Source organism: Streptomyces scopuliridis, assembly GCF_042790125.1.
In the GTDB taxonomy this organism is placed as follows: domain Bacteria; phylum Actinomycetota; class Actinomycetes; order Streptomycetales; family Streptomycetaceae; genus Streptomyces; species Streptomyces scopuliridis_A.
Window position 1 is genome coordinate 1 of record NZ_JBHTZS010000003.1, and the last position, 115,343, is coordinate 115,343.

Consider the following 115,343-nt stretch of genomic DNA (forward strand, 5'->3'; position numbering starts at 1 on the left):
TCCATTCAGCTGGTGAGCCGGGCGCGTAAGGCGGGGCTGGTGTTCACGCCGCGTGATGTGTTCCAGTGCCGCACCGTCGCCGCACTCGCCGCCGTGGCGGGCCAGGTCCAGGAGACCGCCGTCGAGCCGCCCGACCACGGCATCGGCGCGGTGCCGCTCACTCCGATCGTGCACTGGCTGCGGGAGCGTGGTGGTCCTGTCGAGGGTTTCCATCAGTCGATGGTGGTGCGGACGCCTGCCGGGCTGACGTGGGAGCGGCTGACTGCGGGGCTGGGGACGCTGCTCGACCATCATGACGCGTTGCGGCTGCGGTTGCGTCGTACGGGCGGCGACTGGGAGTTGGAGACCAGGCCGCGCGGCGCCGTGAACGCCGCCGAGGTCGTCACGCGCGTGGAAACGGCCGACGGTCTGAAGCACGAACCGCTCAGCCCGGACGCGGGTGAGATGGTGCGCGCGGTGTGGTTCGACGCCGGCCCCGGTGAACCGGGGCGGCTGCTGCTCGTCCTCCATCATCTGGTGGTCGACGGTGTTTCGTGGCGGATTCTGCTGCCGGATCTGGCGGCGGCCGTCGCGGGCGAGGAACTGGAGCCGGTGGGTACGTCGCTGCGGCGCTGGGCCGAGCGGCTGACCAGCCTCGCCCAGGACCCCGCCCACCTCGAAGAACTCCCCCTGTGGACCGGCATCCTGGAAGGACCGGACCCCTTGCTGGGCGCCCGCCCCCTGGATGCCGCACGCGACACCGCCGGCACCGTACGGCACCTCACCCTCGCCCTGCCGCCGGACCGTACGCGTCCGCTGCTGACCACCGTGCCGGCCGCTTTCCATGGCGGTGTGAACGATGTGCTGCTGACCGCTCTCGCGCTGGCCGTCGCCGACTGGCGGCGCCGCACCCATCGCGGGGACGCGACCTCGCTTCTCGTCGATCTCGAAGGCCATGGGCGGGAGGACATCGCGGACGGTGTCGATCTCTCCCGTACCGTCGGCTGGTTCACCAGCCTGTATCCCGTACGACTGGATCCCGGCACACCGGACTGGGGCGAGGTGTGGGCCGGCGGCCCCGACGTCGGGCGGGTGCTGAAGCTCGTCAAGGAGCAGATGCGGGCCGTACCCGGCACCGGCATCGGTTACGGGCTGCTGCGCCACCTCAACCCCGGCACAGCGCCGGTGCTCGCCGCCCTCCCGGCGCCCCAGATCGGCTTCAACTACCTCGGCCGCCTCGGAACCGGCACCGAAGCCGACTGGACCGCGGCTCCGGAGGCGGACGGGATCGGCGGCGGGGCCGATGACGCGATGCCCGTCCCGCACGCCGTCGAGATCAACGCGCTGACCCAGGACGGACCCGAGGGCGCACGGCTCAGCGTGACCTGGAGCTGGCCCTCGGGGCTCTTCTCCGAGAACGAGATCCAGGACCTGGCCGAGACCTGGTTCCGCGCCCTGGACGCCCTCGTCAGCCACGCCGAACGGCCGGGTGCCGGTGGACACACCCCGTCGGATCTGACCTTGGTCTCGCTCACCCAGGACGAGATCGACGCATTCGAAGACGAGCTGGAACCTGGAACCGAGTGGGAGATGTCGAAGTGAGCCAGTCCGCGGTTGAAGACATTCTGCCTCTGTCACCCCTGCAGGAAGGGTTTCTCTTCCACGCGGTCTACGACGACCAGGCACCCGATGTGTACACCATGCAGTTCGCCTTCGAACTCGTCGGCCGGGTGGACGCGGACGCTCTGCGCACAGCGGCGGAGAGCCTGCTGCGCCGCCACGCCAACCTGCGCGCGGGATTCCGCCGCCGCAAGACCGGCGAGGCCGTGCAGGTCATCCGGCGCACTGTGGAACTCCCCTGGGACGTAAGGGATCTGAGCGCCCTCGGCGAGGACGGGCGGACGGCCGCGCTCGCCGGGATCCTGGCGGACGAGAAGGCCCGCCGGTTCGATCTGGCGGCGCCGCCGCTGGTGCGGTTCGTCCTCGTACGGCTCGCCGACGACCGGTTCCATCTCGTACTGACGAACCATCACATCCTGCTGGACGGCTGGTCGATGCCGCTGCTGGCGCGGGAGCTGTTCGCGCTCTACACGAACGGCGGCGGCGAGAGCGAACTGCCGCGCGTCACCCCGTACCGCGACTATCTGGCCTGGCTCGCCGGCCGGGACCGCGAGGCGGCGCGGGCAGCCTGGAAGGAGGCCCTCGCCGGGATCGAGGGGCCCACACTGCTGGCCCCCGCCGCCTCGGGCAGCCCGCGCGCCGCGGTGACACCGCGCCGGGTGATACGTGAGCTGCCGGCCGGACTGACCGCCTCGCTCACACGGTTCGCCCGAGTCCGGGGCCTGACGCTGAACACCCTGGTCCAGGGCGCCTGGGCGGTGCTGCTCGGCCGGCTCACCGGACGCCAGGACGTGGTCTTCGGTGCGACCGTCTCGGGCCGTCCGCCGGAGATCCCGGGCGTGGAGACGATGGTGGGGCTGTTCATCAACACCCTGCCGGTGCGCGTCGAGTTGCGTCCGGGGGAGCCCTTCGTCCAGCTGCTCACCCGGCTCCAGGACGAGCAGTCGCGGCTGATGGACCATCAGCACCTCGGTCTGCGCGAGACGCGGCGTCTGGCCGGTGCCGGGGAACTGTTCGACACCCTGACCGTCTTCGAGAACTACCCTCTGGACCCCGCGGGCCTCGAACCGCTCGGCGACGGCGTACGGATCGGCGGCGTCGAGGTCAACGACGCGACGCACTACCCCGTCACCCTCGCCGTGATCCCCGGCGACCGGCTCACACTGCGGGTGGACCACCGGCCCGACCTCATCGATACCGACGCCGCGGAGCGGCTGACGGCCCGTCTGGTGCGGCTCCTGGAGACGGCGGTCACCTCCCCCGACCGGCCCGTGGCGACCATCGACGTGCTGGATCCCGCCGAGCGTGAGCGGGTGCTCGTCGAGTGGAACGCCACCGGGCGCGAGGTCCCGTCGGCCACGCTCACGGAGCTGATCGAGGAACAGACCGCCAGAACCCCGGAGAACGACGCCGTGGTGTCCGACGGCGGCACGCTGTCCTACGCCGAACTCGGCGCCCGCGCCAACCGGTTGGCGCATCTGCTGATCCGGCGCGGTATCGGCCCCGAGCACCTGGTCGCGCTGGCTCTGCCGCGCTCGGTGGACACGGTGGTGGCGGCGCTGGCGGTGCTCAAGTCCGGAGCGGCCTATCTGCCGGTCGATCCCGACTACCCGGCCGAGCGGATCCGCTTCATGCTGGGCGACGCCCGGCCGGAACTCGTGATCACCACCGAAGCCGCCACCCGGGAGACCGCCTCTCCGGAGATCGCGGCCCCCCGTGCCTCGTCCTCGGACGCCGCCGGCACGCACGCCGCGGACACCACGGCGCGGCTGTTCCTCGACACCCCCGGTACGGCCGCCCTGCTGGCCGGGTTCCCGGACACCAACCCCACCGACGCCGACCGCACGGCCCCGCTGTGCCCGTCGCACCCGGCGTATGTGATCTACACCTCCGGCTCGACCGGCACCCCCAAGGGTGTGGTGATCTCCCACGCCGGCCTGCCCAGCTTCTGCGCGGCGGCCGTCGAGGGCTTCGCCGTCGAACAGCACAGCCGGGTCCTGCAGTTCGCCTCCCCGAGCTTCGACGCGGCCGTCCTCGAACTCGGCATGGCCCTGACCGCCGGGGCCGCCCTCGTCGTCCCCCCGCCGGGCCCGCTGGCCGGGGAAGCCCTCGCCGACGTCCTGGCCGGGCAGCGGGTGAGTCATGCCCTCATCCCGCCCGCCGCCCTCGCGAGCGTGCCGACGACGACCGCGCTGCCCGGCTTCGGATCCCTGATCGTCGGCGGTGACGCCTGCTCCGCCGACCTGGTGGCCCGCTGGTCACCCGGCCGCCGCATGGTCAACGCCTACGGTCCGACCGAATCGACCGTCGCCGCCACGATGAGCGGACCGCTGGCGGGCGCGGAGACGCCGCCGATCGGCCGCCCGGTGTTCAACACCCAGGCGCTGGTGCTGGACGCGGGGCTGCGGCCGGTACCCGTCGGTGTCGCGGGCGAGCTGTACATCGCGGGCGAAGGACTGGCCCGTGGCTATCTGCGGCGCCCCGCGCTGACCGCGGAGCGGTTCGTCGCCCACCCCTTCGGCGCCCCTGGCACCCGGATGTACCGCACCGGCGATGTGGTGCGGTGGCGCGCGGACGGCGCACTCGAATACGTCGGCCGGGCCGATGAGCAGGTCAAGATCCGGGGCTTCCGGGTCGAGACGGGCGAGATCGAGACGGTGCTGGCCCGCCACCCCGGGGTGGACCGGGTCGCGGTGACCGCCCGCGAGGACACGCCCGGCGTCAAGCGTCTGGTGGCGTACGTCGTCGGGGACGCGGACCAGGCCGCGCTGCGCGAGCACGTAGGCGCCGCACTGCCCGAGTACATGGTTCCGGCGGCCTTCGTCGCGCTGCCCGCGCTCCCGCTGACGCCGAACGGAAAGCTGGACCGCAAGGCACTTCCCGCCCCCGACTACGCGACGGTGACGACGGGGCGCGGCCCCGCCGATCCCCGGGAAGAGGCCCTGTCCGCGGTGTTCGCCGAGGTACTGGGACTGCCCCGGGTCGGGGTGGACGACAGCTTCTTCGACCTCGGCGGCGACAGCATCGTCTCCATCCAGCTGGTCAGCCGGGCGCGCGGAGCGGGGCTGGTGTTCACCCCGCGCGATGTCTTCCAGCACCGGACGGTGGCGGCGCTCGCCGCGCTGGCCGCCCCCGTGGAGCGGTCCGCGAAGCGGGCCCCGGACGACTCGGGCACCGGGGTGGTCCCGCTCACCCCGATCGTGCACTGGCTGCGCGAACGCGGCGGCCCCGTCGACAGTTTCCACCAGTCGATGCTGATCCGTACCCCGGCCGGGCTCGACCAGGAACAGCTCATCCAGGGGCTCCAGACCGTACTCGACCACCACGACGCCCTGAGGCTGCGCCTCACCCGCGCCGGAGGAATCGTGTGGGGTCTCGACGTGGCCCCGCGCGGCGCGCTCGACGCCGCCGCGTGCCTGACCCGGGTGGACGCGACCGGTCTGCGCGGCGCGGCACTGCGCTGTGTGGTCGCCGGGCACGGAGGCACCGAGCAGGCGCGGCTGTCCCCCGAAGCCGGCGCCATGGTGCGGGCCGTGTGGTTCGACGCGGGACCGCACGACTCCGGCCGGCTGCTGCTCGTCCTGCACCACCTGCTCGTCGACGGCGTCTCCTGGCGGATTCTGCTGCCGGACCTGGCCGCCGCCTGCCAGGCCGCGATGGAGGGGACGCGGGCCGAACTGGAGCCGGTGGGCACCTCGCTGCGCAGCTGGGCCGAGCAGCTGACCGCCCTGGCGCAGCACCCCGCCCGGCTGGCGGAGCTGCCGCTGTGGGCGTCCATCCTCGACGCCCCCGACCCGGTGCTCGGCGACCGGGCGCTGGACAGGGAGCGCGACACCGTCGCGACCGTCCGGCACATCAGCCTCACCCTGCCGCCCGAGCGTACGGAACCCCTGCTGACGACCGTGCCCGCCGCCTTCCACGCGGGTGTCAACGACGTCCTGCTGACGGGACTGGCGCTGGCCGTGGCGGACTGGCGCCGGCGCCGGAACGACGGCGAGGCGGCCCCGCTCCTCGTCGACCTCGAAGGCCACGGCCGTGAGGACGTCGTCGGCGGCAGCGATCTGTCCCGTACCGTCGGCTGGTTCACCGATCTGCACCCCGTACGCCTCGATCCGCGGGTACGGGACTGGGCCGAGGTGTGGGCCGGCGGTCCCGAGGCCGGCCACGCTCTCAAGCAGATCAAGGAACAGCTGCGGGCCCTGCCGGACAACGGCATCGGCTACGGGCTGCTGCGCTATCTCAACCCGCAGACGGGACCCGCGCTCGCCGGTCTCCGCACCCCCCAGATCGGCTTCAACTACCTCGGCCGCTTTCCCGCCGCCCCCAAGGAGAACGGGGACTGGGCCGTGGCCCCGGAGGCGGACGGCCTCGGCGGTGGCGTCGACCCGCGGATGCCGGTCCCGCACGCCCTTGAGGTCAACGCGCTGACCCAGGACCACACCGACGGACCGCGGCTGACCGCGACCCTGTCCTGGCCCGGCGATCTGCTCTCAGAACAGGACGCCCAGGATCTGGCCGAGACCTGGTTCCGGGCCCTCGGCGCCCTCGCCGCCCACGCGGGAGCGCCGGCGGCGGGCGGACACACCCCGTCCGACCTTCCGCTAATCTCCCTCACCCAGGCCGAGATCGACACCGTGGAGCGGGCCCGGCCCGGCCTGGCCGACCTGCTGCCGCTGTCCTCCCTGCAGAAGGGCCTGTTCTTCCACGCGGTCTACGACGAGGGGGCGGCGGACGTCTACACCGTTCAGCTGCTGCTCGATGTCGAGGGCCCGCTGGACACCGACGCCCTCAAGCGCGCCGCGCGCGTCCTGCTGGACCGGCACGCCAACCTGCGGGCCGGGTTCTGGCACCACGGCCTGCCCGAACCCGTCCAGTTCGTGCCCCGTGAGGTCCCGCTGCCGTGGTCCGAGCACGACCTGTCGGACACGGCGGACGCCGCGCGGGACGGTGAGATGGAGCGGCTGCTCGCCGAGGACCGCGCCCGCCGCTTCGATCTGACCGCGCCCCCGCTGCTCCGCTTCACCGTGATCCGGCTCGGCGCCGACCGCTGCCGACTGGTGCTGACGAACCATCACATCCTGCTGGACGGCTGGTCCACGCCGCTGCTCGCGCGGGAACTGTTCACGCTGTACGCACGGCGGGGAAGCGACGCGGGCCTGCCGCGCGTCACCCCCTACCGGGAGTATCTGGCCTGGCTCGCGGACCAGGACCGGCGCGCCGCGCACGAGGCGTGGAAGCGGGCGCTGGACGGCGCCGAGCCCACCCTCCTCGCACCCGTCGGCCCCGGCCGTGCACCGGCGGTGCCGGAGACGGTCACCGTCGATCTGACGGAGGCGCTCACCACCGCGCTCACCGAGCGGGCCCGCGGCCTCGGCCTGACCATGAACACCCTCGTCCAGGGTGCGTGGGCGGTGCTGCTCGGCCGCCTCACCGGGCGCCAGGACGTCGTGTTCGGCACCACGGTCTCCGGCAGGCCACCCGAGATCGCGGGCATCGAGTCGATGGTGGGTCTGTTCATCAACACCCTGCCGGTCCGGGTCCGACTGCGCCCCGAGGAGTCACTGGCCGCGCTGCTCACCCGGCTTCAGGACCAGCAGTCCCGGCTGGCCGAGCACCAGTACGTGGGACTCACCGACATCCAGGGCATCACCGGCGCCGGCGAACTGTTCGACACCCTCAGCGTGTTCGAGAACTACCCGCTCGATCCCGCCACGATGGAGCTGCCCGGCACCGGTCTGAACGTCCTCGGGATCGACGGCCGTGACGCCACCCACTACCCGCTGACCCTCGTCGCGCTCCCCGGCCGCGCCCTGGAACTGCGGCTGCACTACCGGCCGGACGCGCTCGACCGTGACGCCGTCGAAGGAATCGGGGACCGGCTGCTGCGCCTGCTGGAACTCGTCACCGCGGATCCGCACCGGCGGCTCGGACGGATCGATGTGCTCACCGGTGAGGAGCGCGCCCGGCTGCTGACGGAGTGGAACGGCGCCGTACGCCCCGATTCCGGGACGGCCGGGTCCGTCCAGCGGCGGTTCGCGGAGCAGGCCGCCCGTACTCCGGACGCGGTCGCGCTCCGCGCCCCCGACGGCCGGCAGATCACCTACCGCGAACTCGACGTGCTCGCCAACCGGCTGGCGCACCGGCTGATCGCCCTCGGTGTGGGTCCGGAGAGCCGGGTGGCGGTGATGCAGGAACGGTCCGTCGAACTCGTCGCCTCGATCCTCGCCGTACTCAAGGCGGGCGGCGCCTACGTACCGCTCGACGCCCGCTCCCCACGGGCCCGGCTGCGGCTGATCGTGGAGCAGACCGGTGCCACCGTGCTGCTCACCGATCCGGCCATGCTGGACGTCGCCCGCGGCTTCCCGCACGACGCCCGCGTCCTGGTCATCGACGACGACCTCGCACGGGCCGGGGAGCCCGGCACGGACCCCGGCGTCGACAGCCATCCCGAGCAGCTCGCGTACGTCATGTACACCTCCGGCTCGACGGGCACGCCCAAGGGCGTCGCCGTCACCCACCACGACGTACTGAGCCTCGCCTCCGACGGGTGCTGGGACACCGGCAACCACGAACGGGTGCTGCTGCACTCGCCGCAGGCGTTCGACGCCTCCACCTACGAGCTGTGGGTACCGCTGCTGCGCGGCGGACAGCTCGTCGTGGCGCCCCCCGGCGAACTGGACGTCCACGATCTCGCCCGGATCATCGTCGAGCGGCGGGTCACCGGCCTGTGGCTGACGGCCGGCCTGTTCCGGATCCTCGCCGAGGAGCGGCCCGACTGCTTCGCGGGGGTCCGCGAGGTCTGGTCGGGGGGTGACGTCGTGCCGGCGCCCATGGTCCGCAGAGTGCTGGAGGCCTGCCCCGGCACCGTCGTCGCCGACGGCTACGGCCCGACCGAGTCCACCACGTTCGCCACGCACCACCTGATGCGCGCCGGGGACACCGTCCCCGGCACCGTCCCCATCGGGACGCCGCTGGACAACATGCGGCTCTACGTCCTGGACGACGGCCTCGCCCCCACCCTGCCCGGCATCGCCGGAGAGCTGTACATCGCGGGCGCGGGGCTCGCCCGCGGCTATCTCGACCGGCCGGGGCTCACCGCGGAGCGGTTCGTCGCGGACCCGTTCGGGCCCGCGGGGGCGCGGATGTACCGCACCGGAGACCTGGTGCGGTGGACCGGTGACGGTGTGCTCGAATTCGTCGGCCGCGCCGACGAGCAGGTCAAGGTACGCGGCTTCCGGATCGAACTGGGCGAGATCGAGGCGGTACTCGCCCGCCACCCCGGCCTCGCCCAGGTCGCCGTGATCGTCCGTGAGGACCGGCCGGGGGACAAGCGCCTGGTCGCCTACACGGTGGCCGGGGTGCGCACCGACGCCCCGGACGCCGCCGCCCTGCGCGACCACGCGGGCGCCGCGCTGCCCGAGTACATGGTCCCGGCGGCCTTCGTCGCGCTCGGCTCCCTGCCCGTCACCGCCAACGGCAAGCTCGACCGGCAGGCCCTGCCCGCCCCGGACTACGCCGCCGCCTCCACCCGACGCGCACCGCGCACGTCCGAGGAGCGCATGCTCTGCGAGGTGTTCGCCGAGGTCCTCGGACTCCCGGAGGTGGGCGTCGACGACAGCTTCTTCGACCTGGGCGGCCACTCACTGCTCGCCACCCGGCTGGTCAGCCGGCTGCGGTCCGCGTTCGGCGTGGAGCTGGCGGTCCGGGGCCTGTTCGAGGCGCCCACCCCGGCCAGGCTCGTCGAGTCCATCGCCGGAGCCGCCCGCGCCCGTACGGCGCTGCGCCCCGTGCGGCGCCTCGGCCTCGTCCCGATGTCGTACGGCCAGCACCGCCTGTGGTTCCTCAACCGCCTGGAGGGCGCGGCCTCCCCGTACAAGATCCCGATCGCCCTGCGGCTGCGCGGACGGCTGGACCTGCCGGCCCTGCGGGCGGCGCTCGGCGATGTGGTCGAGCGGCACGAGTCGCTGCGTACCGTCTTCCGGGAGACCGGAGGAACACCGCACCAGGTGGTGCTCGACGCCTCCGGGGCCACCCCGGTGGTCACGGTGGCCTCCCTCACCGAGGCGGAGCTGCCCGGCGCGATGCTGGAGGCGGTACGGCCCGGATTCGATCTGGCCGTGGACCCGCCGCTGCGGGCCACCGTCTTCGCACTCGGCCCGGACGAGCACGTACTGCTCCTCGTCCTGCACCACATCGCGGGCGACGGCTGGTCGATGAACCCGCTCGCCCGTGACTTCTCGGTGGCCTACACCGCCCGGCTGCGTGGCGAGGCCCCGCGGCAGGACCCGCTGCCCGTGCAGTACGCCGACTACAGCGTCTGGCAGCGCGAGGTGCTCGGAGAGGAGTCGGATCCGGACAGCCCGCTCGCCCGTCAGCTCGCCTTCTGGACCACCGCCCTCGCCGGGCTCCCCGACGAACTGGAACTCCCGTCGGACCGGTCACGGCCCGCCATCGCCGGCTACGAGGGCGGCACGCTGCTCTTCCGGCTCGAACCCGAGCTGCACCAGGGGCTGCTGGCGCTCGTACGGGACAACGGGGCCAGCCTGTTCATGGTGGTGCAGTCCGCGCTCGCGGCGCTGCTGACCCGGCTCGGCGCCGGCACCGACATCCCGCTGGGCAGCCCGATCGCCGGGCGTACCGATGAGGCCCTGGACGAGCTGGTCGGCTTCTTCGTCAACACGCTCGTGCTGCGCACCGACACCTCGGGCGATCCGACCTTCCGGGAACTGCTCGGCCGCGTACGGGACACGGACCTCGCCGCCTACGCCCACCAGGACACCCCGTTCGAGCGGCTGGTCGAGGTGCTCAACCCGGCCCGGTCGATGTCCCGCAACCCGCTCTTCCAGGTGATGCTCGTCCTGCAGAACAACACCCAGGCGGATCTCGCCCTGCCGGGACTCACCGTCGGCGTCGAGACGGCGGGCGCCCACGCGGCCCAGTTCGACCTGTCCTTCGACCTCACCGAGCGCTACGGCGCCGTCGGCGAACCGGACGGTCTGGACGGCCGGTTCGACTACAGCACCGATCTCTTCGAGCGGGCCACGGCGCAGCGGCTGCTGGGCTGCTTCGTCCGGCTCCTCGAAGCCGCCGTCGCCGAACCCGACCGCCGTGTCGGACAGTTCGACATCCTCGACCCGGCCGAGCGCGGGCGACTGCTGCACGAGTGGAACAGCACCGCACGCGACCACGACATCCCCGGAGTCGTGGAGCGGGTACGGGAGATCGCGGCGCGGCGCCCGGAGGCCGTCGCGCTCGTGGACGACACCGGCGCCACCAGCTACGCGACGCTGGTCGCCCGCGCGAGCGCCGTCTCACGCCGACTGCTCGCCGGAGGCGCGGGCGAGGGCTCCATCGCGGCGATCCTCTCCGACCGTACGGCCCGGGTGCCCGCCGCGGTGCTCGGCGTGCTCGGGATCGGCGCCGCCTATGTGCCGCTCGACCCCCGTGCCCCGCTGGCCCGCAGCGCCGGCATGCTCACCGACAGCGGCGCCCGCTGGCTGCTGGCCGCCCCCGAACACCTCGACCGGGCCGCCGAACTGGCGGCAGCCGCCGGTGGCCGGGTCGAGATCCTGCCGCTCACCGCCGACGCCGACGCCGACAGCGAGCTGCTGCCCGTGGCCGGAGGTCCGGACCACCTCGCCTACGTGATCTTCACTTCGGGCTCCACAGGCCGCCCCAAGGGCGCGATGGTCCAGCGGCGGGGCATGGTCAACCACCTGCTCGCGAAGGTCGAGGACCTCGCGATGACGGAGGAGGACAGTGTGGTGGCCAACGCCCCGCTGACCTTCGACATCTCCGTCTGGCAGATGCTGGCCGGCCTGGTCGCCGGCGGCCGGGTGCGACTGGTCGGGGACGACACCGCGCTCGACCCCCAGGCCCTGTTCGGCCGGGTCGCCGAGGAGCGCGTCACCGTACTCGAAGTCGTCCCCTCCCTGCTGCGCACCGCCCTGGACGCGTGGGACGCGGGCGCCGAACCCGTCGGACTGCCCCGGCTGCGCTGGCTGATGGTGACGGGCGAGGCCCTGCCGCCCGACCTGTGCACCCGCTGGTTCGCCCGCTACCCGGGGATCCCCCTGGTGAACGCCTACGGCCCGACGGAGTGCTCGGACGACGTCACCCACGCCGTCATCGACAGCGCGACCCCGCTCGGCGGCGTCCGGGTGCCGATCGGCTCGCCCATCCGCAACACCCGGCTGTATGTCCTCGACGACCGGCTGCGGCCCGTCCCGGTCGGTGTGCCGGGCGAGCTGTACGTGGGCGGCACCGGCGTCGGCCTCGGCTACCTCGGCGATCCGGGGCGTACCGCCATCGCCTTCGTCCCCGACCCGTTCGCCGCGGCGGACGAGCCCGGCGGCAGGCTGTACCGCACCGGCGACCGGGTGCGTCATCTGCCCGACGGACAGCTGGAGTTCCTCGGCAGGCAGGACCACCAGGTCAAGATCCGCGGCCAGCGCATCGAACTCGGCGAGGTGGAGGCCGCCCTGCGCGCCGTCCCCGGAGTGACGGACGCCGTGGTCACGGTCGGCACCGACCCGGCGGGGCAGAGCCGGCTCGTCGGCCATGTCGTCGGCGCGGTCGATCCCCGCGAGGTCCGCGCGCGGCTGGCGGGCGCGCTGCCGGAGGCGATGGTGCCCTCGGCGCTCGTCCTCGTGGAGGGCGCGCTGCCGCTCACCCCCAACGGCAAGGTGGACCGCAAGGCCCTGCCCGCCCCGGACTTCGCGAACGCCGGGACGGGAGCCCCCGGGCGCGCGCCGCGCACTCCGCAGGAGGAGATCCTGTGCGATGTCTTCGCCGAGGTGCTCGGCCTGCCGCGGGTGGGGCCCGACGACAACTTCTTCGACCTGGGCGGTCATTCGCTGCTCGCCACCCGGCTGGTGAACAGGATCCGGTCGGCCTTCGGCGTCGATCTCCAGGTGCGGGCCCTGTTCGAGACCCCCACGGTCGCCGGACTCGCCGCCTCGCTCGGGGTCTTCGGCTCCGGCAGGCGGGCGCCCGCCCCGGCGGAGCGACCCGAGCGGATTCCGCTGTCGTTCGCCCAGCGCAGGCTGTGGTTCCTCAACCGGTTCGACGCGGACAGCGCCGCCTACAACGTGCCGCTCGCGCTGCGCCTCACTGGCGAGCTGAACCGCGACGCACTGCGCGCGGCTCTCGGCGATGTCGTCGCGCGGCACGAGAGCCTGCGCACCGTCTTCCCCGAGACCCCGGGCCCCGACGCGGACGGCAGTGCCCACCAGCGGATCGTGGACGCCGAGGCGGCCAGGCCCGAACTCCCCGTCACCGAGACCGAGGAGGCGGCGCTCCCGGAGCGGCTGACCGCCGAAGCGGCGAAGGGTTTCGACCTCGCCCGCGAACTGCCGCTGCGCGCCCGTCTGTTCGCCCTGCGCCCGGACGAGCACTGCCTGCTGCTCGTCATGCACCACATCGCGAGCGACGGAGCCTCCGCGGCGCCGCTCGCCCGCGACCTGGCCACCGCCTACGAGGCGCGGTGCGCGGGCTCCGCCCCGCGCTGGACCCCGCTGCGGGTGCAGTACGCCGACTACAGCCTGTGGCAGCGCGACGTGCTCGGCGACGAGTCGGATCCGGACAGCCCGATCTCCCGGCAGCTGGACTTCTGGCGCGGCGAACTGGCCGGACTGCCCGACCAGCTGGAACTGCCCACCGACCGTCCCCGGCCCGCGGTGGCCGGCACGGCGGGCGGCACCGTCCCCGTCGTCATCGGTCCGGAGCTCCACCGGCGGCTGGCCGAGCTGGCGAAGGAGAACCGGGCGAGCGCCTTCATGGTGGTGCAGTCCGCGCTCGCGGCGCTGCTGACCCGGCTCGGCGCCGGCACCGACATCCCGCTGGGCAGCCCGATCGCCGGGCGTACCGATGAGGCCCTGGACGAGCTGGTCGGCTTCTTCGTCAACACGCTCGTGCTGCGCACCGACACCTCGGGCAACCCCACGTTCCGCGAGCTGCTCGGCCGTGTCCGCGAGCGGGACCTCGCCGCCTACGCTCATCAGGACATGCCGTTCGAGCGGCTGGTCGAGGTGCTCAATCCGGCGCGGTCGCTGTCCCGGCACCCTCTCTTCCAGATCGCCCTGGCCTTCCAGAACCCCACCGAGGTCGGCCAGGAGGTGACCGGCCTCGCCGTGGCCGCGCAGCCGCTCGCCATCGGCGGCTCCAAGTTCGACCTGTCGGTCAGTCTCAGCGACCGGCGGGCCGACGACGGCACCTGTCAGGGCATCGAGGGCCAGATCGTCTACCGCGCGGACCTGTTCGACGAGGACACGGTCGCCGCCCTCGTCGCCCGGCTCGTCCGGCTCCTCGACGCGGCCGTCACCGACCCCGACCGGCCGATCGGCGCGATCGGGCTCCTCGACGCGGCCGAGCGCGAGCGGACGGTGGTGACCTGGAACGACACCGCCACCGACGTGCCGGGCGTGACGCTCCCCGAGCTGTTCCAGGCCCAGGTCGCGCGTACCCCAGACGCCCCCGCGCTGGTCTTCCGCGGCGAGGAGATCTCGTACGCGGAACTCAACGCCCGCGCCAACCGGCTCGCCCGGTATCTCGTACGGCGCGGTGTGGGGCCGGAGCGGTTCGTCGCGGTCGCCCTCCCCAGGTCGGCCCGGCTGGTGGTGGCCCTGCTCGCGGTGCTCAAGGCGGGCGGCGCCTATGTGCCCGTCGACCCGGAGTACCCGGCCGAGCGGATCGCGTTCATGCTGGCCGACACGGCGCCGGCTCTGCTGCTGACCGACGCCGCGACGGCCGGTGAACTGCCGGACATCGACGCGCCGCGCATCCTGCTGGACGATCCCGGCACCGACGAAGAGCTGACGGGCCGCGCCGGCGACGACGGAGAGGCGGAGGCGGCCGATCGCGCCGCGGCCGATCTCACCGATGCCGACCGGCTGACGCCGCTGCGTCTCGCCCACCCGGCCTACATCATCTACACCTCCGGATCCACCGGGCGGCCCAAGGGCGTGGTGGTGCAGCACACTTCACTCACCGACTACCTCGTCTTCGCCGGAGGCGACTACGAAGGCGTCCGGGGGACGGCGCTGCTGCACTCGCCGATCTCCTTCGACCTGTCGGTGACCGCCACCTATGTGCCGCTGACCGTGGGCGGCACCGTCCATGTCGTCAGCGATCTGCAGGACCCCGATCCCGGCACCGCGGCGGCGCTCCAGCAGCGCCCGTGCACCTTCCTGAAGGCCACGCCCAGCCATCTGCCCGTCCTGGGCGCCCTGCCGCCGGAGTTCTCACCGACGACCGAACTGCTGCTCGGCGGAGAACTGCTGCTCGGCGAACTCGTCGACGAATGGCGCGAGAAGCACCCCGGCACCACCGTCCTCAACATGTACGGGCCCACCGAGACGACGGTGAACTGCAGCGAGTACCGGATCGAGCCCGGCCAGGAGATCCCGCCGGGCCCGCTGCCCATCGGCGGCCCCATGGCGAATACCCAGTTCTATGTGCTCGACGACCATCTGCAGCTCGTACCGCAGGGGGCACCGGGAGAGCTGTATGTGGCGGGCAACTGCCTGGCCCGCGGCTATCTGGGCCGCCCGAATATGACGGCCGCGCGGTTCGTCGCCAACCCGTTCGGCGCGCCCGGCTCCCGGATGTACCGCACGGGAGACGTGGTGCGATGGAACGCGGACGGCATGCTGTTCTTCCTGCGGCGCGTGGACGACCAGGTGAAGCTGCGCGGCTTCCGGATCGAACTCGGCGAGGTCGAGGCCGTCATCGACCGCCACCCGGCCGTCGCCAGGGCCGCGGTGATCGTGCGTGAGGACCGCCCCGGCGATCAGCGCCTCGTCGCCTACGTGGTCCCCGAGCCGGGCCACGTGCTCCCGCCCACCGCCGAATTGCGGCAGTACGTCGGCGCCGGCCTGCCCGAGTACATGGTCCCGGCGGCGTATGTCCCGCTCGACGCCCTGCCGCTGACGCCCAACCGCAAGCTGGACCGCGGGGCACTGCCCGCCCCCGACCTCGCGGCGGGCACCGGCGGCCGACCGCCGCGCACCCGCCAGGAGCGGCTGCTGTGCGAGCTGTTCGCCGAAGTCCTCGGGGTTCCCCGCGTGTCCGTCGACGACGGCTTCTTCGACCTCGGCGGCCACTCGCTGCTGGCCACCCGTCTGATCAGCAGGGTGCGTGCGACCTTCGGCGTGGACATCGCCCTGCGCACCCTGTTCGAGGCACCCACCGCGGCCGAGCTGGCCGAACGGCTCGACGCGGAAGGCGGCGAAGGGGAGGACGTCCAGGGCGCGTTCGAGGTCCTGCTGCCCCTGCGCCGCGGCGGAAACCGCCCGCCGTTGTTCTGTGTGCACCCCGCCAGCGGCTTCGGCTGGTCGTACGCCGGGCTCATGCGCCACCTCGGCCCCGAGCACCCGATCTACGGGCTCCAGTCCCGGGGCATCGCGGAGCCGGGCGAACTGCCCACGACCGTCGAGGAGATCGCCGCCGACTACCTCAGGCAGATGCGTACGGTGCAGCCCACCGGCCCGTATCTGCTCCTCGGCTGGTCCTTCGGCGGACTCGTGGCCCACGCCATCGCCGAGCGGCTCCAGCGGGAGGGCGAGAAGGTGGCTCTGCTCGCCCTGCTCGACTCCTTCCCGAGGCTGCGGGCGGAGTCCATGGACGCCGTCCTGTCCCAGCGGGAGTTCCTCGCCGGGATGCTCGATCTCGCCGGATACGACCGGGAGAGCCTCGGCGGGGAGCCGCTGGAGTACGCCCGCGTCACAGAGATCCTCCGGCAGCAGGACGGAGTGCTCGGCTCCCTGGAGGAGCGGCATGTGGCCGCGCTCTATGAGGTCTTCGAGAACAACTCGCGGATCGCGCGTGGCCATGTGCCCGGCACATACGTCGGCGATGTCCTCTTCTTCGAGGCCGTACTCGGCAAGCCCGCGGACGCGCCGGGACCCCAGGTGTGGGCGCCGTTCCTGGAGGGCTCCCTCGACAGCCATCCCATCGAGTCCACCCATGACGACCTGACCCGGCCGGGCCCGCTGGCCGAGATCGGCAGGATCCTCGCCGGCCGGCTCCGCGACCTCGCCTGAGCCCCGACCCCTGCCCGCCGGACCGCTGCCCCGTGCCATCCGGACCGCTGCCCCCCGACCCGCTGACCGCTGCCCCCTGAACCGACAAGGAGACGAGACATGAGCAATCCGTTCGAGGACGCGGACGCCACCTATCTGGTGCTGGTGAACGACGAGGGCCAGCACTCCCTGTGGCCGACGTTCGCCGAGATCCCCGCCGGGTGGACGACCGCCCACGGCCCCGACGCCCGGCAGGCATGCCTCGATCACATCAATGAGCACTGGACCGACATGCGTCCCAAGAGCCTCATCGACGCCATGGACGCCGCCTCGGCCTCCTGAGGCCGACCCCTCAGCCATCACACCGTCACACACCATCGAATAAACAGGAGAAGAACCATGTCCGAAGCACGCGAACAGCACCTGGACGAACTGCGCGAGATCGTCGCCGAGGTGCTTGAGGTCGAGCCCGAGGAGATCACCGAGACGGGTTCGTTCGTGGAGGAGCACGAGGCGGACTCGCTGCGGGCGATCGAGATCCTGGCCAGGATCGAGAAGAAGTACAAGATCGACATCCCGCAGGCCGAGCTGCCGAACATGGGCCATCTCAAGGCCGTCTACGACGTCGTGGCCCAGCAGGCCGGCTGGCAGGACTGACCCGTCCGCCGATCCGACGACGTCACGAGGGAAGGGACGGACATGAGTGCGGAATCAGTTCAGCGAAACGGGCGGCCACCGGCGGGCCCACCGGGCCGGTCGGCGGCCTGGGCCGGATACACGGGCGCGGTACTGGCCTTCGTCTTCGGCCTGGTCAGCTTCTACTGGGCGGCCGGAGGAACGCTCGGCCTCGACACCCTGGGCGGCACGATCCAGGACATGGCGAGAACCCGGGACTCCGGATTCATCGCCCTCGTGTGGATCACCGGTGCGCTGAAGGTCGCGGGCGCCGTGTTCTCCCTCGCTCTCGTTCAGTCGTGGGGCCGGATCCTCCCCCGTCCGCTCATGCTTCTCGCGGGCTGGGGAGGCTCGGTCGGGCTGACCCTCTACGGTGCCCTGCAGGTGGGGTCCCTGCTGCTGGTGGCCGGAGACATCGTCACCCCGGCCGATCCCCTCGCGTGGAAGCCGCTGCTGTGGCGCCTGTTCGTCTGGGACCTGTCGTTCCTGGTGTGGGGCCTGCTGCTCCTCCTGGCCACCCGCCACTACGTCAAGAACCGCCCGCGGAGCGCGGAGAGAGTCGTGGAGAAGTGATCTACGACAGCGCGCGAGATCTCGTCCTCGACCATCTCTTCCTGCGGTGCGACGGACTCGTCCCCGATGTCCGGCTGCTGCTCAAGATCGAGGGGTTCAATCCGGCCGGGTCGATCAAACTGAAGACCGCCATCGGTCTGGTCGAGGACGCGGAGCGGTGGAATCTGCTGAAGCCCGGCGGGCGCGTCATCGAATCGTCGTCCGGCAATCTCGGAGTGGCGCTGAGTTCGGTGTGCGCCGCCAAGGGATACCCGTTCATCTGCGTCACCGACCCGAACACCTCACCACAGAACGCCGCGCTGATCCGGGCGTTCGGCGGGGAGGTCGTGGTCGTCGACACGAAGGACGCCAACGGCGGCTATCTCCAGTCCCGGATCGACTACATCGGCGACCGGCTCCAGGAGGACCCCTCCCTGTTCTGGCCGAACCAGTACGCCAACGAGGCCAACTCCCGTATCCACTACGACAGGACCGCCGCCGCCATCCTGGGCGAGGTGCCCGAGGTGGACTTCCTGTTCGTCGGCGCCGGCACCACCGGCACGCTGATGGGCTGCGCGGACTTCTTCCGTGAGCACTCCCCGCGGACCCGGGTCGTCGCGGTGGACACCGCCGGCTCCGTCACCTTCGGCTTCCCGCCCGGCAAGCGGCATCTGCCCGGACTGGGCACCAGCCGCAGACCGGAGCTGTGCGATCCGCGACGCGTCGACGAGGTCGTCATCGTTCCCGAGGCGGAAGCCGTACGGATGTGCCGCTCCGTCGCCAGGAGCCAGGGCATCGCCCTGGGCGCGTCCACCGGCTCCGTCCTGGCCGCCGTCGCCCGCAAACGCGACGAACTGCCCGCGGGCTCCACCGTGGTCGCCATCGCCCCCGACAACGGCGACCGCTACCTCAACACCGTCTACGACGACGCCTGGGTCATGGAGCGGTTCGGCCTGTCCGCCGTGGCCCCTCACGGGACGGACGACCGTCCGGACACCGACGGCTCGCTGCTTCTGAAAGGTTGACATGTTCGATTTCCACGTCGTCAGCGGCGAGACCGCCCGCCGCGTCATCGGCAGATCGAGGACCCGGATCGTGGAGGAGGTACGGGACACCTACCTCATCCACGACCGGGGCGACTCGGTCAACCCGAACAGCTACTTCCTGCGCTTCCCCGACAAGCCCGACAGCCGGATCATCGCCCTGCCCGCCTATCTGGGCGGCCGGTACGACACCGCCGGGATCAAGTGGATAGCCAGCTTCCCGGCCAACATCGAGCGCTCCGTACCCCGCGCCTCGGCCGTGCTGCTGCTCAACGACTACGAGACCGGCTACCCCTTCGCCTGCCTCGAAGCCTCCCAGGTCAGCGCCGCCCGCACCGCGGCCTCGGCCGTTCTCGCGGCCGAGACGCTGACCGGCGGGCACACCGCGCGGCGGCTGCTCGTGGTGGGCGCCGGCATCATCGCCCGCAACATCCTGGAATTCTTCAAGGCGCGGGAATGGGCCATCGACGAGGTGCTGGTCCACGACCACCAGCCGCGGTACGCCGAGTCCCTCGCGGACTTCACCACCGGCGAACTCGGCTACCGGGCGAGCAGCGCGCCCGACCGGGACGCCGCCGTCGCCGAAGCCGACCTGGTGGTGCTCGCCACGACCGCCGGGGAGCCCTATCTCACCCGGCCCGGCACCTTCGCCCCCGGGCAGACCGTCCTCAACATCTCGCTGCGCGACATCGGCCCGGAGATCATCGAGGGCGCGTACAACATCCTGGACGACATCGGCCACTGCCTCACCGCGAACACCTCCCCGCACCTCGCGGAGCAGAAGTACGGCCACCGTGGCTTCATCACGGGAACCCTCGCGGAGGTCATCCTCGGCGAGGTACGGGTGCCCGGGGACCGGCCGGTCATCTTCTCGCCCTTCGGACTCGGCGTACTCGATCTGGCCGTGGGCGCGCTCGTCCACCGGGCTGCCCTCGACCAGGGGGAAGCCGTCGCCATCGACGGATTCTTCGGCGAGACCACCCGCTGGTAGCTGCCGCCAGGACCAGCGCACACACCACCCACTTCCCGACCCGAAGCACGAGGTAATTCCCATGTCCACAGAACGCCGCGCCCTGGTCACCGGGGGCTCGCGCGGAATCGGCAGAAGCGTCGCCGTACGCCTGGCCCAGGACGGAATGGACGTCGCATTCTGCTACCGCAGCGAGAAGGAGCGGGCGGAGGAGACCGCCGCGCTGGTCCGCGAGCACGGCGTGCGCTGCTTCCACGCGCCCTGCGATGTCGCGGACTTCGAAGCCGTCCAGGGCTTCATCAAGGACGCCGAGGCCGAACTCGGCCCGCTCGACACCCTCGTCAACTCGGCCGGGATCGTCCGGGACAACCCGCTGGTGCTCATGCCCGTGGAGGACTGGGGCGCCGTCATCGACGCCAGCCTGACCGGGACCTTCAACTTCTGCCGGTCGATGGCCTTCGGCTTCATGAAGCGCAAGAAGGGCGTCATCGTCAACATCTCGTCGGTGGCGGGCGTCTACGGCAACAAGGCGCAGACCAACTACTCCGCGGCCAAGGCCGGTATCAACGGGATGAGCAGGTCGCTCGCCAAGGAACTCGCCCCGTACAACATGCGGGTCAATGTCGTCGCCCCCGGGTTCATCGAGACCGACATGACCGCCCGTCTCTCGGACAAGGTGCGCGAGCAGGCACTCGACCTGGTCCCGCTGCGCCGCTTCGGACGCCCCGAGGACGTGGCCGAACTGGTCTCCTTCCTCGCCTCCGACCGCGCCGACTACATCACGGGACAGGTCTTCCAGGTGGATGGCGGCATCGTCCTGTGAGCCGACGGTTCGCCGCCCCGCTGGACGCCGTCGACACCGTGGACGGCGCCGCCCGCGCCGGCGGCACGCGGATCGAGGCGGTCAAACGGATCGTCGCCGGCGACCCGTATCTCGGCGGCCACTACCCGGACTTCACGATCTACCCGGGTGTGTTCACCATCGAGTCCGTCCACCAGGCCGTCCGGCGCTGGGCCGCCGAGCGGTACGGCCCGGGCACGGCCGTCGAGCTGACCTCGATCACCTCCGTCAGCTTCGCGGCCCCGCTGCTCCCGGGCGACACGATGAGCATCGGCTGCGACGTGACCGGCCAGGACGATCCGTCCACGGTCCGCGTCAAGGCCCGCTGCCACCGCGCGGACGGCGCCCTGGCCGCGCGGATGACCCTCGGACTCCGTATCCACCGGGAGGGCGGACATGACGACGCTTGAGCACGCCGACATCCGGCGCATCCTGCCGCACCGCCACCCCGTACTGCTCGTCGACCGTGTCCTGGAGATCGAGCCCGGCGCACGCATCGTCACCACGAAGGCCGTGACCGGAAGCGAGCCCTGCTACGCCGGTCTGGACGAGAACCTCCCCACCGCCGCCTACGCCTACCCCGTCTCCCTGCTCGTCGAGTCGTTCGGGCAGAGCGGCGCCGTCCTGTGGCTGCACTCGGCGGCCCTGAAGGACGAACCCGTCGAGGGCACCCTCATCTTCGGCTCCGCCCGCGACGTGACGATCACGGGCAGCGCCCACCCCGGTGATGTGCTCCGGCACATCGTCGAGATCGACCGGATCATCGGAGACAACGCCTTCATGCGGGGCGAGACCTGGGTGGGCGACGTCCGGATCGCCACCCTGGGCTCGGTACTCGCCGTCGTACGCGACGGGCTCGCCTCCGACGGCTCCTGAACTCCCGAGCCGCGCACCGTCCCCACCATCAGCCACAACGCAGGAGAAGAAGCATGTCTGAAGCGCGTGAACAGCACCTGGACGAGCTGCCGGCCATGGGCCATCGCACGGCCGTCCACGACATCGTGGCCCAGCGGGCCGGCCGGCAGGACTGACCACCATGAACCGACGAGTCGTCATCACGGGTCTCGGACCTGTCTCCAGCATCGGCACCGGAGTCCAGGCGTTCGGCCGGGCACTGCGCGAGGGCCGCAGCGGCATCTCCCCGATCGCCAGCTTCGACTCCAGCGGCTTCCCGCACTACATGGCCGGTGAGGTCACCGACTTCGACCCGAAGACCATGCTGCGCACCGTCTCGCCCGCAGACTGGGGCCGCACCAGCCTGTTCGCCGCCTCGGCCGCCCGGCTCGCCGTCGAGGACTCCGGCATCGACCAGGAGCTGCTGTCCGAGGCCGCCGCGGGCTCCAGCATCGGCACCACCAGCGGTGAGTCGCAGGTCATCGAGCAGCTGACCGCCGAGTGGGTCCACGAGGGCCTGTCCGGCATCACCCCCGCGTACGCGGCGCAGGTGCCCGCGTCCCGGCTGGCCAACGCCGTCAACCAGGAGCTGGGCCTCACCGGGGAGGCCGTGACACTGTCCACCGCCTGCTCCGCGTCCAACTACGCGCTGGGCTACGCCTACGACCAGATCCTCACCGGGGACGCCGACTACATGATCGCCGGTGGCGCGGACTCGGTGTGCCGCTGGGCCCACGCCGGGTTCTACCGGCTCGGCGCGCTCACCGAGAAGGTCTGCTCCCCGTTCGACAAGGACCGCTCGGGCATCCTGACCGGCGAAGGCGGGGCCGCGCTGTTCCTGGAGACCCTGGAGTCGGCCACCGTGCGCGGCGCGCACATCTACGCCGAGGTGCTCGGTTACGGACTCAACTGCGACGCCAACCACATGGTCGCCCCCGACCCCGTCAGCATCGCCGAGTGCATGCGCCGGGCCCACCGCAACGCGGGCATCACACCCGCCGACGTGGACTACATCTGCGCCCACGGCACCGGAACCCCCGCCAACGACACGATGGAGGCCAAGGCCGTCGTCGAGGTCTTCGGCGAGCGCCCGCCGCCGATCAGCTCCATCAAGTCCATGCTCGGCCACACCATGGGCGCGGCCAGCGGCTTCGGAGCCATCGCGGCCGCGCTCGCCCTGGACGAGGGCTTCCTGCCCCCGACCACCAACTACCGGACCCCCGACCCGGGGATGCCCGGAATCGACCCCGTGCCGAACGAGAGCCGTCCCGCGCGCCCCAAGGTCGTGCAGAACAACGGATTCGCCTTCGGCGGCAACAACGCCATCACGATCCTCGGACAGGTCGCATGAACGCCACCGCTACCGCCCCCGGCGTCCCCCAGGACGCCCCGCGCCCCCACGACACCCTTCGCGACGGGACCCTGGCCATCACCGGCTGGGGCGTCGTCTCCTCCCTGGCCATCGGCGCGGACGCGTTCACCACCGCCGTGGGCGCGGGCCGCAGCGGCCTGCGCGATGTCACCGGGATGTTCGACGAGGAACTGCCCGAGGACGAGGCGTTCGCCATGCCCGACTTCCGGGTCCGCGACCATCTCGGCCGCAAGGGAACCAGCTTCTTCGACCGCAGCACCTCCCTGGCCCTGCTGGGCTGCACCCTGGCGCTCGACGACACCGACCTGGTCGTGACCGACGACAACCGCGACCGTGTGGGCATCGTCCTGGGAACCACCGCGGGCAGTGTGAAGGCCACCAGCGACTACAGCCGCGAAACACTCGTCAACGACCGGCCCTACCTCGTCAACCCGGTGCTGTTCCCCAACACCGTGATGAACTGCGCCGCCGGCCAGTCGGCGATCTGGCACAAGCTCAAGGGCGTCAACGCCACGGTCGCGGGCGGACAGCTCGCCGGGCTGAGCGCACTGCGCTACGCCCGTAACCAGATCCGGCGCGGCTACGCGGACGCCCTGCTCGTCGGCTCCTTCGAGGAGTTCAGCCCGCACACCGCCTGGTTCGCCCACCGCCAGCACAGCGCGTGGGAGGGCCGCGCCCGGGTCGGAGAGGGCTCCGCCGTCTTCATGGTCGAGGACGCGGCGACGGTGCGCGAGGCCGGCCGGCTGCCCGACGCCGAGGTGCTCGCCGTCGAGGCCGGCACCTACGGCCCGCCGGGACGTACCCCCGACGCGGGAGCGGGGCTCGCCCACTGCGTTCTGCGCGCCCTGAAGCGGGCCGGGGTGGAGCCCTCGGAGGTACGCGCGGTCGCCTCCGGCGAGTGCGGGATCTCGCCCCTGGACGACCTCGAACGCCGGGGCGTCGAGAGCGCGTTGGGCACCGAGGTGTGGCACGTACGCGCCAAGGAGTGGGTCGGCGAATGCCAGAGCGCCGCCGGTTCACTGCAACTCGCCGCGCTGCTGGCCGGTCACCGGGGCCACCCGGAACTCGACGGGGCGGTGTCCGTCGTCACGTCCGTGTCGGCCGACGGCTCCGTCGGCGCGGCCGTGCTGAGGGGGTGGCACCGTGGACGTCGCGCTGACCGGAGCTGACCTCGTCACCTGCCTCGGTGACGCCGATGCCACCTTCGCCGCGCTGCGCGAGGGCGTCGACGGCAGTGAGCCGCTGCGGTTCTACGACACCGCCCGCATGGGCGTCACCCGCGGCTACCACGTGAACGACGACGAGGACAATGACAACGACGAGCCGCCGCTGCGCGCCGGGCGCTGGCTCGCCCGGTGCGTGGCCGGTGCCGTACGGCAGGCCGGGATCGACCCGGCGCGCGAGAGGGTGTCCGTCATCGTCGGCACCGGCCTGCGCGAGCTGCGGGCCGTGGAACGCTGGTCCCTGGACGGTGTCCCCGTCCGCCGCCGCGATCTGCACTTCGACACGGCGGTACGCGCGGTGCTGCCGGACGTCACCGAAGTGATCACGGTGTCCAACGCGTGCTCCGCCTCCGGGCACGCGCTCGCGCTGGCACAGGACATGCTCGCGGCGGGCGAGGCCGACGCGGTCGTGGCCGCGGGCTGCGACGCGATGAGCGAGAGCATGCTCACGATGATCGGCCGCGTCGCCGACGCCCCGACCGCCGTGCTCCAGCCCTTCCAGGAGGGCCGCGCGGGCGTCCTGCTGGGCGAGGGCGCGGTGGCGGTGGTGCTCCAGCCCCGCTCGGCCGGGGGAATCCGCCCGCTCGCCACCGTGCTGGGGACGGGCCTGTCCTGCGACGCCCACCACGAGACGGCACCCGACGCCCGCGGCATCGTCGCCGCCATGCGGGACGCCCACAGCCGCGCCGGGGTGAGCCCGCGCGACATCGGCCTCGTACTCGCCCACGGCACCGGCACCGCCCTCAACGACCCGACCGAAGCCGCGGCCCTGCGCGAGGTCTTCGACGGAACCGCTCCGGGGCCACTGATCACCGGCGTCAAGGGCGCCATCGGACACACCTCGGGGAGCGCCGCGCTGATGAGCCTGCTCATCGCGGTGGAGTCGATGCGCACCGGCTCGGTGCCCGCCACGGTGGGGCTGACCGAGCCGATCCAGGAGGCGGCCGGGCTGCGCCTCGTCGTCGGGGAGCCCGCCGGCTGCGACGCCCGCGTCGCGCAGGTCAATGCCTTCGGATTCGGCGGAGTCAACGCCGTGAGCATCATCAGGGTGGACCGATGAACAACACCGCGCACACCGCGCACCCCACCGGAGACGCGACCGGCGTGACCGTCACCGCGTACGCCCTCCACGTCCCCGGCGCCGACGGGGCGACGGAGGGTGCCGCGAGCGCCCTGTTCACGTCCGTGGCACCGGAACCGGCGTGCGGTCCGGACGAGGCGCACACCGTACTCGGCCGCAAGGGGCTCCTGTACAAGGAGGACTCGACGCGGCTCGCGCTGTGCGCCGTGCACCGGGCGTTCGGGCTTCCGCCCGGCAAGCCGCGGGAACCGCTGCCCGGGGCGGCGGACACCGCCGTCGTCGTCAGCTCCAACTTCGGCAACGTACGGACCGTCCGCGACATCGTGGCCGAGATGCGCGCCGGCAGCGGGCATGACGTCAGCCCCCTCAACGGCCCCAACGCGTCCAGCAATGTGATCGCCAGTACCCTCGCCATCCGCTACGGCTTCACCGGGCCGAACCTGATGGTGTGCGGCGGCGCCACGTCCGGCCTCGACGCGGTCCGGCTCGGCGCCCTGCTGCTGCGCGCGGGCCGCGCCCAGCGGGTCGTCGTGGTCGGGGTCGAACCCGACGACGACGTGGCCACGGGGCTCGCCGCGCTGCGGCCGGGAGGGGCCGGACTGCGCTCCGCCGCGGCCTGCGTGGTGCTGGAGCCCGACGGCGAAGGGCCGCGCCTCGGGAGCGTACGCCACCATGCCCGGCCCGACGCCCCCGCCGAGCCCGGGGCACCGGCCGCGCTCCGGCTGGCCGCGCCGGGCACGGCGGGCATCTCCGGCGGGGTCGACCTCAGCGACCATGTGGGCGAGACGTACGGCGCGCTGGGTGTACTCCAACTCGCCGTCGCGGCGGCCTGGTTGGCGTCGTCCGGCGAGCGGTCCGGCGGCGCGCTCATCACCTGTGGCGACGACGAGGACGGCTACGCCTCCGTACGTCTCGACCCGGCCGGCGACCGAGTGCCCGCGGGAGCCTCCTGAGATGGCGAAGCCGAAGGAGGCGTCCGGGCCGGAGTTCTGGACGCCCGTGACCGAAGTACGGGCAGCGCGCGAGCGGTTGGCGGTGTCCCGGGCGCCCGGCGCGGCGGGACCCGTCGTCGCGCTGGTCCACGGCCTGGAGGGCAGCGGGGAGAGCTGGCGGCCCCTCGTCGAGGCGTTCACGGGCTGCCGGGCGTACGCGCTCGACCTGCCCTGGCGCGCGGGCAACCCGTACCGCTGGCGGCAGCACGGCACACCGGCCGACTGGCTGCGGCGGGCCCTGGACCTCGTCCCGGAACCCGTCGACGTCCTGCTCGGCCACTCCTTCGGCGCCAACGCCGTACTCGAACACCTGGCGACGTCCGACGGCACCCATGTGCCGTCCGCCGCCGTGCTCCTGGCCCCGTTCTACCGCCCGGAGAGCCTGACCGTGGACTGGCCGCTGCACGACGCGGCGCTCGCCGGATTCCGCCATGTCATCGCCGACGGTGTACGCGTGGGACTGGGGGAGCGCGCCGGGACCATGGACCCCGACGTCCTCTCCGCGATGGTGGCCACCGCCCTCGAACGGATCGGACCCGTCGGTTTCCTCAGCCTGTTCCTCCAGTTCGTGGGGACCACCGAACTCGCCCTGGCCGAGGTGACCGTTCCCACGCTCGTCCTGGCGGGAGAGCACGACGAGTCCCTGGCCGGAGACCGGGCGACGGCCCTGGCCACCGCCATGCCCGCGGCGACGGTCCGCCGGCGCGCCCACTACGGCCACTTCTGCCACGCCGAGCAAACCAGCGACGTGGCGGCGGAGATCGCCGCCTTCCTTATGAACACCGCGGAAAGGAACACCCCATGACAGTCCTGCTCGACGGCAGCCTCACCACGCCGGTGGGCAGCCCCCGCTACGAGGGCGCCAACATCCGTACGTGGATCGGCTTCAAGCACTTCATGTACCTGACGGAGGAGGCGATCCTCCAGTACTTCCGCGAGCGTGGGGCGGGGGCGGAGACGCTGTATCACACCTACGGTCTGGGCCTGGAGATCGTGGATCACTCGGTGAGCCTCCCGGCCACACTCGGTGTGGACGACAAGGTGACCGCGGTCGTCGAGCCCGGCAAGCCCAAGCCCGGTCACGGCGCGCCGTTCAAGGTGAAGCTCACCGTCGAACGGGGCGGCGAGACCGTCACCGTGCTCACCGGCAAGATCCGGGTCGCCCTGGTCGTGCTGAAGGACGCGCCGAGTGGCGTACAGCCCGTCCCGGCGTTCCTGGAGCCGTACACCGTCCCCGAGGTGGCCGCGCTCGCGGACGCCGTCGGCGCCCCCTCCCCGGCCGTCGCGGAGAGCGACGTCCCCGGACTGCTCGTGCCCGCCGGCTCCAACGCGTTCCTGTGGTCCTGGCGGATCCCGTACTTCTACTGCCACTTCTCCGACCGTCTCCAGCACTCCGGTTACGTCCGGGCGATGGAGGAGGTCGTCGACCGGTTCCTGGAGGACCGCGGCATCTCCATCCGCACCATGCTCGTCGAGCGGGGCTGGATCCCGGTCGTGTCGCGGGCGCGGGTGCGCATGCTGGCCGACGCGCTCATGGAGGAGACACTGCACACCGTCTTCACCGTCGAGGAGATCATCAAGGAGGTGATGTACACCGCGACGTTCGACACCTACGTCCACCGCGACGGGCGGCTCGTGCACACCGCCACCGGCAGCATCATGCACGGCTACGCGGTCAGCCGCGGCGAGAACGCGGGCTCGCTCGCCGAGTTCGACGACACCACCCGTGCCGCGCTGCTCGGAGGCGGGCGATGAACGCGACGCGGCCGAAGAAGAAGCTGAAGCGGCCGCCCCGGCTGTACTTCAACCTGCGCAGCCCGTTCAGCTGGATGGGCCTGCGCCAGCTCGAAGCGCGCTTCCCGGAGGCGCCGGACGTCATCGAGTACTACCCGTACTGGGACCCGGACGAGAAGACCGTGGCCGCGCTCGAAGAGCGGGACTCCGGCTTCCACTACACCCAGATGTCCAAGGCCAAGCACCTCTACATTCTCCAGGACACCAAGCGGCTCTCCGCGCGCTTCGGTTACACCATGGCCTGGCCGATCGATGTCGACCCCTGGTGGGAGCGTCCGCACCTGGCCTGGCTCAAGGCGCGTCACCTGGGCCGTGAGCGAGAGTTCTACACGGCGGTGACGGCGGCCCGCTGGGAGCGCGGCGAGAACATCTGCGACGCGGAGGTACTGCGCCGCGTCGCCGAGTCGGCCGGCTTCGACGGTGACGAGATGCTCGCCGCGGCCGACGACCCGGCGCTGCGCGCCGAAGGCGTGGACGCCCTCGCGGCCGCGTACGACGACGATGTGTTCGGCATCCCGTACTTCAAGGTCGGACGGCACCGCTTCTGGGGCCTCGATCGCGTCGACGCCTTCCTCGACGAGCTGATCCCGGCCCTGGAGCAGGCAGCCGAATCCGCCCCCGCCACGCCGCAGGAGGTGCCCGCCGACCTGCTCAACCGGGTCGGCGCGTATGACTCCGACTCGGCGGGCGGCTGCGGCTGAACGGAAGATCCCGTGCTACCGACAGCCGCCGGTCCGGCTCTCGCCGGCCCCCGCAGAAGAGTGCTCCTCAGCAGTGTGTCCTCCGATTCGCACACATGGAACCTGGTCTTCCTCCAGTTGCTGCTGGAGGAGATGGGCCATGACGTCACCAACCTCGGCGCGTGCGTGCCCGACGAGATGCTGGTTCAGGAGTGCGCCGCGCTCCGTCCCGACCTGGTGGTGATCAGCACGGTCAACGGCCATGGACACGCGGACGGGAAGCGGCTGATCGGCAAGGTGCGGGCCCGGCCGGAGACACGGCACACCCCGGTGGTGATCGGCGGAAAGCTGGGCATCACCGGGGGCACCCAGGCGACGGCGTCACACGAACTCGTGATGGCCGGGTTCGACGCGGTCTTCCAGGACGACGCGGATCCGGCCGCGCTGGGCCGCTTCATGGACACCCTGGAGTCCGCGCCGAACGCGCTGGAGTCCGGCCCGGACGTTCTGGAGTCCGGTCCGGATGTTCTGGAGCCCGCGTCATGAGCGGCGCCCGGGGCTCCTTCGTGGGCCTGTCGAAGGTGCGCCGGTCAGCGGGTCTCCTGGTCCAGCCCCGCATGGGCTTCAGCGGCCCCGAGCAGATGCGGCGGGGTCTCGCCGCCACCCGGCGGGCGCGCGCGGCCACCGTGGGCACCCTCACCCTCGACAGCTATACGAGGGTGAAGGACTACGCGTCGGTCGAGCGCGCCCTCGCCGAGGACACCGGGCTCAACGGCTATCCGATCGTCACCCACGGCGTGGAGACCACCCGGGCCGTGCTGGACGGCATCCGCGGCCCCGGCTTCCCCGTCCAGATCCGGCACGGCTCCGCCCTGCCCGACGACATCTTCACCACCCTCGTGGCGGCCGGTCTGGACGCCACCGAGGGCGGCCCCGTCTCGTACTGCCTGCCCTACAGCCGCGTCCCGCTCGCCGTCGCCACCGATGCCTGGGCCCGCTGCTGCGAGCAGTTCGCGCGGCTGCGGGACGACCGGGGCATCGAACCGCACCTGGAGAGTTTCGGCGGCTGCATGATGGGCCAGCTGTGCCCGCCCGGCCTGCTGATCGCCCTCACCCTGCTCGAAGGGCTCTTCTTCCACCAGCACGGGCTGCGCAGCGTCTCCCTCAGCTTCGCCCAGGGGACCCATCCACGGCAGGACGAGGAGGCCATCGCCGTCCTCCGCTCCCTGGCCGCGGAGTTCCTTCCCCCCGACACGGACTGGCACATCGTCCTCTACACGTACATGGGCAAGTACCCGCGTACCCCCGAGGGCGCGCGGCACCTGCTGCGCGGAGCGGCCGAACTCGCCGTACGCGGCGGCGCGGCGCGGCTGATCGTCAAGACCCCCGTCGAGTCGCGGCGCATCCCCACCATCGAGGAGAACGTCGAGGCGCTGGAGTTCGCGGGCGCGGCGGCGGCAGCCGTGGAGGGCGTGCCGGCACCCCCGGTCCAGGACACCGGCATCGGCGCCGAGGCCCGGCTCCTCGTCGAAGCGGTCCTCGATCTCGACGCGGACGTGGGCAAGGCGCTGGTCGCCGCCTTCGCCAAGGGCTACCTCGATGTGCCCTACTGCCTGCACGCCGACAACCGGGGCCGCTCGCGCGGCTACATCGACGGGGCGGGGCGGCTGCGCTGGGCCTCCGTCGGCGCGATGCCCATCCGCGGTGTGACCGGTTCCCGCGAGCGCGAGCAACCGGTGGGCAGCGCGGAGCTGCTGACGGCCCTCTCCTATGTGGAACGCACACACGACCGCCTGGCACTGCACGGCGGCGATCCGAGAACACCGGGAGCACACCATGAACTGGACGCTGGAGACACTGCTTCCGGCCTTCGACAAACGTGAACACCACAGCCGGCTGATCCACGCCCCTCAGGAGCGCGTCTGGGACATCCTCATGGACCTGCGCGCGGGCGACCTCCCCGTCACCCTCGGCCTGATGCGGGTACGGGGCGGCCCCTCGGCATGGGTGAAGGGCATCGACATCGGGGCACACGAAGGGATGGATCTGCGGGTCCTGGACTCCATGGCTCCCCGTGAGATGGCCGCCGATCCGCCCCACGAGGTGATCCTCGGCGATATCGCGCGCTACACCGCCCTGCGCCCCACGCGTCCGGAGATCGAGCGCGGTGACCCGGAGGCGTTCGCCGGCTTCGCCGAGCCGGGCTGGTCCAAGGTCGTGATGAACTTCCGCCTCACACCCGAAGGCGACGGCACCCGGCTCTCCACCGAGACCCGCGTACTGGCCACCGACGCCGCCGCCCGCCGCGCGTTCGCCCTCTACTGGGGCGTCATGCGCGCGGGCAGCGGCCTCATCCGGCACGACATGCTGCGGGCGATCGAGAAGAAGGCGCGGACGCCGTAGCCATCGGTCGCGCGACGACACTCATAGCGCGTCACTCACCCCGTACCGCTCACCTCGTGTCGTTCACCTCGTACCGCTCAGGTCGCGCCGCTCAGGTCGCGCCGATGGCCGCCGTGAGCATCGGGAGCGCCTGGGTGAGGGCGCGTTCCCAGTAGGGCCAGCTGTGGGTGCCCGGACCGTAGCGGTCGGCCGTGACGTTCAGCCCGTGGGAGCGCGCGCGGTCTATGTAGTCCCCGGCCATCAGATCGAGGGTCGCCTCCAGGCTGTCGGGCGTACGGTCCGGGGGATCGAACGGGCCGGGCAGGCCGTTGCCGCTGCTGACGTATACGGGAAAGCCGCGCGGCAGCCGGGAGATGAGCTCGTAGGCGTTGTGTTCCCGCCAGAGACCGGCCTGAGCGGTGGGATCGCCCCACAGATCGAGCGGGTTGAGGCCCTGCCCCTTGACGATGTTCTGGATGCCGGTCGTAAAGCGCGTGGTGTTGATGAGTCCGCTGAAGGACGCGGCCGCGCGGAACAGCGTCGGATACCGTCCCGCGTAATACAGCGCGCCGTGACCGCCCATGGACAGCCCCGCCACGGCGCGCCGGTCACTCGCCCGCACCCGCTGCTCCAGGATCCGGTGGACCTCGCTGACGTGGAAGGTCTCCCAGGCGGGCGCCCCGTACCGGCCCTGGTTCCACCAGTCGCTGTAGAACCCCGCGGGGCCGCCCTCCGGGATCACGACCAGGGCGGGTGTCCGTGCCGTGATTTCGTCGGCCTTGCCCCAGCCGGTCGAGCCGGGGCTGCCGCAGCAGCCGTGCAGCAGATACAGCACCGGCCAGCGGCGGCCGGGCTCGTCGTCCCAGCCGGACGGCAGCAGAACGGTGGCGTTGCCGGTGCGGCCGAGCGCGGGGGACTCGATCCGGAGGTTCAGGGTGCGCTCACTGATCCGCTCGGCCGCCAGCAGACGCGGCCGACGGCGGGAGGAAGGCGGTGCGGCGGACGACGCGGACGCGGATGCCACGGAGCCCGACGCGACGGCGCCCGCGCCGGCGAGGGCCAGCGCGGCGGCGGCACGCCGCCGGGTGAGCGCGGGCGAGGGCGGCACATCGCCTGTGGGGGAAGGTGGTTCGGACATGATGTCAGCTCCTCAGTCGGACCTTCCGGACCATGACAATCCATTGGTTTGTCTTACGTCAATGCTTCGTGCGCGTAAAAACCGTCGCGTCGGAGTGCGGTGAACGTTGTTACAGCGCAGCTCAGTCAGCAGGAAGCGGTTTCTTTCCGGCCCTCTGGCTGCGGCTTCTCGCCGCCCGCGGTGCCGTGGAACCCCCTTCGAGTCCGCCAGAATTGGCAACTTAGTACTTTTACAGTTGAGGGGGCGGGTGTTTGGATGACCGGCATGCGTGACACGGACGAGGGGAGCGAGCGGGTGCTCAGTGACCGGGACCGCGAGGCTCTGCGCGCCTGGGCCCGTGGCGCTCCGGAGCGGTCCCTCCGCGCGCGGATCGTGCTGGACGCCGAGGCGGGACTCAGCGTCTCCGGCAGCGCGCGTGCCCTGGGCATCTCCCGGCCCACGGTGACCACATGGCGCAAACGGTACGCCGCCGAGGGGCTGGCCGGTCTGGAGCACCGGCCGCGCAGCGGGCGGCCCCCACAGGTCGACGAGGCCGATGTCGTCGCCGCGACGCTCGCGGGCCTGCCCGCCCCGGCCCGTATCTGGTCGGCCCGCGCACTCGCGGACCGTATCGGCGTCTCGCACACCACACTGGCCGGGGTGTGGCGCCGGTGGCAGTTCGGTCCCGGTGAGGGCAGTCTGCCGACCGTACCCACCGAGCCGGCCCTGTCCTGCGCGCGTGCCGAACTGCTCGGGGTGTGGGCGAGTGCCGACCGGGCCGTACTGGTCATCGGGGACGCCCTCGCGCCCGAAGGGCCCCCGGGCCGGACCGCCGACGCCGACGAACGGCGCTCGCGCCACGCCGCACTCGCCGCGCAGCTCGACCGGGTACGTGACAGCGAACCGCCCCCGGCGCGTCCCTCCGCGACCGGTGCGCCCGCCAACGCCGCGTCCGCCAACGTCGCGTCCGCCAACGCCGCATGCACCAACGCCACATCCACCAATGCGGCATCCGTCAGCGCCTCGTCCGTCAACGCCTCGTCCGCGACGGGCGTTTCCGCGCCCCGCGATCACGGTCCCGGCGCCCTGATCGCCGCCACCGCCGCGCGGCACCCCGGCCGTACGCTGCGCATCATCACCTGGGACGACGAAGCGGCGGACGACGCGCCCCTGGACGGCCACCCGGACCGCGACGCTCTCCGCGAGGCCGGCCGGCACCGGGCGGACTCCACCATGAGCTGGTCCGCCACCGCCTGTACGGTCGCCCTCGCCGAACTCGTCCGGTTCCCCGGCCGGTTCAGGCCCGTCCTGCACGCGCTGACCGAGGCCGCCCGAGCGTACGCGGACGCGCCCGGCGACGGTGCCTTCAGCTGGCAGCGGTCGGAGCCCCACGCGCGGCGGACCCCGCCCCGCCCGGCACCCCGCGCCTTCAACCAGCTCGCGCTCGGCTCGTACAACGAGAAGCTGGTGATCGAGAGCATCCGTGAGGCAGGGGCGCTCAGCCGGGTCGAGATCGCCGAGCAGACCGGGCTCACCCCGCAGGCGGTGTCCCGTATCACCCGCAATCTGCTGACCGCCGGGCTGCTCGCCGAGGACGGCCGGCAGTCCGCGGGCGCCGGCAAACCGAGGGTGCCGCTCCGGCTGCGGCCCGACGCCGCGTCCGCCATCGGGATCCATCTCGACCCCGAGATGATCAGCGTGGTCGCCGTCGACCTGTGCGGCGGCATCCTCGACCGGCGGCAGACGCGTCTGTTCGAACGGCGCGATCCGGGCTGGTGCCTGGAGCACATGACGCGGCTGGCCCTGGAGTCCGCCGCGGTGGCCCGTCAGGCGTCGGAGGCCCTGCTCGGGGTGGGTGTCGCCGTGCCGGGCCCGGTCGACGCGCGCGCCGGGATCGTCCTCGACCCGCCGCTGTTCGACGGCTGGGAGCAGGTGGAGCTCAAGGCGGAGCTGGTCGAGCGGCTGGACACGGCGGTGATCGTGGAGAAGGACGCCACCGCCGCGGCGATCGGCGAACGCTGGCTGGGCGCGGCCGACCGCGCCGGGGACTTCGTCTATCTCTACCTCGGCGCCGGGGCGGGCAGTGGCGCGTTCCTCAACGGCGACGTGTACCGCGGTACGACGGGCAACGCGGGCGAGATGGGTGAACTCTGCGCCATCAGAGCCGGGTTGCTCACCGAGGAGGGCGGCCCCCGCATGGTCGCGGAGTGCGCCCCGGTCTCGGCGGTCGTCGAACAGGCCAGGGCGGCGGGCCTGATGGTGCCGCGGGGGGACGGCGCCTACGACTGGGTCTGCGAAGCGGCGGCGCGCGGCGACGACCGGGCCGTCACGGTGCTGGAGAACGTCGCCGGGACGGTCGCCCTGGGAGCGGTCGGCATCATCGACCTCCTCGACGTGGAGTTGCTGGTCGTCGGCGGACCGGCGGTCCTGCCGTCCGTCGCCGACCTCTATCTGGGCCGGATCTCCGCCGCGGTCAACCGCTTCCCGGTCGCGCGGCGGGTCCGCGACGTGCGTGTCGCCCAGTCACGCCCGAACCAGGCCGCGGCGGTCGGCGCCGCGTCCAGTGTCTTCCACTCGGCCTTCACCCCGCGCCTGAGCCCGCGCGGCCGTTCGGCGCGCGGAGCGTCAACTCACGGCTGAGCCGAAGCCATTGACGTAGGGCGATCCAGTGGATTTACCAGGGCGGCTGGCCCCAACCCACAGCGGCTGAACAGGCCGGACGGGGGCACGCACCGCTCATACGGGTGCCCCGCGCGCGGATCGCACACGGGGCACCCGGCACCTGGGGCCGCGGGTCAGACGACGACCTGGCTCTCGTGCAGCTTGCGGATGTCGTCCGCGTCGTAGCCGAGGTCCGCCAGAACCTCGTCCGTGTGCTCGCCGAGCAGCGGCGCGCCCTTGATGTCGGGCTTGAAGCCGGAGAACTTGACCGGGCTGCCCACGGTCAGGTACGTGCCGCGCTCCTTCTGCTCGACCTCGACGATCGTGCCGCTCTTGCGCATGTCGGGGTCCTCGGCGAGCTCCTTCATGCTGAGCACGGGGGCGCAGGGCACCTCCCACTTGCGCAGGATGTCGACCGCCTCGTACTTGGTCTTGTCGGCCAGCCACTTCTCGATCTCGCCGAAGATCTCCATGATGCGCGGCTGGCGGGCCCTGGCGGTCGTGTAGTCCGGGTCATCGACCCACTCGGGGTGGCCGATGGCCTCGGCGGTGCGCTTCCAGTTCTGCTCCTGGACCGTGAAGTAGATATAGGCGTTGGGGTCGGTCTCCCAGCCCTTGCACTTCAGGATCCAGCCCGGCTGACCGCCGCCGCCGGCGTTGCCGCCGCGGGGCACCGCGTCGCCGAACTCGCCGTGCGGGTACTGGGGGTACTCCTCCAGGTAGCCGACCTTCGCCAGGCGCTGCTGGTCACGGAGCTTGACCCGGGTCAGGTTGAGCACGGCGTCCTGCATGGACACCGACACCTTCTGGCCCAGACCGGTCGCGTTGCGCTGGATGATCGCCGTCAGCAGGCCGATCATCAGATGCATACCGGTGTTGCTGTCGCCGAGGGCCGAGCCGCTGATGGTCGGCGGGCCGTCCCAGAAACCCGTGGTGGACGCGGCACCACCGGCCGCCTGCGCGACATTCTCGTAGACCTTGAGGTCGTTCCACGACGAGTCGTCGTTGAAGCCCTTGACCGAGCCGAAGATCAGGCGCGGGTTCAGGGCGTGGATGTGGTCCCAGCCGAGACCCATCCGGTCCATGGCACCCGGCGCGAAGTTCTCGACCAGGATGTCCGATTCGCGGATCAGCTTCTCCATGACCTCCTTGCCCTCGGGGGTCTTGGTGTTGATGGCCAGCGAACGCTTGTTGCTGTTCAGCATGGTGAAGTACAGGGCATCGAGGTCGGGGATGTCCCGCAGCTGGCCGCGGGTGACGTCGCCGCCCTGCGGGCGCTCGACCTTGATGACGTCGGCGCCGAACCAGGCGAGCATCTGTGTACACGCGGGACCGGCCTGGACCCCGGTAAAGTCGATCACCTTGATTCCGGCGAGCGGCTTATCACTCATGGTGGCTTCCTTCTGGTGAATGATCTCGGTACGGAGGGTGTGCTGTGCGGAGGAGTGCGGTGAGCCGGTCGCTCACTTCTTCGCCGGCGTGATGTTGCCGACGGTGATGCCCTTCGGGTTGAGATGCGCGATGTGGCCGCTCTCGGTGCCGGCCGAAGGGTCGATGGCGCAGTCGATGAGCGCCGGGCCGCCCGAGGCCAGCGCGTCGGTGAGGGCCGCGGTGACCTCGGCGGGCGTGGTCGCGCGGTAGCCCTTGCCGCCGAACGCCTCGATCATCTTGTCGTGGCGCGCCTGGAGCATCAGCGTCGTCGGGGACGGGTCGGTCTCCAGCGGGTTGACGTCGTCGCCGCGGTAGACGCCGCCGTTGTTCATGATGACGGTGACAACGGGCAGCTTGTAGCGGCAGATCGTCTCCAGCTCCATGCCGCTGAACCCGAAGGCGCTGTCGCCCTCCACGGCCACCACCGGCTCACCGCTCTCGACGGCGGCGGCGATCGCGTAGCCCATGCCGATGCCCATGACGCCCCACGTACCGCTGTCGAGACGGTGGCGCGGTACGTGCATGTCGATCACATTGCGCGCGATGTCCAGCGCGTTGGCGCCCTCGTTGACGAGGTAGATCTCCGGGCGCTCGTGGATGACGTCACGTACGGCCTTCAGCGCGCCCATGAACTGCATCGGGTGCGGGTCGGCCTTGAGGCGCTCCGCCATCTTGGCGACGTTCTGCGCCGAGCGCGCTCCCAGTTCCTCGCGCCAGGCGGCGGGGGCCGCGATCTGGCCGGGCTTGGTCCGCTCGGCGAGCGCGTCGAGCACCGACTCGATGTCCCCGACCAGCGGGGCGGCGATGGGCTGGTTGCTGTCCATCTCCCGGGGCTCGATGTCCACCTGGATGAACTTCGCGTCGGGGTTCCACTGCGGCGCCTCGCCGTGGTTGAGCAGCCAGTTGAGGCGCGCGCCGACGAGCATCACGACGTCGGCCTTCTTCAGCGCCATCGACCGGGCGGTGGCGGCGGACTGCGGGTGGTCGTCCGGCAGCAGGCCCTTCGCCATCGACATCGGTACGTACGGAATGCCCGTGGACTCGATGAAGTTCCGGATCTTCGCGTCGGCCTGCGCGTACGCGGCGCCCTTGCCCAGCACCACCAGCGGCCGTCGCGCACCCGCCAGGATCTCGACCGCGCGGTCCACGGCCTCGGGCGCGGGCAGTTGGCGCGGCGCGGGGTCGACCAGCCGGCTCAGCGTCTTCGCGCCCTCCTCCGCGTCCATGATGGAGCCGAGCACCGCGGCCGGGATATCGAGATAGACACCGCCGGGACGGCCGGAGATGGCGGTACGCAGCGCGCGGGCGATACCGCGGCCGATGTCCTCCACCCGGCTCACGCGGTACGCGGCCTTGACGAACGGCTGCGCGGCGGCGAGTTGGTCCATCTCCTCGTAGTCGCCCTGTTTCAGGTCGACGAGGTGGCGCTCGCTGGAGCCGGAGATCTGCACCATCGGGAAACAGTTCGTGGTGGCGTTCGCGAGCGCGACCAGCCCGTTGAGGAAGCCCGGCGCGGACACGGTCAGCGCCACGCCCGGCCGCTTGGTGAGGTACCCGGCCGCCGCCGCCGCGTGTCCGGCGTTGCTCTCGTGACGGAAGCCGATGTAGCGGATGCCCTGCGCCTGCGCGAGGCGGGCCAGGTCGGTGATCGGGATGCCGACCACACCGTAGATGGTGTCGACGTCGTTCAGCTTGAGCGCGTCGACGACCAGGTGATACCCGTCGGTGAGCTCGGCCTGAGTGTCGGCGGTCGCCGCGTTCTCCAGTGCGGAAGGGGCGGTCATGGTCCGAGATCCTCCTTGGGCGGTCATGCCTGATCGGCTTCTCGTCCCACCTTCCGCAGCCCGCTTCCGCACGTCCAAGACCTATCGGCGACCAGCCGATAAACAGCATTTATCGATCAACGGTCCCCGCACGTCAGAGGCGTGCGTCAGCCCCCGGGAACCCTCTTGATAGATCCTCGCTATCGGCTGTTCGCCAGCGGGTATTGGACGCCCGCCGCGTGCCCGCGCAGGCTCGCAGACGACAGCTTCATCGGACCTGGTGCGAGGAGGTGTGCACATGGCCGTTCCGACCGAGGCATCGGTGCGCGAAGCGGGCCCGTACCGGCCGCCGGCGCTCACCGGCCTCATCGATCTCCTCGACCGGCACGCGCGCGACCGTCCTCGCTCCCGGGCGCTCGTCGTCACCGGGGACCGCGTACCGCTGTCCTACGGCGCTCTCGCCGCCCTGGCCGCGGACGTGGCCGCCCGGCTCGGCCGTACGGGACTGCGCCGCGGTGATGTGGTCGGTCTCGTCTCCGCCAACACCGCCGAGTTCGTCGTCGCGCTGCTGGGCGCGGCGCGGGCCGGACTGGTGGTCGCCCCCGTGGACCCCGAACTGCCCGCCGCACAGCTGACCGACCGGTTCGAAGCGCTGGGGGTGCGGGCGGTTCTGCGCGGACCGGCCGCGGCCGGAGCCGCCCCGGCCGAGATCCCGGCCTGGCCCCTGCGCGTGGACATCTCCCACGCGGGGACCGCGGCGGTCGCACTCGACACCGGCGCGCCCGCGCCGCGGCCCGCCCGGGGCGCGGCCCGTGAACTCTCGGACCGCGACGCCCTGGTGCTGTTCACCGCGGGCACCACCGGCCGGGCCAAGATGGTTCCGCTGACCCACGCGAACGTGGCCGCCTCCGTACGGGACATCTGCGCCACCTACGCGTTGGGCCCCGGCGACGCGACGGTCGCCGTGATGCCCTTCTTCCACGGCCACGGGCTCCTCGCGGCGCTCCTCGCCTCCCTCGCCAGCGGCGGATGCGTGCTGCTGCCCGAGCGGGGACGCTTCACGGCCCACACGTTCTGGGACGACGTACGGGCCGTCTCCGCCAGCTGGTTCACCGCGGTCCCGGCCATCCACGAGATCCTTCTCGACCGGTCGGCGGCCGAGTACCCGGGCCCCCGGGCCGCGCCCCTGAAGTTCGTCCGCAGTTGCAGCGCGCCCCTCAACACGGCAACGCAGCGGGCACTGGAGCGTACGTTCGGCGCGCCGCTGCTGTCCGCGTACGGGATGACCGAGTCCACCCACCAGGCGACCAGCGAACCGCTGCCGGAGCAGGGATATCTGAAGCAGGGCTCCGTCGGCCCGTCGACCGGCGTACGTCTCCGGGTCGTCGACCCGCACGGACGTACGTGCCCGCCCGGCACCCGGGGCGAGGTGTGGGTGCAGGGCCCCACCGTCACCCGCGGCTATCTCGGCGACCCGGCAGAGACGGCACGCGGTTTCACCGACGGGTGGTTCCGCACCGGGGACCTGGGCACCCTGGACGAGGACGGCTATCTGTTCCTCACCGGGCACATCAAGAACCTCATCAACCGCGGCGGCGAGAAGATCTCGTGCGAGCACGTCGAGGACATCCTCGCGGGGTGCCCCGGTGTCGCGGAGGCCGCCGTCTTCCCGGTCCCCGACGCGCACTACGGGCAGCGGGTCGGCGCCGCCGTGGTCGTACGCGAGGGCGAGAGCCTCGGGTCCGAGCAGATCCTGCGGTACTGCCGCAACCGGCTGTCCGCCGTCGAGGTGCCCGACCGGCTCGATGTCGTCGCCGCGCTTCCCCACACCGCCAAGGGCGGTCTCGACCGGCAGGCGGTGGCCGGGCGGTACGCGCGCTGACGGCGCTGCTTTGAAGACAGGCCCTAGCGGACGTGGTGCTCGGGCTCGGTCGGCAGCGGCTGGTCGAAGAACGCGTCCAGCGACAGGCCCGTCGCCGCGTTCACGAACGCCCGCGCGGCGATCGAACCGGGCGTCGCCGCGTGGATCGCGACCGAGACCTGCGCCCTGGCGTCCGGGGCGACCAGCCGGACGGCCCGGGGCCTGCCGATCACCGGCATCGCCCGCAGCCAGGTGTGCGGCACGATGCTCGCCCACTCTCCGACACCCACATGCGCGTACAGCGAGGCGACCGAGTCCGTCTCCACCTGCGGGGTCACCACGACCCCGCTCTCCGCGAACACACTGTCGATGAGCTGACGGATCCTCATGTCGGGTGTCAGCAGCGCGAGCGGCAGCTGCGCCGCCTCCGCCCAGGTCATGGTGTGGGTCTGGGGCATCAGCTGGTCGCCCGACGCGAGCAGTACGTACCGCTCCTGGTACAGCGGCACGACTTGCAGGCTCTCCCGGTCCTCGGGGGCGAAGTGCGAGATCGCGGCGTCCAGTTCGAATTCGCGCAGCTGGCGGAGGAGCGTCTGCGCCGACAGCCGGGAGCGTACTTGCACCTTCGCCAGCGGGTGCGCCCCGCAGAAGGCGGCCACCGGCAGCGCCAGGGTCGTCGACGCGGTGGGCTCGGTCCCCAGCCGCAGTGTGCCGGTGATGCCCGACTGCACGGCGGCCACCTCGGCCTTGAACGCGTCCTGCTCGGCGAGGATCCGCTTGGCCCACACGACGAGCCGTTCACCCTCCGGGGTGAGGCCCTCGTAGTTGTGCCCCCGGTTGATCAGCGTGACGTTCAGCTCCCGCTCCAGCTTGGCGATCGCCGCCGAGAGCGCGGGCTGTGACACATAGCAGGCCGCCGCCGCCCGCGCGAAGTGCCGTTCCCTGGCCACCGCCACGAAATACTCCAGCTGACGGAACAGCATCAGCGACTCCTCCCTGTTCCGGCTCCGGCGACGCCTTCACTCATCCTACTTATCAACCGTTCAATGACCGGCCCGTACGTCACGTCCGAATGCCGCCGGACTCCCCGCTCGCGGCGTACCAGCATCGTCGTCATGTCCTCGTACCCGACACAGAGACGGACGATCATGAGCGTGGTTCTTGCCGGCAAAGTGGCTTTCGTGACCGGTGGCAGCCGTGGCATCGGCGAGGCCGTGGCGCTGCGGCTGGCCGACGACGGAGCCGATGTCGCGCTGACCTATCAGCACAGCGCCGAGCGCGCGACGGAGGTGGTGGACCGGATCAAGGCGCTCGGCCGACGGGCCCTGGCGGTACGTGCCGACAGCGCGGACGCCGAAGCGGTACGTGACGCCGTGGACCAGGCCGCCGCGGAGTTCGGACGGCTCGACATCCTGGTGAACAACGCGGGGGTCGGAGCGATCGGCCCCGTCGGGGACCTGTCGCTGGAGGATGTCGACCGCGTGCTGAGCGTCAACGTACGGGCGCCGTTCCTCACGTGCCAGGCGGCGCTTCGGCACATGTCCGAGGACGGGCGGATCGTCATGATCGGAAGCTGTATGGCCGAGCGGGCCGCCTTCCCCGGCGGCACGCTGTACGCGACGAGCAAGACCGCTCTGACCGGACTGACCAAGGCGCTCGCCCGTGAACTGGGCCCGAGGGGGATCACGGCCAACCTGATCCACCCCGGGCCCGTCGACACCGATATGAACCCGGCCGACGGCCCGGGAGCTGATATGCAGCGGGGCTTCACGGCGCTCGGCCGCTACGGGCAGCCGTCGGACATCGCCGCGACAGTGGCCCACCTCGCCGGCGACGGCGGCCGGTATGTCACGGGCGCCGCCATCGCCGTGGACGGCGGCTTCGCGGCCTGACCCCCGGCGCTCCCGCGGGCCGGCCGCGGTCCGTCGACTCCCGGCGGACCGCGGCGGCACGGGCGCAGATCCGGCCCGGCGCACACTCGGCCCCGGCGCACATCCGGTCCCGGCTCACATACGTACGTGGCGCTCGATGTCCTCGCCGAACTCGGTGAGCGCCTGATCGGTGAGTGTGGGGCGGGTCTCGGCGATGGCCACCAGATAGTCGTCCGTACGGGCCGGCGCGCCCCGGCGGTCCAGGACCTCCCGCTCGAACGCGGCATGGGCGCCCTTGCGGGCGGCGAACTCGATATCGGCGGGGGTGAACATCTCGCTGGCCGCGACCAGTCGGCCCAGCTCCACCCCGTCGGCGCCGGGACCGAGATAGCGCCGCCAGATCGCCTCCCGGGCGACCGGATCGGGCGGGCCGACCGGTATGACGTAGTCGAACCGGCCGGGGCGCAGAAACGCCGGATCGAGCGACCGGACGGAGTTGGTGGCGCAGATCAGCAGCCGGTCGTCATGGTCACGGAAGCCGGGGATCAGCTTCAGCAGCTCGTTGGTGACGCCGTGACCGGGATCGACGGCCAGCCCGGAGCGGGCGGCGGCGATCTCCTCGACCTCGTCGATGAACAGCAGTACGGTCTCCAGCTCGGCCAGATCCGCGAAGGCCTCCCGCAGGGAGGTGGCCAGACCTCCGGTGCCGGCCGCCGCGAGCCGGGAGGGGAACAGCTCCACGAACGGCCAGTCCAGCCGGGAGGCGACGGCCTTGGCGAAGCTGGTCTTGCCGGTGCCCGGCGGGCCGAAGAGGATGACCGCCTTCGGTGGCGTCACCCCGTACCGGTCGGCCAGCGCGGGTTCGGTCAGCGGCAGCACGATCCGCCGCTCGATGGTCTCCTTCTCCCGCTCCATTCCCGCGAGGGCGCCCCACAGCCCCTGTGGCAGTACCCTCCCGCCGAGTTCGGCGAGCAGACCCGCGTCGCTCGCGCCGAGATGCTCGACCTTCTCGTAGAGGACGAGCCCCTCGCGCGGCCGGTAGCCGGAGTTCTCCAGCGCGGTGTCACCGGTGGCGCCCGGCGCGAGCAGCGCGCTGATCCGGCGTATCCCGTGGATACGCAGGCGCCGCTCCAGCTCGGCGATGAGGGCGCTGCCGAGCCCACGGTGCCGCCACTTCGCGGCGAGCGCCACCAGGGTGATCCAGGCCCGCTCGCCCTGGGTCTGCGCCACCGCCATCCCCACCAGATCGCCGCCCACCACGGCGACCACGGCGGGCTCGCCGGTCCGGGCCGCGGCCATGACCTCGGAGACGGGGAAGACCGGCGGCGAATCGTCCTGCCGGTCCTGGTCCCAGATCTGGATCGCGCCGTCCAGATCGTCGTCGTGGAAGTCCCGCAATCGCCACGTCGGCATGATCCGCCACCTCGCCGGCGGGTCGCCACACGCCTCGGCGGCGCCCCGGTCATGTGCTGCCGGACGGCAGCCACGGTCCCGCCCCTCCACATTCTCCGCGCCGATCGGACACCCGTCGAACGGGAGGCATGGCCTGTGACCGTCTATTGACGTGCCAGGGAGGATCCGTCGGCGGCCGACGCGTCGGCCCCCGCCGCGGTCGCGGCCCCTGGCCGGCCGGGCAGCAGCGGAGAGGCGGCCAGAATCACCAGGGCCACCGCGAACACGAACCAGAAGGCGCCCTGGAATCCACCGGTCCCGGCACCGTCGCCGACCGCGGCGCGGCTGCCGAACGCCGCCAGGATCAGGGCGACACACGCCACCCCGAGCGCGCCGCCCAACTGGTTGAGGTTGTAGACGACGGAGCTGCCCTGCGGCACCTTCTCCGGCGGCAGCGTCCGGTACAGCGCCCCCATGGTCGGCGCGCCGACGGCGCCCAGACCCAGGCCGACGGCGAACGCGGCCAGCACGGACCACACTTCGCCGCTGTCCGCGCCGATACGGGTGAGGCCGGCCGAGGCGAGCGCCGCCACCACCGCTCCGCCGCGTACCGGATTGCGCGCCCCCAGCCGGTCGCTCAGGCGTCCCGCCAGCGGCATGGCGAGCGCCGATCCCAGGCCGAGCGGCGCCACCAGCAGGCCGGCCGCGCGTGCGCCGTGTCCGTGCAGCACCTGGTAGGAGAGCGGCAGGGCGAACAGGACCGCGAACGTGGCCAGTCCGACGAGCCCCTGCACGGTCACGCTCGCGGCGAAGCCGCGGCTGCTGAACAGCCTGATGTCGATCAGCGGTTCGGTGCGGCGGGCACGCAGCGCGTGGATCACGTACCCGACGAGCAGCGCGACGCCCAGGACCAGCGGGATGACCACGGACGGCGCCGTGAACCGGGCGCGTTCGCCCGCCTCCGTGAGGGCGAGCAGGACCGCCGCGAGACCGGGAGCCATCAGCAGCGCGCCGACGAGGTCGAGACGGGGCCCGGACCCGCGTGCGACGGTCGGGCCGGCCGGGATCACCCGCAGCGCGAGCAGGACCGCCACGATCCCGATGGGCAGATTGATGAAGAACATCGAGCGCCAGCCCATGGATTCGAGCATGACCCCGCCCAGCACGGGCCCGAGCACCGGCCCGAGCGACAGGACCACACCCATCATGCCCATCACGCGCCCCGCCCGGCTGGGGCCCGCCGCACGGGCCAGGATCACCAGCACCAGCGGATCGACGACGCCGGCGCCCACCCCCTGGACGACCCGGAAGACCACCAGGCTCCCCGCGTTCCAGGCGAGTGCCGAGGCGAGCGATCCGACCAGGAACAGCACCAGTCCGAACAGCCAGAGCTTCTTGACGCCGAACCGGCCGACCGCCCAGCCCGTGACGGGGATGGTGACGGTGAGCGCCAGCAGATAGCCGGTCGTCGCCCAACTGATGGCGCTCAGCGAGGTGTTGAACTCGTCGGCGAAGGTATCGGCCGCGACGGTGACCATCGTGCTGTCGAGGATCCCCATGATCCCGCCCAGCAGGGTCACCCCGATGAGCCGCAACAGCCCGGGATCGAGCCGGTCATCTCCGATGTGGGACGTCACTTTCCAACTCCGTCGCGAGCGAGGCATCAACACGTTTTGAACCGGGCGGTTCAACATAACGACCCGTCCAGTTCTGCTGCAACTGCGCAGACCGAAAAATTGAACCGCTCGGTTCAGGTATGGGGACGTGGCGGTACGATGGCGCGGTGAACGGAGCCAGGACCTCAAGCGTGAGCAGACGTGAGGCGCGGCGCGGTCGCGCCGACAAGCGACAGGCGATCCTCGAAGCCGCGTTCAGGACGTTCGCCCGTGAGGGGTACGGGCAGTCCTGTGTACGGGAGATCGCGGCCGAGGCGGGCGTGGCCAAGCCCACCATCTACAACCATCTCGGGGACAAGGAGACGCTGTTCCGCGAGGCGATGCTCGCCGCCGTCGGCCGTACGAGCGGCGCGGGACTGGCCGCGCTCGAACAGCTCCGGGAGCCCGACGACGATGTGCGCCCCCTGCTGGAGGAAGCCGGTCACCGCATCCTGAAGAACCACTGCGCTCAGGAGTCCCAGGCGCTGCGCCGGCTTCTCCACGCCGAAGCGGCCCGGTTCCCGGACCTGTTGGAGACCATCCAGCGCGAGGGCGCGCGGCGCCTCCACGATGCGCTCGCCGACCGCCTGGCACGCTTCGCGCTCTCCGGACGGCTGCACACCAGCGACCCCGATCTGGCCGCCGAGCAGTTCCTCGCGCTGCTCACGGGTCCGATGGAGCTGCGCACCCGACTGGGCACCCACAAGGTGTCCGACGCCGAGCTGCGCGCCGTAGGACGGGCCGCGGTCGACACGTTCCTGCGCGCCTACGCTCCCCGGGCCGTGGACGCTCCGTAGCCCCTGACGTCCGTAGCTCCGACCGGGGTCGATCTGGTCGCCGGAGAAGCCGTCCAGGAGACCGCCGGCCGGCGTACGAGGCAGCCGCCACCGTGACCGCACTCCCGGCCGGTGACAGTGTGCTACTGCCCGGCCGGGTAGCGCGTTCCCGCCCGCCAGGTGCCCCGCTCTCGGCGAAGGAGTCCGCCGGGGGCCGCGGACGGTGTCCTGAGGGACCACATGGGGTAAATATCGACCAAAGGGGCCCGTCTGCGCAGAGCCGTCATCGTGTCTCACGGTCTGCGGAGGGCTCCGGTCGTCCGAGCACCTGAAGGGCAGCGGCCCGGCAGGGAGAGAGATCTTATGGATGACACGCGCGGCGTGGTCTCCGGGGAGGCATGGGACACATACCCGGGTGGCGAGAGGTGGGCCACGGCCGCGGTCGACGCGAAGGGCGTCATCGCGCGGTGGAGCGCCGACGCCGAGGCGCTGCTCGGCTACCGGCCCGCCGAGGCCGTGGGACGTGCGGCCCGGGCGCTGCTCTCGGTCGATCCGCCCGCCTCCGCGCGCCGGGCGCTGGCCGGCGGGGAGCCGTGGAGCGGCAGGATCACGGCGCACCACCGGGACGGCGGCCGACGCGAGGTGCAGCTGCTCGCGTTCCCCCTGCGAACCGGCGACGAGGGGACGCGCTGGCTGCTGGCCGCCGCCGCGGCGTCACCGCGCCCCGGCCATGACGAGACCTTGATGTGGCGGGCGTTCACCGGGTCCGGGGTGCCGATCGCGATCTACGGCACGGACCTGCGGCTGCTGCACGCCAACGAGGAACTGTGCCGGGTCATCGGGCGCACGGAAGCGGACATGCGGGCCCTGGGGACCGGATTCCTGCCCGAGAGCCGCACCAACGCGGACGTCCAGCGGGCGCTGCGGAGGGTGCTGGGCACGGGCGAGGCGGTGACCACGCGGACCTTCCACCGGGCGTCCGCCGACAGACGCGATCGGGCCTGGGCGCTCTCCCTCGCGCCGCTCAAGGACCCGGACGGCCAGGTGACCGCCATCGTGCTCACCGGATTCGAGATCAGCGAGGAGTACTGGGCCCGCGAGGGCCTCGCCCTGCTGAGCGAGGCGGGCACGCGGATCGGCACCACACTGGACGTGACCCGCACCGCCCAGGAGCTGGCGAGTATGCCCGTGCCCCGGTTCGCCGACTTCGTCAGCGTCGATCTGCTCGACTCGGTGCTGCGCGGGGACGAGCCCACCCCCGGCCCGGCCTCGGGCGAGGTCCTGATGCGCAGGGTCGCGCACTGCGCCCGGGCGCGGGAGGCACCGGAGGGCGCCACCCGTATCGGAGAGGTGGCGAGCTATCCGGAAGCCTCGCCGCCCGCCCGCTGTCTGGCCACCGGCCGGGCGGTGCTCACCGGGCCGTGGGACCCCGACTACCGCGCCTGGATGGCGAATCGCGGGCGGCACGGCCGGCTGCCCGATCTCGGTGTCCACTCACTCGTCGCGGCGCCGCTGGTCGCCCGCGGGAACACCCTGGGCGTGGCCCTCTTCTCCCGCAGGACGCACACGACGACCTTCGCCGAGGACGATCTGACCCTCGCGGAACAGCTGGTGGGCCGCGCCGCCGTCTCCATCGACAACGCCCGGCGCTACACCCGCGAACGCGGCACCGCCGAGACCCTTCAGCGCAGCCTGCTGCCGCGCGGGCTCTCCCCGCAGTCCGCCGTCGAGGTCGCCAGCCGCTATCTGCCCGCCGACTCCCAGTACGGGGTGGGCGGCGACTGGTTCGATGTCATCCCGCTCTCCGGCTCCCGGGTCGCGCTGGTCGTCGGCGACGTCGTCGGACACGGCATCCACGCCTCCGCCACCATGGGACGGCTGCGTACGGCGGTGCGTACCCTGGCGGACATCGATCTGCCCCCGGACGAACTCCTCACCCATCTCGACGATGTGGTGGGACGGCTCGCCTCGGAGAACACCGACCCCGTCGGCGACGAGGACATCGGCGCCAGCTGTCTGTACGCGGTGTACGACCCGGTGTCCCGCCTCTTCTGCGCCGCCCGCGCCGGCCATCCGCCGCCCGCCCTGGCCACCCCCGACGGCACGGTCAGCCTTCTCGAACTGCCCGGCGGCCCGCCCCTGGGCCTGGGCGATCTGCCCTTCGAATCGGCCGAGTTCGAGATCCCGGAGGGCAGCACGATCGTCCTGTACACCGACGGTCTGATCGAGAACCGCACGCATGACATCACCTCCAGCATCGACGAGCTGTGCGAGATCCTGACCCATCCGTCGCCCTCGCTGGAGACCACCTGCGACACCGTGCTCCGTACCCTGCTCGCGCCGCGCCCCGAGGACGATGTGGCCCTGCTCCTCGCCCGCACCCGCGCCCTCGACGCCGGCCAGGTCGTCACCTGGAACCTGCCCGCCGAGCCCGCGCTGGTCTCCGACGCCCGCGACCACGCGATCACCCAACTCGCCACCTGGGGACTGGAAGAGCTGACCTTCACCACCGAGCTGGTGATCAGCGAGCTGTTCACCAACGCCATCCTGCACGCCGAGGGCCCGGTCCAGCTGCGGCTGATCCGCGACCGCGCGCTCACCTGCGAGGTCTCCGACACCAGCACCACGGCGCCGCATCTGCGCCGGGCCCGGGTCTACGACGAGGGCGGGCGCGGTCTGCTGCTGGTCGCGCAGCTCACCGATCGCTGGGGCACCCGGCAGATTCCGAGTGGCAAGGCCATCTGGGCGGAACTGGCGCTCCCGACGGGGTGACCGGCGCCGAGGCGATGTCCGGTCGCAACGCCGCCCGACCCCGCCCAGACCGCGACCCGGCCGGGCCCCGGCACGATCCCGTCGTACCGGGACCCCGCACGATCCGCCCGTGCCGGGCCCGGCACGATCCGCCCGTACCGGGCCCCGGTCCGCCCTCCCGTCAGCTTCCGCCGAGCGCCGCGGAGACGACGCTCCTGGCCTCCTCCTGTACCCGGCCGAGATGGCCGGGCCCCTGGAAGGACTCGGCGTAGATCTTGTAGACGTCCTCGGTGCCCGAGGGGCGGGCGGCGAACCAGGCGTTCTCCGTGGTCACCTTGATCCCGCCGATGGGCGCGCCATTGCCCGGCGCCTCGGTGAGCACCGAGGTGACCCGCTCCCCGGCGAGGGTGTCGGCCGTGACCTGCTCCGGTGAGAGCCGGGCCAGGACCGCCTTCTCCGCCGGGGTCGCCGGGGCGTCGATCCGGGCGTAGGCGGGCTCGCCGAACCGGCCGGTGAGCGTCGCGTAGTGCTCGGAGGGCGTCTTGCCGGTGACCGCGAGGATCTCGGAGGCCAGCAGGGCCAGAATGATGCCGTCCTTGTCGGTGGTCCACACCGAGCCGTCGCGGCGCAGGAAGGACGCCCCGGCCGACTCCTCACCGCCGAACCCGAGCGAGCCGCCGATCAGCCCGTCCACGAACCACTTGAAACCGACGGGCACTTCGACCAGCTCACGGCCGAGGTCGGCGGCGACCCGGTCGATCATCCCGGACGAGACCAGCGTCTTGCCGACGCCCGCCGCCGCGGGCCACCGCTCACGGTGGGCGTACAGATAGGCGATGGCGGCGGCGAGATAGTGATTGGGGTTCATCAGCCCGGCGTCCGGGGTGACGATGCCGTGCCGGTCGGAGTCGGCGTCATTGCCGGTGGCGATCTGGTACTCGTCGCGCCGCTCGATCAGCGAGGCCATGGCGTACGGCGACGAGCAGTCCATCCGGATCCTGCCGTCCCAGTCCAGCGTCATGAAGCGCCAGGTGGGGTCCGTCAGCGGATTGACCACCGTCAGATCGAGCCGGTGCTCCTCGGCGATCCGGCCCCAGTACGCCACCGACGCGCCGCCCAGCGGGTCCGCGCCGATGCGTACGCCCGCGGCGCGCACCGCGTCCAGATCGAGCACGGCCGGCAGATCTGCCACATACGTACCGAGGAAGTCGTACCGTCCCGTGGACGGCGCGGCCAGCGCGCGTGCGTAGGGCAGCCGCCGTACGTCCTTCAGACCGCCCGCGATGATCTCGTTGGCCCGGTCCTGGATCCAGTTGGTCGCGTCGGAGCCGGCCGGGCCGCCGTTGGGCGGGTTGTACTTGAACCCGCCGTCCGCGGGCGGGTTGTGGGACGGGGTGACGACCACACCGTCCGCCAGGCCCGAGGAGCGGCCGCGGTTATGGGTGAGGATGGCGTGCGAGACGGCGGGCGTGGGGGTGTAGCCGTCGGCGGCGTCGATCAGGACGGTCACGTCGTTCGCGGCGAACACCTCGACGGCGGTCACCCGGGCGGGCTCGGAGAGCGCGTGGGTGTCGGCGCCGAGGAAGAGCGGCCCGTCGGTGCCCTGCCGGGCCCGGTACTCACAGATCGCCTGGCTGGTCGCCGCGATGTGGTCCTCGTTGAACGCGGTGGCCAGCGACGACCCGCGGTGCCCGGAGGTTCCGAACGCCACGCGCTGGCCCGGTTCCCCCGGGTCGGGGTGCAGCGCGTAGTACGCGGTCACCAACCGGGCGACATCGATGAGATCCTCCGGCCGCGCCTGCTGTCCCGCTCGTTCGTGTGGCATCTGACCACTCCTCCGCATCGGTGGTTGCGATCCGCTCGTCGGTTCATCTTCCCGGGTCCGCGTCGCGCCACGGCGGATGCCCCGCCGACGCGCCCGGCGGAGGTACGGCACCGGTGGCGCGACGGAGCCGAAGCGCCCCTGGGCGACGGTGGTTTCGGCGGTGGCCAGGCGCGCTGGGCAACCGGCGGGGGGCCGTTCGCTACGATGGCGGGCCCGCGGTTTCCGCACGTCCTCCGGCGTCGTACCCGCGTCATCGAAGGGGGCGAGGATGGCTACGATCAGGGATGTCGCCCGGCGGGCCGGGGTCGCGCCGAGCACGGTCTCGTATGTCTTCAACGGCTCCCGCAGCATCTCCGAGGAGACACGCCTGCGGGTACAGGAAGCCGTCGACGCCCTCGGCTATCACCCCCGGGCCAGCGCGCGGACGCTGCGCAGCAGCCGTACGCAGGTGCTGGCCCTGGCGCTGCCCCGCGCGGCCGGGCTCCAGGACTCCGTGGACGGCCGGTTCGCGATAGATGTCAGCGACGCCGCCAACGCGCTCGGCTACGACCTGCTGTTGACCACGTCCCAGGACAAGGCCGGCGGGCTGCGGCGCGTGGCGCTCAGCGGGCTCGCCGACGCGGCGGTGCTGATGGCCGTCGACATGGAGGACGCGCGGATCGAGGTCGTACGGGAACTGGCCTTCCCCGCGGCGCTCATCGGGCGCCCCGCCGACGAGAACGCCCTCCCGTGGACCGATCTGGACTGGGAGGAGGCCGCGGCTCTCGCGGTGGGTGAGCTGTTCGCGGCGGGGCACCGCGAGATGGTGTATCTGGCGCCGGGCGAATCGGAGGTCAGGGGCCGGCGCAGTTACGCGCTCCGCGGCATCGCGGGCGCCCACCGGGGCGCGCGTACCACCGGAGCCTCCGTCACGGTGGTCCACTCCGTCAACGACCCCGGCAGACTGGCCCATCGGCTCGGCGCGCTGCTCGGGGACCGTACGGAACGGGGCGCCGGAGGGCCGCCGACCGCCCTGATCGTGCAGCACCCCTCGGCACACCATCACATCCTGACGTCCATGACCGTGGCCGGTATCCGGGTGCCCGAGGACCTCACCGTCGTGCTGATCGGCACCCTGCCCGGCGACCCGTCGAGCCGTCGGCTGCCCCGGATCGAGCTGCCCGTCGAGACGCTCGCCACCGAGGTCACCCGGCTCGCCGTGGCCGCCGCCGAGGCGCTGCGCGAGGCCGGCGGGCAGGGCCAGGAAGCCAGTACGCGGCTGCTCGCCGCGTCCGTGGGCCATCTGCTGATACGTCCGGTCCTGCTGCCCGGCACGGACCCTCTCGGCCGCTGACGCGGCGCGGGGCGGTGCCACCGGCCAATGAGCCGGCGACACCGCCCCGGCACGTCCCGCGCGGTACGTTCAGCGGCACGTTTCGGTGTCTGCGTCAGCAACTGAGATTGGCGCCCGTCTCCACTCCGAGGATCTGGGTGAAGCTCGTGTAATTGTTGATCCGGCTCTGCACCTGGCCGGGGTTTCCGCCATTGCATTCGATGCTGCCGTTGATGCTGCGGATGGTCTCGCCGAATCCGGCGCCATTCACCATAGCGTTGTGCGGCGTCATGGTTCCGGGGCCGCTCTGGGTGTTCCAGTACCAGAGACCGGTCTTCCACGCCACGGCCGAGTCGTTCTGCACGAGATCCGGGTTGTTCAGCAGATCGATACCGAGCGCGTCCCCCGCGCTCTTGTAGTTGAAGTTCCAGCTGAGCTGAATCGGTCCGCGCCCGTAGTACTTGTCGTTCCCGGCCGGACAGCCATAGGGCTGCGACGCGTCACAATAGTGCGGATAATTCGCGGTGTTCTGCTCCACGATATGGACCAGACCGCCGGTCTCGTGGCTGACATTGGCCAGGAACGCCGCGGCTTCCTGTTTCCGTACGGTGTCGCTTCCCGTACCGGCGAAGCCCGGATACGCGCTCAGCGCGGCGGTCAGACCGCTGTACGTGTAGAACGGATTCCGGTTCGGGAACATCTGGTTGAACTGGCCCTCGCTGACGACGAAATCGGCCGCCGCCCGCGGTGACTGGGCCGGCTGTGCCACGGAGGAGGGCGCGAGGGAGAGCAGGGAGAACGCGGCGGCGGCGGCCGTCGCGGTGACCAGCCCGATGAGGCGCTGACGCATGAAAGTGACTCACTCTCTGGCTCAGACCGCCGAACGCGCGGCGGCCCATGCGTATGTGGTGGGGGGTGGGGAGGGGTGACGGGCACGGGTGAGCCCCGGGTGGGGTGTCGGGGGCTCACCCGGCGTGTGGGGAGCGGTCGCTCAGCCGCCGACGTTCACATCGATGCAGGCGTAGAAGGCGTTCGTCGTGTCGGCGACATTCCAGACCGCCAGTACCTTCTGCTGACCCGACAGACCGCCGAAGTTCACCTGGTGGGTCACGGTCGCGCCGGGCTGCGCGCCATTGTCATTGAATTCGGCAATCTTCTGCCCGCCCGCGAAGTACTGCCAGGTGCTGGTGGCATGACGCGCAGTCAGCTTCCACTGAAACGAAGTGGTGCTGCCGACGGGCGTGACGGTCCAGCCCTTTGAGTCGTCGTCGAGGTCGGAGAACCGGGAGTTTCCGCCGCTGCAACTGGTGAGCCCCTTGGGCCCTTCCACGCTCTGCGGCTCATAGGTGATGTCACCGCAACTGACGGTTCCCGCGGCGCACTGCGCCTGCCGGCTCGGCGGAGTGGAGATATATCCGTGGGCACTCGCGGAACTCGCGGGAAGGCTCACGGCGAGAACGGGAGCGACGACGGCGCCCAGTACGGCGGCCAGCTTCCTTTTCGTGTGCATGGGTACTCCTTCACATCAGGTCTTCCCGCGCGCTCGCGAATCCGTGGGGAATCCGGGAACAGCGGGCCGGCCTCTCGAGTGTGGGGGCCAAGAGGCGCGAAGGCCGGCGGTGGATTGCGCTCGCGGACACGGTGGAAATGACGTTGCATCCGGAAAGGTCTCCACCACTTGGACTAGACCATACAGGTCGACGTGCCCCCGTCAAGAGGGTTGCGGAAAAGGTCAGTTGAGACGGCCGGAGGGCAGGGCACGCCGGGCAAAAGCCATGAACGGCGATATTTCTGATGGCACGTATAAAATGCCCGCATTTGCCAGGTTTCGCCGATGTTCACGCCCTCCGGGGGGACGCATGACTTCGCAGAGCGGTACGGAAGCGAGAGACCCGGGAAGCCAGGCCAGGGCCGGTCGGCTACAGCGGCTGGGGGAGTGGTGCGCCCGGCACTTCATCACCGTCATCGTGCTCTGGCTCATCGCACTCGGCGGGCTGTACGGACTCAACGCCACGTTCGGCGGCACCTACTCCGACAACTTCACGCTTCCCGGCACGCAGTCGGACGACGGGGCGCGGGTGCTCGGCCGGCATGTTCCGGGCGCGGGCGGCGTCGGCGCGCAGGTGGTGCTGCACGACGCGCGACAGCCGCTGACCGGCGTACGGAGCCAGATCGACCAGGCGGTCGGCTCGCTCAGGACGCTTCCGCACGTACTGTCCGTCACCAGCCCGCTGCCCTCGACACCCACCGCGCCGCCCACCGGCGCGCTGTCCCCCGACGGCAGGACCGGCTATATCGGCATCCAGTTCAACGCCAACCCCACCTCGTTCGGCAGCTCCTATCTCCAGGGGGTGGACGCGGCGGTCCAGCCGCTGCGCGCCGCCGGTGTGCAGGTCGAGTACGGAGGTCTGCTCGGCGAACTGGCCCGGCCCGTGCCCGCCGATCTCACCAGCGAGATCATCGGATTCGCCGTGGCGGTGATCGTTCTGCTGGTCGGCTTCGGCAGTATCATCGCCGCCGCGATTCCACTGGTCACCGCCCTGATGGGGGTCATCGTCGGGGTCAGCTGTCTGGGCCTGATCGCGGCGGCAACCACCTTCGCCAGTGTCTCGCCGACCCTGGCCACCATGATCGGTCTGGGCGTCGGGATCGACTACGCGCTGTTTCTGATCACCCGTCACCGGCAGCGGCTCATGGACGGAGCGGACCCGGTGACGGCGGCCGGCCGGGCGGTCTCCACCAGCGGTCGCGCCGTCATCGTCTCGGGCTGCACCGTCATCGTCGCCCTGGCCGGGCTGTATGTGTCGCAGGTCAGCTTTATCGGGAAGCTGGGAGTCGCCGCCGCTGTCACGGTCGTCACCGCCGTCGTCGGCGCCATCACGCTGGTGCCCGCGCTCCTCGGACTCGCCGGGCGCCGTATCGACCGCTACTGGGTCCGCCGGCCGGTCGCGGAAGGCGACCCGGCCCCGGCCCCGGCGCCGAAAGGCGCGGTGCCCGCGGAGCGCGGGGAGGGCGCGAAACGTACGGGACCCACGGAGCCGGCCAAGGGGGCGGTGCACGACGGCTGGCACCGGTACGCGCAGCGAGTGGAACGCCGCCCTTGGTGGTTCCTGCTCGCCGGACTCGTGGCGGTGGGCGTGCTCGCGATCCCGCTGTTCTCCATCCGTCTCGGGCACATCGACGACGGCGCCGACCCCACCAGCTTCACCGACCGGCGTGCCTACGACCTGATCTCGGCCGGCTTCGGGCCGGGCGCCAACGGGCCGTTCATCCTCGTCGTCGACCAGAGCGCGGTGCCGGCGGCCGACCGCCCCGCGCTGGCCTCCCGGCTGGATCGGGCACTCACCGATGTCCCGGGCGCGGCCAGTATCACCCCTCTCCAGCCCTCCGCCGACGGTCAGTTGCTGACCGGCACGGCGATCCCCAGCGGCTCGCCGCAGTCGGCCGGAGCCACCTCGCTCTTCCATCGCCTCAAGGACGAGGTCCTGCCGTCGGCCGTGTCGGGCACCGGCGCGAAGACGTATGTGACAGGCGTGACCGCGGCCATGGAGGACTTCCTCGAACTCCTCACCGCCCGGCTCCCGCTCATCATCGGTGTCGTCGTCGCCCTGGCGTTCGTCATCATCCTGATCGTGTTCCGCGGCCTGCTGGTGGCTCTGAAGGCCGCCGTGCTCAATCTGCTGTCGATCGCCGCGTCGTACGGAGTGGTGGTCGCCGTCTTCCAATGGGGCTGGGGCGGGCCCTTGTTGGGCATCTCGGGGACGGTGCCGATCGAGAGTTATGTGCCGATGATGATGTTCGCCATCGTCTTCGGGCTGAGCATGGACTACGAGGTGTTCCTGCTCGCGCGGGTCCAGGAGTCATGGCTGCGCACCCATGAGAGCAAGGGAAGTGTGGCGCTCGGTCTGGAGATCACGGCGCGAGTGATCAGCTGCGCCGCGCTCATCATGGTCAGTGTCTTCGCCGCGTTCATCCTGAGCGACAACATCGTGGTGAAGATGCTGGGCCTCGGGCTGGCGGTCAGCGTTCTCATCGACGCCACGATCGTCCGGCTGCTGCTCGTGCCCGCGGTGATGACACTGCTCGGCGGGAGCGCCTGGTGGCTGCCCCGGTGGCTGGACCGGATCCTGCCCGAGGTGAACAGGGAGGGCGAGGAGGCGACGCCGTACCGCCGGAGCGCGTCCGACGGGCATCCGGGGGCCGGGGTCCAGGGTCCACCTCATTGACGTGGCCGCGTCATGGTCGTACCTTCCGGGAGCGCCCTTCCCCGCACTCGTCCGCCCTCGCCCGCGTCGCCCGACCACGGAGTGGCCCATGTGGACAACGTTGTCAACCCGGATGCGTCAGTTACTGGCACCGACCGTCACCGCACTCGTGGTGAGCACACTCGCGGCGGTGACACCCCCGGCCGCCGCGTCCGCGCCCACCCCCGGCTCCGCGCCCGCCGCCCCCGCGGCTCCCGCCGCCACCATCTGCAACGCCTACTGCGACGCCCGCGACCCCGCGCTCGCGCCGGAGGAGCGCGCCCCCGTCACCGCCACGCTCTTCTCGCGGGCCATCACCCTGCACTTCGACGACCGCGACGCCATGGGCTGGGCCTCGATCGGCAACGGCAACCCGGGCGACGAGGTCTGGCTCGACCGGTCCTTCGACGGCGGACGCACCTGGAGCTCCGGCAGCCGCCTCGGTGCCACCACCGTGCCCACCGGACAGCGCGGCTGGCGCACCCTGATGTACAACGTGGACGACTGGAACAACCGCGGCGTCGGCGCCCTGCGCGCCTGCGGCAAGGCCGGCGACCGTACGGAGATCGCGTGCACGCCCTGGGCGCGTACGACCTGGAACGCGTACGACCGGCGTACGGCCGCGGCCACCGCGCAGATGCAGTTCTACAACAACGCCACCGGTCTCTTCGACACCAGCGGCTGGTGGAACTCCGCCAACGCCCTCACCGCGGTCATCGACAACATCCGGGTCACCGGCATGCCCAGCTACCGGTACGCCATCGCCAACACCTACGACCGTCAGCTGGGCGCGGCGGACGGTCAGTTCCGCAACGACTACATCGACGACACCGGATGGTGGGGGCTGGCCTGGGTCGCCGCGTACGACGCGACCGGCGACAGCCGCTATCTGAACACCGCGCGCGCGGACGCCGACCACATGGCCGCGTACTGGGACGGCACATGCGGTGGCGGTGTGTGGTGGAGCACCGCCAGGACCTACAAGAACGCCATCGCCAACTCCCTCTACATCCAGCTCAACGCGGCGCTGCACAACAGGATCCCGGGCGACACGGCGTATCTGGGCCGGGCCCGTGCGGGCTGGACCTGGTTCCAGGGCACCGGCATGGTCAACGGCTCGCGCCTGGTGAACGACGGCATCGATCTGGGCACCTGCCGCAACAACAACGGCACCGTCTGGTCGTACAACCAGGGCGTGCTGCTGGGCGCGCTCACCGAGCTGCACCGCGCCACCCAGGACGGCCAAGTCCTCACCACCGCACGGCAGCTGGCCGACGCGGCGACCACCACCCCGTCCCTGCACACCGCGGACGGCGTCCTGCGCGACCCCTGTGAGGGCGGGGACTGCGGGGCCGACGGACCGTCGTTCAAGGGCGCGCATGTGCGCGGGCTCGGCCAACTCAACGCCGCGCTCGCCGACCACCCCTACACCGCGTATCTGAAGAAGCAGGCCGACACCGCGTACGCCCGGGACCGCAATCCGCTCGACCAGTACGGGCTGCGCTGGAGCGGTCCGCTCGACACGGCGGACGCGGCCCGCCAGCACAGCGCGCTCGACCTGCTCAACGCGGCTCCATGAGGCACGGCGGACGGGGGCCCGGTGCTGCGGATGCGGGATCGCCCGGCAGCGGTGATGGTGGACGTGACCACCGTTCCGAGCGAGGAGCAGAACATGTCGATGCTCGACAAGCTGAAGGGCCTCTTGAAGGGCCATGAGGACCAAGCGCGCCAAGGGGTGGAGAAGGCGGGCGACGCGTTCGACCGGAAGACGGGCGACAAGTACAAGGACCAGGTCGACATGGCCCAGAAGAAGATGGAGGAGCAGCTCGGCGCGGAGCCGCCCAGGGACGACCGGCCGCCGCACGGCTGACCGGCCGCCGCGCGGATGACGGGCGCGGGCACACCGATGACGGGCGTGGATCACACCACTGACCGACGGTTCCGAACACCGTCGGTCACTGGGATTCCTCCGGTCACCAGGATTGCCCGGCCACCGGCTTTCCCCGGCTCACCACCGGCTTTCCCCGGCTCAGGCCCGCTTCTTGGCTCCGCCCTGCTTCTTCCGCTCCAGAGCGGCCCGTACCATCGCCGCCGCGAAGCGGGCCGGATCGGTGTCACCGGCCAGCCGCGCCAGCGCCTTGGGCTCGTCCGGCAGTCCGCGTCTGTGCGCGCCCTGGAGGGCCTTCGCGTCCAGGTACGGGGCGACCTCGGGCCAGATCCCCTGGACCTCGCGCAGGAAGATGTCCACACCGACGGGGCCGAGCCCGGGAACTTCCCGGAGCAGCGACCGCAGAGTGGTGATGTCGCCGCCCGCGGCCGCGCGGAGCCGCCGCAGATCGCCTCCGTACTTCTTCAGCAGCAGTTCGGCGCCCACACCGAGCTGGGTCGAGGTGCGCTCGTCGTAGCGGCGGTAGCCCCCCTCGCCCAGCGCGTCCACCCGCTGCTGCCAGGTGGCGTCCGCCATGCGCCGCGCGTCGCGCAGCCCGGCGTCCGAGAGCGCGCGGGAGGCCGCGACAGCCGTCTGACTGCGGATCCGCGCGCTCAGCAGACAGGACAGCACCAGCAGTTGGTAGAGCGGCTGCGGGGTGTTCCGCAGCTGGATACCCGCCTCATCGGCGTACGTCCGGCCAAGGGTGTCGAGCAGGTCCCGTACGGCCTCGCGGGTGCTGGTTGTCGGCACGACGCACCTCCTCCGTCCGGCGGGCGCCGTGGCGGGCCGGCTGCGTCTCCACGGCGTCGTTCAGTGGCCGTTTCCATTGTGACGCGGTCAGGTATCAGCCGCATGCGTTCGAACATCGAACCGGAAGCGCTTTCCGTCCGTGCCATGAATGACATGGGCACGACTTCCGCTACGAGAGGGATCAACCCGCAATGAACAGACCGGAGTTACCCCGACGCGTCCGGCGCACGGTCGCCGTTGCCGTTCTCGCTCTCTGTTCGGTCCTCGCGGTCCCGACCGCGTCCTCAGCGCTTCCCGTCCCCACCAGCACTGCCACCGTCCCCACCGCCTCCGTCGCCGCCCCGGCCGCCGCGTCCGCCGCCACCACCCCCGTCGTCACCTGGGCGGCGAGCGCCGACCGGCTCGACGCGGCCGTACCCGCCCGTACCCACCGGGTCGTCGTGCACACCAGCGCGGGCGGCAGCGCGCTGCGGATCCGGCTGTCGAACGCCTTCGGTGAGCAGCCGGTGACCTTCGGGCGCGCCTACGCCGGGGTACGGGACGCGGGCGCGGCCCTGGTGCCCGGCAGCAACCGCGCGCTGTCCTTCCAGGGCGCCGCCTCGGTCACCGTCCCGCCCGGCGGTTCCGTGTACAGCGATCCGCTGCCCGGCGCCGTACGCCCGCAGTCCGACCTCGCCATCAGTGTGTACGTACAGGACGCGGTCGGAACCGCCACCGGCCACCGGATGGGGCTCCAGACCTCCTACATCGCGCCCGACGGTGACCACGCGGCCGAGGACACCGCCGCGGCCTTCACCCAGCAGACCGGCTTCCGCTACTACCTCGACGCGGTCGTGGTCGACGCCCCGCGCGGCACCGGAGCCGTCGTCGCGCTCGGTGACTCGATCACGGACGGCGCCATCTCCACCGCCGACGCCAACCGCCGCTGGCCCGACTTTCTCGCCGGCCGGCTCCGGAGCGACCGCCGTACTTCCCTCAAGGGCGTTGCCAACGAAGGGATTTCGGGCAACAAGGTCCTCTCCGACGGCGCGGGCGAGAGCGCGCTGAAGCGGCTCGACCGGGACGTGCTGTCGCAACGCGGTCTGCGTACGGTGATCCTGCTCGAAGGCGTCAATGACATCAAGGCGACCCCGGCGCCCACGGCCGCCCAAGTCATCGCCGGATACCGGGAGATCATCGCCCGCACCCATGCGGCCGGTGCCTGTGTGGTGGGCGCGACCGTCATGCCGTACGAGGGCTGGCGGGAGTGGAACCAGAGCGGCGAAGCGGTCCGCCAGGAGGTCAACACCTTCATCCGCGAGAGCGGTGCGTTCGACGGTGTGGTGGACTTCGACGCCGCGGTCAAGGACCCGGCGGCCCCGTCGAAGATCCTGCCCGCGTACGACAGCGGGGACCATCTGCACCCGAACGACGCGGGGATGAAGGTCATGAGCGACACCGTGGATGTACGCGGCCTGCGCTGCGGCCGATAGCCACGGCTGTCGTGGCACGAGGGGGCGGAGGCGCGTACGGCCTCTGCCCCCGGTGCGGTACGGGATGTGCCCGGGGGCTCGGTCGAGCGGTCGCGGCGCCGGTCCCACCCGTACGGCCCATCAACGCCGCCCCCTCGCCCGCCGCCCCGCAGAGAGTGGAGTCGTACGCCCGCGCACCGCCCCTCCACACCCACGGAGCCCGCCATGACCTGTCACAGCCGGCGCGATCTCGGCCTGCTCGCCCTGCGGCTCGGCACCGGAGCGGTGCTCGCCTCGCACGGCACCCAGAAGCTCTTCGGCTGGTTCGGCGGCGACGGGATCGACGGGACGGCCCAGGCGTTCGAGGCGATGGGGTTCCGTCCGGGCAGACCGAGCGCGATCGCCTCCGGGCTCGCCGAGGCCGGAGGCGGCGTACTGCTGGCACTCGGCCTGGCCGCGCCGGCGGCCGGCGCAGCGGCGGCGGGCGGCATGGCGGGAGCCACGTCGGTGCATGCCCCCAACGGTTTCTTCGCCCAGTCGGGCGGCTTCGAGTACCCGGCCTTCCTGGGCTGGACCGCGGCCTCCATCGGCCTGATGGGCGCGGGCCGTTACTCCCTCGACCGCGCCACCCGCCACTGTTTCGACCAGCCCTGGATGATCCCGGTCGCCTTCCTGACCAGCGCGGCGGCGGCGATCGTGATCATCAACAAGCGCACCAAGGCGCTGGCCGCCGACCAGCGTGCCAACGCCGCGGACGCCACCCCGGCAGAGGGCTGACGCGGCCGTCCGAGCGTAGGCTGGTGGGGACTACCTGAGGTGGCGCGGAACAGGGGTGCCCGGCGCCTCGACACCCGGTTGATGGAGCCCGGTTGGGCGACGCCGGGGACCGGGCACCGGTACGGACATCCGTGTCGTCGCGCGCGGCGCGCGGGACCGCCGTCCTCCTCGACCGGTCCGACCAGGGAGACTCACCACGCCATGGCAGATCTCAACATCCGCGACAACCGGCCGCAGGGGCGCTTCGAGGCGTACCAGGACGGCGAGGCGGTCGGTGTCATCGCCTACTTCCCGCTGGCCGCCACGCCTTCCGCGCTGGTCGCGGTGCATACCGTGGTGGAGGAAGGGCACGAGGGCAAGGGCATCGCGGGCACCCTGGTACGAGAGTTCTACGCGCTGGCGGCACGCGAGGGCGTGCCCGTCGTACCACTGTGCTCGTACGCGGCCAGATGGGCGCAGCGCCATCCCGACGAGGCGCCCGAGGCCCCGGCCCAGACGGTCAGTGCCGCGCGGGAGCAGCTGAGAGCCTCGCCGCGGCGCTGGTGAGCGCGCGCGACACCGGGCCGAAGGCCGTCTAGCATCGCGATCATGCTGGCGCTGCTGCACACTTCACCGGTTCACGTTCCGGTCTTCGACGCCCTGCGGGACGCCGACCATCCAGGACTCGTCCTGCGTCATCTCGTGGACGAGTCCCTGCTCAGCCGGGCCAGGGCCGAGGGCCCGGAGGCCGTCGCGGCCGATGTCGAGTCGGTACTCGCCGGGGCCGTCGCCGAGGGGGCGACCGCCGCGCTGTGCACCTGCTCGACCATCGGCGAGGTCGCGGAGCGGGCCGCTCCGGCTCTCGGCGTCCCCGTCCTGCGGGTCGACCGGCCGATGGCCGTGGCCGCCGCCGCGGCCGACCGGGTCGTGGTGGTCGCCGCGCTGGACAGCACGCTGGAAGCGACGGTGGCCCTGATCCGGCAGGAGGCGGGGGAGCGGCGCATCGAGGTGCGAACCGTACTGGTCGAGGGCGCGTGGGAGCGCTTCGAGGCCGGTGACCGCGACGGCTATCTGAACGCGGTGGCCGCCGCCGTCGACACCGTCACCGAAGCGGATGTGATCGTGCTCGCCCAGGCGTCGATGGCGGACGCGGCCGAGCGCGCGGCGAGCGACATCCCGGTGTTCTCCAGCCCGCGCCCGGGGCTCAACGCCGCCGCTGCCGCCGCTGTCGCCATCTGACCTCCGCGCGGGTCCGGCGATCGGACGCCGGGGGTACGCGTGGATCCGGCGCGCGTGGGCACGCGCTCCGGGAGACATTGGGAACGCACGACTCCCGCACTTCTGGAGGACCGGCATGACGAGCCTTCCCCCCGATCCCGTACCGCCGGCGCCCACCCCGCCGCCCACGCCGCCGCCGGTCCCGCCTCCGGTGCCGGGGCCCGGACCGGCGCCGGAGCCCGTTCCCTCGCCGCCGAGCCCCGCGCCCATTCCCGAACCCCAGCCCATTCCGCACCCGCCGGGCCCCGACCCCGTACCGGAGCCGGAGCCCTCACCCGGGCCACTGGGTTCGCGTGACTGGCAGCGCTAGCTCGTCGAGACCTCGGAGCGGTCGCCGCCCCAGAGGGTGTGGAACGAGCCCTCGCGGTCCGTGCGCCGGTAGGTGTGCGCGCCGAAGAAGTCGCGCTGCGCCTGGGTCAGCGCGGCGGGCAGCCGCTCGGCGCGCAGCGCGTCGTAGTACGCGAGCGCCGCCGCGAAGCCCGGCGTCGGCACACCCTGGTGCACGGCCGCGGCGACCACCGCGCGCCAGTCGTCCTGCGCCGCGCCGATCTCCTCCGCGAACTGCTTGTCGGACAGCAGGCTCGGCAGGTCCGGCCGGGTGTCGAACGCCCCGCGGATCCGGTCGAGGAACGCGGCGCGGATGATGCAGCCGGCCCGCCAGATCGCGGCGACAGAACCGAGGTCGATGTTCCAGCCGTACTCCTCGCTGCCCGCCTGGATCTGGTGGAAGCCCTGGGTGTACGACACGATCTTCGACGCGTACAGCGCCTGCTCGACCTGGTCGGCGAAGCGCGCCGCGTCGGCCTCGCCGAGCGGGGCCGCCGTCGGGCCGTGCAGCGTGCGGGACGCCTCGCGCAGCGCGGCGTGCCCCGACAGCGAACGGGCGAAGACGGCCTCGGCGATGCCGGAGACCGGGACCCCCAGATCGAGGGCGATCTGTACGGTCCAGCGGCCGGTGCCCTTCTGCTCGGCCTGGTCGGTCACGATGTCCACGAACGGCTTGCCCGTCGCCTCATCCGTGTGAGCGAGCACCTCCGCCGTGATCTCGATCAGATATGAGTCGAGCCGGCCCGTGTTCCAGGACCGGAAGGTCTCCGCGATCTTCGCGGGGGAGTAGCCGGCCACGGACCGCAGCAGGTGGTACGCCTCCGCGATCAGCTGCATATCGGCGTACTCGATGCCGTTGTGCACCATCTTCACGAAGTGGCCCGCGCCGTCGGGGCCGATATGGGCCACGCACGGCGCGCCGTCGGGCGCCTTCGCGGCGATGCGCTCCAGCAGCGGGCCGAGTGACCCGTACGATTCGGCGGATCCGCCCGGCATGATGCTCGGTCCGTGCAGCGCCCCCTCCTCACCGCCCGAGATGCCCACACCCACGAAGTGGATCCCGCGCTCGCGCAGTTCCCGCTCCCGGCGCCGGGTGTCCGCGAAGTGGGCGTTGCCGCCGTCGATGATGACGTCGCCCTTCTCCAGCAGCGGGGCGAACTCCTCGATCACGGCGTCCGTCGGTTCGCCGGCCTTCACCATGATGACCAGACGCCTCGGCCGTTCCAGCGCCGCGACGAACTCGGCCGCCGACTCGGCGGCGACGAAGGTGCCCTCGTCACCGAACTCGTCCACCAGGGCGCGGGTCTTCGACGCGGTGCGGTTGTGCACGGCGACGGTGAAGCCGTTGCGGGCGAAGTTACGGGCGAGGTTGCGGCCCATCACCGCAAGCCCCGTGACGCCGATCTGGGCTGTACCACTCATGCGTGCGCTCCTGGATATCCGTCGGATGTGCCGTGCTCCGCCGGTACGTCCCGCCGGGGAGGGATACGCGCCGTCGGACAAGGCCGTTCACCAATCGTCAAGCCGCCCGGGAGCTTCCGCATTCCGGGCCCTCGTCGCATCGTGCCGTGTCCGGCGCGTGAGCGGCAACAAGGGCCGCGCCCGGGATCGTTCGCGGAGTATTGACACCCTCTCAGCGGCGGCGTAACACTGACACGGCCTTGGAGAGCGCTCTCCCGCAGTGATTTCAAGCGGCATGGAGGTCCGCATGGCCGAGAGACTCCGCACCACCGCCCTGATGTCCGCGTTACTCGTCGCCACCGCACTGGCTCTGGTGGCCTTCGGGTTATCCGCGATTCCGGACACCGCCACCGCCACCGCCACCACCGCGCCCGCGGCCGACCGGCAGGCCACGGCGCGACAGGCGGTGCTGTCGTCCGCCCACGCCGGGCACAAGATGGCGCCCGCCGCCCCCGTACCGTCCGGGGACGACCCCGACGGGGACGGATACATACCGGCCGACCCGCCCGTGACCGGGGTGGAGCCGTCGACCGAAATCCCCCCGCACCGCTACTTCCACGAGTTCCAGGCGAACTGCTCGCCCACGCACACCAGGCCGGACGACCCGATCGTGTACCCGGGTCAGCCCGGCAAGTCGCACGACCACACGTTCATGGGCAACACCACGACCGACGCCCACAGCACCACGGCCTCGCTGAGCGGCGGCGGCACGGCGTGCAAGGCGCCGGGCGACAAGTCCGCGTACTGGATGCCGACCCTGTTCAAGGGGAACACGGCGGTCCTGCCGGTCGGTCCGCAGACCATCTACTACAAGTCGGGCGTCACCGACTACCGTACGGTGCGGCCGTTCCCCAAGGGGCTGCGCTTCGTCGTCGGCAGCCCGACGCAGTCGGCCGACGAGTTCCGCAACCACCCGGGCTGGGTGGAGGGCTGGGAGTGCGGGAACCAGTACAACAACACCGAGATCCCGGCGTCCTGCCCGACCGCCCAGGATGTTCAGCTCAACCTCCGCTTCCAGGCGCCGAGTTGCTGGGACGGAAAGTATCTGGACACCCCGAACCACCAGAGCCATATGGCCTATCCGGTCGCGCAGGGCGCCAACCAGGACGTCTGCCCCACCTCGCATCCGGTGGCTCTGCCGATGATCGAGTTCAAGATGGCCTGGCCCGTCAACGGCGACATGTCGCAGGTCAGGCTGGCCAGTGGGACGGGGCACTCGTTCCACTACGACTTCTTCAACGCGTGGGACGACGCGACGCTGAACGCGCTGGTCCAGCACTGTGTCGTGGGCGGACTCCAGTGTGACGCCCGCGGCTACGACCAGACCCACCCCGAGGCGGGCGCCGCGCTCAACGCGGACTACGAACTGCCCTGACCGGTGCGCTCTCCCCGGTGGGTGCCGCACGCCCAACGGGAAGAGCGCTCTCCCGTATGCGGGGCCCGAGTCCGAGCCAGGGCCCCAGCGCGCACCCGCACCCGTGCCCCCCCCACATCCCGAGGAGACAGACCCTCCATGCACCCACCCGCCGTACTCCCCGAACACCGGCCGGCCGGCCGAGCCCGCCGTCTGGCCCCGCTCACCGTCGCCGCGCTTCTCGCCGCCGGCGCCGTGACCCTCCCGGCTCCCGCCGCGCACGCCGCCGGCAGCGTCGTCAGGGTCACCGGATCACAGGGCTCCTGGCAGCTGACCGTCGACGGAGCGCCCTACCAGATCAAGGGCCTGACCTGGGGTCCCGCGGTGGCGGACGCCGCGCGGTACATGCCCGACGTGAAGTCGACGGGCGCCAACACCGTACGCACCTGGGGCACCGACGCCACCAGCAAACCGCTGTTCGACGCGGCGGCGGCCCATGGGGTCAAGGTCATCGCCGGCTTCTGGCTCCAGCCGGGCGGCGGTCCCGGCAGCGGTGGCTGTGTCGACTATCTGACGGACACCACCTACAAGAACAACATGCTCGCGGAGTTCCCCAGATGGGTGGACACCTACAAGGACCACCCCGGCGTCCTGATGTGGAATGTCGGCAACGAGTCCGTCCTCGGACTCCAGAACTGCTACAGCGGCACCGCGCTGGAGCAGCAGCGCGACGCGTACACCACCTTCGTCAACGAGATCGCGAAGAAGATCCACGCGGTCGATCCCAACCACCCGGTGACCTCCACGGACGCCTGGACCGGTGCCTGGCCGTACTACCGGCGCAACGCGCCCGACCTCGATCTGTACGCGGTGAACTCCTACGGCGATGTCTGCAACATCCGCAAGACCTGGGAGGACGGCGGCTACACCAAGCCCTATATCGTCACCGAGGGCGGTCCCGCCGGTGAGTGGGAGGTGCCGGACGACGCCAACGGCGTGCCCGACGAGCCCGCCGACACGGCCAAGGCGAGCGGCTACACCAGGGCGTGGGGCTGTATCACCGGCCACCCGGGCGTGGCGCTCGGCGCGACACTCTTCCACTACGGCACCGAGTACGACTTCGGCGGCGTCTGGTTCAATCTGCTTCCCGCGGGCCAGAAGCGGCTCTCGTACTACGCGGTGAAGCGGGCCTACGGCGGCAGCACCTCCGCCGACAACACCCCGCCGGTGATCTCCTCGATGGCGGTCGACGGCGCCGCGTCGGTCCCGGCCGGCCGGGAATTCACCGTACGGACGTCGGTCTCGGACCCGGACGGCGACCCGCTCACGTACCAGCTGCTGCTGGGCAGCAAGTACCTGGACAATTCCGGGCAGTTGACGGATGTCCCGTTCACCGACGCGGGCAACGGCACCTTCAAGGTCACCGCGCCCGGCCGGCTCGGGGTGTGGAAGGTCTATGTCAAGGCGTCCGACGGCAAGGGCAATGTCGGTATCGAGACGAAGTCCTTCAAGGTGGTGCCGCCCCCGGTCGGCGGGACCAATCTCGCCCAGGGCAGGCCGGCCACGGCCTCCTCGTACCAGCCCAGCGGCACCGGCTGTCCCTGCCCCGCGGGCAACGCCGTCGACGGCTCGTTCGACACCCGCTGGGCCAGTGACTGGAGCGATCCGCAGTGGATCCAGGTCGACCTGGGCCGCAAAACAGCGTTCCGGCATGTCCAGCTGGCCTGGGAAACCGCGTACGCCAAGGGGTACACCCTCCAGACCTCCGACAACGGCCAGGACTGGTCGACGCTGAGGACCGTGACCGACGGCGACGGCGGGATCGATGACCACGACGTCGCCGGGGACGCCCGCTATGTGCGGGTCAACTCGACGATGCGGGGCACCGCTTGGGGCTACTCGCTCTATGAGTTCGGGGTGTACGGCTGACCTCACCGGTAGCACGGAACCCCGCGGCGGGCCACGGATCTCCGTTGGCCCGCCGCGGAATGTTTAGCCGGCGATTTTGCGTATACGGGCGCCGTCCGCACGTAAAGCATCGACCGCATCGGGCGTCGATCGGGCACGTGTGAAGCGGTATTCGGGCAGTGATCCGCGCAACACCGACCCCGTGATCCGTGATGACCAGCGCAAACGTTCTTGACGAAACGGGCATGAACGGACACAGTCGATGCTGCGAAGAAGCTGGTCGCAGCGGGTCCCTTGCTTGTACAAACGACCCATGAGCCCGAACGGGTGCTGAGCCGCAGCAAAGCAGGGAAGTGTGTCACCGTGGACACCGACGAACGACGACGAGAAATTCTTGAGATCGCCCGGCGTGACGGGTCAGTGGAAGTCAGCGCACTGGCCACGAAACTCCGGGTCGCGAAGGAGACCGTCCGGCGTGATCTGCACGCCCTGGAGGGTCATGGACTGGTACGGCGTACCCACGGCGGTGCCTACCCGGTCGAGAGCGCCGGGTTCGAGACGACTCTCGCGGTACGGACGACCCGGCTCGTACCCCAGAAATCACGGATCGCGGCAGCCGCCGCCGATCTCCTGGGGGACGCGGAAACGGTCTTCGTCGACGAGGGTTTCACTCCCCAGCTCGTCGCCGAGGCGCTGCCGCGCGACCGCCAGCTGACCGTGGTCACCGCCTCCCTCGCGGTGGCGACCGCACTCGCCGAGGCCGAGAAGATCGCCGTACTGCTGCTCGGCGGACGGGTACGCGGCTCCACCATGGCCACGGTCGATCACTGGACCACCAGAATGCTCTCCGACTTCGTCATCGACCTGGCGTACGTCGGAGCGAACGGCATCTCCCGCGAGTACGGCCTCACCACCCCCGATCCGGCCGTCAGCGAGGTGAAGGCCCAGGCCATGCGCAGCGCCCGCCGCCGGGTCTTCGCCGGGATCCACACCAAGTTCGGCGCCGTCAGCTTCTGCCGCTTCGCGGAGGTCGGCGATTTCGAATCGATCGTGACGGACGCGGGCCTGCCGTCGGCCGAGGCACAGCGGTACTCACTGCTGGGCCCGCAGGTCATCCGCGTCTGAATCAGCGGGCACCACCCCCCTATCGCCCTCTCTCCTCCCTCGGTCCGTTCCCCGGTCCGGAGGCGGGGCAGAGCCGTCCCCGAACCCCTCTCGTAACGATGATCAGGAGAAATCTCATGCCCCTCCAGCAACGACGACGCGCCCTCCGCGTGCGTGTGGGTGCGAGCGCGGCCCTGGTGGCCCTTCTCGCGGGGTGCAGCGGCGCGGGCGGCGCCTCCTCGTCCGGAGGGGGTGACACCCTCAATGTGCTCATGGTGAACAACCCGCAGATGGTCGAGTTGCAGAAGCTGACCGCGGACAACTTCACCAAGGACACCGGGATCAAGGTCAACTTCACGGTGCTCCCGGAGAACGACGTCCGCGACAAGATCACCCAGGACTTCTCCAACCAGGCCGGCCAGTACGACGTCGCCACCATCAGCAACTTCGAGGTGCCCTTCTTCGCGAAGAACGGCTGGCTGCACGCGCTCGACGAGTACACCGCCAAGGACAAGGCCTTCGACCAGGGGGACATCCTCAAGCCCCTCCAGGATTCCCTCACCGCGGAGGACGGCAAGCTCTACGGCCAGCCCTTCTACGGCGAGTCGTCCTTCCTGATGTACCGCAAGGACGTCTTCGAGGCGAAGAACCTGACGATGCCCGCGAAGCCCACCTGGCAGCAGGTCGCCGACCTCGCCGCCAAGGCGGACGGCGCGGAGGCCGGCATGAAGGGCATCTGTCTGCGCGGGCTGCCCGGCTGGGGCGAGGTCATCGCCCCGCTCACCACCGTCGTCAACACCATGGGCGGCACCTGGTTCACCAAGGACTGGGAGGCGCAGCTCACCTCCCCGGAGTTCACCAAGGCCACCCAGTTCTATGTCGACCTGGTACGCGAGCACGGCGAGGCGGGCGCGCCCCAGGCCGGCTACGCCGAGTGCCTGAACAACATGACACAGGGCAAGTCGGCCATGTGGTACGACGCCACCGCCGGCGCCGGCTCGCTGGAGGCCAAGGGGTCCCCGGTCAAGGGCAAGATCGGCTACGTACCCGCGCCGGTGGACAAGACGGAGAGCTCCGGCTGGCTGTACACCTGGGCCTGGGGCATGCAGAAGGCGTCCACCAAGACGGAGAACGCGTGGAAGTTCATCTCCTGGGCGTCCAGCAAGGAGTACGAGAACCTGGTCGGCGAGACGATCGGCTGGTCCAACGTGCCCGCCGGCAAGCGCGCCTCCACATACGCCAACCCGGCCTATCTGAAGGACGCGGCGGCCTTCGCCGAGGTCACCAAGGAGGCCATCGCCAACGCCAACCCGCGTGACCCGGGCACCCAGCCGCGTCCCACCGTCGGCATCCAGTTCGTCGACATCCCCGAGTTCACCGACCTCGGCACCAAGGTCTCGCAGGAGATCAGCGCGGCCATCGCCGGCAAGAAGTCGGTCGCCGAGGCGCTCAAGGTCTCGCAGGCGCTCGCCGAGAAGGTAGGCAAGGACCAGAAGTGAGTAGCTCCGTCAGCACCCCCCCACTCTCCCCGGCCGGCGCCAAGCGCCCCTCGGCGCCCCGGCGCGCCGGCCGGGGGGCCCCGGGCCGGGCCCGCGCCTGGGCCACCCGCGCCCCGCTGCTGCCCGCCCTGATCTTCCTGATCGCGGTCACCCAGCTGCCGTTCGTCGCGACGCTGGTGATCTCACTCTTCGACTGGAACTCGCTCGCCCCCGACGACCGCAGCTTCGCGGGGCTCTCCAACTACGGTTCCGTCTTCACCGACGCGAGTCTGCGCGACTCGGTCTTCACCACCGTGCTGCTCACCGCGACCGTGGTGATCGTCAGCGTCGTCCTCGGACTGCTGCTGGCCCTGCTGCTCGACCGTAAGTTCATCGGCCGCGGCTTCGTCCGTACGCTGCTGATCACACCGTTCCTGCTGGTGCCCGTCTCGGCCGCGCTGCTGTGGAAGCACGTCCTCTACAACCCCGAGTACGGCCTGCTCAACGGCGGTTGGGCGTGGTTCACCGGGCTCTTCGGGGTCACCGACCCCGCCCAGCCCGACTGGATCTCCGACATGCCGCTGCTGGCGGTCGAGGCATCCCTGATCTGGCAGTGGACGCCGTTCATGATGCTCATCCTGCTCGCCGGACTCCAGAGCAGGCCCGCCGAGATCATGGAGGCCGCGAAGCTGGACGGCGCGACCGGCTGGCAGATGTTCCGCTTCCTGACCGTGCCGCATCTGCGCCGCTATCTGGAGCTGGGCGTCCTGCTCGGATCGATCTACATCGTGCAGAACTTCGACGCGGTGTTCACACTCACCTCGGGCGGGCTCGGCACCGCGAACCTCCCGTACACCATCTACCAGACCTTCTACCAGGCTCACGAGTACGGACTGGCCTCGGCCGCCGGAGTCGTCGTCGTGATCGGCACCATCGTGATCGCGACCTTCGCCCTGCGCGTCGTCTCGTCCCTCTTCAGTGAGGAGGCGAACCGGGCATGAGCACACTCTCCGTACCGAACACCGCCGCGTCGTCACGCCCCCGCATCGACAAGTACGCCCCCGCCGCCCGGCGGGCCAGGCGGCGCTCCGCCGGGCTCGGGCTGCTGGCCTGGATCGTCGGCATCGTCTTCTGCCTGCCGGCACTGTGGATGCTGCTGACCTCCTTCCACTCGGAGACGGACGCGGCGACCAACCCGCCGTCCTTCGCCGCGCCCCTCACCCTCGACAGCTACCGGGTGTTCTTCGGCGAGGGAGGCGGCGCCAGCCCCTGGCCGCCGCTGATCAACTCCCTGACGGCGTCGCTGTTCTCCACGCTGTTCGTGCTGGTGCTGGCGCTCCCGGCGGCGTACGCGCTCTCCATCAAGCGGGTGGAGAAGTGGACGGACGTCATGTTCTTCTTCCTCTCCACGAAGATGCTGCCCGTCGTCGCCGGACTGCTGCCGGTGTATCTCTTCGCCAAGAACGTCGGCATGCTGGACAACATCTGGCTGCTCGTCATCCTCTATACCTCAATGAACCTGCCGATCGCGGTATGGATGATGCAGTCCTTCCTCGCGGACGTGCCGGTCTCCATCATCGAGGCCGCGCAGGTGGACGGCGCCCGGCTGCCCACGGTGCTGATGCGGGTGGTGGCGCCGGTGGCCGCGCCGGGTATCGCGGCCACCTCGCTGATCTGCTTCATCTTCAGCTGGAACGAGCTGCTCTTCGCCAGGGTGCTCACCGGTGTGACGGCTCAGACCGCACCCGTGTTCCTGACGGGCTTCGTGACCAGCCAGGGGCTCTTCCTCGCCCAGCTGTGCGCCGCGTCCGTCGTTGTGTCCCTGCCGGTGCTCGCCGCAGGTTTCGCCGCCCAGGACAAGTTGGTCCAGGGCCTTTCTCTTGGAGCTGTTAAGTAATGAGGGCAGCGATCGTCGAAGCCGTCGGCAAGGTCTCCGTCACGACGGTTCCCGACCCCACCCCCGGCCCCCGGGATGTGGTTGTCGCCGTCGCCGCGTGCGGGATCTGCGGTACCGATCTGCATATTCTCCAGGGCGAGTTCGCGCCCACCCTGCCCATCGTGCCCGGTCATGAGTTCGCCGGGGAGATCGTGGAGATCGGCTCCGAGGTCACCGAACTGTCCGTGGGCGACAAGGTCGCTGTCGACCCGTCCCTGTACTGCAACGAATGCCGGTACTGCCGCTCCGGCCGGGGCAATCTCTGCGACCGGTGGAACGCGATCGGCGTCAGCAAGCCCGGTGGCGCGGCCGAGTTCGCCGTCGCGCCGGTCGCCAACTGCGTCAAGCTGCCCGACCACATCGATGTGAAGGACGCGGCGCTGATCGAGCCGCTGTCCTGCGCGGTCCGCGGTTACGACGTACTCCGCTCCACCCTCGGCGCGGATGTGCTGATCTACGGTTCCGGCACCATGGGCCTGATGATGCTGGAGCTGGCCAAGCGCACCGGCGCCGCCGGCGTCGATGTCCTGGACATCAACCCGGAGCGGCTCGCGACCGCCACCAAGCTCGGCTGCTCGCGCTCCGGCGCGACGGCGGACGAGTTCGACCGGCCCGGCGGCTGGGATGTCGTGATCGACGCCACCGGCAACGCGGGCGCCATCCAGGACGGCCTCGGCCGGGTGGCCAAGGGCGGTACGTTCCTCCAGTTCGGCGTCGCCGACTACGCGACGACCGCGGTCATCGAGCCGTACCGCATCTACAACCAGGAGATCACGATCACCGGCTCCATGGCGGTGCTGCACAGCTACGAGCGGGCCGCCGCGCTCTTCGCCACCGGCGTTCTCGACCCCGCCGTGTTCATCAGCGACCGGCTGCCGCTGGAGCAGTACCCGCAGGCCATCGAGCGGTTCAAGGCGGGCCAGGGACGCAAGATCGTGGTCCAGCCGTGAGTGAGGGTCCCGAGGTCCGCTCCGGCGCCGTCCTGGTGATGGGCGAGGCGCTGATCGACCTCGTACCGGTGCCGGACGAGCCGGAGCTGTACCGGGCCCAGCCCGGCGGCGCGCCCGCCAATGTCGCCGCGGGGCTGGCCCGGCTCGCCACGCCCAGCTGGTTCGCCGGCGCGCTCGGCGGCGACGGCTTCGCCCGCATGATCGAACAGCGGCTGGTCTCGGCCGGTACGGAACTGGGCCTGTGCGCGCGCTCGGAGCTGCCCACGACGCTCGCGGTCGCCGACCCGGGCCCGGACGGCACGAGCTACCACTTCCATCTCCAGGACACCGCGACCTTCCGGCTGCCGGACCACTCGGCGGTGGTGGACCGGTTCGCCGCGGTGTACGTGGGCGGGGTCGCCGCGGTCGTCGAACCGGCGGCCGGGGCGGTCGCGGCCACCGCCCGCGCGGGCGCCGAACGCTCGCTGCTGGTGGTCGACCCCAATGTGCGCGAGGACCGGACCATCGACCCGGAGCCGAGCGCCCGCCGGCTGCGTGAGCTGTGCGAACTGGCGCAGGTCGTCAAGGCGAGCGACGAGGATCTGGCGCGTCTGTGGCCGGACACCGATCCCGACGGGACCTGCCGGCGGCTGGCGGCGGAGGGCCGGCTCGTGATCCTCACCCGCGGCGCCAAGGGCAGCACGGCCTACGCGGGCTCCGCGGAACCGGTCTCCGTACCCGCGGTGCCCGTCGAGGTGGTCAACACCATCGGCGCGGGCGACGCGTTCATGGCCGGCGTCCTCACCTGGCTGAGCGCCAACGGCGCGCACCGCGAGGGCGGGGTCGCCGGGCTGTCGCGCGACCGGCTGGAGGAGATGCTCGTCCTGGCCTCCCGGGTGGCGGCCTCGGTGGTCGCCCAGACCGGTACGGAACCCTCGCTGCCCGACGACGGTCGCGGCTGACGGGTACGTCCGTGACGGCCGGAGCCGCCGCCCCGTCGGTCAGGGGCGGCGGCTCCGGCACGTGTCATCGCGCGTCAAGCGGCCCTGCGTCCCCGGGCGTTCGCCGCGCGGATGATGTCCGCGTAGTGGTGGCCGCTGCCCTTGATGGTGCGCCGCTGCGTCGCGTAGTCCACATGGACCAGACCGAACCGCTTGTCGTAGCCGTACGCCCACTCGAAGTTGTCCATCAGCGACCAGGCGAAGTACCCGGCGAGCGGCGCGCCCTTCGCCACCGCCCGCGCACAGGCCGCCAGATGCTCGTCCAGATACCTGGCCCGCTCGGGGTCGTCGACCGTGCCGTCCGGGGCGACGGTGTCGGGGAAGGCCGCGCCGTTCTCGGTGACATAGACGCGCCGCGCGCCGTACTCCTCGGTGAGCCGCAGCAGCAGCCGCTCCAGGCCCTCGGCGTGCACCTCCCAGCCCATATGGGTGTGGCGCGCGTCCGGTACGTCGACCTGCCGGGCGAACGGGGCCGCCCCGGTGGGGTCGTCCCGCACGATCTGGCGGAAGTAGTAGTTCAGCCCCAGCCAGTCCAGCGGCGCCGCGATGGTCTCCAGATCGCCCGGCCGCGCGGGCAGCTCCACGCCGTACAGATCGAGCATGTCCCGCGGATAGCCACGGCCGTGGATCGGGTCGAGCCACCAGCGGTTGGTGTGGCCGTCGGCCCGTACCGCCGCCGCGCGGTCGGCCTCGCTGTCGCTCGCCGGCTCGATCGGGCTGAGGTTGTTGACGATGCCGACCCGGGCGTCCGAGGAGGCCGCGCGGAGCGCCTGTACCGCCAGACCGTGTCCGAGATGGAGATGGAACGAGGTGTGCACGGCCGCCGTGAGATCGGTGATCCCCGGCGCCATCGTGCCTTCGAGATGGCCGATCCATGACGAGCACAGCGGCTCGTTGAGGGTCGCCCAGTCCTTCACCCGGTCGCCCAGACGCTCGGCGACGACCGACGCGTACCGCGCGAAGTGCTCGGCGGTGTCCCGAACCGGCCAGCCGCCCCGGTCCTGGAGCGCCTGCGGCAGGTCCCAGTGGTAGAGCGTGGCGAACGGTGTGATGCCCGCGTCCAGCAGGCCGTCCACCAGCCGGTCGTAGAAGTCCAGGCCGGCCCGGTTCACCGGCCCGTCGCCGCCGGGGACGACACGCGGCCAGGCGAGCGAGAAGCGGTACGCGTCCACACCGAGCCGCTTCATCAGCCCGATGTCCTCGGGCACACGGTGGTAGTGGTCACAGGCCACATCACCGTTGTCGTTGTTGTCGATCGTGCCGGGGGTGTGCGAGAACGTGTCCCAGATCGAGGGGGCACGGCCGTCCTCGGCCACGGCTCCCTCGATCTGGTACGCGGCGGTGGCGACGCCCCAGGTGAAGTCGTGGGGAAGGGCGTTGAGGTCGTTCACGGACTGCCTTTCTGGAGGGGTCACTTCACGGCGCCCGCGGTCAGGCCGGCGACGAGGTAGCGCTGGAGAAGGAGGAATCCGACGACCACCGGCACGCTGACGACCAGCGAAGCGGCCATGATCTGGTTCCAGTAGACGTCGTTCTGGGTGGCGTAGCCCTGGAGACCGACGGCGAGGGTCCTGGTGGTGTCGTTGGTCATGACGGAGGCGAAGAGGACTTCGCCCCACGCGGTCATGAACGCGTAGACGGCGACGGCGACGATCCCGGGGACCGCGGCGGGCACCACCACACGGAACAGGGCGCGGATGGGTCCGCAGCCGTCCACCATGGCCGCCTCGTCGAGCTCTCGCGGGATGGAGTCGAAGTATCCGATCAGCATCCAGATGGAGAACGGCAGCGAGAACGTCAGATAGGTGAGGATCAGACCGCCGCGCGAGCCGTACAGCTCGACGCCCGTGCTGTTCCCGATGTTCACGAAGATCAGGAACAGCGGGAGCAGGAAGAGGATGCCGGGGAACATCTGGGTGGAGAGCACCGCTACGGTGAAGACGCGCTTGCCGCGGAAGCGGTAGCGGCTCACCGCGTACGCGGCGAACACCGCGATCACCACGGACAGCACGGTCGCCGAACCCGCCACGATCAGCGAGTTCACGAAGTACTTGGCGAGCGGGACGGTCGTCCAGATGTCGAAGTACGGGCGGATCGTCAGATTCGTCGGGAACCACTGGAACGTCCCCGAGACGTCCTGGAGCGGCTTGAGCGAGCTGCTGACCATCACATAGACGGGCAGCAGCGCGAAGGCCGCCAGCGCCGTCAGTACGACGCGGCGCGTCCAGATGAACGACCGCGGCGGCGCGATGGGAGACCTGAGCCTAGACATCCGAGCCCTTCCTTCCCCGGGAGGTGAGGAACAGATAGACCGCCGTGACCAGCAGCAGGAAGAGCAGCAGCAGAACGGACATCGCGGATCCCGAGCCGAAGTTCCAGGTGACGAACGACGACTGGTAGATATGGATCGAGATCAGGTCCGCCGCTTCCGGCGCCGACTTGCCGAACAGCACATACGGCGTGTTGAAGTCGTTGAACGTCCACAGGAACAGCACGAGCACCAGCACCTGGTTGACCGGGCGCAGCGACGGCAGTGTGATGCCGCGGATCTGCTGCCAGATGCCCGCTCCGTCGATGGAGGCGGCCTCGTAGAGATCACGCGGGATGTTCTGGAGCGCCGCCATCAGCATCAGGAACGCGAAGGGCCAGGACTTCCAGAGCGAGACGACGACCAGCGCGATGAAGCTGTTGTTGCCGATCAGCCAGAACGACGGTGTGCCGGTGAGGCCGAGCTGGTCGTGCAGCACGTGATTGATGAGGCCGTTGTCGTGCTGGAACATGAACGCCCAGGTGATCACCGCCGCGTACACGGGCAGGGCGTACGGGATGAGGAAGACCGTCCGCAGAACGCTCCGGCCGCGGAAGTTCTCCTGGAGCATGATCGCCGCCGTCACCCCGAACAGCCAGGACAGCCCGACGGAGAGCACGGTGAAGGCACAGGTCACCAGGAACGACTGGAGCAGTGCCTGGCCGATCGGGGCGTCGAAGTAGATGGCGATCCGGTAGTTGTCGAAGCCGGCGAAGGGGGAGTTGCCCCAGTTCCGGATGAAGAACTGGGTGAGCTGCCGGAAGCTCACCCAGATCCCGATCACCATCGGGATGAGGTGGATGAGCAGTTCGAGCACGACGGCGGGCAGCAGCAGGAGGTAGGGCAGACCGCCCTGACGGATCCGCTCGGGGATGCGCGGCAGACGTCGTCCGCGCGCACCCCCGCTGTCCGTCCTCTCCGTATCGCCCGCCCTGTGCCCACTGCTGGGTGTCACGGTGGCGGTCATGGGGAGGGCCTCACTGCGTCATCTGCTGCTGGGCCTTGGTGAGGGCCGCCTTGACGGATTCGGTGGTCACCGGCTTGCCCGCCGCGGCGTCGGCGAACAACCCCTTGACGGCCGTGCCGACGGTCGTCTCGAACTGTGACTCGTTCGCGACCTGGGGGAGCGGCGCGGCGCTGGTGGCCAGCGTGTCGCGGAGCACCTTCACGTCCGAGGCGGAGAACGCCGGGTCGTCCTGCGCGGCCTTGACGGGCGGCACGGAGCCGTACGTCTTGTTCAGCAGCTTCTGCTCGGCGTCGCTCGTCATGAACTTCACGAACTTCTTCGCGCCGTCGATGTTCTTGGTGTTGTTGAACACCGCGATATTGATGCCGGCGACCATGGAGTTGACGTTCTGGCCGGTGCCGGGGGTGCCGGACGGGACCGGTACGGGCGCCACGCCCCAGTCCTCGGGCTTCATGCCCTGGGAGGCGAAGGTCGAGGCCGCGGCCTGCCACAGGACCATGGCCGTCCTGCCCTTGGCGAAGTCCTGGAGGGACTGGTTCTGGGCGTACTCCGCGTTGCCCGGAGCGATGATCTTGTCCTTCGCCATGAAATCGACGTACTGCTTCACGGCGGCGACGGCGCCGTCGGAGGTGAAGGTCGGCTTGCCCGCCGTGTCGAAGAAGTCCGCGCCGTGCTGCTTACCGAGGGCGAAGACCTGGTGGATGTTGTTCGAGAGGTTGGCGCCCTCCGCGCCGAGCGCCCACTTGCCGTCCTTGGAGATCTTCTTGCCGTCGGCGATCAGCTGGTCCCAGGTGGCCGGCGGCTGTGAGATCCCGGCGTCGGCGAACATCTTCTTGTTGTAATAGAGCGCGTACGCCAGCGAGTACAGCGGCACGGCGGAGGGGTCCTGACCCTCCGCGCCGGCCGAGGCGACCGCCGAGTCGACGAACCGGTCCCGGCCGCCGATCGCGTCGAAGTTCTTCTCGTCCCACGGCAGCAGCGCGCCGGTGGCCTGGAGCGAGGCCGACCAGGTGTTGCCGATGTTCAGCACGTCGGGGCCCTGTCCCGAGGTGGTGGCGGCGAGGATCCGGTTGAGCAGATCGGCCCAGGGAACGACCTCCAGCTTGACCTTGATGCCGGTTTCCTGCTCGAACTTCTTCAGTTCGGGGGTCAGTATCTTCTTGTCCGCCTCGATGCTCGGCCCCTGGTTGGACGCCCAGTAGGTGAGGGTCTTCGGTGACTCGTTGCTGCCACCGCCGCCGGACGAGGAGCCTCCGCCGCATCCGGCGACGGCGGTGAGTGCACCGGCGAGGGCGAGGGCTGCTGCGGCTCTGACTGTGCGCATGTGAGGTGGCCCCTTTCCGGGGATGGCTGCGTTCGAGAGTCGAACGGCCTCCATGACTTAATTTAGGACGTGATTTAAGAGGTGAGCGAAGGTCGCGTCAAGGTCTGTGACCGGGGTATGTTGCGTCCAGGGAAGGAGCGACATGGCAGAACGCAGCAGACGGACGGTGCGTGACCTGCGCAGGGGGAACCGTGCCCGGGTTGTGCAACGGTTGTATTTCGACGGTCCGCTGAGCCGCCAGGAGCTCGGACCCGCCACCGGTCTGAGTTCAGGATCCATCAGCAACGTCGTCGCGGAACTGGCCGCCGAGGGCCTGCTGGAAGAAGCCGGCGTGGTCGATTCCGACGGCGGCCGTCCCCGTACCCTGCTCCGGGTCGCCCCCGGCGGCGGCCTGCTCATCGGCATCGACATCGGCGAGACCCGCGTCCGGGTCGAGCTGTTCGACCTGTCGCTCACCGAACTGGCCCGCACCGAACGGCTGCTGGGCCCCGCCCGGCACGGCTACGACGTCGAACGCATCGTGAACCACGTCCGTATCGGCGTCTCCGATGTGCTGCGCGACGCCGGGGCCGACCCGGAGCGGCTCCTCGGCATCGGCATCGGAGTCCCCGGCATCATCGAACGCGGCGGCCCGGCCGGAGCCACGGTCCACGGCCCCACCATCGGCTGGCACGCGGTGCCCTTCGAGAAGCTGCTCCGTGCCGTCCTCGAAGTCCCCTCCGACGTACCGCTGTTCATCGACAACGGCGCCAAGACCCTCGGCCAGGCCGAGATGTGGTTCGGCGGCGGCCGGGGCGCGGGCACCGCCGTCATCGCGCTCATCGGCTCCGGTATCGGCGCGAGCGTCATCCATGGCGGCGCCCTGATCGAGGAGAGCGGCCGGGGCAGTGCCCTCGAATGGGGCCACACCACCGTGCGGATGCGCGGCCGTCGCTGCCGCTGCGGCTCCATCGGCTGTCTGGAGGCGTACGCCGGAGCGGAGGCGCTGCGCGAACGCTGGTCCGAGGCGGGCGGCTCGCTCCCCGAGGACGCGGACGACGAGACCGCGATCGCCGCCCTGCTGGTCGCGGCCTTCCCCGGACCCGGAGGTCCCCCGCCCGACCCGCTGGCCGTCTCGCTCCTGGACGACACCGCCGAATGCCTGGGCGCGGCCGTCGGCGATCTGATCAATCTGTTCCTGCCCGAGCGCATCCTGCTCGGCGGCTGGGCCGGGCTGCTCATCGGCCCGCGTCTGCTGCCCGCGATCAGGCGCCACGCGGAGCAGTACGCGCTGGGCCACGCGGCGGCGCGTACCACGATCGAACTGGGCGAACTGGGCCCGGACGCGGTCACGGTCGGCGCGGCCACGCTGCCGCTCGCCGCGTTCCTCGCCCGGGGCGGGAGCCACCGGAGCGTCCCCGGTCAGGCGGGGTCGGCGGAGCCGGGCGGGGCGGCGGCGCCGCGGCGCTGGCGGCGTGCCTCCGCCTCCTCCGCGGCTTCCGCCACGTCGGGGGAGCCCTCATGACGGACGCGCTCCTGGGCTGAACCGGCCCTTGGGTTGAAGCGGCCCCGGGCTTGAATCCGGCCTGGGGCTTGAACCGGCCCCGGGCTCAACCGGCCCCGGGCCGACCGGTATCCGGGCCGAGCGGGATGCCCGGGTACGTACGCGGAGCGTCAGGCCGATCCCCGTACCACCAGCGACGGTTCGAAGATCACCGACGTCACCGCGCGGTCCGACCCGGCGAGCCGGTCGAGCAGCAGCCGGGCCATCTCCGCCGCCATCTCCTCCACCGGCTGCCGGACGGTGGTCAGCGGCGGCCGGCACGCGACGGCGGCGCTGCTGTCGTCGAACCCGACCACCGCCACATCCTCGGGCACCCTCCTGCCGTGCTCCCGCAGTACATGGCAGGCACCCACCGCCATCAGGTCGTTCGCCGCGAACACCCCGTCCAGATCCGGGTGTTCGGCCAGCAGCCGGGCCATGGCCGTCTCCCCGCTCTCCTGGGTGAACCGGCCCTCGGCCAGCGGGAGGTACGGCTGTCCGGCGCGCGCCATCGTGTCGCGGAAACCCGCCAGCCTGTCCTGCCCCGCGGGTACGTCCAGTGGGCCGGTGATCGTGGCGATCCGGCGGCAGCCGCGCGCCAGCAGATGTTCGGCGGCCAGCCGCGCGCCGTCCTGGTGCGCGAGATCGACATAGCTGATCCGGGTGGGCCGGGAGGGGCGCGCGTACAGAACGGCGGGCAGCCCGGCGTCCGTGATCAGGGCGGGCAGCGGATCGTCGGCATGGGTCGACACGACCAGGGCGCCATCGGCGCTGCCCTGACGGAGATACGCGACGACCTCGTCGCGGGCGCGCGAGGTCTCGGCGAACATCAGCACCGGGTACATCCCGCGCGGCCGGAGGTAGTTGACGACCCCCGTCACCACCCGGCCGAAGAACGGGTCGGCGAAGACCTGGGCGGTGAAGGAGGATCCGGCCCCGCCGTCGGGCTCTTCGGGCTCGTGCGCGGCGCCGGCCGATCCGGCCCGGTGCCCGCCGCCGGTCTCGCCCTCCGCGGTCGGATCGGCCCCGGCGCCCGAGACCACCAGGGCGATCGCGTCCGTACGACGGGTCACCAGGGAGCGGGCCGCGCGGTTCGGGGTGTAGCCGGTCGCGGCCACCGCCTTCCGTACGGACTCCTGTATCACCGGATCGACATTGCGGACCCCGTTGACGACCCGTGAGACCGTGGCGCGGGAGACACCGGCGGCTCGCGCCACATCCTCCAGCGTGGGTGAACCGGCCGGTCTCGGGTCTTCCGTCATGCCCCCATTTATAGCATCAGCGGAGAGCGCTCTCCGTGGTCGCCCCGGTCACCGTCCGGGAGGCGCGCACGCCGTGATCACCGCGCTGAGCGGCAGATCTCCGGCCGACCGGCCGCCGCGCAGCAGCAGTTCGCCCGGCGCGGACTCGCGGCGGTGGCGCTCCGCCGACCAGCGCTCCGTCGCCCGGCCGCCCACCCGTACCACCGCGACGACCTCCTCGCCCGGATCCGCGACGACCGCCGCGTATCCGACGAGCCGTCGCACCGGTGGTTCACCCGTGGCCGAGGGCCCGGCGAGATAGAGCTGGACCACCTCGCGGCCCCGTCTGCGGCCTGTGTTGCGCAGCCGTATCCGTACGTCGAAGGGCTGACCCGCGATCACCTCGGACGGCGCTTCCATCGCCCCGTACGACCAGCCGGTGTAGCCCAGACCGTGGCCGAACCAGTAGGCGGGAGAGGCGCCCGAGCGCAGCCACGCGCGATAGCCGATGAACGGGCCTTCGACGTAGCGGAGTTGACCCCGCTCGTCCGGACGGGTGCGCAGTACGGGCACATCCTCCTCGGCCGCCGCCCAGGTGGTGGGCAGCCGGCCGCCCGGCTCGGCGCGGCCGAACAGGACGTCGGCCAGCCCGTCCCCGGCCTCCTGCCCCGGGAACCACGCGAGCAGCAGCGCGGGCACCTCGGCGCGCCAGGGGACGGTGACGGGGCCGCCCGTATTGAGGATCACGACCGTACGGGGATTGGCGCGGACGACAGACCGTACCAACGCGTCCTGACCATCGGGCAGTCGGAGCGTGTCGCGGTCGCGGCCCTCCGACTCGCTCTCCTCGGTGGTGCCCACGACGACCACGGCGGCGTCCGCGTCCCGGGCAGCGGCGACGGCCGAGGCGAGCGCCGTCGCGGCGTCGCCCGGGGGCGGGGCCGCGGCCAGGACCGTCGCCACACCGGTGCCGGGGGCGAGTCCGCGTCGGGCGACCACCTCCACCTCCTCTCCGGCGGCCAGTGCGGTACGTACGGACCGGTACGGCGGGGCGACATGGACCCGGGCCGGATCGTCGGAGTCCAGCGGGAACGTGCCGGACAGCAGGACCCGGCCCGAGACAGTGAGGGAGAGCGCCCCCCAGCCGCCGACCGCGAGCGTCCACTCGCCGCCCTCGCGGGGCCGGATCAGGGCCCGGATCTCCACGGTCTCCGCGCCCGCCACCCTGGCCGGTTCCACGATCCGGCCGGACAGCCGGTGCTCCGCGTGGAGTTCGCCGCCGTCCGCGTCCAACAGCCTCACCCGCACGCCCGGTTCACCACTGACCGGATCACGGGTGGACGGCCCGTCGGTGCGTACCGGGTCCAGCGGCCGGGGCAGCGCGCCCGGAGGCAGGCCGGGGGAGTACGTCACCTCCGCGGTCCCGGCCAGGGCCGCCCGGATGCCGTCCAGCGGCGAGACCAGTGAGGCGGGGAACACCTCCGCGCTGCCGCCGCCCTGGATCCGTACCGCCGCGGCATGCGTCCCGACGACCGCGACGGAGCGCAGCCGCGCGGGGTCGAGGGGCAGCAACTCCCCGTCATTGCGCAGCAGGACGGTGCCGGCGGCCACCGCCCGGCGCAGCAGCGCGCGGGGCCGTGCCCCGGATGTGGCGGCCGGCCGCCGGACCCGGGGCGGATCGCCCAGGGCGCCCACCCGGTCGGCCAGCCGCAGCAGCCGCCGTACCTTGTCGTCGATCCGTTCCCCGGGGACGAGCCCCTGCTCCACGGCGTTACGCAGCCCCTCGGCCCATGGACCGTCGGGGCCCGGCATGGCCAGGTCCTGCGCGGCGCGGGCCGTGTCGAGCGGGGAGCGCACCGCGCCCCAGTCGGAGACGACCGGCCCGTCGAAGCCCCACTCGCTCTTGAGCGGCCGTTCCAGCAGCGGCGCCGCTGTCATCGTGACGCCGTTGACCCGGTTGTACGCGGACATCACCGCCCGGACACCGGCTTCCACGGCGGCCTCGAAGGGGGCGAGATAGACCTCGCGCAGTGTCTGTTCGTCCACCCGCACGTCCACGGTGAGCCGGTCGGTCTCCGCGTCGTTGGCGACGAAGTGCTTGGCGGTGGCCGCGACGCCGCCGGACTGGACGCCGCCGATGAACGCGGCGCCGGTGCGGCCCGTGAGCAGCGGGTCCTCGGAGAAGCACTCGAAGTGCCGCCCGCCGAGCGGTGACCGGTGCAGATTGAGGGTGGGCGCGAGCAGGACGTCGACGCCCTTGCGCCGGGCCTCCGCGGCGAGCAGCCCGCCCAGTTCGCCGACCAGCTCGTCGTCCCAGGCGGCGGCGAGCGCGGTGGGGGAGGGCAGGACGAGCGAGGTGTCCCGTTCGTCCCAGGCCTCGCCGCGTACCCCCGCCGGCCCGTCGGAGAAGGTGAGCGCCCGCAGTGCGATGGCCGGTTCGGCGTGTGTGCGCCAGCTGCTCGCGCCCGTCAGCAACCGCACCTTCTGTCCGAGATCCAGCTTCTCCAGCAGATGACCGATCTCCTCGTCGGTCATACCCGCCCCGTCCGTGCTCGCCCCGTCCGTACCCGCCCCGCCCATGCCTGCCCCCTTCGCGCGATGGGAGAGCGCTCTCCCGCTTCCTTCGCACAGATTCCCCGGACCCGGCCGGCCATGTCAACGGCCCCCAATATGCGGCTCCTTGAGACGCGGCCGGGTCCGGGATGGCACGCTGAGTGCTCAGGGGCGGCCGGGGAGTAGCTGAGGTCTTGTCATGGTCTGTGACAAGCCTCTAAGTTGGCCGCCTGTGACATGTCCTACAGCCAGTGGGGGAGCCCAGCCATGGCCGCAACCGGTCGGCACCGCCGATACCAGCCGAGCCGTATCAACCGCGCGTCCCTGACTGTGACAGCCGGCGGCGCGGGGATGGCGCTGCCGTTCATCGCCGCGGGTACGGCGCACGCGGCCTCGGTCGACGTCTGGGAGAAGGTCGCGGCCTGCGAGTCGACCAACAACTGGCAGATCAACAACGGTAACGGCCACTTCGGCGGGCTCCAGTTCACCCAGTCCACCTGGGAGGCGTACGGCGGCGGGAGTTATGCCCCGCGCGCCGACCTCGCGACCAAGGACCAGCAGATCGCCGTCGCGGAGAAGGTGCTCAAGGGGCAGGGCCCCGGAGCCTGGCCCGCCTGCTCGGCCCGCGCCGGACTGGCCCGGGGCGGCGACGCGCCGGACATCACGCCGGACCAGGCCCGTGACGCCGCGAACGCGCCCCGCACGGCGACCCAGAAGACCAGCGGCCCGATCCGGACGAAGACCGCACCGGTCGCGCGTGAGAAGGCGTCGCCCACCTCCGTGCCGACCCAGCGCGAGGGCTACACCGTCGCCCGTGGCGACTCGCTCTCCCAGATCGCCGTCGACGAGTCGGTCAAGGGCGGCTGGCAGCGGCTGTACGAGGAGAACCGCCGGCTCATCGGCAGCGACCCCGACCTGATCTTCCCCGGCCAGAAGCTCGTCCTGCACGTCCAGGCGCCGCCGAAGGGCAGTGCCCCCGCTCGGCCCCAGGCGAAGCCCGCCCCGGCCGAGAAGCCGAAGCAGACGACGAAGCCCGTCGCCCGGCCCGAGCCCGCCGCCCCGGCGAAGCAGGCGGAGAAGCCCAAGGAAGCCGAGAAGCCCCAGCAGGCGGAGAAGGCCAAGGAGACCGAGAAGCCCCAGCAGACGGAGAAGCACGAGCAGACCAAGACGCCCGTCCGCGCCGAGAAGCAGAAGACGAGCGGGGCCACCGCCCCGGTCTCCGCCTCCACCGGCACGCAGTACCGCCAGTCCGGCTCCTGGGCCAGCGGCTATCACACGGGCGTGGACTTCCCGGTCCCCACCGGCACGTCGGTGAAGGCCGTCGCCGCCGGTCATGTGGTCTCGGCCGGCTGGGAGGGGTCGTACGGCTATCAGGTCGTCATCCGGCACGGCGACGGCAAGTACAGCCAGTACGCGCATCTCTCGGCGCTCAATGTGCGCGAGGGCCAGCAGGTCGGCAGCGGCCAGCGCATCGCCCGGTCAGGATCCACCGGCAACAGCACCGGACCGCATCTCCACTTCGAGATGCGTACGGGGCCGGGGTACGGATCCGACATCGACCCCCTCGCCTACCTGCGGGAGCGCGGCGTCAGGATCTGACGGGGCCTCGGCGTCGTCCGGCGGGCGGTCCCATGACGAGGGCCGCGCCGCCGGTGACCCTGCCGTGTGCTGCCGTGCCTCGGGTGTCCGTACTGTCTGTGCGGTCAGACGCTCGGTGGTGAGCAGGATCAGCCCGCCCGCCGCGACCACACCCGAGCCCAGCGCCAGGACCGTACCGAGCACGTCGTACCGGAACCGCTCGTCGAAGAGCGTGAGTCCCACGGCCGCGGCCACCACCGGATTGACGACGGTCACCGTGGCCAGTGGCGCGGTCAGCCCCGCGCCCCGGTAGGCGGCCTGCGAGAGCAGCAGCCCGCAGGCCGCGAGGACCGCGATCACCGCCAGGTCCGGCGCCTGCGCGGTCGGCGCCTCCGAGGTCCAGTCCACGGCGACGGTCTTGGTGAAGACCGAGGCGATCCCGAACGCGGCACCGGCCGCGCCCGCCAGCAGCATGCTCCGTACGACCGGGCGCCCCACCACCTGCGCGACCAGGAAGAGCAGCCCCACGGCGCCGAAGGTGGCGGCGGCCAGCACCAGCCGCTCCCCGCCGGCCGGCGACCGGGAGTCGGCGCCGTCGGTGAGCGCCAGCAGTCCGGCCAGCCCCACGGACGCCATGATCGCGCCACGCCAGGCGGTGTGCCCGGCCCCGCGGCCGACGAAGAGCGCCGCCATGGGCAGCGCGAAGACGATCGTGAGCGCACCGAGCGGCTGGACCAGGCTGAGCGGTCCGTACGCCAGCGCGACCACATGCAGCACCGCGCCCAGGCCGTTCAGGGCCACCGCGGCCCACCACACCCCGTGGTGCAGGGGTGCGTACGGCCGGTCGGGGGTGTCCGTCGCGACGCGTTCCTGGAGGATCGCTCCGGCGGCGTAGACCACCGCCGAGACCAGGGACAACAGCACGGACAGCGCGAGTGCACTCATGGGGCCACGATCTCTCGACGGCGTGATTTCGGCGTCGTCCTGGAGAGGTCATTCCGGCGTACTGCTGTCGTAGTACAGAGTGGGGACGGATGTAGTCCTATCGAGGGGAGGGGCGGGATGGACCGGGTGGACGGTACGGACCGGATCGGGCCGGCGGACCTGGAGCCTGCCGTGGCGCGGGCCGTGGAGCCCGTCTTGACACGGGTCGCCGCCGTGGGCGGATTCTTCGCCCTGCGCACGGGAATTCCCGCCGCCGGCCATGTTCCGCTGGCCCGGGTGTACGCGGGCGACATCGCCCGGCTCACCGCCCGCGTCGACAGGGTCGCCGCCCGGCTGGGCGCGCCCGAGCGCAGGATCGGCGCCTCCGTGGCGCACCTCGGCCTCGCCGCCCGGCTCTGGTCGATCGCGCTCGGCGGCGCGGTCCTGGCGGACACGGTCCCCGATCTGGACCCGCGCCGCCTGCACTGGGACCCGGAGGCGACCTCACCGGACGACCTCCTGCTGACCGGTCCGCGCGCGCTGCCCGGCACCGCCGGGGCCGTGCGCGAGGTGGTGCAGTACGGCCATCTCGTCCCGCTCGCCGAGGCCCTGCGGCGCGATGGCCGGATCTCGCCCCGGCTGCTGTGGGGAAACGCCGGCTCCGCGCTCGCCGGAGCCGTACGGGAGCTGACCGTCTGGGGTGCGGCGAACGGCAGGCCGGACGCGGCGGAACGGGCCGGGGCGCTGGCCGCCGAGCTCTTCGCCCACCCGGACCTGCGCGGCACGGGCGGGCCGGTGGCCGGATCGTTCCGCCGGCGCAGCTGCTGTCTCTACTACCGGTGCCCGTCGGGCGGGCTCTGCGGGGACTGCGTCTTCGACCGGCCACCACGGCGGTCTTCCGCACGGACGGTTTCCGGGTGACCATGACAGGGCTGCGATCGCCGGGCGAGGACGGGGGGATGGCGTGAGAATCGGTCTGCTCACCCGCGAGTATCCGCCGGAGGTCTACGGCGGCGCCGGCGTCCATGTGGAGTTCCTGGCACGGGAGTTGCGTGCCCTGACCGAGCTGGAAGTGCACTGCTGGGGCGGCGACGCGGAGCCCGCGCCCGGGGTGGTGCGCCACCGGACCGCCGCCGGACTCGACGGAGCCAATGACGCGCTGCGCACCTTCTCGGTGGACCTGGCGATGGCCGCCGCCCTGGAGGGCCGCGAACTGGTCCACTCCCATACCTGGTACGCCAATCTCGCGGGCCATGTCGCCAAGCTGCTGTACGGCATCCCGCATGTGATGACCGCGCACTCCCTGGAGCCGCTGCGCCCCTGGAAGGCCGAGCAGCTCGGCGGCGGTTACGCCCTCTCCAGCTGGGCCGAGCGCACGGCCGTCGAGGGCGCGGACGCCGTCATCGCCGTCTCCCGGGGCATGCGCGACGACATCCTCGCCTGCTACCCCACGCTCGACCCGGACAGGGTGCGGGTCGTCCACAACGGCATCGACACCCGCCTCTACCGCCCGGACCGGGGGACCGCCGTGCTGGACCGGATCGGCATCGACCCCGACCGCCCGTTCGTGCTCTTCGTCGGCCGTATCACCCGCCAGAAGGGCGTCCCGCATCTGCTGCGCGCCGCCCGCGCCCTCGACCCCGGCGCCCAGCTGGTGCTGTGCGCGGGCGCCCCGGACACCCCCGAGATCGGCGCGGAGTTCCGTGAGCTGGTCGAGGAGCTGGGGCGGACGCGCGACGGTGTGCACTGGATCCCGGAGATGCTGCCGCGCCCCGAGGTGATCCAACTCCTCACCCACGCGGCGGTGTTCGCCTGCCCCTCGGTGTACGAGCCGCTCGGCATCGTCAATCTGGAGGCGATGGCGTGCGGCACGGCCGTCGTCGCCTCGGCGGTGGGCGGAATCCCCGAGGTCGTGGACGACGGCGGTACGGGCCTGCTCGTGCCGTACGACGAACGCCACCCGGAAGCCTTCGAGTCGGGCCTCACCGAAGCGCTCAACCGCGTGCTCGACGATCCGGAGTCGGCGGCCCGGATGGGGGAGGCCGGCCGGCGGCGTGCGGTGCGGGAATTCGGCTGGGACCAGGTGGCCCGCCGTACGTACGCGGTGTACGAGGAGCTACTCACGTCCGAATAGGTGCGGAACGGATCCGGAACAGGTCCGAACAGAGGGAGCGGCCATGCGCGGTGGACCTTCGGTGCTGGGGATCGTACTGGCCGGCGGGGAGGGCAAGCGCCTGCTGCCACTCACCGCGGACCGGGCCAAACCGGCGGTGACCTTCGGCGGTACGTACCGCCTCGTCGACTTCGTCCTCTCGAATCTCGTGAACGCCGACATCCTGCGCATCTGCGTGCTCACGCAGTACAAGTCGCACTCACTGGACCGCCATGTCAGCACCACCTGGCGGATGTCCAGCCTGCTCGGCAACTATGTGACCCCGGTCCCCGCGCAGCAGCGCCTCGGACCGCGCTGGTATCTGGGCAGCGCGGACGCGATCCTCCAGTCCCTCAACCTCGTCCATGACGAACAGCCGGACTACATAGCGGTGTTCGGCGCCGACCATGTGTACCGGATGGACCCCCGGCAGATGCTCGGGCAGCACATCGAGAACGGCGCGGGCGTCACCGTCGCCGGCATCAGGGTGCCGCGCGCCGAGGCCTCGTCCTTCGGCGTCATCACCCCCGCCGCGGACGGCACGCAGGTACGGGGCTTCCTGGAGAAACCGGCCGACCCGCCCGGCCTGCCCGGCGACCCCGAGCGGGTGTTCGCCTCGATGGGCAACTATCTCTTCACCACGAAGGTCCTGGTCGACGCCCTGCACCGGGACGCCGAGGACGACAACTCCGTGCACGACATGGGCGGTTCGATCCTGCCGATGCTCACCGAGCGGGGCATGGCCCAGGTCTATGACTTCCAGGACAACCACGTACCGGGCGAGTCCCCGCGCGAGCACGGCTACTGGCGGGACGTGGGCACGCTCGACTCGTACTACGACGCCCACATGGACCTGATCTCGCACCACCCCGCCTTCGACCTCGACAACCGCCGCTGGCCCATCTACACCCACCCCGGCCAACTCCCGCCCGCCCGCTTCGTCTCGGGCGGCATCGCGAGCGAGTCGATCGTCGCCCCCGGCTGCGTCATCCGCGGCCAGGTCACCCGCTCGGTGCTCTCCCCGGGCGTGGTGGTGGCGGAGGGCGCGGTGGTGCAGGGCTCCGTGCTGCACGACAACGTACGGGTGGGACGCGGGGCGGTGGTGCGCGGCTCGATCCTCGACAAGAACGTGCACGTACCCCCGGGCGCGACGATCGGCGTCAACCCGGCCCGCGACCAGGAGCTGTACACGGTCTCCAAGAACGGGATCATCGCCCTGGGCAAGGGCCAGGTGGTCGCCTGAGGCTCACGGCCGCACGGCGGCTTCGGGCCCCGCCCCGCGCGCGAGGCGCTCGACGGTACGGGCCCGGGGTCTCGCGCGCCGGACCGGGAGCCGCTGTGGTCACCCTCTGCCGACCGTGCTCTCCCGCTCCACCAGGCGGAAATCGGCGCGGAGTTCACGCGCGCGCGTGGTCTCGAAGGTGCCGGCCCCGGCAGGGGGCTGCCGGCCGTCCGCGGTGTTCGGCGTCCTCCGCAGCCGCTCCACCACCGACCGCACGGCGAGCCGGGCGATGGTCTGTTTGTCGGGCGAGATCGTGGTCAGCGTCACCGCGCCGTAGCGGCCCTCGATGATGTCGTCGAAGCCCACCACCGCGACATCCCCGGGAATCCGCAGCCCGCGCTCCGACAGCACCCGCATCGCGCCGATGGCGATCAGGTCGTTGTACGCGAAGACCGCGTCCGGCAGCACCCCGGAGTCCAGCAGCCGGGCCATCGCGGCCGCGCCGTCCGGGTGGTCCCAGCCCCCCGTCCGCGCGATCATCGAGTCCGGCGCGGGCAGTCCGGCATCGGTCAACTCCGCGCGCCAGCCGCGCAGTCGCAGATGCGAGGGCTCATTGACCCGGTCGGTCCGCGCGCCCAGAAAGGCGATCCTCGAACGGCCCATGGCGAGCAGATGCCGGATCGCGGACCTGGCCGCCGCGACATTGTCGATCGCGATGTGGTCGTACGGCAGGTCGTACTCCCGCTCGCCGAGCAGCACGAGCGGCGCGTCGTGGTCGCGGCCGAGCAGGTCCTCCCGTTCCAGCTCGATGGGGCTCAGGATCAGCCCGTCGATGACCCGCGCCCGGAAGCCCTGGCTGACCAGGATCTCCTTTTCCCGGCGGCCCCCGGTGTGGTCGAGCAGCACGGTGTACTCGTGCTCGGCGGCCACATCGATGACCGCGCCCGCCAGTTCGGCGAAGTACGGGTTGCCCAGCTCGGGCACCGCCAGCGCGAGGATGCCCGTACGGCCCTTCCGCAGATGACGTGCCGTCAGATTCGGCCGGTAGCCCAGCTCGTCGATCGCCCGCTGCACCCTGGCCCGCATCGCCGGGGTGACATGGCGGTAGTTGTTGACCACATTCGAGACGGTCTTGATGGAGACGCCCGCTCGTTCCGCGACGTCCTTGAGGCTGACGGACACCCGCACTTCCCCTCCGGGGCGGGCCCGCCGGCTCGCCCCGTGTCCTGTTCGTACGCCGATGCGCATCGCATGGCGCCGGCCCGGCTCTGTCCTGACTCTGGACAGCGGGCGGAACGGCATGTTGTCATGCCAACTGCCGTTCCTTCCAACGTTGTACAGACTGTCGCAACGAGCCGCCACCCTCAGCTCACAGGAGGACATGTGCGCATCCGAAGAAAACTGGCCCTCTTGCTCGCCGCCGTTCTGGGCTTCGCGGGACTCACCGCGGTCCCGGCGGCCTCCGCCGCCGACGACACGGCCGAGGCCCATGGGCTCAAGGGCGAGTACTACACCCATTCCGCCCCCGGAGCCTTCGACTTCCATGAACTCAAGGCCACCGGGTTCGATCCGTCCATCGACTTCGCCAACCTGGAATCGCGGCTGACGGCCGCCACCGGGCAGGCCGACGATGTCAGCGTGCGCTGGACCGGGAAGATCGTTCCGGCCACCACCGGCCCGCACACCTTCTCGATGATCGGCGACAACGGATTCCGGCTCTGGATCGACGGCCGGATCGCCATCGACCACTGGGTCGACGACTGGGACAAGGAGCAGACCTCCCCGCCCGTCGAGCTCACCGCGGACCGCGCCTACGACATCAAGGTGGAGTACTTCGAGCACTACGGAGGCTCCAGCCTGCGTCTGAGGTGGACCGAGCCCGGCGGCAGCAAGCGGCCGGTGCCCCAGTCCGCGTTCCGGCTGCCCGACGGCTTCGCGTACGACGGCGCCACCGCCGCCACCGTACTGCCGGACGGCCGCACCCTGCGGCTCGACTTCGTCCAGAAGCTCGCCGCCCCGCCCGCCGGGCTCGCCTCCCATCTCAGCGCGGTCATCGGCGGCGCCGCCTGGCCGCTGGGGAGTGTGAAACGCGACCCCGAGGACGCCAGACGGCTGCTGGTCACCCTCAAGGAACCGGTCGTCGGCAAGGGCGGCTCCGCCGATCTGCGCTACGACGGCGCCGGCGGCCTCGCCGCCGAGCAGGGCAAGCCCGTCGCGGCCTTCTGGAGCAGCGGGCCCAACACCTCGGAGTACGACCTCACCACCCCCTGGGCCAAGGACGTACGCCCCGGGAACGCGCACCCCGAGTACCCCCGGCCGCAGCTGACCCGGGACGCCTGGCAGAACCTCAACGGAGAGTGGCAGTTCGCCGCCGCCGAGAAGGGCGAGCGCCCGCCGGTCGGCACCACACTGCGGGAGCGGATCCTCGTTCCGTACCCGGTGGAGTCGCAGCTGTCCGGGATCGAGCGGCACGAGGACCGGATGTGGTACCGCCGCACCTTCACCGTGCCGCCGAACTGGCGGATAGGCCAGGACAAGCGGCTGAACCTCAACTTCGACGCCGTCGACTGGCAGGCCGAGGTCTATGTCAACGGCGTCAAGGTCACCGAGCACAAGGGCGGTTACGACCGGTTCAGCGCCGATGTCACCGATGCCCTCAAGCCCGGCCGCACCCAGGAGCTGATCGTCGGCGTCTATGACCCGACCGACGCCGCGGACGGCGAGAACCCGCCCATCGGCAAACAGCGCCTGGACCCGAGCGGCATCTGGTACACCCCCTCGTCCGGCATCTGGCAGACCGTCTGGATGGAGCCGGTCGCGGCCGACCATGTCGGCTCGCTCAAGCTCACCCCCGACGTGGCGGGCGAGAAGCTCGCCGTCGAGGTGCGCGGGATACGGGACGGGGTGCCGGTCACGGCCACCGCGTACGACGGAAAGCGCGAGGTTGGCACGGTCACCGGCCGCTCCGGAAGCACGCTGAGCGTGCCGGTGCGCGACCCGCGTCTGTGGTCGCCGGACGATCCCCATCTCTACCGGCTGGAGGTGACGGCCGGCAAGGACAAGGTCGGCAGCTACTTCGGGATGCGCTCCCTCACGGTCGAGAAGGTCGACGGTGTGCCGCGTACGGTGCTCAACGGCAAGCCGACCTTCCTGATGGCCACACTCGACCAGGGCTTCTGGCCCGACGGGCTGCACACCGCGCCGACCGACGAGGCGCTGGCGTACGACCTCAAGACGCACAAGAAGCTCGGCTTCAACTCCGTACGCAAGCACATCAAGGTCGAGCCCGACCGGTGGTTCTACTGGGCGGACCGGCTCGGACTGCTGGTCTGGCAGGACATGCCGGCGATGAACACCATCACACCGAACGCCGCGTCCCGTGCCCAGTACGAGCACGAGATGAAGAGGATGATCGACCAGCACAGCAGCAGCCCCTCGGTGGTCATGTGGGTCACCTTCAACGAGGGCTGGGGCCAGTACGACCAGGCGCGGATCGCCGACCAGGCCAAGGCGTGGGACCCGAGCCGGCTGATCAACAACATGAGCGGGGTCAACTGCTGCGGCGCGGTCGACGGGGGCAACGGCGACATCGCCGACGCCCATGGCTATCCGACGCCGCAACTGCCCGCGCCGGACGGGAAACGGGCGCTGGTCAGCGGGGAGTACGGCGGACTGGGGCTCGCGGTGCCCGGCCACGCCTGGCCGGTGCAGCACACGTATGTGGGCGTCGACCAGGACGCGTACACCGACGAGTATCTGGCCCAGCTCGGCAATGTCCGCAAGCTCGCCTGCCAGGGGAGCAATGGCGCGGTCTACACGCAGATCAGCGATGTGGAGGGCGAGCTGAACGGCCTGCTCACCTACGACCGCAAGGTGATGAAGCCCGATGTCAAGCGGCTCAAGGCGGCGCACGACGCGCTGATCCGTGACGCCTCGGACCCGGCGTCGATGGAGTGCGCCACCTCCTGATCCAACCTCCTGATCCCGCCTTCTGAACCAACGTCCTGATCCAACCTCTGATCCGCCCCCGCCCCGGTCCGCCCGCTCTCCGGGCGGGCCGGGGCTCACGCACGCCCGGTCCCCATGAACCGGCCCCGGTGAACACCCCGTGACCTCGGGAATAGGCTGGCCGGTGAGCCACCTTGAATCTGCTGTCGCCGAATCCGCCGTGGGCGGGGGCGGCAGCGGAAACCACCGGTCAGAGCGAGGAGCGCCCATGCCCAGGGCCACGTCCAAGGCGTATGTCTTCACCCGGCACGGAGGTCCGGAGGTGGAGTCCTTCGCCGACCTGCCGACGCCGAGCCCTGGCCCCGGCCAGCTGCTGGTGGCCGTACGCGCGGCGGGCGTGAACCCGGTCGACTGGAAGCTGCGCGGCGGCTACCGCAGGCCCGGCTCCCCGCCCGCCTCGCTGCCCGAGACGCTGGGCAGCGAGGCCGCCGGTGTGGTCGAGGAGATCGGCGAGGGCGTCGAGGGCTTCGCCGTCGGCGACGCGGTCTTCGGTTCCACTCTCACCGGCGGGTACGCGGAGTACACCCTGCTGCCGGTCGCGATCACCGCGCACAAGCCGGACGCGCTGTCGTTCACGGACGCGGCCGTACTGCCGGTCGCGGCGGCGACCGCGTACGACGCCGTACGCCAGGCCGATCTGCCGCCCGGCGCCACCCTGCTGATCACCGGCGCCGGCGGGGGAGTGGGGGTGGCCGCCGTACAGCTCGCGCGCGGCTCCGGGCTGCGGGTCATCGGCACCGCGAGCGCGGGCAAGAAGGAGTTCGTCGAGTCCCTGGGGGCCGTCCACGTACCGCCGGGACCCGACTTCGCCGCGCGGGTACGGGCCGTGGCGCCCGACGGTGTCGACGCCGTCCTCGACCTTGTCGGCGGCGACGTGCTCCGGGCCGCGGCCGAACTGCTCGTGGACCGTACGAAACTGTTCAGCGTGGCGGACAAGGCGACGGTTCCCCAGCTGGGCGGCGCGGTGGTCGTACGGCAGCGGACGGCCGCGGTCCTCGACGAGGTCGCGAAGCTCGTGGTGAGCGGCGCCCTGCGGCCGTTCGTGACCCGGACCTTCCCGCTGGAGCGGGCCGACGAGGCGCTGCGCGCGGTCGAGGCCGGGCATGTCCAGGGAAAGATCGTGATCGAGGTCGGCGCATGAGCGGCACGCCCGGGTCCCTATCCCGCACGCCCGCGCCCGCGCCCGCGTCTACGGTCACGCCTACGCCTACGCCTACGCCTGAGCCCACGCTCGCGCCCGCGCCCCGTACGCCGGAGCCGTCACCGCCCGTGCCGGACCACCCGCTCGACCACCCCACGCTGGCCTCGCTCACCGGCCCGCACGCGCACTTCGCCGAGCGGCGCGGCCGGCTGCTGCGCTATCCGCCCGACGTCTCCCCGTGGCTGGCCCTGCCCGACGCCCCCGACGCCGCGGACTGGGCCGACGCCGCCGCGCTCGCGGGCCCCGGCGGATCCCTGGCGCTCGCCGGACACCGCGTACCACCGCCGGACGACTGGGAGATCACCTTCAGCGCGGACGGAGTGCAACTCGTCGGCGTGGACATCGAGACCGCCCCGGACGAGGAGGCCGTACTCCTCGGCCCCGCCGACGTACCGGAGATCCTCGACCTGGTCGAACGCACGCAACCGGGCCCGTTCCTGGCGCGCACCATCGAGATGGGCACGTATCTCGGCATCCGCCGCGAAGGCGCGCTGGTGGCGATGGCGGGCGAGCGGATGCGTCCGCCCGGCTGGACCGAGATCAGCGCCGTCTGCACCGACCCCGCGTTCCGCGGCCAGGGCCTGGCGGCCCGCCTCGTCCTCGCCGTCGCCGACGGCGTCCGCTCCCGCGGTGAGCAGCCGTTCCTGCACGCGGCGGCGTCCAACACCAGCGCCATCCGGCTGTACGAGACGCTCGGCTTCCGGCTGCGCCGGACGACGAGGTTCCTCGGCGCCCGGGTCCCCGGCTAAGATAGTGGGATTTTGTTGGCCCCCAGCGCGTCGGTATGCTCCTGACCTGCGGGGATGGCCGCAATAGCCAAGAAAAGCCCCATCGGGGACTCCGGCGTACGAGTGGCCCCGGTGTACGAGTGATCGAGGAACGGCAGCAGCGATGACGGTGACAGAGGACAGCCCGGCGTACGGCGACAGCCGGCCGTACGCCGACAGCGCGGTGTGCGCCGAGAGCCAGGAGTACGGTCCCGGCATCGACCCCGAGCGCATGGCCGTCTGCCTGGCCGTGCTCGACGAACTCGACAAGCTGGACGTCGACCACCCCGACGCGATCGCGGTCCGGCGCGCCACCGCCGGCATCTACCGGACCGTCAAGCAGCGCCGCCGCCAGGAGCGCAGGGCCGCCAAGACCGCCCATGACAAGGCCGTCACCGAAGCCACCGCCACGGGCTCCGCCGAGCGCATCGACGACGAGACCCAAGGCCTGCTGCCCTCCTCCTCGGCCGGCGGCGCGATCGCGGGCATACTCCAGCGCCCCCGCTCCTGCTACATCTGCAAGACCCGCTACACCGAGGTCGACGCCTTCTACCACCAGCTCTGCCGTCCGTGCGCCGCCGAGAACCGCGCCCGCCGTGACGCCCGTACGGACCTCACAGGACGGCGCGCGCTGCTCACCGGCGGCCGGGCGAAGATCGGGATGTACATCGCGCTGCGGCTGCTGCGCGACGGAGCCCACACCACCATCACCACCCGCTTCCCCGGCGATGCCATCCGCCGCTTCAAGGCGATGCCGGACAGCGACGAGTGGATCCACCGCCTCAAGATCGTCGGTATCGATCTGCGGGACCCCGCGCAGGTCGTCGCCCTCGCCGACTCCGTCGCCGCCGAGGGCCCGCTGGACATCCTGATCAACAACGCCGCGCAGACGGTACGCCGTTCCCCGCAGGCGTACAGCGAGCTGCTGGCCGCCGAGTCCGCGCCGCTCCCCGCGGGTGAACTGCCCGCCTCCCAGGTCATCGGCGCGTTCGGCAGCGGTGCCCAGGCCGTCCTGCCGGCCGCCGGCGGCGAGGCGCTCAGCGCCTCCGATGTCACCGGGCTCGCGCTGGTCGGCGGCTCGGCCACGCTCGCCAGGATCGAGGCGGGCACGGCGATCGACGCCGGGGGTCTGGTGCCCGACCTGCACGACACCAACAGCTGGGTCCAGACGGTTTCCGAGGTCGACGCGGTCGAGCTGCTCGAAGTCCAGTTGTGCAATTCCACCGCGCCCTTCATCCTGATCAGCAGGCTGCGTCCGGCGATGGCCGCGGCCGAGGCGGCCCGTGCCTACGTGGTGAACGTCTCCGCGATGGAGGGAGTCTTCAGCCGTGGTTACAAGGGCGCGGGTCATCCGCACACCAACATGGCCAAGGCGGCGCTGAACATGCTGACCCGTACCAGCGCCCAGGAGATGTTCGAGAGCGACGGCATTCTGATGACCGCCGTCGACACGGGATGGATCACCGACGAGCGCCCGCATCCGGACAAGATGCGCCTGGCGGACGAGGGCTTCCACGCCCCGCTCGACCTGATCGACGGCGCGGCCCGGGTGTACGACCCGATCGTGCGGGGCGAGAGCGGCGAGGATCTGTACGGCTGCTTCCTCAAGGACTACGCGCCCGCCAACTGGTGACCCGCGAACCGGCGGCCGGCGGACTCATCACCCGTCAGGTGGCCGCCGACCCGGCGGTCATGGGCCGAGTGGCCGGAATTTCACTCGAATGCGAGCCCTATCGAGCGGGTTGACGCTCATATGGTTACTCTGGTGTGAACGGACGGCCAAGCAGGGGATACACCATCCCCACGGCTGTGCTGGGACAGGCCCACTACCAGGGCCGCGGTCCCGTCCGACAACGGCGCCACCGCGACGGAAACGTGTCCTGTCCCAGAGTTGCGCGACACAGAGGAGTGCGCGGTGACACCAGACCTCACGAAGCATGAGCAGCGTCCGGCGGAGTACGTGGAACGGACCCGCCGGCCCGAGAAGCTCGGCAATCTCGAAGTATGGGCCAGATCGGCTCCGATCAGACTGGCGGGCTACGAGGACGACCTCGCGGAGCCGCACATCCTGCCCGGGATCGACTGACACAGCGGATCGACCGAAGGATCGCCGCACGTCCCGTATCCCGCATCGGCCGGGGTACGGGACGACGCGTGAACACCACCGGCGGCGTAGTGCGCGGAAAGCGGGCGCGCCGGCGTTCCGCGGCGGCTTCTGCGGTCGCCGTCCCGCGCCGGGGATCGCCGGCGTTCCGGGCGCCATGACCCCGCTGACCAGCATGGACATCTCCCACCACCTCCCCGGCCTGAACATGTTGCAAGCACCGAGGCGAACGTCCGCCGCGCTCTGAACGTGTTCGAGCCCCGGGTGTGTCGTCTCTGTTCCCGCTTGCGGGGTCGAGAGACGTCCGGCACACATAAGGGGACATCCATGGAGGAAGAGTCGGGAGATTCTGGTGCGCTCACCCCACCGTCGTCGGTATGTCACGCTCGCCGCGCTGTCCGCGGGGATTCTGATCACGGCCGGCTGTGGCGGGGACGAGGGCGGCGGGGATGTGGCGAACGCCGAGGAACTGCTCCTCCAGCCGGTCGCCGCCGCGGGCCCCGATCCGTTCACCCGCTCCACAGTGAGCCCCGATTCCCTGGCCAGTCCGGTGGTCCGGCCGCCGTCGCCGGACGCCCGGGGCGGCGCGAGCGGCACCGTACGGACCCCACGCGCCCTGCCGGGCTCCACGCCGGGGCTCTACGGCGGCACCTCCGCCGCCAGCTGTGAGGTGGAACGGCAGATCCGTCTGCTCACCCAGGACCGGACGAAGGCCCGCGCCTTCGCCGAGGGGGCCGGGGTCACCCAGGCGTCCGTGCCCGACTTCCTGCGCGGACTGACCCCCGTGGTGCTGCGCCCCGACATCCGGGTGACGAGCCACGGCTACCGCGAGGAATCCGCCGTGGCCTTCCAGTCCGTCCTGCAGGCGGGCACCGCCGTCATGGTGGACAACCGGGGCGTGCCCAGGGTGCGCTGCGCCGACGGCAGCCCGCTGCGCCCGCCGATCGCGGCCAAGGGCTCCGTGCGGTACCGGGGAGCGCAGTGGAAGGGCTATCAGCCCGATCGGGTCGTCGTCATCAACCGCACCCCCGAGGCCATCACCAGCCTGATCATCGTCGACCTGGCCGCGAACATCTGGGTCGAACGGCAGACCGGCACCGAGGGCCGGCGGGACAAGCCGCCCCAGGTGCCGCCGCAGTACGGCCCGGAGGCCGACATCACGGACCCGGACGCGGTGAAGCCGCCGAGGCCCGGTATGCCCGAGGCTCCCGCGGGCGTGGGGAAGACGTCCGGTGACGCCCCACGGGGCACTTCCCCGGACCGTGGCGGAGCCGTGCCGGACGAGCGGCGGGACGCGCCGCTCGCACCGGAGGACGGAGTGCTCCCGCCCGACGGGCCGGTGGAGCCGGAGTTGGGCGGCGGAGACGGCGTGTTGTCCGACGAGGACATCCTGACGGGCCCGGACGATCCCGTGGTGGTCCCCGGTGACGAGTTGTCCGGTCCTTCGGCGGTCGGCGGGGGGTCCGGAGACGAGCTGATCGGTCCCGACGTGTTCGCGGGCTGACCGGGGGTCCGAGGCTGACAGGACCGCTCGAAGAATCCGACAAATGATGACAAAGTGTCCCCATGGTTGAACGGGAAGCGGGTCCACTGTCGCTCCCCGACGACTGGCCCGCCCATCCGCACACCAGTCTGTCCCTCAACCGGATGGGCACCTTCGACTGGCACCTCGACAGCGGGCTCCTGCATCTGGACATCCCCGCCCTCGCGGTCTTCGATCTGCGCCCAGACGAGTACGACGGCCGGCTGAGCAGCCTGGAGGCGCGGGTGTCGCCGAGCGAGGGCGACCGGCTGAACGAGGTCGTGGAGCGGGCGTTGCGGGACGGCAACGTCACCTACGGCGCGTACCTCCGTGTCCGGCGGCGCGACGGAAGTCTGCGCTGGACGCACACCCAGGGCGCCATCCGCCGTGACCCGGCGGGCCGGCCCTACCGCGTCATCGGCATCGTCCGCGACGCCACCCAGGAACTCGCGGACTCGGCCGCGCGGCTCGAACTGAGCGCGGTGCGCCGGGTGCGGACGAGCGTCGTCGAGGGCACGGCCGCCGCGCTCGCCCACGCCAGAACCGTCCAGGACGTCATCGACGTACTGAAGGACTCCCACGGTCTGGCACACCTCGGGGCCAGCAGTCTGATCATGGGGCTGATGGAGGCGGGCCGCATCCATCTGGTCGCCGAGGGCCCCGAGGGCTCCTACGTACAGGGAACGCGGGTCACCCGCACCGACGAGCAGTACCCGATGAGCGAGGTGGTCCGCACGCTGGTGCCGCGCTTCATCGAGTCCGCCGAGGAGTTCGCGCAGCGTTACCCCGTGCTGTGGCCGCACATCAGCGGGCTGGGCATCAACGCCGCCGCCTATCTGCCGCTGATCGCCCAGGCGCGGCCCATCGGCGCCCTCGGGCTGCTCTACCGGGAGAAGAGCGGCTTCACCGCCGAGGACCGCAATCTGCTGGTCGCGCTCGGCAGCAGCATCGCCCAGAGCCTCCAGCGCGCGGTGCTCTTCGAGCAGGAACACGATCTGGCCGAGGGGCTCCAGCAGGCGATGCTGCCCCGCCGGATCCCCGCCGTGCCGGGCGCCGAGATCGCGGTCCGCTACCGCTCGGCCCGGCTCGGCCGGGACATCGGCGGCGACTGGTACGACGTGATCCCGCTGCCCGGCGGCCGTGTCGGGGCGGTCATCGGCGACGTACAGGGGCATGACACCCACGCGGCCGCCGTGATGGGGCAACTGCGTATCGTGCTGCGCGCGTACGCGGCGGAGGGGCACGCGCCGGCCACCGTGATGGCGCGGGCCTCGGTCTTCCTCCATGAACTGGACACGGACCGCTTCGCGACCTGCACCTACGCGGAGGCCGACCTCGCCACCGGAGTGGTCCAGCTGGTCCGGGCCGGCCATGTCGATCCGCTGATCAGGGACACCGACGGCAGCTGCCGCAGACTGCCGGTGCCCGGCGGGATGCCGCTCGGCCTCTCGGCGGCCTTCGGGCACCTCGACTACCCGGTGGAGACGATCGAACTGGACCCCGGCCAGGCCCTGTTGCTCTATACCGACGGGCTGGTGGAGCAGCCGGGCGCCGATCTGGACGACGGGCTGCAACTGCTGGCCGCGCTGGTACGGGACGGCCCGTCCGATCTCCAGCTGCTGGCCGACCGGCTCTGTGAGGTGGTGGACGCGCGGGGCGGCGAGGACGATGTCGCCGTGCTGCTGCTGCGCCGCGGCGGCGCGCGTGCCCCGCGCTCGGGCGGCCGGCTCCAGCAGCAGGTCGCGCAGAGCGACCCGGAGGGGCTGCGGACCGCCCGGCACATGATCCGTGCGGCGGTGGCCGCCTGGGGGGCCAGGGAGCGCTCCGACGAGATCGAGCTGGCCGCCGACGAGCTGATCACCAACGCGCTGCTGCACACGGGCGGCGGGGCCGTGGTGACCGTACGGGTGCTGCCGGGCGTGGAGCGACGGATGCGGGTCGAGGTCGAGGACGGTTCGAGCGCCCTGCCGCACCGCCGGGACGCCGGGTTCTCCGGGGTCTCGGGGCGCGGACTCCAGCTCGTGGAAGGGCTGGCGGACGAGTGGGGCGTGGAGTCGCGCGGCAGCGGCAAGTGCGTGTGGTGCGAGTTCATCGTGCCGGACCGGCCGTCACGTTGAGCGGTTTTCGTCGTTAACTGTAGGTGACTTGATCGTACTTGACCGTAACCGAACGAAGGCGATTGGCTGTGCCCGTCGCCGTACCTCGCCTCTAGGATCTGGGGTTCCCTTGACCACCGAGCTGCTGGCACCTCTCGATCTGGCCTTCTGGCATCTGGAATCCGCGGACCATCCCATGCACCTGGGCGCGCTCGCGGTCTTCACCGCTCCGCCCGGCACGATCGGCGGAGCGGGCGTGCCGGAGCTGCTCGCCGCGCGCGCCGCCGCCATCCCCCGGCTCAGGATGCGGGTACGGGACGTCTGGCTGCCGGTCGGCGGCGCGGCCTGGGCGGTGCACAAGGAGTTCGACGTACGCCGGCATGTGCGCCGGCTGCCGCTGCCCGAGGGGGAGTTCGCGACGGAGGCGGCGCGGCTCGCCGGGGAGTTGATGGAACGTCCGCTGGAACGCGGCATCCCGCCCTGGGAGATGTACGTCCTGACGGCGGACGGAGAGGGTGATCGCGGAGGCGGCGCGACCGGGGAAGCGGCGGGCGGCGGGCGGCCCTTCGCCGTCCTGGTGAAGCTGCACCACGCGCTGGCGGACGGCATCCGCGCGGTCGCCATCGGCGCCGGCATCTTCGACCAGATCGCCGACGCGCGGGCGTCCGGGGACCGCCGGCCGCGCCCCGTGCCGCCCCGGTCCTGGCTGCCCGGCCCCTGGCAGGTGGCCGGGCTGGCCCGGGGCCGGATCGAGGAGCTGGGCCGGGCGGTCGGTATCGGCGCCTCGGTCGTACGGGCCAGCCGGCTCGACCCGCGCGGTACGCCCGCGCTCACCGCGGGATCCAGCGGGACCCGGCGGCTGGCCACCGCCGTGCTCGATCTGGAGGATGTCCAGCGGATCCGCAGGGCCGCGGGCGGCACGGCCAACGATGTCCTCCTCGCGACCGTGGCCGGCGCGCTGCGCCGCTGGATGCTCGAACGGGGCGAGCCGCTGCCCGCCGCCGCGCCGCGCGCGCTCGTACCGGTCTCCCGGCGCAGACCGGGCGGCCCGCCCGGCACAGGCAACAGGCTCTCCGCCTATCTCCTCGCCCTGCCGCTCGCCGAGGCCGACCCCCGGGCCAGGCTCGCCGCCGTACGCCGGGGCATGGACCGCAACAAGTCCGACGGTCCCTCGCGCGGGGCAGGCGCGGTGGCCGTCCTCGCGGACCAACTCCCGCCGCTCGCCCACCGGCTCGGAGCGCCCCTCGCGGGCAGCGCGGCCAGGATGCTCTTCGACATCCTGGTGACGAGTGTCCCGCTGCCGCGCTCGACGCTCTCGCTCGGCGGCTGCCCGCTGCGCGAGTTGTACCCGATGGCGCCGCTCGCCCGTGGCCAGTCCCTGGCGGTGGCGCTGTCCACCTACGGCGGGCGGGTGCATGTGGGGCTGGTCGCCGACGGCAAGGGGGTGCCGGATCTCGACCGGCTGGCGGGCGGGATGACCGACGAACTGCGGGAACTGCTCCGGGTCACCGGGCCGAGCGGGCGGATCCGCTCCACCGACTCCGTCCGAGCGGCCCGCAGGTAGGCGTCGAGAGCCCTGCGGAACCCGAGAGATCGGACAGCTGGATGCGAACTCCGTACAGATAGCTATCTCAAGGGTGTTGACGCGTTCAGTCATCCGATGAATATTCATCGTGATCGGCATGGTGATCGCTCGCGCTCCTGGGCGGTCGGCAGCGGCTACATCGGGAGGCGGCAGCGGTATGCGGCACACCACGCTCGGGCACGGAACGGTCGGGGTGACCGGACTCTCCTTCGGGGCGGCCGGGATCGGCAATCTCTACACCCCCGTCGGACCGGAGCAGGCCGCCGAGGCGGTGAACGCCGCCTGGGACGCGGGCATCCGTTCCTTCGACACCGCGCCGCACTACGGCCTGGGGCTCTCCGAGCGGCGGCTCGGCGAGGCGCTGCGCGACCGGCCGCGCGGCGCGTACACCCTCTCCACCAAGGTGGGCCGGCTGCTCGCCCCCGTATCCGGCGCCGGACCCGTCGGCGACGATCTCGCCCACGGCTTCGCCGTACCCGCCACACACCGCCGCGTCTGGGACTTCAGCGCGGACGGGGTGCGCCGCTCCATCGAGGACAGCCTCCGGCGGCTCGGCGTGGACCGTATCGACATCGCCTATCTGCACGACCCCGACGACCACGCGGAACAAGCCTTCCAGCAGGCGTATCCGGCGCTGGAGCGGCTGCGCGCCGAAGGGGTCGTCGGGGCGATCGGCGCCGGGATGAACCAGACGGCGATGCTCACCCGCTTCCTCCGCGACACGGACGCCGATGTCGTGCTGTGCGCCGGCCGCTTCACACTTCTCGACCAGTCGGCTCTCACCGAGTTGCTGCCCGAGGCCCTCGCGCGCGGCAGGAGCGTGGTCGTCGGCGGGGTCTTCAACTCCGGGCTGCTCGCGGACCCGCGCCCCGGCGCGACCTACGACTACACCGCCGCCCCGGCCGAGTTGCTCGACCGTGCCCTGCGGATGGACGCCGTCACCCGGCGGTACGGAGTGCCCCTGCGCGCCGCGGCCCTGCACTACCCGTCGCGTCATCCGGCGGTCGCCAGCGTGCTGGTCGGCGCCCGTTCAGCGGCGGAGGTACGCGACGCGGCCGAAGTGGCCTCCCGTACCGTCCCCGACGACCTGTGGGCCGAACTGCGCGCCGAAGGACTGCTGACCCACGTACCGGGGGCCGACGGACCGCTGACCGAGAACGGAGTGCTGTCATGAGGGTCGCCCTGCACACCAGGGTCCGCGCCGACCGGATCGGGGAGTACGAGGCGGCGCACCGCGAGGTGCCCGCCGAACTCACCGCCGCGATCCGCGCCGCCGGCGCCACCTCCTGGACGATCTGGCGCAGCGGAACCGATCTCTTCCATCTGCTGGAGTGCGCGGACTACGCCCGTCTGCTGGCCGAGCTGGACCAACTCCCGGTCAATGTCGCCTGGCAGGCCCGGATGGCCGAGCTGCTCGACGTCGTGCACGACTACTCGGCGGACGGCGCCGGCGCCGGACTGCCCGTCGTCTGGGAGCTGTCATGACACCGCCGGGCGTGATCGACGCCCACCACCACATCTGGGATCTGTCCGTACGCGACCAGGACTGGATCACCGGCCCGGCCATGGCTCCCCTCCGGCGGAACTTCGGCCTCGCGGACCTGGACGCCGAGACCCGGGCCGCCGGGGTGTCCGCGACCGTGCTCGTGCAGACCATCGGGGTCCCCGAGGAGACCCCCGAGTTCCTCGCCGCCGCCGACGGCAGCGACCTCGTGGCGGGCGTCGTCGGCTGGACCGACCTCACCGCGCCCGGGGTCGCGGACACCCTCGCCGCGCTGCGCGAGCTGCCCGGCGGCGAGCGGCTGGTGGGGATACGCCATCAGGTGCAGGGGGAGCCCGACCCGCGGTGGCTGCTGCGCCCGGACGTACGACGCGGTCTGGCGGCCGTCGCCGCCGCCGGACTCGTCTACGACCTGGTCATCCTGGAGCATCAGCTGCCCGCCGCCACGAAGGCCGCCGAGCTGCTGCCCGGACTCACCTTCGTCCTCGACCATCTCGGCAAGCCGCCGATCGCGGCGGGCGCGACGGAGCCGTGGGCGGGCCTGGTCAGAGAGCTGGCCGCGCGGCCGAACACCGTCTGCAAGCTCTCCGGAATGGTCACCGAGGCCGCCTGGGACTCCTGGACGGCCGAGGGGCTGCGTCCGTACGCCGATACCGTCCTCGACGCCTTCGGGCCCGAGCGGCTGATGTTCGGCTCCGACTGGCCGGTGTGCCGGCTGGCCGCCACGTACGGAGAGGTCCTCGACACGGCGCGCACCGTGACGGACGGACTGAGCGAGGACGAGCGCGCCGCGGTCTTCCGGGACACCGCCCGGCGCGTCTACGCCCTCTGAACCGGATCCGTGTCGTCCTCGGCCGGCTCCGGGAAGGCATGGCGCACCGGGCCGGGGAAGGGCTCCATGCCGAGCAGGGCGGTGACCGAGTGGGTGGCCAGCGTGTGCCACGTACGGGGGCGGCGCAGCATCGCGTGATCACCGCCGGGCAGCAGCACGGCACACGCCTCGGCGCCCGCCGCACGGGCACGGGCGGCCAGCTCGACACTGCCGCGCGGATTGGTGACCCGGTCACGGTCGCCGTGCAGCAGCACCGTCCTGCGGCCCCTCAGCTGCTCCACGGGATCGTCCGGCGGGCACCAGGGCGCGAGCCCCACGACCCCGCTCACCAGGTCGTGTCCGGCGGCGGCGAGCGCGGCACGGCCGCCCATCGAGTGCCCCACGAGCACGACGGGCACGGGACCGACCAGGGGCTCCAGCTCGTCGAGCGCCCGGCGGGTGTCGCGCGCCGCGTCGGCCCGGCTGCCGTTCCAGCCCCGGCAGCGGTAGCGCACCCGGCCCACCACCACGTCGTATCCGTCGGTGGCCCGTAGCACCGCGCGGGTGAACGGCCACATCCGGGCGCCCGGCAGACTCAGCCGGGCCGGCGGCTCCACGCCCTCCTCCCGCCCGCCGTGCAGCAGCAGGACGACGGCGCGTGGCCGCGCGGCGGTTCTGTCCAGAACGAGAGCGGGCTGGACGGCGGCTCGGCGATCGCGTACGGGCACGGGGGCCTTCCTTCCGACGGCGGGAGCCCGGAGGCTGTCCGGGGCACCCCTGGCGGGGCTGCCACATGAACGATCCGGCGAACGGATTCGTCGCCGCCCGGCCCCGCGGATTGCCCGACCGGCCTGCCGGGCGTTCGCACGGCCCCTGCGGCACCCTGGACCCATGCCGGAAGTACCCGAAGTCGAAGCGCTGCGAGAGTTCCTCGACGGCCAGCTGGTGGGCAAGGAGATCGTCCGTGTGCTGCCACTGACCATCAATGTGCTCAAGACATACGATCCGCCTCTCTCCGCACTGGAGGGCGCCACGGTCACCGCGATCGCCCGCCACGGCAAGTATCTGGACATCGTCGCGCGTGATGCCGGGGACGGCGAACTGCATCTCGCCCTCCATCTCGCCCGCGCGGGCTGGCTGCGCTGGAAGGACTCGTTCCCGGCGATGCCCCCACGGCCGGGCAAGGGGCCGCTCGCGCTGCGCACCGTCCTCAGCGGGGGAGACGGGTTCGAGCTGACCGAGGCGGGCACCACCAAGCGCCTCGCCGTGCATCTCGTACGCGATCCCGCGGAGGTCCCCGGGATCGCGCGGCTGGGGCCCGATCCGCTCGACGACTCCTTCGACCGGGCCGCGCTGGCCCGGCTGCTCGCGGGTGAACACCGGCAGATCAAGGGCGCGCTGCGGGACCAGCGGCTGATCGCGGGTATCGGCAACGCCTACAGCGACGAGATTCTGCACGCGGCGAGGATGTCGCCGTTCAAGCCCGTGGGGAACCTCTCCGAGGACGAGATCAGCACGCTCTACGACGCGCTGCGCGGCACGCTGCGCGAGGCCGTCGAGCGCTCGCGGGGAGTGGCGGCGGGGCGGCTCAAGGCGGAGAAGAAGAGCGGATTGCGGGTACACGGCCGTACCGGTGAATCCTGTCCCGTCTGCGGCGACACGATCCGCGAGGTCTCCTTCAGCGACTCCTCGCTCCAGTACTGCCCGACCTGCCAGACGGGCGGGAAGCCGCTCGCCGACCGCAGGATGTCGCGGCTCCTCAAGTGAGCGGCCTCCTGACGGCTTCCTGAGCGGCCTGACTCGCTCACCGGCCGATCGTCATCACCCGGCGGCCGTCCGAGGCCCGGACCTCGAAGTGGTCGATCTCGCTGGGCCGCAGCGCCGCCCCGCCCCGGGTGACCAGGGGCTCGGTGCCGCCCGCGCGCGCCGCCCAGGACGTCACGGTCTCCCTCGATCCGTCCCGGCCCACCGCGATCAGGGAGCAGGAGCCCGAATCGGCGGACCGGACCAGTTCAAGGCCGATATCCGCCCCCCACGCCATCTCCGCCGCCGTCACCACCGCCGCCGTCCCCGTCGACCGGTCCGACGCGGTCCACCGGGTGGTCACCGGTGTGCCCGGATCCGCCGGGGGCGCCAGGGCGCGGACGGTGAGCGGGCCGCCGACCGCGAGCACCGCCGCCGCGGCCACCAGCGCGAGCCGCCGTCCGAACTCCCGGCGCCGCCCCGCGGCGGTACGGCCGAGCAGCCCGGCCAGCAGCCGCGGGCTCGCGGCGGTGAACGGCGCCATGCCGACGGGGGTGCGCCGCGCGTACGCGTCCAGCTGCTCCTTCACACCGCCGAATTCGGCCAGCAGCTCCGAGCAGCGCGGACAGCCCGGCAGATGGTCCTCGAACCGGAAGGCGTCCGCGGCGTCGAGCACGCCCAGCGCGTAGGCGCCGGCATCACGATGGAGGTCCAAGGTCCGCATGCCGTCTGGTACGCAGCGGAACGCGGAATGACTCAAGCCGCGGGAGCCCTTGAGCACCTGCCACCGCCTACACTCCGGCGTCATGCTGCGTGTACTGGCTGTGGACGACGAAGAACCGGCCCTGGAAGAGCTGCTGTACCTGCTCAGGGCCGACCCGCGGATCCGTGGCGCGGAGGGCGCCACCAGCGCGACGGAGGCGCTGCGGCGGATCGGCGCGGCGCTCGACGCGGGTCCCGACGACCCCGCCGCCATCGACGTGGTCTTCCTCGACATCCATATGGCCGGGCTGACCGGCCTCGATGTCGCCCGGCTGCTGGCCGGCTTCGCCGAACCGCCGCTGATCGTCTTCGTCACCGCCCATGAGGGCTTCGCCGTCCAGGCCTTCGATCTGAAGGCCGTCGACTATGTCCTGAAGCCGGTCCGCAGGGAGCGGCTCGCCGAGGCGGTACGCCGGGTCGCCGAACTGGTGGGGGAGCGCGGGCCGGTCTCCGCCCCCGCCGCCGATCAGATAGCCGTCGAACTGGGCGGAGTGATGCGCTTCGTCGCCGTCGACGACATCGCCTACGCCGAGGCGCAGGGCGACTACGCCCGGCTGCACACCGACACCGGCAGCCATCTGGTCCGTATCCCGCTCACCACGCTGGAGGAGCGCTGGCGGGCCCGCGGTTTCGTACGGATCCACCGCCGCCATCTCGTCGCCCTGGCCCGGATCGACGAGCTGCGGCTCGACGCGGGCGCGATGAGTGTCCGCGTCGGCGATGCCGAGCTGGCGGTGAGCAGGCGCCACGCCCGCGCGCTGCGGGATCTGCTGATGCGGCAGGGCGGCCGCTGACCAGGGGCTTCCCCCGGGATCACCGGGCTGCGTACACTCCGGCCCCGAGCATTTCGCCCGGCCTCGGCATGGGGCGGGGAGTACGGAGAGCAAGAGAGAAAGGGGGGACGCACATGACGGGGGAGCCCGCGTCCCGGCAGCCGGCGCCCCGGCGCGAGGTGGTCACGGGTGAGCCCCGTCGCGTACGTCCCCTGCCGCGCTACCGCGCCCAGGCCGAGATCGAGGAGCAGACCGCGCTCGGCGACGCCTATGTCCGCTCCCTGATGCGCGGTCAACTACGCGCCGGGCTCACCGCGTTCGCGCTCCTCGCGCTGGTCGCGGGCACGCTGCCGCTCGCCTTCGCCACCCTGCGCGACGCGACGGCGGTCTGGGTGGTGCTGGGCTTCGCCGCGTATCCGCTGCTCACCCTGCTCGCCTGGTGGTACGTACGGCGCGCGGAGCGCAACGAGCGCGACTTCGCCCGGCTCGTGAAGGGCCGGCCCGTTCCGTGAGCCAGAGTTATACGGTGACCGCCGTCACCGTCGTGGTGCTGGCGACCGTCCTCGTCGGCGGCTTCGGGCTGCGGATATCCCGTACCACCTCCGACTTCTATGTCGCCTCCCGCACGGTACGGCCCGCGCTCAACGCCGCCGCGATCAGCGGCGAATACCTCTCCGCGGCCTCCTTCCTCGGCGTCGCGGGCCTGGTGCTGCTGCACGGCCCCGACATGCTGTGGTACCCGGTCGGCTATACCGCCGGCTATCTCGTCCTGCTGCTCTTCGTCGCCGCCCCGCTGCGCCGCTCCGGCGCGTACACCCTCCCGGACTTCGCCGAGGGCCGGCTCGAATCGCGTGCCGTGCGCAGGCTGGTGAGTGTGTTCGTGGTCGGTGCCGGCTGGCTCTATCTCGTCCCCCAACTCCAGGGCGCGGGGCTGACGTTGAAGATCCTCACCGGTGCGCCCGACTGGTTCGGCGGGGTGCTGGTCGCGCTGGTCGTGGTGGTGGCCGTCGCGGCGGGCGGAATGCGCAGCATCACCTTCGTCCAGGCGTTCCAGTACTGGCTCAAGCTCACCGCGCTGCTCGTGCCCGCGCTCTTCCTGCTGCTGGCCTGGCAGGGCGACGGACGGCCGCGCGTCGACCTCGATCTGACGGCGGCCGTCGTCGGCCGCGCGGACCATCCGCTCTACGCGACCTACGGTCTGATCGTGGCGACCTTCCTCGGCACGATGGGGCTGCCCCATGTCGTCGTCCGCTTCTACACCAGCCCCAACGGCCGGGCCGCCCGCCGGACCACCGTGATCGTCCTGGCGCTGATCGGCGCGTTCTATCTGCTGCCGCCCGTCTATGGCGCGCTGGGCAGGCTGTATGTCCCCGAACTGCCGTACGGTACGGACGCCGACGCCGCCGTACTGCTGCTGCCGGAGCGGGCGATCGGCGGGCTCGGCGGGGATCTGCTCGGCGCGCTGGTCGCGGGCGGCGCCTTCGCCGCGTTCCTCTCCACCGCCTCCGGGCTGACCATGGCCGTCGCGGGGGTCCTCACCCAGGATGTCCTGCCCTCGCGCGGCGTACGCCACTTCCGGCTGGCCACGCCGCTCGCGATGGCCGTGCCGCTCGGCGGGTCACTGCTGGTCAGCGGGATGCCCGTGGCCGACTCGGTGGGGATGGCCTTCGCGGTCTCCGCCTCGTCGTTCTGCCCGCTGCTGGTGCTCGGCATCTGGTGGCGCCGGCTCACCCCGCCGGGCGCGATCGCGGGACTGCTGCTCGGCGGCGGTCTGGCGTTCGCCGCCACGGTGATCACGGTGAGCGGCGCCGCACGGTCGGGCTGGCCGCACGCGCTGCTCGCCTGGCCCGCCGTCTGGTCGGTGCCCGTCGGCTTCCTCGCCATGATCCTGGTGTCGCTGGCCACGCGAAGCCGGATACCGCCCGGCACCAACGCGGCGATGACGCGCTTCCATCTGCCGGAGGCACTGATGTCCGGCAGCCGAGGCGGGAGCGCGGGCGTAGGTGCCGCCGGAGCGGGCGAGGGCACGGGGAACGGAACCGGAACCGGGGGCGCCGGATGAGCGGAGCCGCACTCGCCGTACTGATCGTCCTCGGCCCACTGCTCCTCGCGGGCGGCTTCGTACTGGGCCGGCGCACCGCGCGCCCCGAGCGGACCAGCGATGTCGGCACGCCCGTGGAGCGCGCCACCTTCGAGACCCTGCACACCGCCTCGCTCGCCGCGCCCCCGCTGCGGGCCGGTCTCACCGAGGAGAGCGCCCGCAAGGCGGCCCGCCGGCTCCGCTCCCTGCTGGGCACCGACGCGCTCTGCCTCACCGACCGGGAGCGGGTGCTCGCCTGGGACGGCTCGGGCGAACACCACGACCAGCAGGTGATGGCACACGTCGGGGAACTGCTCGCCAGCGGGCGCGGCACCGCCTTCGCCAGCGGCTGCGGCGATCTCGACTGCCCGCTGCGCTGGGGCGTGGCCGTCCCGCTGACCGTCGACCACCGGGTCCTCGGCACGCTGGTCGCCTACGCGCCGCGCGAGTCCGCGGTCCTCGCCAGGGCGGCCGGTGAGGTGGCCCGCTGGGTCTCCGTACAGCTGGAACTGGCCGAGCTGGACCGCTCCCGCACCCGGCTGATCGAGGCCGAGATCAGGGCGCTGCGGGCCCAGATCTCCCCGCACTTCATCTTCAACTCCCTCGCCGCCATCGCCTCGTTCGTCCGTACGGACCCCGAGCGGGCCCGGGAACTCCTGCTGGAATTCGCCGACTTCACCCGCTACTCGTTCCGCAGGCACGGCGACTTCACCACTCTCGCCGATGAACTGCACTCCATCGACCAGTATCTGGCGCTCGTACGGGCCCGGTTCGGCGAGCGGCTCTCGGTCACGCTCCAGGTCGCCCCGGAGGTCCTGCCGGTGGCGATGCCGTTCCTCTGTCTTCAGCCGCTCGTCGAGAACGCTGTCAAGCACGGTCTCGAAGGGGCCGTCACCACCAGCCGGATCACCATCAGCGCGCTCGACGCCGGCGCCGAGGCCGAGGTGGTGATCGAGGACGACGGGGTCGGTATGGAGCCGGACCGGCTGCGCCGCATCCTGCGCGGCGAGGGCGGCGCGTCCACCGGCATCGGACTGCTCAATGTGGACGAACGGCTGCGCCAGGTCTACGGGGACGAGTACGGCCTGGTCATCGAGACGGGCGTGGGCGCGGGTACGAAGATCACGGTGCGGATTCCCAAGTACCGCGCGGGTGTGCACGGCACCTGAGCGCCCCGCCCGCGTGCGCCGCCGGTCCGCACAGCCGCCGGGCCGGAGCAGTCGCCGGTCCGCACAGCCGCCGGCCGGAGTGGTCGCCGGCCGGAGTGGTCGCCGTTCAGAACAGATGGATCGCCAGATGGCCCAGCGGCAGTCCGAGCTGCCAGGCCGGGGTCCAGACCTGCGGGCCCTCCGCCTCGCCGGCCGGGGACGGATCGTCGCACACCGGGCCCACGGCATCGAGATCCGGCGCCAGCAGCTCCGTCTCCTCCAGCCACCGCCACGCCGCGCCCGCCAGCTCCAGATCCGGATCCCTGGTCTCCCGGCCGGACTCGAACGAGGCCGCCTCCAGCCGGTCGAGCCGCCCGCAGACCCACTCCCGCCAGCAGGTCCCGTACGCGGTGAGGGAGCGCCACTCCTCCATCCTGGCCACCACGCGCGCGCCGCCCACCGAGCTGTCGGAGAGGAAGATCGTCAGGGCCAGCGCGTCCCGCCCCGCCCGGTATTCGAGCGTCGTCGGCGGCATCAGATCGCCGGTGCGCAACAGCTCGTCGGCGATGTACTCCGCGTACATCCAAGCCATGGGCACCAGGAGGCCGCCACCACCCGCCCCTTCGGTACATTCCGGACGCATCGCTTTTCCGCCTTCCTTCCTTCCTCCGAAGCCTGCTTCACGGAGCATTGAACCGGCGGTGGCCGCCCCGCGTGGCCAGAAAGGCAGGATCGGTCGGCGGACGGGAGAGGATTGTGACGGGTGTGGCCGACGGTGACGCGTCCGGCGATGGAGCGGACGATTCCGGCCCGCATGTGCGGTCGCTCCTCGGCGCTTACGTACTCGAAGCGCTCGCGCCCGAGGAGGACCGGCGGGTCGCGGGCCATCTGGCGGAGTGCGGCCCGTGCGGTGCGGCCTATCTGGAGGTGGCCGACGCGCCGTCGTTGCTGGCGCTCCTGGACGAGGACGACCTGTGGTGGCCGGGCGCGCCGTAGCCGGGCAGTGAACGGGCCAGCGCCCGCAGCGCGTAGTACGAACGGGACTTGACCGTGCCGGGCGGAATCCCGAGCACCCGCGCCGCCTCGTTCACGCTCAGTCCGCGGAAGTAGATCTGGGTCAGCACCGCGCGGTGCTCATGGCTCAGCGTCCGTACCGCCTCGCGTACGTCGAGCACCGCGACCGTGCTCTCGGTGCGGTCCTCGGGGTCGGGCGTGGCGGCGAGAATCCCGTCGCTGACCTCCGTGGGCCGCGCCAGCCGGGATCTGCGGGCGTCGATCGCCAGCCTGCGGCCGACGGTGAAGAGCCAGGGCCGCATGGACTCGAAGGGCCCGTCGAAGGCTTCGGGATGCTGCCAGGCGCGGACCAGCGTCTCCTGGAGCAGGTCCTCGGCGCGCTGCCGGTCGCCATAGGTCAGGCCCAGCAGAAAGTTCAGCAGGGCCGGTCCGTGGTCGCGCTGAAGTTCCGTCAGCGCCCGTTCGTCGGTCCTCTCCTCGGCCATGGCTGTGGTCATCGTGAACGCCCTTCCCGCCGGGGTCGCCGTCGTACGCGGCTCCGTTGCCGCCTGCCGTATCCGAACGCATGGCGGCGCCGAGGGACAGAGAGCGCACCGAGGTCTGCGACGAGCGGTCGCTCACTGCGGCGAGTGGTGCGGTGAACGGTCGGGCGGTGCCGTTGGCCCCCTTTCAGGGGAACTGTCAGCTTGGTCACTTGACATCCATTTATGTGAATATATGGATTCATTGGGATGGTATTCCCCGAAAATTGGAGCCTGCCCGATGACGAAGCGCATGCGACAGGGAGCGGTGGCCGCAGCGGCGCTGCTCATCGGAACCGCGGCGGCCTGCGCCGGTCCCGAACGTCCTTCCGCCCCGGTCCCGCACGGCCCGCCGCGGCCGGGCTCCGCGGCACCTTCCGCCGCGGGCGGCGCCGCGCCCCAACAGCGCGGATTCACGCTCGTCGCCTCGGGGGACGTGCTGCCGCACGACTCCGTCATCGCCCACGCGAACGCCGACGCGGACGGCGAGGGCTATGACTTCGGGCCGATGCTCGACAACGTGAAACCGGTGGTCTCCGGCGCCGATGTGGCGATCTGCCACATGGAGACCGTGTTCGGCGAGAAGGACGGCTCGTACAGCGGCTATCCGTCCTTCGTGTCCCCGCCGGAGATCCCCGCCGGTCTGCGGGCCACGGGCTACGACTCCTGCTCCACCGCCTCGAACCACAGCCTGGACGACGGCGCCGACGGGGTACGCCGGACCCTCGACGCCTTCGACAAGGCGGGCGTCCGGCACACCGGAACGGCACGCTCGGCGGCCGACGCCGCGCGCCCGGCCCTGCTGACGGCGGGCGGTGCCAAGGTGGCGCAGCTGGCGTACACCTTCGGCACCAACGACGTCCCGCTCCCCGACGGGCAGCCCTGGGCCGTCCGCCTCATCGACGAGCGGAAGATCATCGCCGATGCCCGCGCCGCGCGTAAGGCGGGCGCCGATGTCGTCGTGCTCAGCCTGCACTGGGGCACCGAATGGCAGACGGAGCCCGACGAGCAGCAGCTGAGCCTGGGCAAGAAGCTCACCGCGTCGCGCACCGGCGGCCGTCCCGACATCGATCTGATCCTCGGCACCCACGCGCATGTCCCGCAGCCGTACGAGAAGGTCAACGGCACCTGGATCATCTACGGGATGGGCGACCAGATCGCCGGGACGATGACCAACGACGACGGTGAGCTGGACCCGCGCGGCAACCATGGCTCGATCGGCCGGTTCACCTTCGCGCCGCCCGCCGCGCCGGGGGAGCGCTGGCCCGTGAAGAAGGCCGAGTTCATCCCGCAGATGTGGGACCTCGACACCGGACGCGTGGTGAATCTGCCGCAGGCCGTACGGCGCGATTCCGAGCGGGACGACTACCGCGAGATCCAGTCGGAGATCAGCGAGGCGGTCCTCAGCCGGGGCGCGGCGGCGCAGGGCCTCACCGCGGGCCGCTGAGCAGAACGCGCGCGGGCGCCGGGCGGGATGTGGGGCGAGGGGGGCCGTACGGCCAGGGGTTACGGGACGACCGTCACCGGCCAGCGGCCCGCCTTGACCAGCCGTACCGCCACCGAACCGATGATCCGGTGCCCCGCCGACTCCGAGGCGCCCACCACCACGGCATCGGCCTTGAGCTCGTCGGCCGCCGTGACCAGTCCGCTGTACGGGTCACCGTGGAAGGTGTGGAACTCCCAGCGGACGTCCCAGACGTCCCTGACCCGCTCTATGGCCACCCGGATCTCCTCCACCAGACCCTCGGCGATCTCCCCGGTCGTCTCCGCGACCGGGGCGCCGAGGGCGGCGCCGGCGGGCATGACGGGCTGCACATAGACGATGGCGAGCAGGGCGTTCTGCCGCCGGGCCAGACCGCCGGCGTACGCGGCGGCGCGGAACGAGGACTGCGAACCGTCCACGCCGACGACGATCACCTTCGGGCCGTCGGTACCACGTTCGAATTGAGTGGGCTGCTGAGTCACGGCACGCAGAGTATCCGCTCCCGGCGAACAGACCTGCGGCGGTCTCCCCGGAGCTCTGACCGTACGGTCCGGCCCACCGCGCGTCCGGGCCGTCCGGCCATTCGTGAGACACTGCCCCTCGCGTCGGCGGACCGGTGCGCGCTCCCTTCATGGCTCACCCCATCGGGTACTTTCCCTCGGATAACCGGTGTTGATGAGCGGCACGGAGCATCCACCGTGCGAGCCATTGGTCATGAAAAAGGATCAGATGCTTTCGGGGCGCCGTGCGGTCCTGCGGATCGCCGCCTGCCTCGGCGCCGCGCTCACCACCCGGCTGCTGACCGCGGGACAGGCCCAGACACCCGGCAGCCCCGCCACGCCGGTCCCGTCGGGGGGAGCACAGACGGCAAGCCTGGTGACAGGCCCGCAGAATCCCTCCACATACCGGCTCCAGCCCATGACGGAGGGCGCGCAGCCCCGCTACCGCAGAGCCCTGCCGCCGGTACGCAAAGCGCCCATCCTGGAGATGCCC

At 71.6% G+C, this 115,343-nt stretch carries 89 protein-coding genes (1 of these 89 running past the window's edge); 65 read left to right on the forward strand and 24 right to left on the reverse strand.

The features are described from left to right. From ACFRKB_RS04695 to ACFRKB_RS04790, 20 genes are all read left to right on the forward strand, one after another. Positions 1 to 1,581: condensation domain-containing protein (locus ACFRKB_RS04695; RefSeq protein WP_383103298.1), on the forward strand; the 1,581-nt coding region annotated here is incomplete at its 5' end. After that, on the forward strand, positions 1,578 to 16,640 hold the full coding sequence (locus ACFRKB_RS04700) for a non-ribosomal peptide synthetase (RefSeq protein WP_383103300.1): 15,063 nt from the start codon (positions 1,578 to 1,580) through the stop codon (positions 16,638 to 16,640). The genes ACFRKB_RS04695 and ACFRKB_RS04700, both read left to right, overlap by 4 nt. A 99-nt stretch (positions 16,641 to 16,739) precedes the next feature. Beyond that, a complete protein-coding gene (locus ACFRKB_RS04705; protein WP_383103302.1) occupies positions 16,740 to 16,961 on the forward strand; it encodes an MbtH family protein in 222 nt (73 codons plus the stop codon). 57 nt (positions 16,962 to 17,018) lie between these two features. Next, on the forward strand, positions 17,019 to 17,276 hold the full coding sequence (locus tag ACFRKB_RS04710; RefSeq protein ID WP_116641136.1) for an acyl carrier protein: 258 nt from the start codon (positions 17,019 to 17,021) through the stop codon (positions 17,274 to 17,276). A gap of 42 nt (positions 17,277 to 17,318) precedes the next feature. Continuing rightward, positions 17,319 to 17,867: a DUF3995 domain-containing protein gene (locus ACFRKB_RS04715; protein ID WP_383103303.1), complete on the forward strand. Its 549-nt coding sequence runs from the start codon at positions 17,319 to 17,321 to the stop codon at positions 17,865 to 17,867. Next, a complete protein-coding gene (gene sbnA / locus ACFRKB_RS04720) occupies positions 17,864 to 18,871 on the forward strand; it encodes a 2,3-diaminopropionate biosynthesis protein SbnA (RefSeq protein ID WP_383103304.1) in 1,008 nt (335 codons plus the stop codon). Before ACFRKB_RS04715 ends, sbnA begins: the two co-directional genes overlap by 4 nt. A 1-nt stretch (position 18,872) precedes the next feature. Beyond that, on the forward strand, positions 18,873 to 19,880 hold the full coding sequence (gene sbnB, locus ACFRKB_RS04725; protein ID WP_383103305.1) for a 2,3-diaminopropionate biosynthesis protein SbnB: 1,008 nt from the start codon (positions 18,873 to 18,875) through the stop codon (positions 19,878 to 19,880). A gap of 61 nt (positions 19,881 to 19,941) precedes the next feature. Continuing rightward, complete coding sequence (gene fabG, locus ACFRKB_RS04730) at positions 19,942 to 20,682, forward strand: 3-oxoacyl-[acyl-carrier-protein] reductase (protein WP_365971791.1); 741 nt, start codon at positions 19,942 to 19,944, stop codon at positions 20,680 to 20,682. After that, positions 20,679 to 21,110 (forward strand): 3-hydroxyacyl-ACP dehydratase FabZ family protein, encoded by a 432-nt coding sequence (locus ACFRKB_RS04735; RefSeq protein WP_383103307.1) that lies wholly within the window; start codon positions 20,679 to 20,681, stop codon positions 21,108 to 21,110. Before fabG ends, ACFRKB_RS04735 begins: the two co-directional genes overlap by 4 nt. After that, positions 21,097 to 21,576, forward strand: a complete 480-nt coding sequence (locus ACFRKB_RS04740; protein ID WP_383103309.1) for a 3-hydroxyacyl-ACP dehydratase FabZ family protein — start codon at positions 21,097 to 21,099, stop codon at positions 21,574 to 21,576. Before ACFRKB_RS04735 ends, ACFRKB_RS04740 begins: the two co-directional genes overlap by 14 nt. Before the next feature lie 160 nt (positions 21,577 to 21,736). Further along, the gene (locus ACFRKB_RS04745) at positions 21,737 to 22,945 is read left to right on the forward strand and encodes a beta-ketoacyl-[acyl-carrier-protein] synthase family protein (protein WP_383103310.1); all 1,209 of its coding nucleotides are present in this window, start codon (positions 21,737 to 21,739) and stop codon (positions 22,943 to 22,945) included. Next, positions 22,942 to 24,135 carry a beta-ketoacyl synthase N-terminal-like domain-containing protein gene (locus ACFRKB_RS04750; RefSeq protein WP_383103312.1) on the forward strand — a complete coding sequence of 398 codons (1,194 nt, stop codon included), beginning with the start codon at positions 22,942 to 22,944 and terminating at the stop codon, positions 24,133 to 24,135. The genes ACFRKB_RS04745 and ACFRKB_RS04750 overlap by 4 nt, the downstream gene beginning before the upstream one ends. After that, on the forward strand, positions 24,110 to 25,249 hold the full coding sequence (locus ACFRKB_RS04755; protein ID WP_383103313.1) for a beta-ketoacyl synthase N-terminal-like domain-containing protein: 1,140 nt from the start codon (positions 24,110 to 24,112) through the stop codon (positions 25,247 to 25,249). The genes ACFRKB_RS04750 and ACFRKB_RS04755 overlap by 26 nt, the downstream gene beginning before the upstream one ends. After that, positions 25,246 to 26,223 (forward strand): beta-ketoacyl synthase N-terminal-like domain-containing protein, encoded by a 978-nt coding sequence (locus ACFRKB_RS04760; protein WP_383103315.1) that lies wholly within the window; start codon positions 25,246 to 25,248, stop codon positions 26,221 to 26,223. Before ACFRKB_RS04755 ends, ACFRKB_RS04760 begins: the two co-directional genes overlap by 4 nt. Before the next feature lies 1 nt (position 26,224). After that, positions 26,225 to 27,067, forward strand: coding sequence for an alpha/beta fold hydrolase (locus ACFRKB_RS04765; RefSeq protein WP_383103317.1), 843 nt, complete (start codon positions 26,225 to 26,227; stop codon positions 27,065 to 27,067). Then, the gene (locus ACFRKB_RS04770) at positions 27,064 to 28,017 is read left to right on the forward strand and encodes a thioesterase family protein (protein ID WP_383103319.1); all 954 of its coding nucleotides are present in this window, start codon (positions 27,064 to 27,066) and stop codon (positions 28,015 to 28,017) included. Before ACFRKB_RS04765 ends, ACFRKB_RS04770 begins: the two co-directional genes overlap by 4 nt. Then, positions 28,014 to 28,757 (forward strand): 2-hydroxychromene-2-carboxylate isomerase, encoded by a 744-nt coding sequence (locus ACFRKB_RS04775; protein WP_383103321.1) that lies wholly within the window; start codon positions 28,014 to 28,016, stop codon positions 28,755 to 28,757. Before ACFRKB_RS04770 ends, ACFRKB_RS04775 begins: the two co-directional genes overlap by 4 nt. A 12-nt stretch (positions 28,758 to 28,769) precedes the next feature. Then, positions 28,770 to 29,282: a cobalamin B12-binding domain-containing protein gene (locus ACFRKB_RS04780; RefSeq protein WP_383103323.1), complete on the forward strand. Its 513-nt coding sequence runs from the start codon at positions 28,770 to 28,772 to the stop codon at positions 29,280 to 29,282. Next, complete coding sequence (locus ACFRKB_RS04785) at positions 29,279 to 30,619, forward strand: methylaspartate mutase (RefSeq protein WP_383103324.1); 1,341 nt, start codon at positions 29,279 to 29,281, stop codon at positions 30,617 to 30,619. The genes ACFRKB_RS04780 and ACFRKB_RS04785 overlap by 4 nt, the downstream gene beginning before the upstream one ends. Further along, positions 30,573 to 31,139, forward strand: coding sequence for a hypothetical protein (locus ACFRKB_RS04790; protein WP_383103326.1), 567 nt, complete (start codon positions 30,573 to 30,575; stop codon positions 31,137 to 31,139). Before ACFRKB_RS04785 ends, ACFRKB_RS04790 begins: the two co-directional genes overlap by 47 nt. Before the next feature lie 91 nt (positions 31,140 to 31,230). Here ACFRKB_RS04790 and ACFRKB_RS04795 read toward each other — a convergent pair whose 3' ends face one another. Further along, the gene (locus tag ACFRKB_RS04795; RefSeq protein ID WP_383103328.1) at positions 31,231 to 32,256 is read right to left on the reverse strand and encodes an alpha/beta hydrolase; all 1,026 of its coding nucleotides are present in this window, start codon (positions 32,254 to 32,256) and stop codon (positions 31,231 to 31,233) included. 264 nt (positions 32,257 to 32,520) lie between these two features. Here ACFRKB_RS04795 and ACFRKB_RS04800 point away from each other — a divergent pair, with 264 nt between their 5' ends. Further along, positions 32,521 to 34,875, forward strand: coding sequence for an ROK family protein (locus tag ACFRKB_RS04800; protein ID WP_383103329.1), 2,355 nt, complete (start codon positions 32,521 to 32,523; stop codon positions 34,873 to 34,875). A 155-nt stretch (positions 34,876 to 35,030) separates the two neighbouring features. Here ACFRKB_RS04800 and frc read toward each other — a convergent pair whose 3' ends face one another. Continuing rightward, on the reverse strand, positions 35,031 to 36,287 hold the full coding sequence (gene frc / locus ACFRKB_RS04805; protein ID WP_383103331.1) for a formyl-CoA transferase: 1,257 nt from the start codon (positions 36,285 to 36,287) through the stop codon (positions 35,031 to 35,033). Positions 36,288 to 36,359: 72 nt separating this feature from the next. Beyond that, positions 36,360 to 38,111, reverse strand: a complete 1,752-nt coding sequence (oxc, locus tag ACFRKB_RS04810) for an oxalyl-CoA decarboxylase (protein ID WP_365971776.1) — start codon at positions 38,109 to 38,111, stop codon at positions 36,360 to 36,362. 277 nt (positions 38,112 to 38,388) lie between these two features. Between oxc and ACFRKB_RS04815 the strand changes: the two genes are divergently transcribed. Beyond that, positions 38,389 to 39,972 carry a FadD7 family fatty acid--CoA ligase gene (locus ACFRKB_RS04815; protein ID WP_383103332.1) on the forward strand — a complete coding sequence of 528 codons (1,584 nt, stop codon included), beginning with the start codon at positions 38,389 to 38,391 and terminating at the stop codon, positions 39,970 to 39,972. Between the two features lie 23 nt (positions 39,973 to 39,995). Here ACFRKB_RS04815 and ACFRKB_RS04820 read toward each other — a convergent pair whose 3' ends face one another. Continuing rightward, the gene (locus ACFRKB_RS04820; RefSeq protein ID WP_383103333.1) at positions 39,996 to 40,934 is read right to left on the reverse strand and encodes a LysR family transcriptional regulator; all 939 of its coding nucleotides are present in this window, start codon (positions 40,932 to 40,934) and stop codon (positions 39,996 to 39,998) included. Between the two features lie 165 nt (positions 40,935 to 41,099). On the opposite strand from ACFRKB_RS04820, the gene ACFRKB_RS04825 reads away from it, so the two are divergent. Then, a complete protein-coding gene (locus ACFRKB_RS04825) occupies positions 41,100 to 41,843 on the forward strand; it encodes an SDR family NAD(P)-dependent oxidoreductase (RefSeq protein WP_383103335.1) in 744 nt (247 codons plus the stop codon). A gap of 114 nt (positions 41,844 to 41,957) precedes the next feature. Here the strand turns inward: ACFRKB_RS04825 and ACFRKB_RS04830 are convergent, their stop codons facing one another. Both ACFRKB_RS04830 and ACFRKB_RS04835 read right to left on the reverse strand, forming a co-directional pair. Next, positions 41,958 to 43,235 (reverse strand): ATP-binding protein, encoded by a 1,278-nt coding sequence (locus ACFRKB_RS04830; RefSeq protein WP_383103337.1) that lies wholly within the window; start codon positions 43,233 to 43,235, stop codon positions 41,958 to 41,960. 143 nt (positions 43,236 to 43,378) lie between these two features. Continuing rightward, the gene (locus tag ACFRKB_RS04835) at positions 43,379 to 44,851 is read right to left on the reverse strand and encodes a DHA2 family efflux MFS transporter permease subunit (RefSeq protein WP_383103338.1); all 1,473 of its coding nucleotides are present in this window, start codon (positions 44,849 to 44,851) and stop codon (positions 43,379 to 43,381) included. Between the two features lie 146 nt (positions 44,852 to 44,997). Between ACFRKB_RS04835 and ACFRKB_RS04840 the strand changes: the two genes are divergently transcribed. Together ACFRKB_RS04840 and ACFRKB_RS04845 are read left to right on the forward strand one after the other, a co-directional pair. After that, positions 44,998 to 45,666 carry a TetR/AcrR family transcriptional regulator gene (locus tag ACFRKB_RS04840; RefSeq protein WP_383103340.1) on the forward strand — a complete coding sequence of 223 codons (669 nt, stop codon included), beginning with the start codon at positions 44,998 to 45,000 and terminating at the stop codon, positions 45,664 to 45,666. Between the two features lie 342 nt (positions 45,667 to 46,008). Further along, positions 46,009 to 48,417 (forward strand): SpoIIE family protein phosphatase, encoded by a 2,409-nt coding sequence (locus ACFRKB_RS04845; RefSeq protein WP_383103342.1) that lies wholly within the window; start codon positions 46,009 to 46,011, stop codon positions 48,415 to 48,417. Between the two features lie 160 nt (positions 48,418 to 48,577). Here ACFRKB_RS04845 and pgm read toward each other — a convergent pair whose 3' ends face one another. Continuing rightward, positions 48,578 to 50,221: a phosphoglucomutase (alpha-D-glucose-1,6-bisphosphate-dependent) gene (gene pgm / locus ACFRKB_RS04850; protein ID WP_383103344.1), complete on the reverse strand. Its 1,644-nt coding sequence runs from the start codon at positions 50,219 to 50,221 to the stop codon at positions 48,578 to 48,580. A gap of 268 nt (positions 50,222 to 50,489) precedes the next feature. On the opposite strand from pgm, the gene ACFRKB_RS04855 reads away from it, so the two are divergent. Next, positions 50,490 to 51,554, forward strand: coding sequence for a LacI family DNA-binding transcriptional regulator (locus ACFRKB_RS04855; protein ID WP_383103345.1), 1,065 nt, complete (start codon positions 50,490 to 50,492; stop codon positions 51,552 to 51,554). Positions 51,555 to 51,648: 94 nt separating this feature from the next. Here the strand turns inward: ACFRKB_RS04855 and ACFRKB_RS04860 are convergent, their stop codons facing one another. Continuing rightward, positions 51,649 to 52,383 carry a chitinase gene (locus ACFRKB_RS04860; RefSeq protein WP_383103346.1) on the reverse strand — a complete coding sequence of 245 codons (735 nt, stop codon included), beginning with the start codon at positions 52,381 to 52,383 and terminating at the stop codon, positions 51,649 to 51,651. 141 nt (positions 52,384 to 52,524) lie between these two features. Next, a complete protein-coding gene (locus ACFRKB_RS04865) occupies positions 52,525 to 53,043 on the reverse strand; it encodes a lytic polysaccharide monooxygenase auxiliary activity family 9 protein (RefSeq protein WP_383018245.1) in 519 nt (172 codons plus the stop codon). A gap of 349 nt (positions 53,044 to 53,392) precedes the next feature. Here ACFRKB_RS04865 and ACFRKB_RS04870 point away from each other — a divergent pair, with 349 nt between their 5' ends. The 3 genes from ACFRKB_RS04870 to ACFRKB_RS04880 all read left to right on the forward strand — a co-directional run bounded on the left by ACFRKB_RS04870 (position 53,393) and on the right by ACFRKB_RS04880 (position 57,647). Then, the gene (locus ACFRKB_RS04870) at positions 53,393 to 55,759 is read left to right on the forward strand and encodes an MMPL family transporter (protein ID WP_383103347.1); all 2,367 of its coding nucleotides are present in this window, start codon (positions 53,393 to 53,395) and stop codon (positions 55,757 to 55,759) included. 112 nt (positions 55,760 to 55,871) lie between these two features. Continuing rightward, the gene (locus ACFRKB_RS04875) at positions 55,872 to 57,356 is read left to right on the forward strand and encodes a glycoside hydrolase family 76 protein (RefSeq protein WP_383103349.1); all 1,485 of its coding nucleotides are present in this window, start codon (positions 55,872 to 55,874) and stop codon (positions 57,354 to 57,356) included. A gap of 93 nt (positions 57,357 to 57,449) precedes the next feature. Next, entirely contained in the window at positions 57,450 to 57,647 is a 198-nt protein-coding gene (locus ACFRKB_RS04880; protein WP_383103880.1) for an antitoxin, read from the forward strand. 159 nt (positions 57,648 to 57,806) lie between these two features. Here ACFRKB_RS04880 and ACFRKB_RS04885 read toward each other — a convergent pair whose 3' ends face one another. Then, positions 57,807 to 58,457 (reverse strand): endonuclease, encoded by a 651-nt coding sequence (locus ACFRKB_RS04885; protein WP_383103350.1) that lies wholly within the window; start codon positions 58,455 to 58,457, stop codon positions 57,807 to 57,809. Between the two features lie 191 nt (positions 58,458 to 58,648). On the opposite strand from ACFRKB_RS04885, the gene ACFRKB_RS04890 reads away from it, so the two are divergent. The 4 genes from ACFRKB_RS04890 (at position 58,649) to ACFRKB_RS04905 (ending at position 61,903) form a co-directional block, all read left to right on the forward strand. Beyond that, positions 58,649 to 59,929: an SGNH/GDSL hydrolase family protein gene (locus ACFRKB_RS04890; RefSeq protein WP_383103351.1), complete on the forward strand. Its 1,281-nt coding sequence runs from the start codon at positions 58,649 to 58,651 to the stop codon at positions 59,927 to 59,929. 204 nt (positions 59,930 to 60,133) lie between these two features. Continuing rightward, positions 60,134 to 60,685, forward strand: coding sequence for a DoxX family protein (locus ACFRKB_RS04895; RefSeq protein ID WP_383103352.1), 552 nt, complete (start codon positions 60,134 to 60,136; stop codon positions 60,683 to 60,685). Between the two features lie 201 nt (positions 60,686 to 60,886). Continuing rightward, positions 60,887 to 61,231, forward strand: a complete 345-nt coding sequence (locus ACFRKB_RS04900; protein WP_383103353.1) for a GNAT family N-acetyltransferase — start codon at positions 60,887 to 60,889, stop codon at positions 61,229 to 61,231. Between the two features lie 42 nt (positions 61,232 to 61,273). Beyond that, positions 61,274 to 61,903, forward strand: coding sequence for an aspartate/glutamate racemase family protein (locus ACFRKB_RS04905; protein ID WP_383103355.1), 630 nt, complete (start codon positions 61,274 to 61,276; stop codon positions 61,901 to 61,903). Positions 61,904 to 62,248: 345 nt separating this feature from the next. Here ACFRKB_RS04905 and gndA read toward each other — a convergent pair whose 3' ends face one another. Next, positions 62,249 to 63,691, reverse strand: coding sequence for an NADP-dependent phosphogluconate dehydrogenase (gene gndA / locus ACFRKB_RS04910; protein WP_383103356.1), 1,443 nt, complete (start codon positions 63,689 to 63,691; stop codon positions 62,249 to 62,251). Between the two features lie 316 nt (positions 63,692 to 64,007). On the opposite strand from gndA, the gene ACFRKB_RS04915 reads away from it, so the two are divergent. The 8 genes from ACFRKB_RS04915 (at position 64,008) to ACFRKB_RS04950 (ending at position 73,401) form a co-directional block, all read left to right on the forward strand. After that, the gene (locus tag ACFRKB_RS04915) at positions 64,008 to 65,105 is read left to right on the forward strand and encodes a DUF1996 domain-containing protein (RefSeq protein WP_383103882.1); all 1,098 of its coding nucleotides are present in this window, start codon (positions 64,008 to 64,010) and stop codon (positions 65,103 to 65,105) included. Between the two features lie 138 nt (positions 65,106 to 65,243). After that, positions 65,244 to 67,013 (forward strand): discoidin domain-containing protein, encoded by a 1,770-nt coding sequence (locus tag ACFRKB_RS04920; RefSeq protein ID WP_383103357.1) that lies wholly within the window; start codon positions 65,244 to 65,246, stop codon positions 67,011 to 67,013. 342 nt (positions 67,014 to 67,355) lie between these two features. Beyond that, positions 67,356 to 68,117: a DeoR/GlpR family DNA-binding transcription regulator gene (locus ACFRKB_RS04925; RefSeq protein ID WP_030349305.1), complete on the forward strand. Its 762-nt coding sequence runs from the start codon at positions 67,356 to 67,358 to the stop codon at positions 68,115 to 68,117. A gap of 116 nt (positions 68,118 to 68,233) precedes the next feature. Then, the gene (locus ACFRKB_RS04930; protein ID WP_383103359.1) at positions 68,234 to 69,595 is read left to right on the forward strand and encodes an ABC transporter substrate-binding protein; all 1,362 of its coding nucleotides are present in this window, start codon (positions 68,234 to 68,236) and stop codon (positions 69,593 to 69,595) included. Then, positions 69,592 to 70,575 (forward strand): carbohydrate ABC transporter permease, encoded by a 984-nt coding sequence (locus ACFRKB_RS04935; protein ID WP_383103361.1) that lies wholly within the window; start codon positions 69,592 to 69,594, stop codon positions 70,573 to 70,575. The genes ACFRKB_RS04930 and ACFRKB_RS04935 overlap by 4 nt, the downstream gene beginning before the upstream one ends. Next, the gene (locus ACFRKB_RS04940) at positions 70,572 to 71,471 is read left to right on the forward strand and encodes a carbohydrate ABC transporter permease (RefSeq protein ID WP_383103363.1); all 900 of its coding nucleotides are present in this window, start codon (positions 70,572 to 70,574) and stop codon (positions 71,469 to 71,471) included. Before ACFRKB_RS04935 ends, ACFRKB_RS04940 begins: the two co-directional genes overlap by 4 nt. Next, positions 71,471 to 72,460 (forward strand): zinc-dependent alcohol dehydrogenase family protein, encoded by a 990-nt coding sequence (locus ACFRKB_RS04945; RefSeq protein WP_383103365.1) that lies wholly within the window; start codon positions 71,471 to 71,473, stop codon positions 72,458 to 72,460. The genes ACFRKB_RS04940 and ACFRKB_RS04945 overlap by 1 nt, the downstream gene beginning before the upstream one ends. Then, the gene (locus tag ACFRKB_RS04950; RefSeq protein ID WP_383103367.1) at positions 72,457 to 73,401 is read left to right on the forward strand and encodes a PfkB family carbohydrate kinase; all 945 of its coding nucleotides are present in this window, start codon (positions 72,457 to 72,459) and stop codon (positions 73,399 to 73,401) included. Before ACFRKB_RS04945 ends, ACFRKB_RS04950 begins: the two co-directional genes overlap by 4 nt. 74 nt (positions 73,402 to 73,475) lie before the next feature. Here the strand turns inward: ACFRKB_RS04950 and ACFRKB_RS04955 are convergent, their stop codons facing one another. From ACFRKB_RS04955 to ACFRKB_RS04970, 4 genes are read right to left on the reverse strand one after another with little or no spacing between them, the layout of a single operon-like run. Beyond that, positions 73,476 to 74,831: a GH1 family beta-glucosidase gene (locus ACFRKB_RS04955; protein WP_383103368.1), complete on the reverse strand. Its 1,356-nt coding sequence runs from the start codon at positions 74,829 to 74,831 to the stop codon at positions 73,476 to 73,478. 20 nt (positions 74,832 to 74,851) lie between these two features. Continuing rightward, positions 74,852 to 75,712, reverse strand: coding sequence for a carbohydrate ABC transporter permease (locus tag ACFRKB_RS04960; protein ID WP_383103370.1), 861 nt, complete (start codon positions 75,710 to 75,712; stop codon positions 74,852 to 74,854). Further along, a complete protein-coding gene (locus tag ACFRKB_RS04965) occupies positions 75,705 to 76,715 on the reverse strand; it encodes a carbohydrate ABC transporter permease (RefSeq protein ID WP_383103371.1) in 1,011 nt (336 codons plus the stop codon). The genes ACFRKB_RS04960 and ACFRKB_RS04965 overlap by 8 nt, the downstream gene beginning before the upstream one ends. A 10-nt stretch (positions 76,716 to 76,725) precedes the next feature. After that, the gene (locus tag ACFRKB_RS04970; protein WP_383103373.1) at positions 76,726 to 78,039 is read right to left on the reverse strand and encodes an ABC transporter substrate-binding protein; all 1,314 of its coding nucleotides are present in this window, start codon (positions 78,037 to 78,039) and stop codon (positions 76,726 to 76,728) included. A 142-nt stretch (positions 78,040 to 78,181) separates the two neighbouring features. Between ACFRKB_RS04970 and ACFRKB_RS04975 the strand changes: the two genes are divergently transcribed. Continuing rightward, complete coding sequence (locus ACFRKB_RS04975) at positions 78,182 to 79,543, forward strand: ROK family transcriptional regulator (protein ID WP_383103374.1); 1,362 nt, start codon at positions 78,182 to 78,184, stop codon at positions 79,541 to 79,543. Positions 79,544 to 79,692: 149 nt separating this feature from the next. On the opposite strand, the gene ACFRKB_RS04980 is transcribed toward ACFRKB_RS04975, so the two are convergent. Next, positions 79,693 to 80,823 (reverse strand): LacI family DNA-binding transcriptional regulator, encoded by a 1,131-nt coding sequence (locus ACFRKB_RS04980; protein WP_383103375.1) that lies wholly within the window; start codon positions 80,821 to 80,823, stop codon positions 79,693 to 79,695. Positions 80,824 to 80,871: 48 nt separating this feature from the next. Continuing rightward, positions 80,872 to 83,382, reverse strand: coding sequence for a glycoside hydrolase family 3 C-terminal domain-containing protein (locus ACFRKB_RS04985; protein WP_383103377.1), 2,511 nt, complete (start codon positions 83,380 to 83,382; stop codon positions 80,872 to 80,874). Between the two features lie 240 nt (positions 83,383 to 83,622). Here ACFRKB_RS04985 and ACFRKB_RS04990 point away from each other — a divergent pair, with 240 nt between their 5' ends. Further along, the gene (locus tag ACFRKB_RS04990; protein ID WP_383103378.1) at positions 83,623 to 84,954 is read left to right on the forward strand and encodes a peptidoglycan DD-metalloendopeptidase family protein; all 1,332 of its coding nucleotides are present in this window, start codon (positions 83,623 to 83,625) and stop codon (positions 84,952 to 84,954) included. On the opposite strand, the gene ACFRKB_RS04995 is transcribed toward ACFRKB_RS04990, so the two are convergent. Next, positions 84,835 to 85,878 (reverse strand): DMT family transporter, encoded by a 1,044-nt coding sequence (locus tag ACFRKB_RS04995; protein WP_383103379.1) that lies wholly within the window; start codon positions 85,876 to 85,878, stop codon positions 84,835 to 84,837. The genes ACFRKB_RS04990 and ACFRKB_RS04995 overlap by 120 nt on opposite strands. Before the next feature lie 117 nt (positions 85,879 to 85,995). Here ACFRKB_RS04995 and ACFRKB_RS05000 point away from each other — a divergent pair, with 117 nt between their 5' ends. From ACFRKB_RS05000 to glgC, 3 genes are read left to right on the forward strand one after another with little or no spacing between them, the layout of a single operon-like run. After that, positions 85,996 to 86,778 (forward strand): (2Fe-2S)-binding protein, encoded by a 783-nt coding sequence (locus ACFRKB_RS05000; RefSeq protein WP_383103381.1) that lies wholly within the window; start codon positions 85,996 to 85,998, stop codon positions 86,776 to 86,778. 49 nt (positions 86,779 to 86,827) lie between these two features. Then, positions 86,828 to 87,991 carry a glycogen synthase gene (glgA, locus tag ACFRKB_RS05005; protein WP_383103883.1) on the forward strand — a complete coding sequence of 388 codons (1,164 nt, stop codon included), beginning with the start codon at positions 86,828 to 86,830 and terminating at the stop codon, positions 87,989 to 87,991. A gap of 43 nt (positions 87,992 to 88,034) precedes the next feature. Beyond that, positions 88,035 to 89,252: a glucose-1-phosphate adenylyltransferase gene (glgC, locus tag ACFRKB_RS05010; RefSeq protein WP_383103382.1), complete on the forward strand. Its 1,218-nt coding sequence runs from the start codon at positions 88,035 to 88,037 to the stop codon at positions 89,250 to 89,252. A 99-nt stretch (positions 89,253 to 89,351) separates the two neighbouring features. On the opposite strand, the gene ACFRKB_RS05015 is transcribed toward glgC, so the two are convergent. After that, the gene (locus ACFRKB_RS05015) at positions 89,352 to 90,413 is read right to left on the reverse strand and encodes a LacI family DNA-binding transcriptional regulator (RefSeq protein WP_383103383.1); all 1,062 of its coding nucleotides are present in this window, start codon (positions 90,411 to 90,413) and stop codon (positions 89,352 to 89,354) included. Positions 90,414 to 90,539: 126 nt separating this feature from the next. Here ACFRKB_RS05015 and ACFRKB_RS05020 point away from each other — a divergent pair, with 126 nt between their 5' ends. The 11 genes from ACFRKB_RS05020 (at position 90,540) to ACFRKB_RS05070 (ending at position 104,847) form a co-directional block, all read left to right on the forward strand. Then, the gene (locus ACFRKB_RS05020) at positions 90,540 to 93,200 is read left to right on the forward strand and encodes a PA14 domain-containing protein (RefSeq protein WP_383103384.1); all 2,661 of its coding nucleotides are present in this window, start codon (positions 90,540 to 90,542) and stop codon (positions 93,198 to 93,200) included. 247 nt (positions 93,201 to 93,447) lie between these two features. Beyond that, entirely contained in the window at positions 93,448 to 94,380 is a 933-nt protein-coding gene (locus tag ACFRKB_RS05025; protein ID WP_383103386.1) for an NADP-dependent oxidoreductase, read from the forward strand. Between the two features lie 128 nt (positions 94,381 to 94,508). Beyond that, entirely contained in the window at positions 94,509 to 95,189 is a 681-nt protein-coding gene (locus ACFRKB_RS05030; protein ID WP_383103387.1) for a GNAT family N-acetyltransferase, read from the forward strand. Positions 95,190 to 95,331: 142 nt separating this feature from the next. Next, the gene (locus ACFRKB_RS05035; protein WP_383103388.1) at positions 95,332 to 96,840 is read left to right on the forward strand and encodes an SDR family NAD(P)-dependent oxidoreductase; all 1,509 of its coding nucleotides are present in this window, start codon (positions 95,332 to 95,334) and stop codon (positions 96,838 to 96,840) included. A 282-nt stretch (positions 96,841 to 97,122) separates the two neighbouring features. Then, positions 97,123 to 97,293 carry a hypothetical protein gene (locus tag ACFRKB_RS05040; RefSeq protein WP_365971729.1) on the forward strand — a complete coding sequence of 57 codons (171 nt, stop codon included), beginning with the start codon at positions 97,123 to 97,125 and terminating at the stop codon, positions 97,291 to 97,293. Positions 97,294 to 97,663: 370 nt separating this feature from the next. Further along, positions 97,664 to 98,815: a DUF6777 domain-containing protein gene (locus ACFRKB_RS05045; protein WP_383103390.1), complete on the forward strand. Its 1,152-nt coding sequence runs from the start codon at positions 97,664 to 97,666 to the stop codon at positions 98,813 to 98,815. Between the two features lie 62 nt (positions 98,816 to 98,877). Beyond that, complete coding sequence (locus ACFRKB_RS05050; RefSeq protein ID WP_383103391.1) at positions 98,878 to 100,950, forward strand: SpoIIE family protein phosphatase; 2,073 nt, start codon at positions 98,878 to 98,880, stop codon at positions 100,948 to 100,950. Positions 100,951 to 101,059: 109 nt separating this feature from the next. After that, a complete protein-coding gene (locus tag ACFRKB_RS05055; protein WP_383103392.1) occupies positions 101,060 to 102,493 on the forward strand; it encodes a wax ester/triacylglycerol synthase family O-acyltransferase in 1,434 nt (477 codons plus the stop codon). A gap of 178 nt (positions 102,494 to 102,671) precedes the next feature. Beyond that, positions 102,672 to 103,688 carry an aldo/keto reductase gene (locus tag ACFRKB_RS05060; RefSeq protein ID WP_383103394.1) on the forward strand — a complete coding sequence of 339 codons (1,017 nt, stop codon included), beginning with the start codon at positions 102,672 to 102,674 and terminating at the stop codon, positions 103,686 to 103,688. Further along, positions 103,685 to 103,999, forward strand: a complete 315-nt coding sequence (locus ACFRKB_RS05065; protein WP_383103395.1) for an L-rhamnose mutarotase — start codon at positions 103,685 to 103,687, stop codon at positions 103,997 to 103,999. Before ACFRKB_RS05060 ends, ACFRKB_RS05065 begins: the two co-directional genes overlap by 4 nt. Then, positions 103,996 to 104,847: an amidohydrolase family protein gene (locus tag ACFRKB_RS05070; protein WP_383103396.1), complete on the forward strand. Its 852-nt coding sequence runs from the start codon at positions 103,996 to 103,998 to the stop codon at positions 104,845 to 104,847. The genes ACFRKB_RS05065 and ACFRKB_RS05070 overlap by 4 nt, the downstream gene beginning before the upstream one ends. Here the strand turns inward: ACFRKB_RS05070 and ACFRKB_RS05075 are convergent. Beyond that, a complete protein-coding gene (locus tag ACFRKB_RS05075; protein WP_383103398.1) occupies positions 104,835 to 105,554 on the reverse strand; it encodes an alpha/beta fold hydrolase in 720 nt (239 codons plus the stop codon). The genes ACFRKB_RS05070 and ACFRKB_RS05075 overlap by 13 nt on opposite strands. A gap of 163 nt (positions 105,555 to 105,717) precedes the next feature. Here ACFRKB_RS05075 and ACFRKB_RS05080 point away from each other — a divergent pair, with 163 nt between their 5' ends. Further along, a complete protein-coding gene (locus ACFRKB_RS05080; RefSeq protein WP_383103399.1) occupies positions 105,718 to 106,593 on the forward strand; it encodes an Fpg/Nei family DNA glycosylase in 876 nt (291 codons plus the stop codon). A 37-nt stretch (positions 106,594 to 106,630) separates the two neighbouring features. Here the strand turns inward: ACFRKB_RS05080 and ACFRKB_RS05085 are convergent, their stop codons facing one another. Continuing rightward, complete coding sequence (locus ACFRKB_RS05085; RefSeq protein ID WP_383103401.1) at positions 106,631 to 107,293, reverse strand: anti-sigma factor family protein; 663 nt, start codon at positions 107,291 to 107,293, stop codon at positions 106,631 to 106,633. Between the two features lie 82 nt (positions 107,294 to 107,375). Here ACFRKB_RS05085 and ACFRKB_RS05090 point away from each other — a divergent pair, with 82 nt between their 5' ends. The 4 genes from ACFRKB_RS05090 (at position 107,376) to ACFRKB_RS05105 (ending at position 111,353) form a co-directional block, all read left to right on the forward strand. Further along, on the forward strand, positions 107,376 to 108,125 hold the full coding sequence (locus ACFRKB_RS05090; RefSeq protein WP_030349341.1) for a LytR/AlgR family response regulator transcription factor: 750 nt from the start codon (positions 107,376 to 107,378) through the stop codon (positions 108,123 to 108,125). Positions 108,126 to 108,238: 113 nt separating this feature from the next. After that, complete coding sequence (locus ACFRKB_RS05095; protein ID WP_383103403.1) at positions 108,239 to 108,616, forward strand: hypothetical protein; 378 nt, start codon at positions 108,239 to 108,241, stop codon at positions 108,614 to 108,616. Beyond that, positions 108,613 to 110,166 carry a sodium/solute symporter gene (locus ACFRKB_RS05100; protein ID WP_383103404.1) on the forward strand — a complete coding sequence of 518 codons (1,554 nt, stop codon included), beginning with the start codon at positions 108,613 to 108,615 and terminating at the stop codon, positions 110,164 to 110,166. Before ACFRKB_RS05095 ends, ACFRKB_RS05100 begins: the two co-directional genes overlap by 4 nt. After that, positions 110,163 to 111,353, forward strand: coding sequence for a sensor histidine kinase (locus ACFRKB_RS05105; protein WP_383103406.1), 1,191 nt, complete (start codon positions 110,163 to 110,165; stop codon positions 111,351 to 111,353). The genes ACFRKB_RS05100 and ACFRKB_RS05105 overlap by 4 nt, the downstream gene beginning before the upstream one ends. A 106-nt stretch (positions 111,354 to 111,459) precedes the next feature. On the opposite strand, the gene ACFRKB_RS05110 is transcribed toward ACFRKB_RS05105, so the two are convergent. Beyond that, the gene (locus ACFRKB_RS05110; RefSeq protein ID WP_383103408.1) at positions 111,460 to 111,975 is read right to left on the reverse strand and encodes a hypothetical protein; all 516 of its coding nucleotides are present in this window, start codon (positions 111,973 to 111,975) and stop codon (positions 111,460 to 111,462) included. A 122-nt stretch (positions 111,976 to 112,097) separates the two neighbouring features. Between ACFRKB_RS05110 and ACFRKB_RS05115 the strand changes: the two genes are divergently transcribed. Next, positions 112,098 to 112,328, forward strand: a complete 231-nt coding sequence (locus tag ACFRKB_RS05115) for a zf-HC2 domain-containing protein (protein WP_383103410.1) — start codon at positions 112,098 to 112,100, stop codon at positions 112,326 to 112,328. Here the strand turns inward: ACFRKB_RS05115 and ACFRKB_RS05120 are convergent. Continuing rightward, positions 112,250 to 112,831, reverse strand: a complete 582-nt coding sequence (locus ACFRKB_RS05120; RefSeq protein WP_383103885.1) for a sigma-70 family RNA polymerase sigma factor — start codon at positions 112,829 to 112,831, stop codon at positions 112,250 to 112,252. The genes ACFRKB_RS05115 and ACFRKB_RS05120 overlap by 79 nt on opposite strands. 277 nt (positions 112,832 to 113,108) lie before the next feature. On the opposite strand from ACFRKB_RS05120, the gene ACFRKB_RS05125 reads away from it, so the two are divergent. Beyond that, entirely contained in the window at positions 113,109 to 114,314 is a 1,206-nt protein-coding gene (locus tag ACFRKB_RS05125) for a CapA family protein (RefSeq protein ID WP_383103412.1), read from the forward strand. 59 nt (positions 114,315 to 114,373) lie between these two features. Here ACFRKB_RS05125 and ACFRKB_RS05130 read toward each other — a convergent pair whose 3' ends face one another. Next, entirely contained in the window at positions 114,374 to 114,832 is a 459-nt protein-coding gene (locus ACFRKB_RS05130; protein ID WP_030349349.1) for a universal stress protein, read from the reverse strand. 232 nt (positions 114,833 to 115,064) lie between these two features. Between ACFRKB_RS05130 and ACFRKB_RS05135 the strand changes: the two genes are divergently transcribed. Continuing rightward, positions 115,065 to 115,343 carry the beginning of a polysaccharide deacetylase family protein gene (locus tag ACFRKB_RS05135; protein WP_383103414.1) on the forward strand. It continues 567 nt past the right edge of the window, so only the first 279 of its 846 coding nucleotides appear in the window; its start codon is at positions 115,065 to 115,067; its stop codon lies beyond the right edge, outside the window.

What these genes read in the sequence shown, in the direction of transcription:
- ACFRKB_RS04790 (WP_383103326.1), top strand. Translation starts at nt 30,573, where the DNA reads ATGAACTGGACGCTGGAGACACTGCTTCCGGCCTTCGACAAACGTGAA.
- ACFRKB_RS04785 (WP_383103324.1), top strand. Translation starts at nt 29,279, where the DNA reads ATGAGCGGCGCCCGGGGCTCCTTCGTGGGCCTGTCGAAGGTGCGCCGG.
- ACFRKB_RS04870 (WP_383103347.1), top strand. Translation starts at nt 53,393, where the DNA reads ATGACTTCGCAGAGCGGTACGGAAGCGAGAGACCCGGGAAGCCAGGCC.
- ACFRKB_RS05085 (WP_383103401.1), bottom strand. Translation starts at nt 107,293, where the DNA reads ATGCGGACCTTGGACCTCCATCGTGATGCCGGCGCCTACGCGCTGGGC.
- ACFRKB_RS04880 (WP_383103880.1), top strand. Translation starts at nt 57,450, where the DNA reads ATGTCGATGCTCGACAAGCTGAAGGGCCTCTTGAAGGGCCATGAGGAC.
- ACFRKB_RS04865 (WP_383018245.1), bottom strand. Translation starts at nt 53,043, where the DNA reads ATGCACACGAAAAGGAAGCTGGCCGCCGTACTGGGCGCCGTCGTCGCT.
- ACFRKB_RS04815 (WP_383103332.1), top strand. Translation starts at nt 38,389, where the DNA reads ATGGCCGTTCCGACCGAGGCATCGGTGCGCGAAGCGGGCCCGTACCGG.
- ACFRKB_RS05110 (WP_383103408.1), bottom strand. Translation starts at nt 111,975, where the DNA reads ATGCGTCCGGAATGTACCGAAGGGGCGGGTGGTGGCGGCCTCCTGGTG.
- ACFRKB_RS05120 (WP_383103885.1), bottom strand. Translation starts at nt 112,831, where the DNA reads ATGGCCGAGGAGAGGACCGACGAACGGGCGCTGACGGAACTTCAGCGC.
- ACFRKB_RS04945 (WP_383103365.1), top strand. Translation starts at nt 71,471, where the DNA reads ATGAGGGCAGCGATCGTCGAAGCCGTCGGCAAGGTCTCCGTCACGACG.
- ACFRKB_RS04930 (WP_383103359.1), top strand. Translation starts at nt 68,234, where the DNA reads ATGCCCCTCCAGCAACGACGACGCGCCCTCCGCGTGCGTGTGGGTGCG.
- ACFRKB_RS04890 (WP_383103351.1), top strand. Translation starts at nt 58,649, where the DNA reads ATGAACAGACCGGAGTTACCCCGACGCGTCCGGCGCACGGTCGCCGTT.
- ACFRKB_RS04745 (WP_383103310.1), top strand. Translation starts at nt 21,737, where the DNA reads ATGAACCGACGAGTCGTCATCACGGGTCTCGGACCTGTCTCCAGCATC.
- ACFRKB_RS04765 (WP_383103317.1), top strand. Translation starts at nt 26,225, where the DNA reads ATGGCGAAGCCGAAGGAGGCGTCCGGGCCGGAGTTCTGGACGCCCGTG.
- ACFRKB_RS04965 (WP_383103371.1), bottom strand. Translation starts at nt 76,715, where the DNA reads ATGACCGCCACCGTGACACCCAGCAGTGGGCACAGGGCGGGCGATACG.
- ACFRKB_RS05025 (WP_383103386.1), top strand. Translation starts at nt 93,448, where the DNA reads ATGCCCAGGGCCACGTCCAAGGCGTATGTCTTCACCCGGCACGGAGGT.
- ACFRKB_RS05060 (WP_383103394.1), top strand. Translation starts at nt 102,672, where the DNA reads ATGCGGCACACCACGCTCGGGCACGGAACGGTCGGGGTGACCGGACTC.
- frc (WP_383103331.1), bottom strand. Translation starts at nt 36,287, where the DNA reads ATGAGTGATAAGCCGCTCGCCGGAATCAAGGTGATCGACTTTACCGGG.
- ACFRKB_RS05000 (WP_383103381.1), top strand. Translation starts at nt 85,996, where the DNA reads ATGGACCGGGTGGACGGTACGGACCGGATCGGGCCGGCGGACCTGGAG.
- ACFRKB_RS04820 (WP_383103333.1), bottom strand. Translation starts at nt 40,934, where the DNA reads ATGCTGTTCCGTCAGCTGGAGTATTTCGTGGCGGTGGCCAGGGAACGG.
- ACFRKB_RS04795 (WP_383103328.1), bottom strand. Translation starts at nt 32,256, where the DNA reads ATGTCCGAACCACCTTCCCCCACAGGCGATGTGCCGCCCTCGCCCGCG.
- ACFRKB_RS04845 (WP_383103342.1), top strand. Translation starts at nt 46,009, where the DNA reads ATGGATGACACGCGCGGCGTGGTCTCCGGGGAGGCATGGGACACATAC.
- glgC (WP_383103382.1), top strand. Translation starts at nt 88,035, where the DNA reads ATGCGCGGTGGACCTTCGGTGCTGGGGATCGTACTGGCCGGCGGGGAG.
- ACFRKB_RS04905 (WP_383103355.1), top strand. Translation starts at nt 61,274, where the DNA reads ATGCTGGCGCTGCTGCACACTTCACCGGTTCACGTTCCGGTCTTCGAC.
- ACFRKB_RS04705 (WP_383103302.1), top strand. Translation starts at nt 16,740, where the DNA reads ATGAGCAATCCGTTCGAGGACGCGGACGCCACCTATCTGGTGCTGGTG.
- ACFRKB_RS04855 (WP_383103345.1), top strand. Translation starts at nt 50,490, where the DNA reads ATGGCTACGATCAGGGATGTCGCCCGGCGGGCCGGGGTCGCGCCGAGC.
- ACFRKB_RS04980 (WP_383103375.1), bottom strand. Translation starts at nt 80,823, where the DNA reads ATGACGGAAGACCCGAGACCGGCCGGTTCACCCACGCTGGAGGATGTG.
- ACFRKB_RS04960 (WP_383103370.1), bottom strand. Translation starts at nt 75,712, where the DNA reads ATGTCTAGGCTCAGGTCTCCCATCGCGCCGCCGCGGTCGTTCATCTGG.
- ACFRKB_RS05125 (WP_383103412.1), top strand. Translation starts at nt 113,109, where the DNA reads ATGACGAAGCGCATGCGACAGGGAGCGGTGGCCGCAGCGGCGCTGCTC.
- ACFRKB_RS05050 (WP_383103391.1), top strand. Translation starts at nt 98,878, where the DNA reads ATGGTTGAACGGGAAGCGGGTCCACTGTCGCTCCCCGACGACTGGCCC.
- ACFRKB_RS04760 (WP_383103315.1), top strand. Translation starts at nt 25,246, where the DNA reads ATGAACAACACCGCGCACACCGCGCACCCCACCGGAGACGCGACCGGC.
- ACFRKB_RS04920 (WP_383103357.1), top strand. Translation starts at nt 65,244, where the DNA reads ATGCACCCACCCGCCGTACTCCCCGAACACCGGCCGGCCGGCCGAGCC.
- ACFRKB_RS05105 (WP_383103406.1), top strand. Translation starts at nt 110,163, where the DNA reads ATGAGCGGAGCCGCACTCGCCGTACTGATCGTCCTCGGCCCACTGCTC.
- ACFRKB_RS04995 (WP_383103379.1), bottom strand. Translation starts at nt 85,878, where the DNA reads ATGAGTGCACTCGCGCTGTCCGTGCTGTTGTCCCTGGTCTCGGCGGTG.
- ACFRKB_RS04775 (WP_383103321.1), top strand. Translation starts at nt 28,014, where the DNA reads ATGAACGCGACGCGGCCGAAGAAGAAGCTGAAGCGGCCGCCCCGGCTG.
- ACFRKB_RS04970 (WP_383103373.1), bottom strand. Translation starts at nt 78,039, where the DNA reads ATGCGCACAGTCAGAGCCGCAGCAGCCCTCGCCCTCGCCGGTGCACTC.
- sbnB (WP_383103305.1), top strand. Translation starts at nt 18,873, where the DNA reads ATGTTCGATTTCCACGTCGTCAGCGGCGAGACCGCCCGCCGCGTCATC.
- ACFRKB_RS04985 (WP_383103377.1), bottom strand. Translation starts at nt 83,382, where the DNA reads ATGGGCGGGGCGGGTACGGACGGGGCGAGCACGGACGGGGCGGGTATG.
- ACFRKB_RS05035 (WP_383103388.1), top strand. Translation starts at nt 95,332, where the DNA reads ATGACGGTGACAGAGGACAGCCCGGCGTACGGCGACAGCCGGCCGTAC.
- ACFRKB_RS05095 (WP_383103403.1), top strand. Translation starts at nt 108,239, where the DNA reads ATGACGGGGGAGCCCGCGTCCCGGCAGCCGGCGCCCCGGCGCGAGGTG.
- gndA (WP_383103356.1), bottom strand. Translation starts at nt 63,691, where the DNA reads ATGAGTGGTACAGCCCAGATCGGCGTCACGGGGCTTGCGGTGATGGGC.
- ACFRKB_RS04975 (WP_383103374.1), top strand. Translation starts at nt 78,182, where the DNA reads ATGGCAGAACGCAGCAGACGGACGGTGCGTGACCTGCGCAGGGGGAAC.
- ACFRKB_RS04915 (WP_383103882.1), top strand. Translation starts at nt 64,008, where the DNA reads ATGTCCGCGTTACTCGTCGCCACCGCACTGGCTCTGGTGGCCTTCGGG.
- oxc (WP_365971776.1), bottom strand. Translation starts at nt 38,111, where the DNA reads ATGACCGCCCCTTCCGCACTGGAGAACGCGGCGACCGCCGACACTCAG.
- ACFRKB_RS04940 (WP_383103363.1), top strand. Translation starts at nt 70,572, where the DNA reads ATGAGCACACTCTCCGTACCGAACACCGCCGCGTCGTCACGCCCCCGC.
- ACFRKB_RS05020 (WP_383103384.1), top strand. Translation starts at nt 90,540, where the DNA reads ATGCCAACTGCCGTTCCTTCCAACGTTGTACAGACTGTCGCAACGAGC.
- ACFRKB_RS04710 (WP_116641136.1), top strand. Translation starts at nt 17,019, where the DNA reads ATGTCCGAAGCACGCGAACAGCACCTGGACGAACTGCGCGAGATCGTC.
- ACFRKB_RS04770 (WP_383103319.1), top strand. Translation starts at nt 27,064, where the DNA reads ATGACAGTCCTGCTCGACGGCAGCCTCACCACGCCGGTGGGCAGCCCC.
- ACFRKB_RS05080 (WP_383103399.1), top strand. Translation starts at nt 105,718, where the DNA reads ATGCCGGAAGTACCCGAAGTCGAAGCGCTGCGAGAGTTCCTCGACGGC.
- ACFRKB_RS04750 (WP_383103312.1), top strand. Translation starts at nt 22,942, where the DNA reads ATGAACGCCACCGCTACCGCCCCCGGCGTCCCCCAGGACGCCCCGCGC.
- ACFRKB_RS04800 (WP_383103329.1), top strand. Translation starts at nt 32,521, where the DNA reads ATGCGTGACACGGACGAGGGGAGCGAGCGGGTGCTCAGTGACCGGGAC.
- ACFRKB_RS04875 (WP_383103349.1), top strand. Translation starts at nt 55,872, where the DNA reads ATGCGTCAGTTACTGGCACCGACCGTCACCGCACTCGTGGTGAGCACA.
- ACFRKB_RS04740 (WP_383103309.1), top strand. Translation starts at nt 21,097, where the DNA reads ATGACGACGCTTGAGCACGCCGACATCCGGCGCATCCTGCCGCACCGC.
- ACFRKB_RS04825 (WP_383103335.1), top strand. Translation starts at nt 41,100, where the DNA reads ATGAGCGTGGTTCTTGCCGGCAAAGTGGCTTTCGTGACCGGTGGCAGC.
- fabG (WP_365971791.1), top strand. Translation starts at nt 19,942, where the DNA reads ATGTCCACAGAACGCCGCGCCCTGGTCACCGGGGGCTCGCGCGGAATC.
- ACFRKB_RS04715 (WP_383103303.1), top strand. Translation starts at nt 17,319, where the DNA reads ATGAGTGCGGAATCAGTTCAGCGAAACGGGCGGCCACCGGCGGGCCCA.
- ACFRKB_RS05065 (WP_383103395.1), top strand. Translation starts at nt 103,685, where the DNA reads ATGAGGGTCGCCCTGCACACCAGGGTCCGCGCCGACCGGATCGGGGAG.
- ACFRKB_RS05070 (WP_383103396.1), top strand. Translation starts at nt 103,996, where the DNA reads ATGACACCGCCGGGCGTGATCGACGCCCACCACCACATCTGGGATCTG.
- pgm (WP_383103344.1), bottom strand. Translation starts at nt 50,221, where the DNA reads ATGCCACACGAACGAGCGGGACAGCAGGCGCGGCCGGAGGATCTCATC.
- ACFRKB_RS04895 (WP_383103352.1), top strand. Translation starts at nt 60,134, where the DNA reads ATGACCTGTCACAGCCGGCGCGATCTCGGCCTGCTCGCCCTGCGGCTC.
- ACFRKB_RS04830 (WP_383103337.1), bottom strand. Translation starts at nt 43,235, where the DNA reads ATGCCGACGTGGCGATTGCGGGACTTCCACGACGACGATCTGGACGGC.
- ACFRKB_RS04860 (WP_383103346.1), bottom strand. Translation starts at nt 52,383, where the DNA reads ATGCGTCAGCGCCTCATCGGGCTGGTCACCGCGACGGCCGCCGCCGCC.
- ACFRKB_RS05090 (WP_030349341.1), top strand. Translation starts at nt 107,376, where the DNA reads ATGCTGCGTGTACTGGCTGTGGACGACGAAGAACCGGCCCTGGAAGAG.
- ACFRKB_RS04900 (WP_383103353.1), top strand. Translation starts at nt 60,887, where the DNA reads ATGGCAGATCTCAACATCCGCGACAACCGGCCGCAGGGGCGCTTCGAG.
- ACFRKB_RS04990 (WP_383103378.1), top strand. Translation starts at nt 83,623, where the DNA reads ATGGCCGCAACCGGTCGGCACCGCCGATACCAGCCGAGCCGTATCAAC.